Source organism: Piscibacillus halophilus (genome assembly GCF_900110685.1).
GTDB lineage: Bacteria > Bacillota > Bacilli > Bacillales > Alkalibacillaceae > Piscibacillus > Piscibacillus halophilus.
The window spans coordinates 1-115,343 of sequence record NZ_FOES01000004.1; the positions used below are offsets into that span (position 1 = coordinate 1).

A 115,343-nucleotide genomic window follows, 5' to 3' on the forward strand; every position below is an offset into this window, starting at 1 on the left:
GAACATGCAGATGAATGGGATGATTAATTCTAATGTTGAAAACAACGAGCGTGGTTTATTGCCGTACCCAATTATTTTAGCTGCAAATAAGGGTGAGCCAGAAGCAATGAAAGTAGTTATTCTGCATTATGGAAGCTACATGACCAGTCTGTCCATGCGTAAGCTTCGTGATGAGCGCGGGAACATTTATTGGGGTATCGATGAAGATACACGTGATCGTTTGCGTTCCAAACTAATGCAGTCTATTTTAACTTTCAAAATTTAAGTAGAGAGATTTCCCCTTTCATTATATTATTTGTTCTTTGACAAAGAAAGCATGGAAGATAACGCCATGCCGTATAACAAAAATCAGATACATTCTGCTGATGATAAGCAACCTGACAAGTACGCCAAGACTTCCAACATGGAACGAGCGAAATAATACGTTGTCTAAAACAATCGTGGTGGATTGCTGGCGATAACCCATCAGTCAGGATAATGATACTCCTCTATCGTCATGGTTCGAGCGTTTGAAGCGTCGCAAGCTATGAATAGGGCTGGAAGCAATACTTGCAGGGGTGAAATTCCCGTGGAGCTGTGACCAACAGCCGTCTGATTTTTGACTTTCAGTTTAACAAGATAAGTTACAGTAACTATTAAGTTATGAGAATAAGACCTTTTTTTAGTGCAAGAGCCAAATTCACGCAACGTATTAGAATTAGTTGTATAGACGCGATATAATAATAGACAGATATCAAATAGCATATCCTAGTCTATGGAAAGGAGTTTATATGGTCACAGTCACTAAAAAAGACTTGATAGCACTAGGTTATGGTCCTTCTTATTCAGCTGATATCATTAGAGAATGCAAAAAACTAATGATTTCAAAGGACCACACGTATTATCAATCTAAAAAGTTGGATCGTGTTCCTAAAGAAGCTGTAGAGGAAGTATTAGGGATAACTTTAGACGTGTGATTTGTACTTCTTGCACTAATTGCGTAAGGAGTGAAATCATGACTAAAGGTATCAACAAAAAAGCAAAGAACGGAACTTATTATTTTAGGGCAAATTTAGGCTATCATCCCATCACTGGTAAGCAAATCCAGAAGTACCGTAGTGGTTTTAAGACTAAAAAAGAAGCAAGGGAAGAATATTCTGAGTTACTACTAACAAAGTCAGACTCCTTAGAAGAAAAACAAGGGGACATTTTATTTCGACAGTTTATTGAAGATATTTTCTTACCTTGGTATAAAACACAAGTAAAAGGAAGAACGTACGATAATCGATTACCGACTGTAAGAAAACATTTCACTTTTTTTGATAACTTAATCACATCAGAAATTACCCCAATTCATGTTCAAAAATGGCAATTAGCATTATCTAAAAAGAAATATCGTTCTTCTTATATTAGAAATGTTCAAGGGGTGTTTTCCATGGCAATGGATCGAGCGGTTGTTTTAGGTTTAACCGAAAGTAATCCATCGAAAATTGTTGGAAATGTAAAAAAGACAAAGACAAAAATAGATTTTTGGACAAAAGAAGAATTTGAAAAAGTCATCTCCCTTTTTTATAAGGAAGACTACTATCAACATTTTTTATTTATTTCATTGTGGTTTTTGTTTATGACAGGCATGCGAATTGGAGAAGCCACTGCGATTCAATGGGAAGATATTGACTTTGACAAAGGTTTGTTATCAATCGATAAAACACTTTACTATAAGAATTTAGATAACTATTCTTTTGTAGAAACAAAAACAAAAGCTAGTGTTCGTCATATTGCATTAGATGAGGATACATTAATGTTACTCCACGAATGGAAGGAAAAGCAGCAATCTATCGTCCAAACCAATTTTGTAATGAGCTATAATGGTATCCCTACACAAAAGCATACGTTAGCAAATGCCATTACACGTTATTCAAAAAAGGCTGGGGTTCATCGAATAAGATTACATGCTTTAAGACATTCTCACGCTTCTCTGCTTATTAGTATGGGAGAAAACCCATTAATTATTAAAGATCGCCTAGGACATGAAGATATTGAAACGACACTCGGCACCTATGGACATTTGTATCCAAACAGTAATTTTGAGGTCGCTCATAAACTAAAAGGTATATTGTCTTATCAAACTGCAACTGAAAATAAAGATACTTCTCCCAAAAATCAATTCACAGTTCAATATTTGCGTAAGGACTTAGAAACAAATAATGCAATAACAATGCAATGAAAATAGAGTAAAGAGCCGAAACCCTTATAAACAAAGGGGTTTCAGCTCTCCTTCTACTACTCCCACTCAATGGTTGAAGGTGGCTTACTCGTAATATCATATATTACGCGATTAACATGGTCCACTTCATTCACAATTCGCGTGGATATCTTTTGCAGAACATCATACGGGATTCGAGCCCAATCAGACGTCATACCATCGACTGATGTCACAGCACGTATTCCGATGGCATGATCATAAGTTCGTTGGTCCCCCATGACTCCTACACTTTGAATCCCTGGAAGAACCGTGAAATATTGCCAAATGTCACGATCTAAACCTGCGTTCTTAATTTCTTCACGCAAAATCGCGTCTGACTCCCTGACAATTTCTAACTTATCTTCGGTTACTTCACCTAATACTCTAATAGCTAGGCCCGGACCTGGAAAAGGCTGGCGCCAAACAATGTGTTCAGGAATACCTAATTCTTCTCCAAGTACCCTAACCTCATCTTTGAACAGTGTGTTCAGTGGTTCGATCAAGTCAAACTCCATTCTTTCAGGTAATCCACCCACATTATGATGTGATTTGATAGTTTGAGCTGTTTGAGTACCACTTTCAATAATATCTGTATAAAGAGTTCCTTGGGCTAAATAATCAATGTCTTTTAATTTCGATGCTTCATCTTCAAAAACGTATATAAATTCATTACCGATAATTTTACGTTTTTGTTCAGGATCATTGACGCCTTTTAACTTACTTAAGAAACGGTCCTGTGCATCGACTTTAATCACATTAATGTTAAAACCTTCTCTAAACATTTTCATAACATCATCGGCTTCATTCTTTCTCAATAAACCGTGATCTACGAAAATGCACGTTAATTGATCTCCAATTGCTCGGTGCAATAAGACTGCGACAACTGAAGAATCAACACCACCGCTTAATGCGCATAGAACTTTTCGATCTTTAACTTGATCTCTAATTTTTTCAACCTCTAACTCGATGAAATTCTCCATCGACCATTCACCCGAACATTGGCATATACCCATAACGAAGTTTCTTAGTAGATCATTTCCAAATTCTGAGTGTTTAACCTCTGGGTGAAATTGAACACCATAGAAACCTTTTTCTTTATAACTAATAGCCGCAATTGGACAAGACTCATTAGAAGCATCTACTGTAAAGCCTTCTGGCACCTTAGTTACATGGTCACCATGACTCATCCAGACTTGTTGTTCATCAGGTAATGCTGTAAATAAATCTGAGTCGTTTTCTCTTTTAATAGTAGCTTTACCATACTCTCTTTTTCCAGCTCGTCCGACTTCTCCACCTAAGTGAAATGACATTAATTGCATTCCATAGCAAATACCTAATATCGGAATACCTAGTTCAAAAATTTCTGGATCAATCGAAAATGCATCCTCACCATAAACACTGTTAGGTCCACCAGATAAAATAATACCAGTCGGCTCTAATTCTTTTAGTTCAGAAGCTGTTACATGATGTGGATGTAATTCACTAAAAACGCCTATCTCACGAATTCTGCGAGTTATTAATTGATTGTACTGACTACCGTAATCAAGAACAATGATTTTTTCATTAATTGCTTTCATCTAAACACCTCTAATCTGTTCCGCCCCAAATAAAAAACTAGAATTCCACCTCAAAAATAGCTATAAAGGCAGAATTCTAGTCATAAGACTAATTAATGCCTTCATAGTCAGGTTGTTTACGGCAACCCGGTAGAGACTCTTGCCCCGTATTGGCAAGGATATATGAAGTGTATCACCGTTTCTTATTAGGGGTCGGTTAATTTTTAATTAAAAAGAGTAATTTGGAGCTTCTTTAGTTACTTGAACATCATGCGGATGACTTTCTTTTAATCCAGCATTCGTAATTCTAACAAAACGGGATTCTTCTCTTAATTTTTCTAAATTCGTTGCACCGCAATATCCCATTCCAGACCGCAATCCGCCAACTAATTGATATAACGTATCAGCAACTGGCCCTTTGTAAGGTACTCGACCTTCAATGCCTTCAGGAACAAATTTCTTATTCTCTTCCTGGAAATAACGGTCTTTACTTCCTTTTTCCATCGCACCTACAGATCCCATACCTCTATAGACTTTATATCGACGGCCTTGGAAAATCTCAGTTCGTCCTGGGCTTTCAGTTGTCCCAGCAAGCATGCTTCCTAACATAACAGCATGACCACCTGAGGCGATTGCTTTTACAACGTCTCCAGAGAATTTAATACCACCATCAGCAATAATCGGAACTCCATGCTTTCGAGCTTCCGTAGCACAATTATAAATGGCAGATATTTGTGGTACACCTACACCTGCGACAACTCTAGTTGTACAAATTGAACCTGGGCCAATTCCTACTTTGACAACATCAACACCAGCTTCAATCAATTCACGGGTCGCTTCAGCAGTCGCGACATTCCCTGCAATTAAGTTTACGTTAGGGTAAGCCTCTCTTAGCTTTTTAACTGTGTCAATAACACCTTGTGAATGACCATGTGCTGTATCAACAACTAAAGCGTCTACACCAGCATCAACAAGTTTCTCAGATCTTAATAGAACGTCACCTGTTACTCCAACTGCAGCAGCGACAATTAAACGCCCCTGAGCGTCAACAGCTGAATGAGGAAATTCAATAACCTTTTCAATATCTTTAATTGTAATAAGTCCTTTTAAGACTCCTTGTTCATCTACTAGCGGAAGCTTTTCAATTTTATGCTCTTGTAAAATTTTTTCAGCTTCCTCGAGTGAAGTTTCGACAGGTGCTGTCACCAAGTCTTCCTTCGTCATCACATCATCAATTTTCGATGAATAATCTTCGATAAATCGTAAGTCACGATTTGTAATAATCCCTACAAGCTCTTGATCATGTTCATTATTGACGATTGGAACACCTGAAATACGATATTTCCCCATTAGGTGTTCAGCATCAAATACTTGATGTTCTGGTGTTAAAAAGAATGGATTCGTGATAACCCCTCGAATCGAACGTTTGACTTGATCAACTTGATCTGCCTGTTCTTCGATTGACATGTTCTTATGAATCACACCTAAACCACCTTCACGGGCCATAGCTATAGCCATATCCGCTTCAGTGACAGTGTCCATCCCTGCACTAATAATTGGTGCATTAAGTTTTAAAGTCTCTGTTAACTCAACGGTTACATCAACATCTCTTGGCAAAACATCTGATTTCGATGGTAATAATAAAACATCATCAAATGTTAAACCTTCTTTTTGAAACTTTTGCTCCCAAACCATTAACCGAATCCTCCCCCTTTTCATTTTAAAATAGATTATCAACGAATTGGCTTAAATGTCAACACAAAGAGAATAAATAAAAAGATTCAAAATAAACAGAAAAAGTCAAGGTCATGGGACAACCCATAATCTTGACTGTATCAATATTAAATGACCTTAAAAGGCTCCGTCATTACTTTCGACTCTATGAATTCAACGTCTAGGTCTTGACTTCGTTCCCTTAAGATTTTGCTTAATTCTGTTTTCATAACTTTTTCAATGTGATGACCTGGGTCAATCATTTTTAGTCCCATCCCTAATGCATCATGGGCAGTATGATAATAAATATCACCAGTGATCAAGACATCGGCACCTTTCATTTTGGCTTGGTTAATATATTTATTACCATCGCCACCAATTACCGCTACACGCTTAATTTGTTTTGATTCATCTCCAACGACTCTAACAAATGGCACATCAAAAGATTGCTTAACATGTTCTGCAAATTGCTTGAGGGATTGGGTTTGAGACAATGCTCCAATACGTCCTAGTCCTCGTTTGGTTCCGGATAATTTTACAGGATAAACATCATAAGCCATCTCTTCGTATGGATGAGCTTCTTTAGCCACTTGAATAACATTGTTTAAAATAGACTCTGGTACAACGGTTTCCATTCTAACTTCTAAAACTTTTTCTATCTCCCCTTGTGAACCGATATAAGGGTTCGTTCCATCTAACGGTTTAAACGTCCCCGTTCCAGGTGTGTTAAATGTACAGTGGCTGTAGTTTCCAATATGGCCGGCGCCAGCTTCAGATAAAGCATCCCGAAATTGATTTTCATGACTCTCTGGTACGAATACGACTAATTTATACAGACGCTCTTCGCCTGTCTCAACTAGTATGTCGGTGTTTTCTATACCTAGCTGATTCATGAGCATATCGTTAACACCACTAGAGGCAATGTCTAAGTTCGTATGTGCAGCGTAAACCGAGATATTGTGCTGAATTAATTTCTGAATGATTCGTCCTTTTTCACTGTTTAAATCAATAGATTTAAGTGGTTTGAAGATTAATGGGTGATGAGCAATAATTAACTCGACATGATTCTCAATTGCTTCATCTACTACACTTTCTAAAACATCTAAAGCAACCATAACTCTAGATACTTTCGCGTTATAGCTTCCTACATGTAACCCGATTTTATCTCCTTCAAATGCATATGATTTAGGCGCAAATTCTTCAAGTATATTGATAACATCCTTAACTGTCGTCATCACTTATTTCCTCCTTAATCCATTGCGTTTGTTGGATAAATTCGTTCAACTTAGATGCTTGAACATTAGATGACTGTTTCATTTGTTGAATAATTCTCTCTTTTTTATGTAAAACACCACTCCATTTTCTTATAAAAACCTCACCTTTTGTTTGTAATAAAATGGGACCTAAATAAAGTTCCTTAGATGAGTAATGAATTGTTTTAGAACTTGACTCTAACACTAATATTTCATATATATAACCATCTTCATCCAAAATTTCTTCTTCAATGATTTCATATTGATGTTTAACAGCAAATTCTCTAATAGATTGAGCATCAATATTTGGCTGGAGAACTAACCTTTTGATGCTAGAAAGTTTGGAAAGTCCATTCTCTAAAATACTCGTTATCAAAGTTCCTCCCATACCCGCAATTACGATACAATCAACCTCTCCTGGATTTATTACCTCTAAACCATTTCCTAACCGCACATCAATCCGGTTTGATAGGTCATACTTCTTCACTTGATTGATTGCAGCCTCTAATGGTCCGACATTAACCTCTCCCGCTATGGCCTTAACACTCGAATGAGTTAGACAAACATAACACGGTAAATAAGCATGATCAGAACCGATATCCGCAAACACATTCGTTTCAGGAGGGACATAGCCTGCAACTTTTTCTAACCGTTTTGATAATTTAATTGTTGTCATTTTCAACTTCCTTATCCAATTTTAAAAAAGTCCAGAAACATCATGATGTTCTGGACTTTACTTATTATTCTTCTTGACCATTCAATAACCATTCGGCAATAACTTCTGCCTCATCAGCTGTCGCATAGTCTCCTGTCATTAAATTACTACCCTCAACACCGTTACTGATAATATCAACAAGTTCTTCTTGTGAGTAGCGATCTCCAACAGTCGTTAAATCTGGAGCATTACCTGAACCACTAAGGTCAGCACCATGACAAGATGTACAGTTATTCTGTTCTACTAGTTCTGCAGGGTCAAGTGTTTCTTCGCCTCCACCTTCACCTTCTGCTTGGTCCATTTGAGCTAGGCCCACCCCGCCCATTACGACCATTGTTACAATACCAAGTAAAGCAATAAGTGCGTATGGCATAATTAAATTTTTCTTCATGTTATTTGACCTCCTTCGTTGCGCTATATGTAAAACGTATAAACTCAAACTATACTTATTTTACTCGAAAAAAGTTCAAACTGAAAGGGAGAAATTGTGAATATTTTATATAAATAAATTTACTAGTAAGATTAATAAACCAACTAGACCAGATACCATTAAGTAAATCCATTTGTTCCAAAAACCTAATGAAATCCATAATAAACAATGAAAGAAAACTATCAAATAATAGTTCAATTGAAGATCTAAAACTTTACCCAATGATATAGTACCTGTAAGCCCAACTAATAATATTAATATGATGGGGAGGTGTACCACTATAGAATTGATTCTCTTATAATATACAACATGGATAATCGCAATCGCTAATACTCCGACAATTAAAGCTAAACTCATGAATAAAGAGTTATCCATCCATAGGATTAAGTAAATGGAAATAGGGATGAAAAGCAACAGGAAGAGAAAGTTAATATAAAACCATAACCTTCCTTGTTGCTTTTGATTGGAATGATCAAGTCCCTCACCATGAGAATAAATCATTAATAGAAAATCACAATATTGTGCAGGTAAAAGTTTTGATTCTTTCCAATACTGTATTTCTTTTATAATGAGTTCCTTTCGTTCAATGCCCATGGTACCCCCAATGAAAATACATTACCTACTCTAAGAAATCTTTTAAGCGTTTGCTACGACTAGGATGTCTTAACTTTCTAAGAGCTTTAGCCTCAATTTGACGGATACGTTCTCTCGTCACCCCAAAGACTTTCCCTACTTCTTCAAGTGTTCTAGTTCTGCCATCATCAAGGCCAAAACGAAGACGTAACACATTTTCTTCTCGATCAGTTAGAGTATCTAATACATCTTCTAGTTGCTCTTTTAATAATTCATAAGCCGCATAATCTGAAGGTGATTGGGCTTCTTGGTCTTCAATAAAATCACCTAGATGAGAGTCATCCTCTTCACCAATTGGTGTCTCTAAAGAAACAGGTTCTTGAGCAATTTTCAGAATTTCTCGTACTTTATCTGGAGTTAAATCCATTTCTTCAGCAATTTCTTCAGGAGTTGGTTCGCGTCCTAAATCCTGTAATAATTGACGTTGAACACGAATTAATTTATTAATGGTTTCAACCATATGAACTGGGATACGAATCGTTCTAGCTTGGTCAGCTATTGCACGAGTGATTGCTTGACGAATCCACCATGTCGCATACGTACTAAACTTAAATCCCTTGCGATAATCAAACTTCTCAACGGCTTTAATTAAGCCCATATTTCCTTCTTGAATTAAATCAAGGAATAGCATACCTCTACCAACATAACGCTTCGCAATACTTACAACTAGTCGTAAGTTGGCTTCTGCTAACTTCTGTTTTGCTAGCTCATCTCCCTGTTCAATGCGGTTAGCTAATTCAATCTCATCGTCCGCTGTTAAAAGATCGACACGACCTATTTCTTTAAGATACATTCTCACTGGGTCATTGATTTTCACCCCTGGTGGGACACTTAGGTCATTTAAATCGAATTCTTCTTCTTTTTCTATTTTCTGCATGTTAGGGTCCTCGTCATTTTCACCTATCACGTCAATGCCTTCATCGGCAAGGGTTTCGTAAAATTCGTCCATTTGATCTGAATCCAGGTCAAAATGGCCTAATTTATCGGCGATTTCTTCATATACGAGAACGCCTCGTTTTTTACCAATCTCAAGTAACTGTTCTTTTGATTGATCGAGTGTTAGGTCTTGTTCTTCTAGACCTTCTTTTGGATCTACTGGCTTATTAGCCATCCATAACCCCTCCTTCCAAACTGGTTGCTGATATTCATGTCATGTTCTTCTTCTTTAACTCAATTATTTTCATTCCAATTCGCGCTGCAGATTGATGATCATTTTCTTTTTCAGCTTGCTTTAACATCTGCTTTAAAGTTCTAAGCTCTGGACTTGAATCACTTTCCTTCTTAATCACATGAATATAGTCATCAAGCTCTTGTTCACTTAACTCATCATTTATTGGCATTAAAGCTAACTCTACAGCTAATTGTTTAATTGAACCGTCATTTAAACGTTCAACAAATCGGCTAACGTTCGGTTCGTTCCCTTCCTCATAATATGCGTATAAATAGGTGACTAATACTTGATGATCTTCAAGATTAAATGAGGCACCTAATCGATTTTGAACTCGATCCGCAATGTACGGATCCTGAAGCATATGTGCAATTAGATGTCTTTCGGCATTTTGATAAGCACTAAATAATTTTTGAGGTTTGTTCCAATTATTATGCTCAAAGCTTTTTTTCTTAACATGATTATCATTATCTTTTGAGCGGCGCATTATTCTTCTACGGCTGTCGATTTCTTGAAGTAAGGTACTTCGGTCTAATTTAAATGTTTCTTCCAATTCATTTAAATAAAAATCTCTTTCAACTGCCTGATTAACCGTAGCGATAATATCTAACGCTTTTTCAACATATTGAACCCTATCGTGATCTGTATTTAAATTGTAGTTCTTTTTTATATATTGTAGTGAAAAAGCCACATAACTTTCGGCTGATTGAATCAGCTTTTGAAATGCTTCAGAACCATGTTTTTCAAAATATTCATCAGGATCCATCTCATTAGGTACATTCGCTACTCTTGCGTTCATTCCTGCATCGTTTACAAGTTTTGCTGATTTGTAACTAGCTTCTTTACCAGGGGAATCTCCGTCAAAACAAATAATGACTTCATCGACGTATTGTTTCAATATTTTTACATGTGTATCTGAAAGGCTTGTCCCCATCGTGGCAACTGCATGATAAACACCTGCTTGATAAGCTTTAATCACATCTGCATAACCTTCAAACAGTACCACTTGGTTTAGTTTTTGAAAATGTCGCCTTGCTTGATGAAAATTATATAGAATTTTACCTTTATGAAAGAATTTTGATTCAGGACTATTTAAATATTTAGGTTGTATATCATCTTGTATAGACCTTCCGCCATAACCAATGATTTTACCTTGGTGATTGTGAATCGGAAAAATAACTCTTCCTTGAAATCTGTCAAAAAAGGTATTCCCATCTCGGCTGCTTAATAAACCGTATTGAACCAAATTTTCAACCTCAAAACCTTTACCTTTTAGAAAGGTGCTCAAGAATTGATCTTTCCTTGGAGAATACCCTATTTGAAAGTGTTCGATAGCCTCTTCAGAAAATCCTCTATTTTTTAAGTAGTTAAGAGCATCTTTGCCATCTTTAGTGTGTTTCAGTACATGATGAAACAATTTGTTAGACCATTCATATGCTTTTAAAACACTTTGATCTTCATTTGAATAAGCAGGTCCTTGTTGTCTGTTAAGCCACTCATCTGGTAATGAATCACCACTTTTATCGGCTAAATGCTTAATGGCTTCAATAAAAGATAAGTTTTCAATTTCCATGATAAAAGATGTGACATTACCACCTTTACCACAACCAAAACAATGAAAAATTTGTTTTTCCGGTGATACAGAAAATGACGGAGTGTCTTCACCATGAAAAGGACATAACCCAAAATAGTTACGACCTTTTTTGGTTAATTTAATGTAATCACTTATAACATCGACAATGTTATTGTTATTTATTATTTGGTCTATTGTCTCTTGTGGAATTCTGTTTGCCATCTTCATCACCATGTGATTTATTTCGATACTTGTTACAAAATACCTTCAAGCATCGACAAAAAATTACCCTTGTAAAAATATTGTCACATTATTTGATTCATTATATTATATGTATACCCTCTATGTAGTTGGAGAAACTAGTGTGTACCTTAGTAAGATTATCTATTATTCTACTTCTTTCCACAAATATCGATTATAACTTATTCATTTAAAATATGCGAACAGTTTGATTGATGTTTTAATATTTGGAATTAATAGATATTTATTGTCTGATACAAATGAAAAAGCTGCTATAGTTAGCAGCTAAAATTAGTTTTTTACTTTTTTATTTTTCTCAAAATAACATTGGCTGTTTCTTCGACAGCTTTGTTCGATACATCAATAGTATCACAGCCTATTTCTTCTACAACTTTGTTAAAATAATCAATTTCTTCTTGTATTCGTTCTTTCCTCGCATAATTGGCTGATCCATCTAACCCTAATGCTTTTAACCTTTCCGTTCTAATATGGTTTAATTTTTCTGAACTTATCCTTAATCCGATACACTTTTCAGCCGGTACTTGGAACAGTTCTTCTGGTGGGTCTACCTCAGGGACAATAGGTACATTCGCTACTTTGAGACGTTTATGAGCTAAAAATTGTGATAGAGGTGTCTTAGACGTTCTTGATACACCAATTAAAACTAAATCCGCTTTTAAAATGCCTTTTGCATCGCGTCCATCATCATATTTAACGGCAAACTCAATGGCTTCAACCCGTTTATAATAATCTTCGTCTAATTTATGTACCAAACCAGGTTGTAAGGTTGGCTTCTTTTGTAAATGGTCTTCTAACTCTTCTAATAATGGTCCTAGTAAATCTATAGCTCTTACTTGAAACTGATTAGATAAATCTTTCATTTTTTGTCTAAACTCAGGTTTTACTAATGTAAAAGCAATCATCCCATTATTTTCTTTAGCTAAATTAAAGGCGTCAACCATCGTAGCTTCATCATCTACATAAGGTATGCGCTGTATTTTCATATTTTGATCCGAAAACTGGCTTAATGCTGCTTTAGCTAGAAGCTCTGCCGTTTCACCGACAGAATCTGAAAGCACATAAAAAATAGAACTCATCTAAAATCCTCCCTATAACTTATTCCTCTCTGACTAAGTCGACAAATGCTTTAGTGATGTTTGTTTTAGTTAATCGTCCTACCACTTCTTGTCCATCTTCACGATCTACCACAACCGGTAGAGCATCGATTTGGTTTTCAATTAACTTAGTGGCCGCATCGACTAATAAATCATCCTTATAGCATATTTTGATCTTCGGTATTCTAGTCATGATAATATGTACCGGAACGTCTGACAACTCTTGATTTCCCATGGAAGCTCTAAGTAAATCTTTTCTAGATAGTACCCCGACTAATAGGGCCTTTTGATTCACCACAAATAAAGTTCCTACATCCTCTAAAAACATCGTTGTAATAGCATCATATACAGATACTTGATCATTGACAACCACTGGAACAGAATGTTGGTCTCGAACTTTTAATTTTTTTACTTGTTCTGAAATCAGTTCACTGCCTGTTTTTCCTGTATAAAAATACCCTACCCTCGGCCGAGCATCAAGAAACCCAGCCATGGTTAGGATGGCTAAATCAGGTCTTAAAGTCGCTCTTGTTAAGTTTAAACGTTCTGCTATATTTTCCCCTGTAATAGGTCCACTCTCTTTAACGATTTCTATGATTTGTTCTTGTCGGTGAGTTAATTCCATCTTATTACCACCTCTACCTAATCTGACATACTATATTTAAATATTATATACTATTTCGGCAACAGAATAAAGAAAACTCGCCAATCGGCGAGTAAATAGGTGGCTCCAAATAATAAATTTGCGTCATCACGTGTTTACTATATCACATAACCTACTCTAATAAGTGAATTTGATCGAGAAAACGCTTAGATTTGATCGGCATACCTCCAAAACGCTCATAGTAGTGATCTAAAATATCCCGAATTAACTTTAATGTTTCATTTTTAATATTTAAATTACGAATTCTTTTAATACTTGTTTGACTCATAAGCTTAAGAACATTATATATTTGAGGTGTTATCTTAATATAATCTTCAGAGCGATATATACATTGATCACAAATCACGCCACCTTCATACACTGAAAAAGCTGCTACAGGTCTTTCAGTATGACCATTCACACAACTATCTACTACTGGAGCAATTCCAGCAACGTAATACATTTTTAGTTCAAACATTATAGATATAGCTAAAGGCGAATCACCGTCTATAATTCGCTCTAAACTCACATAAAGTTCATCAAATATGTTAGAATTGGGCTCTTTTTCATTAACGACTTTCGATAAAAGTTCACAGATATATGATACATAAGCCGTTAAAACAATATCTTCTCGAATTGTCCTCATGCTATGTAATATTTCACCCTGATGTATGGTCCCTAATCCTCGTCCCATTTGCACTAAAAAAGAACCATATATAAATGGCTGCGTAATAGCAGCCATTCGACTTTTGGACTTTTTAGCGCCTCTAGCAACAGCACTAATTAAACCATATTCTCTTGTATATAAAGTTACAATTTTATTATTTTCCCCGTAATCTTTAGTTCTGAGAACAATACCTTCAACTTTTTCAAACATCCGTCTCCCGTGCCTTTTATTAAATTTTATTGACTATTGTTCGCTAACGTCGTTTTCGACTGTTGCATTTGATCCTTTTGGTGCGTACTTCGATAGGCTTCCTCCATTTGTTTCATCAATAAATATGTCTCAACACTTCCAGTTTTACTAAAAACTTTCCAAGGTAAATCGATCATTAAAATCTCCACCTTTCAGATTTATTGATCACAAACAAATGTCCACTCTGCTTGATACACACCTGCAAAGATAATTGCATGGTGATTTCAATCAGGATGAAAACATTTTTTATATATTCATATCTTCTCTCGAATTAGCAACTTCATAAGTATTAAAAATTACCAGTTGACATTAGTACTCATCTTCGTTATAGCCAAAATCACGTAATTGATGCATCCGGTTACGCCAATCTTTCTCGACTTTCACCCATAATTCTAAATAAATTTTTGAGCCTAAAAGATTTTCAATATCTTTTCTTGCTTCAGTTCCAATTTGACGTAACATTTTTCCTTGTTTTCCAATAATAATTCCTTTTTGTGATGGACGCTCTACAATAATAGCAGCTTGTACATCAATTAGTTTAGATTCCTCGTCAGATTGAATTCCTTCAATAACAACTGCAATCGAATGAGGAACTTCTTCACGAGTATAATGTAACACTTTTTCTCTAATTAATTCACTTATAATAAAGCGTTCTGGATGATCTGTTATTTGATCTTCTGGATAGAATTGAGGTCCTTCTGGCAAATAACTTTCCATAACCTCTAATAGATGGTTCACATTATTTCCATTAAGCGCTGAAATCGGAACAATCTCTTTAAAATTCAGCTTTTCTTTATAAAACGAAATTAACGGTAATAATTCGTCCGGGTGAACTTCATCTATTTTATTGATAACCAAAAATATCGGTTGTTTAACATTTTGTAGCTTATCAATTATAAATTGATCACCTTTACCAAATCCTTCTTTTGCGTTCACCATAAACATAACTAAATCGACTTCATTTAAAGTGTTGATAGAAGATTGAACCATAAAGTCGCCTAATTTGTGCTTAGGTTTATGAATTCCAGGTGTATCTATAAAAACAAACTGAGCATTTTCTTTCGTGAATACACCTTGAATTTTATTACGAGTCGTTTGAGGTTTATCACTCATGATCGCAATCTTCTGACCTAGCACGTGATTCATAAAAGTTGATTTCCCTACATTTGGTCGTCCAATAATCGCTATAAATCCTGATCTAAAGTTGTCATTCATATATTAAGTCTCTCCTAGTTAGGTTTGTTTTTTATTTTACTATAAAGCTGAGCAGATTTCATTTGTTCGACAAAAGATATCGATAAAAGACAAAAGAGTATTCATTTTAAACGAATACTCTTTCATTAAAAGAAATTTATGATCTTGGGTAAAAATATGATAATGCCAATCATGGCGGCAAATATAGCGGCAACAAGAACTGCCCCTGCACTAATGTCCTTAATATTACGTGCGTGTTCATGCCTTCCAGTAAATATTTGATCGGTTATTTTCTCAATAGATGTATTCAATAGTTCTGCAATTAAGACGATGGCAATTGCAATTAATATGAATACCCATTCAATCGCATTTAAGGTTAAAATTAATCCGGTAAATAACACAATAAGCATAGCTACCATATGTATTTTCATATTTCTTTCAAATTGAATGGCTTTGAAAATACCTCTTATGGCATGTCTAAATCCGATCTTATTCATCTCGCTTCAATCCGAATTCCTCTAGAATATGTTCTTGTCTTTCGAACATTTCTTTTTCTTCTTCAACGGTTTGATGATCATATCCCAATAAATGAAGAAAGCCATGAACGATTAGAAAACCTAATTCACGTTGATATGAATGATTATATTCTTCGGCTTGCTCTTTAGCCTTTTCTAACGACACGACGATATCTCCCAAATGTTCGGGTAAGTTATCTCCCACTATTTCCATTTCATTTTCTCCAGACTCTTGCATAGCAAATGAAATCACATCTGTTGGCTGGTCTTTTTGTCGATATTCACGATTAATATCTTGAATCTGCGTGTTATTAACAAATGTAACGGACATCTCCGCTTCTGAATTCACTTCTTCCATTTCAGCTGCATACTGCAACAACTTCGATAACCAATTCTTTTCTTCTTCTGTTATCTGGTTAAGTTCATCATTAAAATCAATGTTCATTTTAGTGACCTCCTGGCATTAAATGCATCATGTTGTCCTTAGGGTATTCAATTCTAGCATGGAAAATCCCATTTAACATATCACAAATATTCTTCTCTATCGTTAAAACTTCATGAATCGTTAAATCACTATCATTAAATTGGCCATCCATTAAACGATCATTTATAATCGAGCGCACAATTTGTTTGATTTCCTCATTAGTGGGTTGAGTCTTTGATCTAACAGCCGCTTCAACTGAATCACATATATTGATGATAGCGGCTTCTTTAGTTTGAGGAATCGGACCCTTATATCTAAAGGTTGATTCTTGAACTTTAGAATTTCGTTCTTTTGCTTTGTAATAAAAATACTTTAATAAAGTCGTCCCATGATGTTGTTCAGCTATATCAATAATCTCCTGAGGCAAACCGTATTCTTTAAGTAATTGGGCACTATCATATGGATGTTGTAAAATTATCCGTGCACTATCTTCTGGTGGTAGAGAATCGTGAGGATTATGACCACTTTGATTTTCTATAAACATATGCGGCTTTAATGCCTTTCCAACATCGTGATAATAGGCTGCTACACGAGCTAACAATCCGTTAGCTCCAATCGATTCACAAGCTGATTCACTTAAGTTTGCAACCATCACACTGTGTTGGTACGTTCCAGGAGCTTCCACTAAAACTTTACGTAATAATGGATGATTAGGATTTGATAAGGATAACAATTTCGACTCTGTTAACATATTAAACCCAGCTTCTATTAAAGGTAATATACCTAATGTCAATATCACTGCAAATAATACTGAAACCATTGAAAATACCAAAGAAAGTATAAAGTCCGACGACATCATAGTCCAGGTTGACCATGTTCTAAGTTCAAATATAACAATTAATACAAAATGGACCGATAATAAAGATGTCGAGGTCTTTAGCAAAGTCTTTCGGTCTTTTATAGACTCAAACATAAATACCGCAAACCATTGAGATAGCAACAAATAAATAAACAATTGCCACATGCCAAAGTCGGTAGCTATAAATAAGAAACTACCGAACACAGCCATCATGACCGATGATATTAATGCAAATCGTTCATTGATAAAATATTTTATTAATATTGAAAAAGCGGCTATTGGTGTCATATAAAAAATTATTGGAAGATCTATATCAATGGCTTGTATAGCAAACATTATTAATAGCATGCCAGAGCCTAAGAACGAAAAGGTTATCGTTTCTTGACTATACCAGTTCGGTTGGTTATGAATTTCAATGCGAAGCAGTACTCCTAATAATAAACCAACACTTATGGCCATCAACAATTCATTTACCGTCATGTATTGTTGAAAATATTGAATAACCATTAACCCTATGAATACAGTCGGTGTCATGAAAAGCGTTAATATATTGTAGATATTAATATTTTTAAAATTAACGAAGAAAAGTGTTTTTTGCTTTTTTGCTAAATTCATTTTCATACACCAACTTTTCAATTATATTATTTTTCGTAGGCTTCAATGACTTTTTGAACGAGAGGATGTCTTACAACATCTGAACCTTTTAAGTAGTTAAACGAAATACCGTTAATACCACTTAAACGATCTTCAGCTACTTTCAATCCTGATGTTACACCTTTAGGTAAATCAATTTGGGTAATATCCCCTGTGATGACCATTTTTGAACCAAAACCTAAACGAGTAATAAACATCTTCATTTGCTCAGGTGTAGTATTTTGAGCTTCATCTAAAATAACAAAAGCATCGTCTAGTGTACGTCCTCGCATATAAGCCAAAGGAGCAATTTCGATCGTTCCCCGCTCTAATAAACGTACTGTATGTTCCGTCCCAATTACATCATGGAGAGCATCATATAATGGCCTTAAATATGGATCAACTTTTTCTTTTAAATCACCCGGTAAAAAACCTAAGCTCTCACCCGCTTCTACCGCTGGACGGGTTAGAATTAAGCGTTTGACCTCTCCATTTCTTAAAGCCTTAGCAGCCATTACAACAGCTAAGTATGTTTTACCAGTTCCGGCTGGCCCAATTCCAAAAACTAAATCATTCTTTTTTATAGATGAAACATAACCACGTTGCCCTAATGTTTTAACACGAATCGGTTTTCCTTGCTGGTTTTTAGTAATTTCATCTTCAAATAAAGTTTCAAACTGCTCTATTTTACCTGATTTTGCTAACTCTAATCCATATATGACATCACGTTCAGTGATGTTAATGCCTTTTTTAATAACTTTTAGAACTGATTCTAATAAAGAAAAAACGATATTAACATCTTCTTCTTCCCCAACAATTTTCACTTGTCCACCGCGAGTGATAATTTTAACAGGGATGAAATGTTCGATTTGTTTTATGTTACGATCATTTGTTCCAAATAAGTTTAATGTATCTGAATGATCTTCTAAGTGTAAGTCAATCGTTTTATTCGTTTCTGTCATACATCAGTCTCCTTGATCAATAATTTGTTCTTTGGTGATATCTTCTAAAACTTTAACAAACATTTCTAATTTAACTTTATCATTGTCCCTTTCCTCGTGCAAAACTTTTTGGTAGAGCACTTCAACAGACTGTCCGAGCTTACGTTTAAGCTGTTCATCAATGACCTCTTCAATAACTTGATTATCATCGATGGTATCGACAGATGTGTTCTCTGGATAGAAATAACGTTTCTCAATAGAAAATGGTGTCTCCCAAAATAAAAAATAAATTGGTTTAGTTTCTTCTAATAACAGACGATCATTTTCCGATTTGTTTGGAAACCAATCCCTCTGACCAAATCCAACTCCGTATTCCTTTTCAACATCATCTATAAGGTCTTTCTTTTCTACAGCTAAATCAACTGTTCCTGTTATATTATACCAAACTTCTGCTATAACTTCCCCTTCAGAATAAGTGTAAATATCTTTTTCATCATCTAATTTTCCAGTTACTAAAACATCTCCTTTACGTACAACATCGTTTATTCTAACGAGTGGTCGTCCATTTGTTACATACATTTGTTGAATGGTTCCAGAATTAGTTGCTATTAAATTACTTGGGTCTCGTTCTTGATCATGAATAGTATTTTTATTTTCCTCGATCATTATGTGAAATGAAGTGCCTGTCCGTTTTATTCCCACATATGATACATCTTCAATTTTATTCATAATTTCTCGCTCAATAGAGCTAATGGATTCCATACTTTGTATAAATGTCCCTCTGTTTAATCCTAAAGTCTCTATTAATTCCTCAACTTCATATCTAACTTCTGGTGTTCCCCCGGTAATCTCAACTTTCCAAATCATATTCGACAGAACAAATATAAAACTTATGACTAACACGACACTTATAATGATTGGAAATATTTTCTTTCGTTTTTGATAATAATGTGGTGCTCCACCCCTCTTTTGAAATGAAACTTTACACTTAAATTCTCTTCTTATACTTCTCAAATGGAAAGCATCTAAATAACGCATTCTTAAAGTAATCGTATTTTCATTTACTCTTTTCACATTATAAAAAGGTATATCATTCCTATGAAGGTGTTTAATCATAAGTTCTGGGGATTTACCTGTAATCGTTACGTAGACATACCCATTAAAAAATTTTTTACTAATCGTTGGTCCCTCCTATCTATTTTACCTTTTGTGTTCGACGCTGTTGATTTTTCCTTCAATCACGATCTCTTTCTTTAATAAATTTTTTATCACCATGTCTTCACCATGAACTCTTATTAAACCATTGTGTTGTTTCACTTCAATAAGATTTGATTCAAATGTTATCAGCCCATTATGGTTTTCAATATATAAATGAATGTCACCTACCATCGTTATACGTGGGTAATCAAAAACAATATCAGCAGGTAATTTTAATTGTCCGGTTAGCCATTGATTGATTCGTTTTCGCACTGGTCCCATTCAAAATCCCCCTATCAACACCAATTTATGAAAGAATTCATAAATGTATCACAATATACTATGAACTAAATTTAAAAAACAAAAAAACCAGGATAGTTTTATTCACTATCCTGGTCTTGAACGATTACCTATTTTGTTTGGCTTTCGGTTTACCTAAAACTTCTGCCATCATTAAACTTTCGATTAATCGTCTATTATTTAAATTTTTACGAATAGAAACGCCATGTACTGCGTCTTGATCTTTTTTAAATAACGAATGTTGTTTAATCTTATCTAAATTTTTATCTGTCTTACTTTGTTCACGTCTCTCTCTTGATTCTTGTAATTGTTCATACCACTTATTGGTCGTATCAATTTGAATATCCTCCTCAGTTTCTGTTCTTGAAAGTGTATCAACTTTTACTTCGGCAGGTTTTTGTTCCGTTTTTTCATAAGTGGTAGGTTTTGGTCTTTCTTTACGAACAGGCCGTTCTTCTGAACTATTATCTTCAGACTTTTTAAATAGACTTAATAGACCTGCAATTAATGCGATGAGTACAAAAGCATTATTAAATAAAGCTTCTATTAATCCCATGTTATATCACCTGACCATTCAGGATTATTTCTGTTCATCATGATGATCGTCAGAATCCTCTTTATTCAGCTTACTAATCATTTCACGCATATCTGTGTCGGCTAAAACGTTCTTGTAGTTCACATAATCCATAACGCCCATATTACCACTGCGTAATGCTTCAGCAAGCGCTTTTGGAACTTCAGCTTCTGCTTCAACAACTCGTGCCTGCATTTCTTGTACTTTTGCAACGTTCTCTTGTTCTTGTGCAACCGCCATAGCACGGCGCTCTTCCGCTTTCGCCTGGGCAATATTTTTATCAGCTTCCGCCTGGTCCATTTGTAACATAGCCCCAATGTTCTTACCGATATCTACATCAGCAATATCGATTGATAAGATTTCAAAAGCGGTTCCAGCATCTAATCCTTTAGATAAGACATTTTGAGAAATTAAATCTGGATTCTCTAGTACTTCTCCGTGACTCTTAGAAGAACCGATTGTACTTACAACACCTTCACCAACACGTGCAATAACCGTATCTTCTCCTGCACCACCAACTAAACGATCAATGTTAGCACGGACTGTAATTCTAGCTTTCGCCTTAACCTCGATACCGTCCATTGCAACACCGGCAATAAATGGTGTCTCAATTACTTTAGGGTTAACACTCATTTGAACCGCTTCAAGAACGTCACGACCAGCTAAATCAATCGCTGCACAACGTTCGAAACTTAATTCTATGTTCGCACGGTGAGCCGCAATAAGTGCGTTTACCACACGGTCAACATTACCACCTGCTAAGTAGTGACTCTCTAATTGATTCGTCTTAACATCTAATCCCGCTTTATGTGCTTTAATTAAAGGATTGATGACCATTCGTGGTACAACTCGACGTAACCTCATACCAATTAAAGTAAAAATGCTAATTCTAACACCAGCTGCTAATGCACTAATCCATAGCATCACTGGTACAAATGTAAATAAAATAGCAATGGCTATAATGAGTACAGCCACAATTATAAGTGGAAATAAACTTTCAGTCCCCATTCATACTCCTCCTAAATAATAATTATTTTATTTTTGAACTTCTCGAACGACAATTCGAGAACCTTCAACCTTAACTATTTCGACTTCTGCTTCGCTAGCAATGAATGATCCTTCAGAAACAACATCTAGACGTTCCCCGTCAAACACAGCCGTGCCAGAAGGTCTTAAATATGTCAACGCACGACCTTTTAAACCAATTAAATCCATACGGTTTTCATTCGATACATAGCCTAATTCGGATTTCGTTGAATCCTGTAAGACAATATGTCTAAGTATTCCCTTATTGAAATCTAACTTTTTGAACAAGACGATAACTAAAACGATTGAAACAAGTAAAGCGATTCCAATACTAAATGCCATATGTCCCATATCAGCACCAGACACTAATAATGCACCTAATATGGCACCACCACCAATAATTCCTAATATTCCACTTGGTACAAATATCTCAAGTATAATACATATGAGGCCGACTAACAATAATATGACAGACTCATATCCTGCTAAACCTGCGACTAAATGTCCATAGAAAAATAATATTAACGATACTAATCCTAATATACCAGGAATTCCAAAACCTGGCGAGTATAATTCGACAATTAATCCAATACTTGCAATAGATAATAAAATTGGAATGACAACTGGGTTGGTTATAAACCTCGCTATTTGTTCCGAGATGGTTAATTCTGACTCCGTTATTTGTGGATTGTTAATTTCAAGTAATTCAAACAAATCACGTCTATTCTCAGCTATACCTTCTGCATAACCAACCTCAACTGCCTCCTCAGGACTTAAAGTTAAAAATTCTCCTTCAGGTGCGCCATAATCAGGTAAGTCAATGTTTTCATTGGCCATTGCTTCAGCATATAATGGATCGCGCCCATTGGATTCTGCTGATGCACGCATCGCTTTAATCCAGTCTGACTGAGCTTTTTTATCTGCAGCGTTTCCATCAGACGTAATCACTCCAGCCGCTCCCATACGAGCATTAGGCTTAAAATATATTTCATCTGCATTAAGTGCTATGTATGAACCAGCAGATGCTGCCTGATTAATGACATATGCTACCGTAGGTATATCAGTTCCTGTAATAAGATTGGCGATGTCATTTGCAGAATCAACCCTCCCACCAGGAGAATCAATTTCAAATACAATTAAATCTGCAAAGCTTTCCTCAGCTTCTCTAATACTTCTTTCCAAAAATGCGACTAATCCTTGTTCAACATCATCCTCTACAGGTATTACATAAATCGAAGCAGAATCTTCATGTTGGTCTGCATCAATCGGCGCTTGGTTTAACCATAAAAACGAAAGCGTTAAAATGATTAATACATATAATCTTCTTTTCATCTGAACCCCCCTCTCACACTATTATCCTAAAATTATATACGTTTAAGCAACCAATTTTGTTTCAAAAAAATAAATACCTAACCTGAACATAAATCATATAAATATGTTCAAAGGTTAGGTATTTATCATATAGTCATTATTGTAAATGGTTCAAAACCATTTTATTTACTTTAGAGCCATCTGCTTGACCTTTAACCTTAGGCATAACGGCACTCATCACTTTCCCCATATCACTTTTGGATGATGCTCCGACTTCATTAATCGTTTTAATGACAATTTGCTCAAGTTCTTCATCAGACAATTGCTCTGGTAAATAACTTTGAATAATTTCTAATTCTTGCTCCGTTTTTCCTGCTAGATCTTCACGATTTGCATTCTTAAACTCCTGGAGGGAATCTTTTCTTTGCTTTACTTCACGCGTTAACACTTGCATTTCATCGTCTTCAGATAACTCTTCGCCCTTTTTAATAGCTTCATTCTGTAATGAAGACTTCACCATGCGAATAACAGTGAGACGATCTTTTTCCTTGTTCTTTAATGCTTGTTTCATATCTTGATTTAAACGTTCAAGCAAAGTCATTCCATGTTACACCCTCTTCTATTTTTTACGCTTTCTAGCAGCTTCTGACTTTTTCTTTCTACGTACGCTAGGCTTTTCGTAGTATTCACGCTTACGATACTCAGACAATGTGCCGTTCTTTGAAACACTACGTCTAAAGCGTCGAAGAGCATCTTCAATTGACTCATTTTTTTTAACGCGAGTGGTATTTGACATGCTCAACCCTCCCTCCAAATAAAACACAAAATAAAACATGTGCACCTTTCACACATCTTTAGTTATTATATTAAACATTTCTATAAAAATCAATAACCATCAAACTTTTATTCATGTTTCCAATACAATCCCATAAAATTAAATGAGGTGTTGATGCATGTACCATGTTATTATGACAATCTTTTTATACATTGGAATATTCCTTTTTGGAATAACATTAATGCGACTAGGAATTAAAGGTCTGACTTTTAATCACCTTGAGAAAATCACTCCTAATTTATCACCTATTAATGGGCTTTTATTAGGGTTATTCATGACGATGATTCTACAAAGCAGTTCAGCATCTATAGCTTTATTAATCACCTTTTTAGCTACTATTAAAGTGTCATTACCTTTCGCCATAAGCTTTTTAATTGGGGCTAATATTGGGACAACCTTTACAGCTCAATTGTTTGTATGGAATGAGATTCATTTAATGTTTCTATTTCTTGTGACTGGGTTTCTCATGATTCTAATTTCTCGCCATAGAATTTTATTAATTGGATTGATCATTTTTGGATTAGGCGTTATATTTAGCGCACTTAATGGATTTGAAAGCCTAGTCCACATGATTCCAACCGAACGCATACAATATATTGTGGATTCTGATCATAATACACCGTTTGCGCTATCCGTATTCGGAATGATTTTTACGATGATCATTCAATCTTCGACAGTCGCAACAGGCATGTTGATGAGTTTCTCACATGAAGGTACCATTCCATTAATTCAAGTTTATTATGTATTACTAGGCGCTAATATCGGAACGTGCTTTACCGTTTATTTAGTGTCACTTAGACAACCATATGAAGCACGCATTACAGCTTATGCCCATATCTGGATGAATGTTCTTGGGGCGATTATTGCTTTCCCTTTATTGGTAGGACAACCTTTAGTGGAAATCGCCCAATGGTTATCTAATATTCCGGAACAACAAGTTGTATGGATCGCGGTCAGTTATAATATATTAGTTGGCATCATCTTCTTCGTTTTCATGAAGCCATTTATCAAAATTCTAACCGTCATACATAGACAGCGTGCAAATTAAACAATAAAAAAGAGCCATGAACAATCAATGATTCATGGCTCTTCTGTATATTAGTAATCACTAGTTGATTCGTTTCCTTTAACAATATCTACACCAGCTGAAGCACCAATACGAGTAGCACCAGCATCAATCACCGCATTAGCATCTTCTAGATTACGAACACCACCTGATGCTTTAACACCCATTTCAGGTCCGACTGTTAATCTCATAAGGCGAACATCTTCCACGGTAGCTCCGCCTCCTGAAAAACCAGTAGAAGTTTTAACAAAATCCGCACCAGCTTGTTTAGCTAGTTCACAAGCTTTTACTTTTTCATCTTTTGTCAGTAATGAAGTTTCAATAATTACTTTAACAAGTGCTTGATCTCTAGCAGCATCAACCACTGCTTTAATATCTCGTTCTACTTCTTCATAACGTCCATCTTTTAGTGAACCAATATTAATCACCATATCAATTTCATTAGCGCCATTTTCTATCGCATTTTTAGTCTCAAAAGCTTTTGTTTCAGGAGTAGTCGCTCCTAACGGAAATCCAATTACAGTACAAACTTTTACGTCTGAGCCTTTTAATAATTCATGGCAATGTGCAACCCACGTTGGATTAACACATACTGATGCAAATCCATACTCTTTCGCTTCGGCACAAATTTCGTTAATTTTTTCTGCCTGTGTATCAGGTTTTAATTGAGTATGATCAATCATTGATGCTAAGTTTGTATTTGTCATATTAAACACTCCTTATTGATTAACAGCTTGTTTAGTCGGGGCATTATCCATTACACGAACAAATTCCGCTTCATTATATGGATAACCTGCTTTTGTAATTTTTACTCTAACAATTTTTCCTACCATATCTTCTGTAGCAGGGAATACGACTTTAAGGTAGTTATCTGTGTAACCTTCATAAAGGCCACTATTAGGATCTTTTTTATAACGTTCCTCTGGAATTACTTCTAGAACTTCATCTTCATACCGTGACGCATATTCTTTAGCTTGTTGATTAGATAGTTCTATCAATTTACGCACGCGTTCATGTTTCGTTTCGTCGTCAATTTGATCCTTCATACGTGCAGCTGGCGTCCCTGTTCGCTGAGAATAAGGGAACACATGTAATTCAGAAAAACCTATTTCTTGAATGGAGCGATAAGTTTCCATGAACTCTTCTTCAGTCTCACCAGGAAATCCTACAATCACATCTGAAGTAATGGCAAGACCAGGTAATGCTTGTTTAACTTTTTTCACTCTCGACATATAAAATTCCATCGTATATTTACGACGCATACGCTTAAGAACGGTATCAGAGCCAGATTGGAGTGGAATGTGCAAGTGTCGAACTACTTTTTCAGATTGATCTAATACTTCGATGACTTCATCGGTTATTTGACTAGCTTCGATTGAAGATATTCGAATTCGTTTTAATCCATGAACTTGAGATTCAAGATCACGCAATAGTTGAGCTAAGTTATAGTCTTTTAAGTCCTCACCGTAACCGCCTGTATGAATACCTGTTAAGACAATTTCCTTATATCCTGCGTCTACTAACTGCTGAGCTTGCTTAACCACGTCTTCTGGTGGACGTGAACGCATTAACCCTCGAGCCCAAGGGATAATACAGAACGTACAGAAATTGTTACATCCTTCTTGGATTTTAAGAGAGGCACGCGTACGATCTGTAAATTGTGGTACATCCATCTCTTCAAATACACGTGTTTTCATGATGTTTTTTACACCATTTATAGGCTCGCGATCTTTTTTGTATTGCTCTATGTATTCAAGCATTTTACGACGTTCTTGTGTCCCTACCACAATATCGACACCAGGAATCTCCATGATTTCATCTGGTGATGTTTGAGCATAACAACCTGTAACACATATGACAGCCTCAGGATTTTTACGAACGGCACGTCGAATCACTTGACGGCTTTTCCGATCACCTGTATTAGTTACTGTACACGTGTTAATAACATAAACATCTGAGTGTTGGTTAAAGTCAACACGCTCATAGTCATGTTCTTTAAAAAATTGCCAAATGGCCTCTGTTTCATAGTGGTTTACTTTACACCCTAAAGTGTGAAACGCAACAGTTGTCACACTTCGCACCTCCATTCTTCAAAATAAAATGACATTGCCGATAAAGCATATAACGGAGCTGTTTCAGTTCTTAAAATCCGTGGTCCAAGCCGGATTGAACGACATTTCAATTCCTCAAGGAAATGGATTTCTTCATCTGAAAAACCACCTTCAGGCCCGACGATTAAAAGGATATGTTCGCCTTCTTTTACCTGTTGAATGGCTTCTTTAAAAGATGGTGAATGTTTTACATCCTCTTTAGCAACCAATTCACTTGCCACCCAACAGTGATCAAATGAGTGGTTATTAAATAATTCCTTTAAAGTGTGTTTTTCATGAATCGTTGGAACAACAGCACGATGAGATTGTTCACTAGCTTCTTTCGCAATCTTACGAAGGCGTTCTAGCTTTTTTTGTTCTTTTTTATGATCCCATTTTACAATAGAACGATCCAGTTGTAATGGGGCAAAATATTTCATCCCTAACTCTGTCGCTTTCTGTACAATGAAATCTAATTTATCACCTTTTGGTAAACCTTGAGCTAATGTTACCGTAATTGGCAGCTCTTGGTTTTCATTCAATTTTTCAAGTACCTGACAAGTTACTTCTTTGTCATGAATTTGAACAATTTCACAAAGATAAGACATTCCATTTGAGCTACAAATAATAGATTGTCCTTCTTTCATCCTCATAACATTGACAATATGATGATAATCATCATCTGTAATGGTGAGGGTTTGATCCTGCCATTGGTTAGATGGGACAAAATAACGTTGCATGTTACTTACCTCTTTTACTCAGGCTTTTTAGCGACCATTGAAATCCAGTCTTCCATTGCGTTTACTTCTACTATTTCAAAGCCAGAAGCTATTAAAGCTTCTTTAACTTCGTTTTTCTTACCTTGAATGATCCCAGATGTAATAAAATATCCACCAGGTTGTACTTTGTCGTAGGCATCATCAATAAATTCTAAAATAATTTCTGCTAAAATATTCGACACAATAATATCAGCACCTGGTTCAACGCCCTCTAATAGATTATTTTGCTCAGCTTCTACACGATTTTGAACTTGATTTAATTTAACATTTATCTGTGTACTCTTAACAGCAACCTCGTCTAAATCAAAAGCTTTAATGCGTTTAGCACCTAAATGTGCTGCTGCAATAGTTAAAACACCAGAGCCAGACCCAACGTCATAAACCACATGCCCCTCTTTCACATATTGTTCCAAAGCTTGTATGGATAATACAGTCGTTGGATGTGTCCCAGTTCCGAAGGCCATACCAGGGTCTAGCTCAATGATGATTTCGTCACTACTCACTGGTTCATACTCTTCCCAAGTAGGAATTATTGTAATTTTTTCGGAAATTTTTACTGGTTTATAATATTTTTTCCACGCCGTAGCCCATTCTTCTTCGTTCACTTCTGATATTGTTACATTGTTGTGTCCAATATCAATATCGTATTTAACTAGATTATTGATGGATTGTTTAATTTCATCTACCGTTTCACCTAAAAAGCTATTCACGGGTAGATAGGCCTTAATGTAGACACCCTCTTCAGGATAATTATTTGGATCAAGTTCATAAATGGTACCAAATAGTTTCACGTCGTCTTCTCGATATAAATCTTGCGGGTCTTCAATTACAACACCACTTGCTCCTGCCTCGTGAAGAATATTAGATATCGGTTCAATTGCTTCATTAGTGGTATGAACCTTTAACTCGGACCACTTCATAACGGATCACTCACTTTGACATTTTTTAACCTATTTATACCTTTATCAAGTCCATTACTTAGCCTTTAAAAGCGCGTTTCATGCGTTGAAACAAGTTATCTTGTTGTTCATCTAAAGATTGGTCTCCACTTAATTCATGGAACTCTCTTAATAATTCTTTTTGACGTTCATTTAAATTCTTAGGAACAACAACTTTTATTAAAATGTGTTGGTCCCCTTGCCCATGCCCATGAACGTTCGGAGCCCCTTTACCTTTTAACCTAAAGTGCGTTCCTGTTTGAGTACCAGCTGGAACTTTTAGTTTGACACGGCCATGAACGGTTGGAACTTCGATTTCATCCCCTAAAGCAGCTTGAGTAAAGGTGATAGGCATTTCGCATAAGATATCGTCACCATCGCGTTCAAAGAATTCATGCCGTTTCACACGAATAACGACAAATAAATCACCTGCTGGACCTCCATTGACACCAGGCCCGCCTTGACCGGTCACTCGAATCTGTTGACCATCATCAACACCAGCAGGAATACGAATATCGATTTTCTTACGTTTCTTCACTTTACCATCGCCACCACAAGTGTGACATTTTTCTTCAACTTGCTTTCCGCTTCCTTGACAATGGTGACAAACTCTACGATTTACGACTCTACCAAACGGCGTGTTTTGCTCCACATTTAATTGTCCTGTACCATGACAGTGTTGACACGTATGAACTGATGTACCAGGTTTGGCACCAGACCCGTCACAAGTATCACAATTTTCTTCTTTAGGAATCTCAATCGTGGTTTCCTTGCCAAAGATTGCTTCTTCAAACTCTATTTCCATTGTATATTGAAGATCTTGACCTTGTCTTGGAGCGTTCGGGTCACGACGTCTTCTACCGCCGCCACCAAAGAACATATCAAAGATATCACCGAAATCGCCAAAGTCTTCGAAGCCGCCAAATCCACCTTGACCAGCACCTTGTTGAGTTCCGGCATGGCCAAACTGATCATATTGCTGACGTTTTTGTGCATTACTTAACACTTCATAAGCTTCTTTAACTTCTTTAAATTTATCAGCGGCATTATCTTCCTGACTAACATCAGGGTGATATTTTCTCGCTAGTTTACGATATGCTTTTTTTATTTCTTCCTTAGATGCGTCTTTAGACACACCAAGTACTTCATAATAATCTCGTTTACTCAATTGAAGATCACTCTCCCGTACCTTCTCGCATAGATTTTATCATAACATTACCATCTTTGTTACTGCAATCACTTAAGGGAATATACGAATAATTAAAATAAACAGTATTTTAATTAAGAATAAAAAACGTTTATTTTAGTCCTAAATGATGATGCTGAAAAAAAGTCAAAGTCAAGATTGTCCTGACTTTGACTTTTTAAGTAAAAGTTATTTTTTATCGTCTTCATTAACTTCTTCGTAGTCTGCATCAACCACGTTGTCGTCATTATTAGCTTCACCAGCTTGACCTTCAGCTTGCTGAGCTTGTTGTTGAGCTTGCTCATATAGTTTAACTGAAAGATTTTGAACTTCTTGTTCTAGCGCTTCCTTCTTAGCTTTAATTTCTTCAAAGTCTTCACCTTCTAGAGCTTTCTTAAGCTCTTCTTTAGCATCTTCAGCTTTTTGTTTTTCTTCATCAGATACATTATCGCCTAAGTCTTTAATCGTTTTATCAGTTTGGAAGACTAGTTGATCAGCTTCATTGCGAAGTTCAACTTGTTCACGGCGCTTCTTATCTGCTTCTGCATTTTCCTCAGCTTCTTTAACCATTTGCTCTACTTCTTCTTCTGAAAGGCCTGAAGAAGATTTAATCGTAATGGATTGTTCTTTGTTAGTTCCCATATCTTTCGCACTAACGTTAACAATTCCATTTGCGTCAATGTCGAACTTAACCTCGATTTGAGGTACACCGCGTGGTGCTGGTGGAATATCAGTTAATTGGAAGCGTCCAAGAGTCTTGTTGTCCTGTGCCATTTCACGTTCACCCTGTAACACGTGAATGTCTACAGCCGTTTGGTTGTCAGCTGCTGTAGAGAATACTTGAGAATGGCTTGTCGGGATAGTTGTATTACGTTCGATTAATTTAGTAAATACGCCACCCATTGTCTCAATTCCTAATGAAAGTGGTGTGACATCTAATAATACAACGTCTTTCACATCACCTTGTAAGACTCCGCCTTGAATAGCAGCACCTAACGCAACTACTTCATCAGGGTTAACACCTTTAGAAGGTTCTTTTCCAACTTCTTTTTCAATAGCTTTTTGAACAGCAGGAATACGAGTTGAACCACCGACTAAAATAACTTTATCAATTTCTGAAGCTGACATATCAGCATCTTTTAAAGCTTGACGAGTTGGTTTCATCGTTCTTTCTACTAGATCCGCTGATAATTCTTCGAATTTCGCACGAGTTAAATTCATTTCTAAGTGTAATGGACCTGCTTCACCTGCAGTGATGAATGGTAGTGAAATCTGAGTTTGAGCTACACCTGAAAGGTCTTTCTTAGCTTTTTCAGCAGCATCTTTTAAGCGCTGTAGAGCCATTTTATCTTGAGAAAGATCAATTCCATTTTCTTTTTTGAATTCTTCGACCATATGATCAATAATCACTTGGTCAAAGTCGTCACCACCAAGTTTGTTATCACCGGCTGTAGCAACAACTTCAAATGTGCCATCGCCAATATCTAAAATAGAAACGTCGAAAGTACCTCCACCTAGGTCATAAACAAGTACTGTTTGATCTTCATCTTGATCAATACCATAAGCTAAAGCAGCCGCAGTTGGTTCGTTGATAATACGTTCAACTTCTAAACCTGCGATTTTACCTGCATCTTTTGTTGCTTGACGTTCTGCATCGTTGAAGTAAGCAGGTACTGTAATAACAGCTTTAGTCACTTCTTCACCTAAATAATCTTCAGCATAAGCTTTAATATGCTGTAAGATAATCGCAGAAACTTCTTGAGGCGTATATTCTTTTCCTTCAATTTCTTCTTTATGATTAGTACCCATATAACGTTTGATAGATTGAATCGTATTAGGGTTCGTAATCGCTTGACGTTTCGCGACTTCACCTACTTGGCGTTCACCATTTTTGAACGACACAACAGATGGTGTTGTGCGATTTCCTTCTGGGTTAGGGATGACTTTTGCTTCGCCACCTTCCATAACTGCTACACATGAGTTTGTTGTACCTAAGTCAATACCGATGATTTTACTCATTGATAAATCCTCCCTTATTCTTAGCGTCAATTATTATTTTTTTATTCATTAACCTTAACCATTGCTGGTCGGATTACCCGATCTTTCAATTTATAACCTTTTTGTAGAACTTCAACCACTTGATTAGATTCATAGCCTTCCTCTTGCACTTGCATCACGGCTTGGTGCAAGTTAGGGTCAAACTCTTCTTTTTCCGCTTGAATCTCTTCTACTCCAGCTTTTCCAAGTGCTTGATGAAGCTGGTTATATACCATTTTCATTCCTTCTACAAATGACTGACTTCCTTCATCGTTCACTTCTGTTTGAAGTGCTCGTTCAAAGTTATCTAATACAGGTAAAATTTCCGTAACTAACTCTTGGGATTTATATTTCAAGTCATTCTCTCGTTCCTTTTGAGTACGACGACGGAAATTATCAAAGTCGGCTTGTGTACGCAAAAACTTGTTCTTTAATTCTTCTTTTTCAGTTTCAAGTTGTTTAATTTGTTTTTGTAGCTGTTCATCGCTGTGTTGCTCTTGTTCTTCATTAACAGATTCATTACTTCCTTCGACCTGTTCATCGTTAGTAACTTTTTCTTGTTGTTCTTGGTTCATTGTTTTTTCATCCATTTCGTCACCTCCAACGATTCCCTTCCTTTTCCAATTGTTAAATATACCATGAATTCAGAAAATGACAAGTATTTAACCGTAAGAAAACTTGGCTATTGAATCTTGCCAAGTTTTTTATAACACTTTAACAATATAAGCATTTCCGCTTTTATTGTTCAGTAAACCACTTCTGTAATGTCTGGGACATTTGGCCACTCCATAAATCTAAAATCGATACAGCTTTCGCATAATCCATACGTGTGGGCCCGAGCAACGCAATCGTACCAACCTGATTATCACCAAGTGAGTAAGTAGTTGTAATTAAGGTACAGTTACTCATTTCTTCAATCTTATTTTCCTGCCCAATATAAATGTGCAGTCCTTCATCTTCACTCTTTAAGACAGGGGCAATCTGTTCTTCACTTTCCATAATGTCAAATAGAGATCTAATTTTATCGACATCAGCGAATTCAGGTTGAGATAATATATTTGTCTTACCACTTACGTATAGGTTAGTAGGTTGTTCTGTAAACAAGGCTTGATTAAGTAATTGATAAGATTTGTGAAAGTCATTTGTATATTTTTTGAGAAGATACTTAACTTCTGTTTCAATAAATCTGTCAAGATATACAATTGGGACTCCACTTAATTTTTCATTAAGAATATTAACTGTTTTTTCTAAATCGGACTGGTCCAATTCTTCAGGAATAGCAAAAGAACGGTGTTCCACATGTCCTTTATCTGTAATAAGTATGGCAATTGCTGATTGGTTATTTAACGGAACAATTTGTAACTGTTTAAGTTTTGTTTCATAAACTTGGGGACCTAGCACCAGTGTTGTATACCTCGTCAACTCAGATAAAATGTGTGCAGAGTTCTGCATAACACGTTCAAGTTCAATCATTCGATCACTAAATGATTGTTGAATCTGATTAATTTCCTGTTTGGACAACTTCAATGGTGACATAATATGATCCACATAATATCGATACCCTTTTTCTGAAGGTATACGACCAGATGATGAATGTGTTTTTTCTAGATAACCTAAGTCTTCTAAATCAGCCATTTCGTTTCGGATAGTCGCAGGGCTGAAAGATATACTTTCTTTCTTAGCGATATTACGTGATCCTACAGGTTGTGCAGTCTCAATGAAGTCATCAACAATAACTTTAAGAACCAGTAATTGACGATTAGTTAACATGTCTATCACCCCTGTTAGCACTCAATTGTTTCGAGTGCTAATTCTAATAATAAATTATCAAAATCATATTAACCTGTCAATTATTAAGGGATTTTTTATAAGTGTCTTCATCTAATAAAAATGAAGCGAAAACGTCATTTCCAAACATAAGTCCGTTCTTGGTAAGATACACTCGATCATCTTCTCTCTCTAACCAGCCTTTATGTTGTAAGTCTTGAATTTCTTTCTCATATAATTGGAATAAAGAAACGCCATATTTATGGATAAACTCATGATCCGTTACACCTGATGCTCTTCTTAATCCTAGAAACATCTCTTCTTCTAGCTTTTCTTTCAATGTAATAACATCGCGGTGAAGAATTGGCTTCTGGTCTTTTTCCAATGCTTCATTGTAATGGTTAACAGGTCTTAGATTGACGTATCGTTCTTGATTTAAATAACCATGAGCCCCTGCACCAAAAGCATAATATTCTTCATTATTCCAGTATGTTAGATTATGCTGACTTTCAAACCCTTTAACAGCATAATTGCTTATTTCATAATGACGTTTACCAGCACCCTCCATCATTTCCATTAGCATTAACAACATTTCTGCCTCGTCTTCTTCTGGTGGTTTATTAAGCTTTCCTTGTTGATGCCTCATATGAAAGACGGTTCTTGGCTCTATTTGCAGCGCATAGGCAGAATAATGCGGTAAATCAAAAGCAAGGGCCATGTCTAACGTCTTTTTGAAATGATCGATACTCTGATCTGGTAATGCATAAATGAAATCCATACTTATATTATTCAAGTCGTAATGTTGAAGCATCTCTACTGTCTTTTGAACATCACCTACTGTATGGTTCCGATTTAGGAGTTTGAGGAACTCATCATCTAATACCTGAACCCCTAGTGAAACGCGGTTAATTCCAAAGTCTTTCATTATTTTGACGTGGCCTTCTTCAAATTCACCTGGGTTTGCTTCTATCGTAAATTCTTCGACTTGTTCAACGTTAATAAACTCATTAATCGTTTTCAGTAAAAATTCTAATTGATTTTCATTTAAGCTAGTAGGTGTCCCTCCACCTAGATATACTGTTCTTGGAGATATTGTTTGATTACCTATATAAAGTCCCATTTCTTTTCTTAAATTTTCAAGATAGGCATCAGCTAATTCTCGGTTATAATATATTTTTGCAAAATCACAATAATGGCAGATTTCATGGCAAAACGGAATGTGTATATAAACGGATCGGTCCATCACTGCCACCTCCTTCTTTACAAGATAAAAGGGCAGACCTTTTGGCCGCCCTTATGAATCTTCATCCATTTCTAATACGGACATAAATGCTTCTTGTGGGATTTCCACTTTACCAACCATTTTCATCCGCTTCTTACCTTCTTTTTGTTTTTCAAGAAGCTTTCTCTTACGTGAAATGTCACCGCCGTAACATTTCGATAAGACATTTTTACGCATCGCTTTGATCGTTGTTCTTGCCACCACTTTATTACCAATGGCTGCTTGAACAGGTACTTCAAACTGCTGTCGAGGAATAATTTTCTTTAACTTTTCTGCAATATGCTTTCCTCGGTGATATGCAAAATCACGGTGTACAATAAATGATAACGCATCAACCGTTTCACCATTAAGTAAAATATCCATTTTAACTAAGTTTGATGGTTTATACCCACTTAACTCATAATCAAATGATGCGTATCCTTTAGTTTGTGATTTTAATTGGTCGAAAAAGTCATATACAATTTCGGATAGAGGAATTTCATAAACAATATTCACTCGATTCTCATCTAAATATTGCATGTCAATGTATTGTCCGCGTTTCTTTTGACATATTTCCATAACCGGACCTACAAAGTCATTGGGAACCATAACGGTTGCCTTAACAAATGGCTCACGTACTTCTTTTATATTTTTAGACTCTGGCATTAACGAAGGGTTCTCAATATTAATAGTTTCCCCATCCGTCAACTCTACTTCATAAATAACACTTGGTGCTGTTGTGATAAGATCAATATTAAATTCACGTTCAATTCGTTCTTGGATGATTTCCATATGAAGGAGTCCTAAGAATCCACAACGGAAACCAAAGCCAAGTGCTTGTGAAGTTTCAGGTTCATACTGTAAGGATGAATCATTCAATTCAAGACGCTCTAAAGCTTCACGTAAATCGTTATAATTATCCGCGTCCACCGGGAACAAACCGCAATATACCATAGGGTTTAATCGCTTATAACCAGGTAACGGTTCATCTGCAGGGTTATTCGCTAATGTAATGGTATCCCCAACTCGTGAGTCTCCAACATTTTTAATCGATGCAGTTAAGAAACCAACGTCACCGACCCTTAATTCATCTTTACTTATTGGTTTAGGAGTAAATACTCCAAGCTCAGACACTTCAAAGGTTTTACCAGTCTGCATCATCTTAATTTCATCGCCGACTTTAATGCTTCCTTCTTTAACACAAATATAAGCAATAACACCGCGGTAAGGGTCATACAACGAATCAAAGATAAGAGCTTTCGTAGGTTCTTTTGGATCTCCTGTTGGTGCTGGAATATCCGTTACGATTCTCTCTAAAATTTCGTCAATGCCTACTCCATCTTTTGCCGAGGCTAAAATCGCATCATCTGCATCAATTCCGATAACATCTTCAATTTCTTGCTTCACTCGATCAACATCTGCACTAGGTAAGTCAATTTTATTAATTACTGGAATTATTTCTAAATCATTATCAAGCGCTAAATACACATTGGCTAATGTTTGCGCCTCAATACCTTGCGCAGCATCCACGACGAGTAATGCCCCCTCACATGCAGCTAAGCTTCTTGATACTTCATATGTAAAATCGACATGTCCCGGCGTATCGATTAAATGAAATAAGTAATCTTCACCGTCATTAGCTTCATATTTGAGTTGTACTGCATTTAACTTAATCGTAATTCCGCGCTCGCGCTCTAAATCCATAGCGTCTAAGAATTGTTCTTTCATTTCACGTTCTGTTAACGCTTTTGTTTTCTCTAATATACGGTCTGCTAATGTTGACTTCCCATGGTCAATATGGGCAATAATCGAGAAATTTCGGACATTCTGTTGTTCTGCCAACTTTCATCACTCCTGTTTCTACGTCCAATAACACTAGCTCGATTATAGCAATTGAACCTATAATATTCAATCAAATATCTTTAACGGTACAAAAAGAAACCCATTGTTAAATTAAATAATTTCGTTACTGTGGAAAAATGTTCAATAACCAGTAAATGATTACATTAAAACGCACTCCTCATATCACCATAAATAACAGTACAAAAAAAGCTTGGAATCAACACCCAAGCGTTTTTTATTTAGTCTTTTTCAACTAAAAGCACCCGTTAATAAAAAGTCCCCACTTCAGCTAACTAAACCCCAAACTGTTTTAAGTGATGGTCAAGGTGCTTATAAATCCCTTTTCCCCATTGCTCAGAAGTAAGTTTACCGAAAAAAGGATGTGGATGATTTGTACACTTTTGAGGACCATTATTTTGAAATGCTATAATCTTTTGTTTTAGTTTTTCCTTTTCTGTATCAAATTCTTTTTCATCTAGAATTAAAATGGTAGGGATTGTGGACATGTTTTGAGGTAATGGCTTGTCGTTATAAAAAATTGGTTTCACAAACTTCCCAATTAATATCCCTAACCAACCTCTCGAAGGAAAAGCGTTTCCCATTGCAATGTCTTGAAAGGACGAGCAATGTGCAAGCATTTTGGCAACATCCATTTTACCCCATTGCGGTTTTGAAGATGGGTTTAAATTGTCGATACGGTTTACCATTTCCTCTGCATGCAATTGATTAAAAATATTCTTCATTATTGTCCCCCTTGGCATTTTGGTTAACACATACCCACAATTGATTAATTAAACTATCCTGCCCGTATGTTTAGGAACTTTCCAACACAACTCTACATTTATTTTAACATGAAAACTCCATACCTACTTAGTTAATAAAAATCAACATAGCAATTAGCACGTTGACAATAATCATCGTGTAATTTAAAAAGCAATTTTATATGCAAATCCAAGTGTTTATATTCAATAAGCATTGATATATAAGGAAAAACAACAGACCAAATCATATGAGATTTGGTCATTAAATTAGTGAGTTATTTTAAATTGTTTCTCCACCGAGACGGAACTACTACACTACTTATTGTTAAATGAGTGTCTTTCTGAAACATCAATTCATCCTGAGAGGGAGAAGGATCACTAGCTCGTAATTTTTCTTGATTATTATGCAAAACCGTTATTAAAAGAACATGGCACTAAACCGATAGAGAAATTGGAAAATGACTGAAAATAAGGTTTTTACAAAGTTCTCAAGTGAAGATGCTACAGTATAGAAAGATCCAGAGTTGGTCGTTACCTCTTCATTTAAAACTTCATTATGAGTTTCTTCAAATGAATCAGTGGATACACTTGATTGTTTTAGGTCTTCTTCAGTTTGTATGGTATTAACCTCTGGTTCTGTTTGATTCGTCGTTGCTGTTTGCATCCCCAAATAAAAGATAAAGAAACAGACGATTATCCAAAAAAATGCTCTCATAGCCATTCTCCTTTTCGTTATTGACGTTTAGCGCCTTCTTGTTCCATGTAGTATTCGGTAAAAACTTCCGCAAACGCATCTAATGCACGATTTAACTCTTCGTAGCTGTTCTCCACTCCACCAACTTCGACTAATAAAGCTTGATCGGTTAAATCTTGATTGTATACTCCGTTTACACCTGGTCCTCCTTTAACCTCTATACCTCGACTAAGCCCAGGGTATTTCTCCTCTAGTAATTCGTGTAACTGGCTCGCTAGTTTCAAGTTTTCTTCATAAGACTTATGATCTTCACCTACAATGAACCAAAGTCTCGCCATTTCCTTTCCATTAACAGTAGTTGTGGTGACATTTCTTCGCTGAGCGTCACGGTGTATATCTATTAAATATTTAACTTGATCATTGCTACTTAACACATCTTGTACGACTTCTCGAGATACATCGTAAGATTGACTGTATCCTTCTGGCGGGAGTAATCGATAATAATCCGTTTGATCCACAAACGTTTTTATTCCGTTATTCTCTAGTTGTTCACCTAGATATTGACTTAGCTTCATGACATTTTCTTCTGAATGAAATGATTCATCGAAGTTAGTCCCTTCCGGTAATTCAGGTAAAAAAGATTCTCTATTATGTGTTGTATATATAAATACGGATTCATCACTAATATCGAGTTCAGGTTCTTCCACAGGTGATTCATCTTCCTGATCATCAAATAAATGATCTGGTGGCGCTGTTTCGATAGCAGTTGTGAACATGTTCGTACCTTCACCCGCTACTACAATCGTACTATTCGTATTCGGAAACCTTGGTAGCTCATGCCCAAATAGTAACCGAGTATCTTGATAAGGTAGGCTTGTGAATAAAGGTAACGCAAAGCTTGCTAAGGATAATTGTTCATCGTGTTGATCATTTAGTCCATCCATAATAGGTTGATCAATGGTCATGAAAAAAGAATAAGAAGCACCGTCGATTTGCTTGATCCAATCTTCAAGTATATTCGTCGATGCTTCGCTAAATGGTTTTATGGAAAATAAGGGAATAAGGAATAACAAACATATAAAGAAAATCTGAAATAATAGAAAAGGATGCTGCTTAACTTTTCGAATTTGCGACCAATTAATTTGTAATTTTTTCTTCATCTACCTTTTCAACCTTTCTACTAAAGTTCTATTAAAACTCTATTCAGAAGGTTGAAAAGGTAGAACCAATTATTTTAAATAATGTTTCGCATTTTCTGGAGTAATGGAATCATGTAATGCTTGGTTAATACCAGAGGCAACGATTTCACTCATATATTCAATTACTTCGTCAACTTCTTTTGGAGTGACAATTAAATTATGACCAGTTGGTCTAAGTACCTCTCGAATTAATTGACGTTTTTCATCTTCTTTCAATGCACCTACGATTCCTAAGTAAGTTTGTCTTGTCTCTTCATCTGGCAAATCTTCATCAGTGTACTCACGACGTTCACCAAAATCCATCCCTGCTGGTGTTAATGCTTTACCCGGCTTATCACCTTCCTCCATTTCTCGACCAAAATGTTTTAAAAGAAAATCGATCGTATCATTCGTAATCGTAACTGCATCAACTACAGTCGGGATTCCAATCGAAAACACTGGAATGTTTAACGTTTCCTTGCTTACTTCTTTTCTATCGTTACCAATTCCTGAACCCGGATTAATTCCCGTATCAGATAATTGTATTGTCGTATTAACACGGTCGATTGATCGAGCAGCTAAAGCATCTACAACAATCATAAAATCAGGATTGGTTTTTCGAACGACCCCAAAAATGACATCACTCGTCTCCATCCCTGTTAATCCCATTACGCCAGGGGTGAAAGCTGATACCGGTCTGTCCCCTTCTCCAACCATTTCTGGGTGAAGCTCGAATAAATGGGATGTCACATATAATTTATTAACAGTGAATGGACCTAAGGCGTCAGGTGTCACATAACCATTTCCTAGTCCAACTATGAGACATTTAGCGTCATCAGGTATATTGTGTTCGTCCATCAACCGTTTGATTTCTTTAGATAATATAGTTGAGGATTGTCTTCCGAACTCTGGGTGCATATTCCTTAATTCTTGCGCTTCAACCGTTACATAATTACCCGGTTTTTTTCCAACTCGTTCTGATCCTTGTTCGTCTATCTCTACTCGGGTTAATTTGTATTTACCTTCTTGGTACTCTTTAATAATAATTCCGTCTAATTCATGCTTTTTCTCTGGGTTTTGTTCAACAAACATCTCTTTAGCTTCCACGGCTAAATCCGTTCTGGGTCTAAATTCTTTTTGTACCATATGATCCCTCCTATCAATTTTATTGTTACCGAAGTATTGCAAAATAAACGAATAGTATAAACCAAATTCATGACAAGCGAAATATCTTAACAGCAAACTATTGAAAACTTATGGTGGCTTTGGTAAAATGACTTTTGTCCATCATAAAGAAAATTTGATAACGGGACATTTTCATCAGGAGGTGAAGAAAGTGGCAAATACGAAACAAGCTACTAAGCGTATCCGCGTAAACTACGATGCTCGTATGCGCAATCAATCAGTAAAATCAGACATGCGTTCAGCAATTAAAAGTGTAGAAACAGCTGTCCATGAAAAAAATGCTGATGCAGCTAAAGAAGCGTTAACAAATGCTGTTAGCAAAATTGATAAAGCCGTACAAAAAGGCATCATTCACAGAAATAATGGTGACCGTAAGAAGAGCTCATTAATGACAAAAGTTAATCAATTAGCTAACTAATAAAGAACATATTAAAAAATCCATTTCATAAAGAAATGGATTTTTTAATACTTTTAAATTTAACTTACCTCTTTTAAACGTTGGACAACTCTCTGTAAAAACAATTCAAGAGCTAACCATTGTTCAATTTTTCCTGTTTTCATTTTCTCATCTGTTATCGCCGCTTCCATTAACATATCTTTTAAGCCACGATCTGTAAAACGTCTCTCTCTTTTTAATGCCATTTTAACTGCGTAAGGGTGAACCTGAAGTTGTTTTGCTATTTGTTGCTGTTGATACCCTTTTTGTTTTAGCAATTTTACTTGTAGAATAATTCTAATTTGTGAACTAATGAGTGCTAATAATCCAATTGGTTCTTCGTTTTGCTTTTTCAATTCTTTTAATAATTGTATAGCTGGCCCCACTTTAAATTCCACTAAATGATCAATTAAATTAAATGTATTCGCCTTAGCGTGGATTGATATAATTTCTTTTGCTTCTTCCAATGAAATCGGTTGATCGTTGAAATACAGATTTAATTTGTCTAACTCATGCTGAACAGCTTCAATATGCTCGCCAACTCGTTCTGCAATTAGTTCAATAAGTTCTTCACTAAGGCTCATTCCTTTACTTTCCGCAAGATTCCTGATAACTTGTCCCATTTCATAAGCTTTAGGCGAACTACACTCAATAAAAGTTGCACAATTCTTTAACGTTTTTACAATTTTTTTACGCTGGTCCATCTTTTCATAAGGAACAACGATTATTAACGTCGTAAACTCAACTGGATTATGCGCAAACTCTTCTAATACGTCTATTTGATGTTCAATGTCACTCTTTACTTTTTGTCCAGTCAAAAAATAAGCACGTTGAACTTCAACTAATTTATGTTCACTAAAGAACGGAAATGTCTCCGCGTCATGAATGGCTTCTTGTATTGGTAAGGTTTCCATGTCATATGTATTTCGATCAAATTCAGGGTCTTGTTTTTTAATTTGGTTTTCGATTCGCTTTTTGACTTCTTGTATAAAGTAGGATTCCTCTCCATATAATACATAAATAGGAACCAGTTGATGGGATTTACTCTGAATAAATTCTTGTGCATGCATCTCATTCCACACCTTTCTATGCCATTTTAATCGTATAATGAAGGCGTACAGATGACAAGTGAATTTTCAACATATAAAGAGGGGAACAAATTCCGTTCCCCCCAATATCTATATAAACGCCAAAAATAAAATCCCGGGAATTTTTATTTTTAGCGGCGTTTGTTGTATAGTTATTTTGTGCGTAATAAGCTATAATATTGCTGTTAACTCTTAACAGTTCATTAAATTTCTACAGATTTTTGAAATGAATAAAAAGTGATAGATTTTTTAAAGCAGATGAATTATACTAAAATGTAGCGTAGGAGGGATATTCGTGAACGAATTTGAAAAAGATGTACAATCCAAAAATAATGATGTTGTCGATTCCATCAAAGGTTTCAGTTTGTCATTCATTTTCTTCTTCGTCATTTTCTTTATTGGAACAATTTTCAAAGTGGTTGGTTCTTAATAAAGAGATAAGAGTGACAACGAAATTAAAGAGACTGTATCAATAAAGATACAGTCTTTTTTAATACTCTAATATAAGTTATGGATTAAACCTCTTTAATGTGCTATGTCCATCCACATATTTTATTGAAATAGAACCATCCTCATCTGTCCTCAATATTCGAATACCTTCATTAGTTAATCGTTCTAATACTTCTGGATCAGGATGACCATAACGATTCTGATCTCCTACAGATATTATAGCCATATGAGGGTTTGTTTCTTTAAGAAGAGTTTCACTAGTTGACGTATTACTACCATGATGAGCTACTTTTAACACATCAAGGTCTAATCGATACTTTTGGGCAATTCGTTCTTCGATTTCATTTGTAATATCACCTGTAAACAACATATCAAAATCATCATATTTCAGAATGAAGACTAATGAACGATTATTTTCATCGTGATTCTCATCATCAAAGTTTGGTGATAAAAACTTCATTTGAACATCGCCATGTGAAATTTGCATCCCTTCTTGTATAGTGACGAGTTTAGAAAGTTCGAGCGATTGAAATGGGTGACTGATTATAAGTTTGGGTTGAAAGTGATTAATTATTTGTTTTAAAGATCCAGCATGGTCGGTGTCATAATGACTAATTATGATTCCATCTATTCTCGAGATTCCTTTAGACCATAAATAAGGTTTTATGATATCGTTGAAATTTTTATGTTCATGACCTGAATTAAAACGAATTTCTTCACCGACATCTACAACATAAATGCCACTTCGATTAGGCAATTCTATAACAATCGACTCGGCTTGGCCGACGTCTAAAACCGTAATTTTTAAGCTTTTATCTATATAATGGCTCCCTAATTGGATATACCATAATCCAACCATCAATATTGAGATAACTCCAGCTCTTTTTAAATACCCTGCTTCCCAACTATACATAAACCACAGAAAGAGTATGCCGTAAACCACCATGATTACTAAGTTTGGTTGCCCAACTACCCACTGCGCAAAGCTTGGTTCTCCAATCAATAAAATAACCTTCATCATTTTTTCATGAATCATAATAAAAGCATAATCTAAAAAGGCTACAACCTTATCAGGGAAAATGAACACACTAAGAGTAATGGATAACAAAAACGGAAGTACAAGTATTGAAAAATAAGGTACATATATTAAGTTCATAGCAAACGAAAGCACATTTGTGAAATAAAAATAATAAAACTGTAGTGGAAGGATAACGAGTTGACTAATGAGGCTTACTTTTAATGAGATCATCAACCAAGAACCATTTTTCAGAAGCTTTCTTGATAAAATCAATGCAAATGTAACAGCAAAAGAAAATTGAAAAGATAATTGGTACATTAAATAAGGGTCTACTATAAGCAATACCATAAAAACAATCGATAATATGTCGGTGACATCTAGTTTTGATTGTTTCATAAAGCTTAATACTATGACAAATATGGCCATTAATCCTGCTCGCAAAACGGGTGGTTGAGCGCCAGCGATAATGATATAAATAGGAATTATGACTAATATTAACCATTTTGATTGTTCAATGGTAAGTCGTGTCCATTTGGACAAAACCACATAACAAAGCCCTAAAAATATACCAACATGTAACCCGGAGATCGCTAACAGATGAGAAAGACCCCAATATTGAAAAGATTTAATGATATCATTAGGAAGACCTTCTCTTTGACCGAATAATAACGCATTAATCCACGCATAACTTTGTTCTGAAATTTGATTGATTATATTCTGTTGAATCACATAACGCCATTCAAAAAAATGTGATAGGAATGAACGACCTTGGCATTTCAATATTTCAGTGTCAAAACTGACATATAAAATACCTTGATTAGCTAAGTATTGTTGATAATTAAATTGTCCAGGGTTCGTGGCTGCATTAGGAGTTTGAATATAACTTTTGACTATACACGACGATCCGTGATGAGGGTTTACATTAGGTTCGTTTGAATAAAAATAAACTTTTTGGCGCTCCATTTGGCCAATAAATTTAAGTTGCTCTCCATCAATTTCAGGATCGGAAATGACCTTTACCGCCCCTTCATAATAACCATAATCCTCTACTGCATAGTCTAAATTTGGAGAAATGATTAAGGAAAGAAGAAAACTGAACGAAGCCATTAGGAAGAGGTAGGGGTTATTAATAACTTTCTTTTTCCAAACCAAACATAAAAGAGTAAACATTAATACCCCTACACCTAAAGGAAGGTAGCCTAACATAAAGGTTAGGCTCAAAATAAACCAATTGCCTTTCATTATTCCACGTTACTAAATAACCGATTGGCCTCTTGTGTTAATTGTTTTAATTCTTCATGATTCGTTCCGTTCTCTTCTAATTTTTGAAGCAATTGTGAGATAAAATAAAGCTTGTCTTTCGTATTTGTATCAATATGTAAATAATCTAATTCCACTTGTTCAACTTCCACCTCTGCTTCTTCAAGTAATTCAAGAGCATAGGCGTGATTTTTATAATCATGAGCATAATAAATCTTTTTAATCCCGCTTTGAATAATGGTCTTAGTACAATTTAGACACGGAAAATGTGTGACATATATTTCAGCACCTTCAGTAGGTACACCGAATTTAGCACATTGCAAAATTGCATTTTCTTCAGCATGAATGGTTCTAACACAATGCCCATCTATGACTTTACAACCTTCATCTATGCAATGAACACTGCCTGAAACACTTCCGTTGTATCCCCCCGCAATCACTCGTTTATCTCGAACAATTGTAGCCCCTACAGATAAACGTTCACATGTACTTCTAAGCGCTAATAAATGGCTCTGTGACATAAAATATTGATCCCAAGATATTCGTTCCATGAAACGCCCTCCTATTTACACTTTTAAATACCATTATAAATGATATCTTCTAAGGTACCATAATAAATTCTTGTATTCTTTCTAAAGTTTTTTTCCCTATCCCACTAATGTTTAATAAATCTTCTGCTGAATTAAAATATCCATGTTCCTCTCTATATTGAATAATCGCCTTCGCTTTTTGCTCACCTATACCCGGAATTTGGGTTAATTCATCAATATCTGCCACATTGATTCTTATTTTGTTTGATTCGTTCATCGTCTCTACTTGTTGAGGCTGTTGATCGTTGATTGTAGCCACGTAAATAACCATTTCATCTGCTAGTAACATAGCTAAATTTACGCTAGTTTGATCAGCACTTGACGTTAAACCACCTGCTTGCTCAATTACATCAATGACGCGCTGACCTTCCCTCATTTCGTATACACCAGGCCTTTCAACTTCTCCCTTTACATCAACCATTATGACGTTTGAAGTTTCATTTCTTTGATCTGAGTCTGACTGATTTAGTTCGGAACTTTCGATTTCGTCAACTTCTTCAATCAGCCCATCATCTTTTTCACTCGACCAAAACCAAATAACCAGTAATACCACAGCAACAGGAATAATATACCAAAACTTATTAATTGGCATGATTTAAACCTTCTTTCATATACATATTGATGAGTTAGTATTTAGGTTCGATTTGTTCACAAAGGGGGGTTAATCATGAAGTGGGGAATAATCGGTACAGGAAACATGGGCCAGGTGTTATTACATGCCCTTACCTCCAGTCATGCAGTTGATCAGCACGATCTCTATTTATATAATAGGACTTTTATGAAAGCATATGCTTTAAAACGCCAATACCAAAATGTACACGTCGTTCAAACGGTAGATTCAATTGTAAGTGAATGTGATATCATTTTTTTATGCGCGAAGCCGAAGGAAATCATTGAAATTGCAACTAAATTAAAAGATGAGGTATCTGAAGAACAAACTATTGTATCCATTACGAGTTCTGTGTCAGTTGAACATTTAGAAAGTATATTACCTTGTACAGTGGCAAGAATGATTCCAAGTATAACAAACAGGGCATTAAGTGGAGTAACATTACTTACATTCCCGCAACACATTAAATCAGATAAAAAGGAAATCATCCTTCAGACATGTAAACATTTTTCCACGCCAGTAGAAGTTGAAGAAGAACACGTAAGGATCGCTTCTGATATTGTATCTTGTGGCCCCGCGTTCTTAAGTTATATACTGGAAGAAATGATTCAATCAGCCATTCGGAAAACTGGTTTACCAAAAGAACAAGCGACTACATTGGTTGAGCAGATGGTTATTGGTTATGGTAAATTATTCAAGGAAAACATTTATGACTTCTCCTCACTAAAAGAAAAAGTAATGGTAAAAGGTGGTATAACCGGGGAAGGTATGGTGGCTTTAGAAGATTCATTTATCAATGTATTTGACCATGTTTTTGACGCCACGCATGATAAATTTTATACAGAGAAAGAACACATTGATCATTTAGTTAATGAAATGAATCCTTAAAGATGTTTATGAATAATATTTTATTTAAAATTAAAAAAATTTCAAGTAAAAAAGCTGGTGAAAATGAAAAATCACCAGCTTTTATTCTTTATGACAAACAAAAAATACACGATCAACATCATGAGATTCTTCAGTTGATGTTATTTCTTTCTGAGAAAAATCGTAATAGGTTTTTATCTTATTAAAACCCGCTTCCTTTAACATATCAACATATTCACTGATTGCAAATGTTCGTTGATGGTGACGTTCATCATGTCTTTTGTATAAACCATTTTCTTGTTTAACAAAAAACGTTAAATCATGTTCGATACTACCAGCTTGACTTCCAGGTTCTGTAAACCATACATAACTCACATCATTTTCAATAGCTGAGAAGATCTCTTGTTCAACTAACCAATCTATATACGATTCACTATGAACATCAAAACTAAAGACTCCACGTTCATCTAAATGTTGATAAGCCCGAGAAAAAACATCCATTAGTTCGTTTTTATTCGTAACGTAATTGATTACATCGCAAAAACTAATGATTAAATCGAAAGTTTCGTTTAGATTAAATGTTCTAATATCATTTTGAAAGAAAGTCACACTCTGACTTCTCACTTTTGATGCGGCTACTTTTATCATGTCTTCGGACAGGTCAAAAGCTTTAACTTCATACCCTTGATTTCCCAACCTAATGGCTATTTCTCCAGTTCCACATCCCATGTCAAGTATTTTTATGTTAGATGTTGGTGTTAAAAAATTGATGAAGTGAAGCCATTCATCATAAGGGGCATCATTCATAAGATCATCATATACGTCTGCCATTTTCTTATACATTTAGCAACACCTAATTAAAGAGTTAATTGAATGCGATTGGCATCGCCCCATAATTTTTCTAAATTATAATAATCTCGCTCATCTTTATGGAAAATATGAACGACAACATGTTCTAGATCAACTAGCACCCATCGGGATTGATCTCGACCTTCAATTTTCTTAACTTGATATCCGAATTCTTCTACAGCATCTTTTATACCTTTACTTATAGCATCAACTTGACGTTCATTGGTACCATGACAAATTAAGAAATAATCTGCAATTAAGGATACTTCTCTCATGTCTAAAGCTACTATATTTTCAGCGCGTTTATCGTCACATGCTTTTGCTGCAATTTCTAATAACTGTTCACTATCCATAGATTAACCTCCAGTACTTAATTTGACAATTTCTTAGTAAAATCATTATAAGCGATAAATGTATCGGGGTAGATTGGCTGCTTTTTACTAATTAAAAATTGTATTGAATTTTCTAAAGCATAATGACAAGCCAAATCTAAATCTTCTTCAGCAATTTTTCGAGCTTCTTTTACTGCTGGAAAATCCCTGCCAGGTTCAATATAATCAGCTACAAAAACAAGCTTTTCTGTTAAGCCCATATGCTGCTTACCTGTCGTATGGTAACGAATGGCCTCTAATACTTCTTCATCATCAATTCTAAAAAAATGGTGTGCCATTTTTGCACCAACTGGACCATGCCAAAGCTCTAAATGATAATGTAATAAATCCTTTGGTAAGCCTACATCCTGGATGATCCAATGTTTTAATAATTCAGGTTTCATATCTTTGGCATAATCATGCAGTGCTGCAGCTAGACCGACTTTATATTCATCTCCATTGAACTTTTGAGCAAGGTATATAGCTGTATCTGTCACTCGTTCAACGTGTTCATAACGCTTTTGAGTCAGTACTTTTTTAGATTCAGCTAATGCCTCTTCAATTTTCATAAAGTCCATTCTCCCTTATATAATGTAAAACATCTTTAGTAAGCCCTTGAGGCTCTTTTCTATTTTTTAAATCTTCTCTAATAGCGGTTGAGGAAACCGGTACTTCTTCCATATTAACCATTAAAACATCTCGATAATTGTATTCAGAATACCCTTTTCGATTGACACCTACAAACTGAACCATTCTTTTTAATTCTTCAATGTTATACCATTTCGGGAGATCCTCAATCATATCCCCACCAATAATAAAATAAAAGAACGTTTGAGGGTATTGTTTCCTTAAATGTTTAACCGTTTCATACGTATAAGACTTTCCTTTTATTTCATATTCAATCGTTGATATTTTAAAATTAGGTTCTTCTTCTAACATGAGATTCAACATATCGAGTCGTTGTTCTGGTTTAGCTATTGCATCACTTTTATGCGGTGGTTCATAGGTAGGAATAAACCAGATTTCATCTAACTCTAATGTTTGAAGAACCGATTTTGCCAGCTTTAAGTGACCAATATGTGGCGGATCAAATGTGCCACCGAATAAACCTATTTTTTTCATGTCATGCACCCTTTTATGGTAACTCTAAAGTCTTGTTTTCTTCTGACTCTTTATACAGGACAATGATATTACCAATAATCTGGACCAATTCAGCTCCAGCTCCTTCAACTAACTGTTCTGCGACCGAATGTTTATCTTCAAAGCAATTTTGAAGTATACTGACTTTAATCAGTTCTCTTTTTTCTAATGCATCTTCAATTTGATGAATCATATTCTCATTGACCCCATCTTTTCCTACTTGGAAGATTGGATTTAGGTAATGCGCTTCTTTTCTTAAAAAACGCTTTTGCTTGCCTGTTAACAAATTATGCACGCCCTTCTATGTTAGTTTTAATGGACTTTTCAACTGAATAGCCAGTCCATATTTTAAAAGCTTTTGCTGCTTGATGCCAAAGCATTTCTTCACCAAATAGTAATTGGCCACCTTGTTTTTGACCATCAACTAAAAAACGAGTCCACATAGGTTTATAAACAATATCACAAACAATTGTATCTTTTGCTAAATTGTGTAGTGATATGATTTGTTCAGATTCATTCGGTACCATACCCACAGTTGTTGTTTGAATCACTAAGTCATATTGATTTAAATATCGTTCTGCCTCTTGAAGTGTTAAAGAACAACTATTAGTATATGATGATGTAATTTCTTGAGCTTTAAGTTGGGTACGATTTGCCACATCTAATCGTAGCGGGTCTCTTGTTTGTAAGCTATAATAAATCCCTTTAGCTGCTCCGCCTGCTCCCAGTAATAACACGGATTTTTTATTTAATTGTTCATAAAAGGAGGGGGATGCTTGTTTTAACGATTCACAAAAACCCACTCCATCTGTATTATACCCGATAAGTTGATTTCCGTTTCTTTTAATCGTGTTAACTGATTTTAATTTTTTAGCTTGTTCATCAAGATGGTCTAAGTAAGGAATAACCTTTTCTTTGTAAGGAACCGTCACATTGAATCCGTCAATCCCTGATCGCTTTAAATCCCTAATCAAAGCCTCTAGTTCATCCTCTTTAACGTCATATAATTCATAAGTGCCCTCAACATTGATGAATTTTAGAAATTCTTGATGAATGCTAGGTGATTGAGAATGATTGACCGGATGACCAACTAATCCAAAGTGATACACGTATAATCCCCCTAAATAATAGCCTCGCGAATAATCACACGAACTCCTTTTGGAACATATGCCGAGATTGTGACACCGCCTTTTGGTACTGTAATCCAGCCAAGGCCAGAAAATACAACATCTGTTTTATTATTAGATGTAATCCTAAATGTTTCCTTCACAAGCTCTGGCCAATTATTTAGCGTGTCATTGGTTGGAGGAGATAACAATTCCCCAAGATGTTCCTTGTATAATTGATCCGCTTTCTCTTGTTTAGTTCGATGAATACTTAAGTCGTTAGAAAAATAGCAAACATATCCAATTTTTTCTGAAGCTTGTTCAATATCAAATCTCGCCAAACCTCCGATAAATAACGTTTGACCTTGATTTAATTGGAAAACTTTCGGTTTAATTTCTTTCTTAGGTGTAACAATCTTCAAATCATTTTTCGATAAATAATGTGACATTTGGTGATGATTAATTATTCCTGGTGTATCAATCATGTCTGATCGATCATCCAATGGGATTTCAATAAACCCTAACGTCGTACCCGGAAAATAAGATGTTGTGATGACATCTTTTTCATCTGTAGAATTTTGAATGAAATAATTAATTAACGTTGATTTTCCAACATTTGTACTTCCTACAACAAATATATCTTTTCCTTCTCTTAGACGTTCGAGTTCGAAAGCTGTTTCATCCATTCCACTTCCATCGACAGCACTTACTAAAAAGACTTCCTTAACCTGCAATCCAAAGTCTTTTGCTACACGTCTCATCCAATTTTTAACTTTGTTTAAATTTGTCGATTTAGGTAATAAATCGACCTTATTTCCTACCAGGACTATAGGATTATGACCTACAAAATTATTTAAACCTTGTATAAAACTACCATGAACATCAAATAAATCCACGACTTTTACAATCAAACCATCTCTTTGACCTATGTCATGTAACATATTTAAGAAATCATCGGCTGTCATATCCACATCTTGAACTTCATTGTAATGCTTCAAACGAAAACAACGCTTACACACGATTTCTTCACGTTGCAAAGCTGATTTTGGTGCATACCCTACTTTATTTTCATCTTCAGTTTGAATTTTTGCACCACAGCCCTGACAATACAACTCTTCCATTATTTATCCTCCCAATTTAATTTACCTGTCTTCTTAAAATATTGTAGTAGACGGCGCTCGATTTTTCGATTAAATCGCGTAAAAAATCCATCTGTATGAACAACAGGGACAACTAAAACCGTATGTAAATTAGCGCGATTCCCACCAAAAACATCCGTCAACAACTGATCTCCAACGACAACAATCTTTTCATCAGGTAAATTCATTTCAGTTTTAGCACGATTAAAAGCTGTTTGCATCGGCTTTTTCGCTTTTGATATAAATGGAATATCTAAAGGTTTTGAAAAAAATGAAACTCGATCTTCTGTGTTATTCGAAATAATCGTCACTTGGATTCCTTCACTTCTGAGTTGTCGAAACCATTCAATCACTTCAGGAGTCGCCTCCGGCTGATTCCAAGCTACTAATGTATTATCTAAATCAGTAATAACGCCTTTAATTCCTTTTTCATTTAAAAATTCTGGAGTAATTTCTAACACTGTTTGTACATGGTCATCTGGTAAAAACAGTTTTAACAACGACATTCACCTCAACTAATCTTTAACTAACCTTCATCATATACAATTCAACCTCATGTTTCAAAGAAAATTTTGCTAATATGTAATTTTTTCTAGTACATAATGATTACAATATGCCAAAAATCGTTCGACAAATAACTCCAAAATTCAACTTGTGGATAAAATTATCAACATTATACACAGCTATTTAACAATATTCTTAAGGTTATCTTCGGTAAATATGAACAGTTTATACACAAGTTATCAACAGCTTTATTAAGTTGTCCAAAATTTTGTTTAATGGTAGGATAATAACTGTTACAAGGTGGACGACTTTCAAGGAGGTGCAAGCCGGTTCGGCGAGGGCGATTATGGAACAATTATCTGATCAATTGTTAGTAGAATCGTACAAAAAAGCACGTAAACTAGAATTAAATCACGACTTCATAAAATTGATCGAGGAGGAGCTTATTAGACGAGGCTTATATCAATATTTAAAAGAGTCCTCATAAACTACCCAATAATAAAACATATAAATATGAAGATAGCGTGAAAACTGGCACATGAAAATGTGTCAGTTTTTTTATAATTTGAAATAAGGGGGGTTTTTCTTTTCATTAAGGATTGAAAATCGTTATAATATTACTGTACGTTTAGAGATAGATACATATAGTGAAAGGATGGAATACATACATATGGTTTATGCCGTATTTGCACCACTCATCTTTGCAATCATAATACCTTTCTTAAGTAGGATAAAACATAAAGTTCACACCGGCTGGTTAATCCTACCTGTTCCATTATTAATCTTTATATACTTCTTACAATTTGTAGGATCAGATTTTGAAACGGCCAGGCAGACAATCGACTGGATCCCATCTTTAAACATTGCTTTGGATTTTTATTTAGATGGACTTAGTCTATTATTTGCCTTATTAATCAGTGGGATAGGAACTTTAGTTGTTTTATATTCCATTTACTACTTAAACAAAGAAGAACAATTAGGGCATTTCTATACGTACCTATACATATTTATGTCCTCAATGTTAGGTGTCGTACTATCCGATAATGTCTTTGTTCTATATACTTTTTGGGAATTCACTTCTTTATCTTCATTTCTTTTAATTGGTTACTGGCACTACCGTGAAAAATCTCGTTATGGTGCTTTAAAATCAATGCTTATTACCGTATTAGGTGGTTTTAGTTTATTAGGTGGGGTCATCCTACTGACAATTGAAACTGGAACAACAAGTATTAGAGGAATGATCGAGCAAGCAGATTTAATCGTAAACAGCGATTATTTCTTATTCATTCTAATCTTTTTATTACTAGGAGCATTTACAAAATCTGCTCAATTTCCATTCCATATTTGGCTACCAGATGCAATGGAAGCTCCAACACCAGTGAGTGCTTATTTACACTCTGCCACCATGGTTAAAGCGGGAATTTATTTAATGGCTCGTTTTTCACCTATTTTCTCAGAAGTACCATTATTCTTTATCATTTTAAGTATTTTCGGTCTTGTAACGCTGGCATGGGCGTCGTATATGGCTGTTAGACAGACTGATTTAAAAGGTAGTCTAGCATTTTCAACCATCAGTCAATTAGGAATGATTATGGCCATGCTAGGATTTGGTACGTCATATGCTGTGTTTGCAGCTGTTTTCCATATTTTAAATCATGCGACGTTTAAAGGTAGTCTCTTTATGGTAGCTGGAATAGTTGACCATGAAACTGGCTCGCGTGATATTCGTAAGTTAGGCGGCTTAATGACATTCATGCCAATCTCAGCTACCCTTGCGATCTTCGGTACATTTTCGATGGCAGGTGTTCCATTACCATTCTTAAATGGATTCTACAGTAAGGAAATGTTCTTTGAGTCAGCACTCGATTTAGGTGGTTATTCAGGTGCATTTATCGAAAGCTTAATCACCGCTATACCTATTATTGCTGTAGTCGGAAGTATCTTTACCTTCGTTTATTCCATGTACCTATTTTTCGGAACGTTTAGGGGTGAATATAAGGAATCGGAGCTACCTAAAAAGCCTCATGAAGCGCCATTCATGATGTTAGTTCCCCCAATGCTTTTAGTTATTGGTGTTATGGTCATCGGGTTATTCCCGAACATGTTCAACCAAGCCCTTATTACCCATTCAGCTGATGCCGTTTATGGAGATGAGGTCGCAAAGGATATTAAATTTTGGCACGGTTGGGACAGTCCTGCTTTTCAAATGTCATTAATTGTAGTTGCCGCAGGTATTTTACTTTATTTAACTAAAAATAAGTGGCACCACATTTATCGAGTCATTCCAGGAAGATTTAATTTTAACCGTGTTTATGATTGGATGGTCGAAAAAATTGAATCTGTTTCAAACCGAATCACAACAGCTTATATGACAGGTTCTTTACGTTTGTACATGATTCTGATCTTAACAGCGATTATTACGATTACAGCTGGAGCAATCTTAATTTCAGATGGATTTAATTTTGAGGTGCAGGATTTAGCACCTATCACCGCACCAGAAGTCATAGTAGCTTCTATCATGGCTATTGCAGCGATAGGGACAACTGTTGCTAGAAATAGAATAGCTGCCATTTTAATTCTAGGAGTCGTCGGATACGGTCTAGCCATTCTATTTGTCATGTACAGTGCGCCTGACTTAGCACTAACTCAACTTATTATAGAAACTGTAACCGTCGTGCTATTCTTGTTATGTTTCTACCACTTACCTAACTTAACAACGAACAATAATTCAATCGTACACAAAGGGACCAACGTATTAGTGTCGATTGGTTATGGTGTACTTATGTTAGTTATTGGCGTAACTGCTTACAATAGTCGTTTTGCTGATACGATTTCAAACTTCTTCATGGAAAATACGTATGAACTTGGCGGTGGCCATAATGCCGTAAACGTCATTTTAGTGGATTTCCGTGGAATTGATACATTATTTGAAGTGGCCGTACTATTTGGTGCCGCATTAGGAATTTTTGCTATGATCAAACTTCGCCAAGATAAGGGGGCGAAATAATATGGAAATTATCATGATTGTTTTAGCATCCATCCTCTTTACAACAGGGGTATATAATTTATTACAAAAACAATTTTTAAGAATCATAATTGGTACAGCATTAATATCACATGGAGCTCACCTATTTATCCTTACAATGGGTAAGTTAAAACGTGGCGCTCCTCCTGTTGAGGACTATGGGGTCTCTAATTATGCAGACCCCTTACCTCAAGCTTTAATTTTAACTTCCATTGTTATAAGTTTTGGTGTTACGAGTTTCTTATTAGTTCTGGCATATAGAACTTACAAACTTAACAACACAGACAATATGGAGAAATTGCGAGGTCTGAATAATGAATAACTTAGCTATACTTCCAATCATATTACCCTTACTAGCAAGTGTCATTGTTGCATTTATACCATCAAAACTGAATATTGTACGAAAACTCTCTCAAGCACTAATGGTAATATTTTTAATCATTGTCGGATACATAGCTTGGTTGGTTTATCATAATGGCGTGATTGTGACACAAGGTGGTGGATGGGATGCACCTTTTGGAATATCCATTGTTGCTGACTACCTATCTATTCTCCTTGTACTAACGACGTACATTATCGCAACAGCAGCTGTATTTTATGCACCACACTCGTTGTCCGATCAACAAGAGAAGTTTTACTTCTATACGTTCTACTTTCTTTTAATATCTGGTGTTTCTGGTGCGTTTCTAACAGGTGACCTATTTAACTTATTCGTTTTCTTTGAAGTACTATTAATGGCTTCTTATGGATTAATCGTATTAGGGAACGGTAAAGCACAATTAAGAGAGTCTTTAAAATATGTACTTGTTAATTTATTTTCATCAATGTTGTTTGTAACAACAATTGCGTTTATTTATTCTCTTGTCGGCACCGTCAATATGGCGCATATTGCTGAACGGGTAGAGGCAATTCCTGCCGAACAACAAGGGATTATAACTGGGATCGGGGTCTTACTATTCTTCGTTTTTGCAGTTAAGGCCGCTATATTTCCACTGTATTATTGGTTACCAAATTCGTATGTCGTACCAAACCCTGTTATTTCTGCTTTGTTTGGTGCTTTATTGACCAAGATCGGTATTTACTCTATTTTCCGGGTTTATACACTTATTTTTGTACATGATACAGCGTTTACTCACCAACAACTTTTTATTTGGTTAGCGATTTTTACGATGTTGTTTGGTGTCATCGGTGCTTTATCGACTAATAATGTAAAATTAATCGTGACATATAATATCATTCCAGCAATCGGCTTCATCTTAATGGGCATTGGGTTATATTCTGAAGATGGTTTAGCAGGGTCAGTCTATTATTTAATGCATGATATGGTTGTTAAAGCAGCCTTATTCTTTCTAATTGGGGCCTTAGTTGTCGCAGCAGGTACAAAGGATTTATCGAAAATGAGCGGAGTCATTCAACGGTTCCCACTTCTAGGATGGTTATTCTTCTTAGGTACCATCGTTTTAGCGGGAGTTCCACCGTTCAGTGGTTTTATTGGTAAGTTACTTCTCTTAAGAGGAGCACTTAGTCAAGAATATTTCTTATTAACGATTGTAGCCTTATTATCCAGCCTCTTAATCCTATTATCTATGATTCGTATTTTTATTCGAGGGTTTTGGGGCGAAAAAATGGAAGGCATGACAAACGACAATCGTAAAGTTCATGCATTAACTATTCCTGCAGTTTTTCTACTAGCCATTTCTATTTTCTTAGGTGTTGGTGCAGAATATGTATTACCTTATGTCGACACGATTTCTACCTATTTATTAGACCGTACAGAATATATCTCTGCCGTACTAAAGGGGTGATCATAAATGACGCTACAAATTATACTAAACATCCTCATTGCTGGTTTATGGATGTTTTTAAATGAGTCTTATAACTTTCTAACCTTTTTCACAGGGTACTTAATCGGTATGGCACTACTATTTTTCCTAAGGCGTTTTGTACCAGATGCTTATTATCTTGAACGTGCATGGAAGATTCTCAGTCTAATCATACTTTTTATCAAGGAATTGATCCTATCAACTTGGAACATTGTTAAACTTGCTTATCAACCAAAATTAGATGTTCAACCTGGAATCTTTGCATTACCAACAGAATTAAAAAGTAATTGGGAGATTACATTATTAGCTAATTTAATTTCATTAACTCCTGGAACATTGTCAGTATCTGTTTCAGAAGATTATACAACGATTTATATTCATGCTATGGATATGCCAGATGTCGAAGAAGAAATTAATGAAATTAAAAACTCATTTGAACGCGCCATCATGGAGGTGACTAGATAATGCAAGATCAATTAGAGCAATTCGGAGAACAAATGCTAAATGTTGTTTTGATCATTTGCTTTGTAACTCTTACCATATCGGTTCTACTATTGTTAATTAGAACATTTAAAGGTCCCTCAAATGCTGACCGAGCTGTTGCCATTGATACAATTGGGGTTAACATGATGGCCATTACTGGACTTGTAGCAATACAATTAGTCACCGATAAATTAAACGATGTTGTTCTGTTAATTGGTATATTACTGTTTATTGGTACTATAGCTATTGCGAAATTTATTGAAAAGGGTGTTATCATTGAACAAAATAATCATTAGTCTTTTATTATTATGCGGCACCTTTTTTGTTATTTCAGGTTCAATTGGTATATTAAGATTTCCTGATATATATACACGATTACATGCAGCAACAAAAGCTGCAACGCTTGGAGTAGCTGGTGTCCTCTTAGGTGCTTTCTTATTTTTATATTTTGAAAATGGAATCATTAGCGGAAAGCTGATCCTTGGAATTATCTTTATCCTAATCACAGCTCCTGTAAGTGCTCATATGATTTCGCGTGCTGCACACCAAACTGGCGTGAAATTATGGGAGCACAGTGTGAGGGATGAATTGGCACGTGATCAAGAAGAACATAAAGCTAAGATTTAATCGAGTCGACCCATAAAATCGGGTCGACTTTTTCTATGTGTACACGCACTAAACCAAAGCGCCAACATACATTTTAATATAGGCGGGTACCTATAATCTTTAATGTGGGGTTGGTTCAATGTACACAATATTTAAGATTTTGTCTATTGTTTTTGAAAATCTTTACTTCTTTGCTTCTTATGTAAAAGGTAACGCTTTCCCACAACCATTAAGTCGTGATGAGGAGGAGGAATATCTTAAACGATGGGAGCAAGGTGATGTCGAGGCGAGAAATAAATTGATTGAACATAATTTACGTCTAGTAGCTCATATAGCCAAAAAATACGAAAACAACAAGGAAGATCAGGAAGATCTAATTTCGATAGGAACAATTGGATTAATCAAAGGCGTTGAGAGTTTTTCAAGTAATCGAGGAACAAAACTAGCCACTTATGTTGCTAGATGTATTGATAATGAAATACTAATGTACTTAAGGACTTCTAAAAAGTCAAATAAGGATATGTCTTTACATGACCCTATTGGGCAAGATAAAGAAGGTAATGAAATTAGCCTGATTGATATCTTAAAATCCGATCAGCCTGATTTAGTTGAAAAAATCCAAACCTCCATGGAGATTGCCAAAGTATTTCGTTACATTAACCTATTGGATGAGCGAGAGAAAGAGGTCATAGTTAAACGTTATGGTTTAAACGAACAAGATGAGCTTACACAAAGAGAAATAGCTAAAGAGTTAAAAATTTCCCGAAGTTATGTATCTAGAATTGAAAAAAGAGCTCTTATGAAAATGTTTCACGCCTTTTACCGGGATGAACAAAAAAAGGAACAGCAAGAATAATGCTATATTTAGGCTAACATCTATCCAAACTTAAGGCATTCGCATATAGTATACTATGAGAATGTCGATAAGAATGGAGTGAACCTAAATGTATTATGATCCTTCTTACCAATACGGTTCTCCTTATTATGCACCATATCCTGTTTATCCCTATTCAAATAGTTTAGCCTATAGTTTACTCATTGTTGCACTTCTTTTATTGCTTATTTTTGGTGGATACTACCTTTATTACGACAAATAAAAAGCAACTTATACTCTTTGCAGTATAAGTTGCTTATCTATTTATTGTCGTTTTAATATTTCTACTATCATCTCAGCACTGTTACGTGCAGCTCGTTCTAAAAATTTCTCGAAAGATATATTAGATTCCTTATTAGCCACATCTGAAATAGATCTTATAATGAGAAATGGTGTCTGATACTGGTAACAGACTTGCGCAATGGCAGCTGCCTCCATTTCTAATGCCTTTAACCCATCAATAAGTGTGACAACCTGTTTGACGCGTTCTTCATCTGACATAAAAGAATCCCCTGTACCAATCATCCCTTCAACTACTTGAACATGATCATTTATTTCTTTCGTCGCTAATTTAGCATCTTCAATTAATTTTACATCAGATTGATAATTCTCAGGCATTTGAGGGATTTGACCATACTGATAACCAAATGCAGTTGCGTCTGCATCATGATGTGTAATTGTCGTTCCAATGACCACATCCCCAACGTTTAAAATAGGATCCGTCCCACCAGCAGAACCCGTATTAATCACATAATCTGGTTTAAAACGTTCATGTAAAATGGTGGTTGATAGTGCTGCATTTACTTTTCCGATTCCAGATTGTAGTAAAACAATGTCCTGGCCTGCTAATGTTCCTTCATAGAACTTACAATTCGCAACCGTTGTTTCATTTTCTACTGTCATTTTAGACAATAACCATTCCAGTTCTTGTTCCATTGCTCCTATAATGCCAAATTTCATGATTATACCCTCTCTTTATCTCTTCCTTGTTGTTTTATTGCCCTTCTAATTTTTGTTGGCCTAAATTTTCAAATAAAACGTCTACACGTTGAGGCTGCCAACCTTCATTTTCAATCCACTTTAGAGGAATACGATAATACTCTTGATTTGACTTGTCTTCAACATAGCCAATAACTTGATCAGGAACGCCTCCGCTTTCTAACCACCAGTATTCTAAATCATCTCTTGATACTTGTACAGCTTGAGCAATAGCTTGCTCAATTTCTTGTCGATCTTGAGAGCCATTATTTAAATCAATCGTATGTGGTTCCTCTTGTTCTGTTGGATACGGCTGCCAATCTTGTTCAATGACTTCTCTAACTTCTTCACCATCCCCTGGCGATGTTTCTCGTTCTTCATTTTCATCTTCCATATCTTCTTCTTCAGTTTCTTCTTCATTCATTTCCTCTGATGAATCATCCGACGTATCACCCTCAGGATTTGTTTCCGATTCAGAATCGTCCTCTTGGATCGATTCTTCTTGTTCATTTTCAGGCTCTACCGATTCATCTTGTTGGACCTCATCTTCTTCATCGCCACCACCAAATACTAACATCCCGAATAAAAAAGCTGAAAGTAATACGGCAAGCACAATAAGTAAGTTCGTGAGTTTTGTATTTTTTCGGCGTTTTTCATATCGATCGGACCTTGAATCATAATTATCAAAAGACATCTTAGGCACCCCTTTTTGTACTAAAATATTAGTAAGTCCTACACAAGGTTTGTGCAGGACATAGTGGGTAATTATTATGAGACTTCTACAATTTCGACATCAATTTCCCCACCAGGTGTTTGAACGGTTACACGTTCTCCTACTTTTTTCCCTAGAAGGCTTTGTGCCATTGGGGAATCATTTGAAATTCTACCTTCAAATGGGTCCGATTCAGCACTACCCACGATCTGGTATTCTTCTTCATCCCCATCAGGTAATTCAACGAATTTTACTGTCTTACCAAGTTGAACAATATCACTTGATTCTTCATCGTTTTCAATAATAACAGCGTTGCGAATCATATTTTCCACTTGTGCAATTCTAGATTCTACGAATGCTTGCTCGTCCTTTGCTGCATCATATTCTGAGTTCTCGGATAAGTCACCAAAGCTTCGGGCAACCTTAATACGTTCAACAACCTCTGGACGACGAACGGTCTTTAATTCTTCTAATTCTTGTTCTAATTTTTTCTTACCTTCTTCTGTCATGTAAAAGCTTTTTTCTTCTGCCATAGTTCTTACACTCCTTTGAATATTAACGATTACATTTTTATATATAAGATTTAGTCTTGTCTATATCTATGATTAGTACTTGTTAATGATACTTTCTATTTTAGTCGTCAATAAATCGATTGCAACATGATTTTGTCCACCCTCTGGGATAATCACATCAGCGTAACGCTTAGCTGGTTCCACAAATTGTAGATGCATCGGGCGAACAACATTTATATATTGATTAATGACCGATTCAAGGGTTCTTCCTCGCTCATTAATATCTCTCAATAACCGACGAATGATACGAATATCGGCATCTGTATCAACAAACACTTTTATATCCATCATATTACGTAACTTTTCGTCTTCGAGAACCAAAATTCCTTCTAAAATGATAACTTCTTTTGGTTCGACTGTAATTGTTTCTTCTGATCGAGTGTGCATTTCATAATTATACACTGGTTTTTCAATTGTTTCCCAGTTCTTTAATTGATTTAAATGCTCAACCAACAAATCATTATCGAATGCTAGTGGGTGATCATAGTTTGTATTGAGTCGATCCTCGAATGGCATATGCGATTGATCTTTATAATAAAAATCTTGTTCCATCATTAATACAGATGTATTTTTAAAATGATCACAAATAGCTCGTGTTACAGTTGTTTTTCCTGAGCCAGTTCCTCCTGCAACACCTATAATAATAGGTTTATCCTTAACCACGATGTCTGTCACCTCTTCACTGCAATTGCTACACCATCCCCAGTCTCAACAAATGATGTATCGTATTGAGGATGATCCATTAACCAACGATTGAAACGATCAATTTTCTCACCGAGCTTCATGAGTCGCTTTCGATCGTCATGTACTTCTTTAGAAACATAACCTTTAAATAAAACATTGTCAATTACAATGATTGAACCACTCTTTAAGTATGGGGTTATTTTTTCTACATAATTCTTATATTGACCTTTAGCCGCATCAATAAAAACAAAATCATAATCATTTATTTCGATTTTGTCTAAAAAAAGTGATGCATCTTCTAATACTAAATGAATTTGTTCAAACATATTCGCTTTATGTACGTTGTGTAAAGCTAATTGATGACGTTTTTCATCTATTTCAATAGATGTGACCTTAAGGTTTGGTTGAGTTAGAGCCATTTGAATAGCAGAGTACCCAATTGCTGTCCCAATTTCAAGAACATGATCTGGATTATGAATTCGTATTAATTGCTTTAACAGCTCAATTCCATCAACCTCCATAATTGGTACTGAATGCTCTGTAGCATAGTCTTCCATCTCTTGAATAATAGGAAGTTGATTAATGTTTTGATATAGACGAGTGATATAGTCTTTATTCGTGTTAGTCATGTCATTGTACACCTCAGCTAATCGACTCAAATTCTTATGATAAAAAACAGGAGAATGCGCAAGTCAGACGCATTCCCTATCGTTAATCTTGTGGTGGGCGGTGTTCTTGAATGTTTTTATTATGTTCTTCAAGCGTTTCAGCATAATAAACCTCGCCATCATAATCAGCCACAAAATATAAATAATCATGTTCTTCAGGATATAAAGCTGCTTGTAAAGCATTCTCACGGAAATTAGCGATTGGACCAATTGGTAATCCGGTATTTTCGTAAGTGTTATAAGGCGAATCCACTTCTAAGTCTTCGTATAATACTCTCTCTTTATGTTCACCTAGTGCATATAAAACGGTCGGATCTGTTTGAAGCGGCATTTCAGGAGAAGCATTCATACGATTAAAGAAAACTCCTGAAATCATGTTACGATCTTCTTCGCTAACAGCCTCTTCTTCAATGAGTGATGCCATCGTAATCGCTTCATGTATCGACATATTTTGTTCAATCATATCCTGACGATACGTCATAATTCGATTATTCGTTTGTTCAAGCATTATATCAACAACATATTCTATGCTCGGATTCTCTTCATAAAATGGATATGTGACCGGAAACAAGTACCCCTCTAATGGATAACGTATATCCTCTTGTAAAATCTCATCTTCATTAAGGAGTTCTGGATATTTGACAATAAATGAGCGAATAAATTCTTCATCATTCATTTTATCTAAAAATTCCTCTTGATCAATCCCTGTCTCTTCTTCCAAAATTTCCGCAATTTGTTCAATCGTTGTACCTTCTGGGATTGTAACAGTAAACAGAGGATCGACCAAAATTTTTCCAGTTTTTAGAGATTCTACAATTTCACTAAGTTCCATATTACTGGCTAGCTTATATTCTCCTGCTTGAAAGTCTGTTTCATTTTGGAACTTCAAGTAATACTTAAAAATAGTAGCATTATTGATAATGTTATTTTCCTCTAATATTTCACCAATTGTGTCAACACTTGATCCAAGGGGGATTTCCACCTCAATAATTGTGTCGTCATCTGGATCTACAGGACTTAAACCATCTGAAACATATGTATATGTTTTATAACCAACTGCAGCTATAGTGATTATAATAACCGTTAGTATAACGACGATTATTTTACGTGAGATTTTTGCTTCTTTTACTCGTTGATTCTTAAGATCAGAATAATTTGGACTCATCGTCTAATCCCCCCTACACCCGTAATATTATAAATTATTTCTTTATTTTTTTCTATATTTTTTAAGATGATAAAATCATGACAATCATTTAAAAAGAGGGAATAGCCGCAAAAGGGCTATTCCCTTTATTCAAATCTATTCTTCGTCTTGCTCTGTAAAAGTAGCAAGCATTTCTTCAATCATATCCCATTCATCATCTGTCTCAATTTGATAAAGCGTTAAATCATCTTCGTTGTTGTCATTTTCCTCAAATCGAAAGGCGAAGACTTCCTGTTCCTCTTCCTCTGCCTGCTCTGCAGGAACAGCTACTAAGTATGACTTCTCTGTCTCATCAACATCAAATGTAAAGAGGATGTCAAATAAATGCTCCTCACCATTTTCATCCGGAATAATAATACGTTCTTTTTCGTCCATTTAAAATTACCTCCTAAATTTAATGACCGGCATCTAAATAACTTTGTAAAATCATAACTGCCGCCATTTTATCAATGACTTTCTTTCTTTTCTTACGACTAACATCAGCTTCTAACAATATTCTTTCTGCAGCCATGGTTGTTAGTCGCTCATCCCATAACACGACTGGAATATTAAAATGTCCTTCAATATAACGAGCAAATTCCTCAGCGGCTTGGGCTCGATCTCCAATCGTATTATTCATATTCTTAGGATGTCCCACGACTATTTTACTTATTTCATACCCTTTAATAATTTCTTCTAATCGTGGTATAGCGGAATTATAATTTGTTTCATCCCATTTTATAGTCTCTATTCCTTGAGCGGTGAATTGTAGAGCATCCGAGACAGCTACTCCGATGGTTCGTTCACCAACGTCTAAACCTAATACTTTCATTACTTTGCCTCTTTATTTGATTTTAGATAGTATTTCACAACTTCTTCAATAATTTCGTCTCTCTCGACTTTTCTAATTAAATTTCGTGCATCCTTGTGACGAGGGATGTATGCTGGATCACCTGACAGCAAATATCCGACGATTTGATTAATCGGATTATACCCTTTTTCTTCTAATGATTCATACACAGAATGTAAAATCTCATTGACTTTTTGTTCTTGTGAGTCATCGTTGAATTGAAATTTCATTGTCCGATCATTCGACATCTTCTCATGTAACCCCCTCGTTAACTTCTACCATTATTATAAACTTAATTAGGATGAAGTTAAAACACTTTGTACATATTCTTTTGCAGCGTTGAGTGCATCTTGTATTTTCTCAGGTTGTTTACCACCGGCTTGGGCCATGTCAGGACGGCCTCCACCGCCACCACCACATTGAGTAGCCGCTTCTTTTATTAAATTTCCGGCGTGTAATCCTTGATCGATTAAATCTTTTGTAACACCCGATGCTAACTGTACTTTACCATCTTTCTCCATTGCAAGTAAAATAACCACTGAATCTAATTGATTCTTTAAATCATCAACCATGTTTCGCAAGGCATTCATATCATTAACACTTACTTTTGCTGCTAATAATGGTACGCCATTGATATTCTCTACTTGTTCAGTTATATTTGCTGATTCGTAATTCGCAATTTTAGCTGCTAGAGATTCGTTTTCTCGTTCTAAAGCTTTCATATCATTAAATAAAGATTCAATACGACTAGGGATCTGTTCAGTTTTGGTTTTAAGTAATGCTGCTGCTTCATTAAGTAATTTTTCACGTTGTTCATAATATTGATAAGCTCCATGACCTGTTCGGGCTTCAATTCTTCTCGTTCCAGCTCCAATCCCTGTTTCTGTCACGATTTTAAATAAACCTATCTCCGCAGTGTTTTGAACATGACAACCACCACATAATTCAATACTATAATCTCCAACAGATACAACACGAACCACATCTTGATATTTTTCGTCAAACAAAGCCATTGCTCCCATTTCTTTAGCTTCATCTAAGGAGTGATGAGAAACGGTTACATCAATTGAATCCCATATTTTTTTATTAACGATTTCCTCAATTTTTTGTAACTCTTCGTGACTGATAGCATTAAAATGAGAGAAGTCAAACCTTAAGCGATCTGGAGCTACTAAGGAACCAGCTTGATTAACATGGTCACCTAACACATCTTTTAAAGCTTGATGTAATAAATGTGTTGCTGTATGGTTTTTGATAATCTGTTTTCTAAACTGTCTATAAACCGAAGCTTTAACGCTTTGTTGCATATAAAGTGAGCCGTCTTCTACTTCAATTTGATGTAAATGTTGGCCGTTAGGAGCTTTTTGGACATCGACAACTTGAGCACGACCTGTTTCCGTTTCAATTACACCATGATCCGCTATTTGTCCACCACTTTCTGCGTAAAAAGGTGTTTCTTTAAGAATGACATATCCTCTTTCTCCAGCGTTAAGCTCTTCTGAAATATTTTGATCAGCTACCATAACTTCTATAGATGATTCTACATCCATTTGCTCATAACCTACGAATGAACTTTCGTGATGAAGGTTTTGAAATATTTCGCTTTGAACCTGCATTGAATCCACTTTTTGACGAGCTTCACGTGCACGCTCTCGTTGTTTCTTCATTTCAGCTTCAAATCCAGCCTCATCAATCGAAAAACCCTCTGCTTGAACATATTCTTCTGTTAATTCTTTTGGAAAACCATACGTATCATATAATGTAAATACTTCATGGCCAGGAAATACTTGACTTCCTTTTTGTTTTTCTTGTTCCATTACTTTCTCTAAAATAGTTAAACCCTCTTGTAACGTTTCATGGAAGCGTTCTTCTTCAGTCTTAATCACACTTTTGATAAACTCTTTTTTATCTTCAACTTCTGGATAGAAATCTTTCATAATGACTGCCACTTGATCAACTAAACGATACATAAATGGCTCATTAACATTTAATTCTTTTGCAAAACGTACCGCCCGTCTGAGTAAACGACGAAGTACATATCCTCGCCCCTCATTTGAAGGAAGTGCGCCATCTCCAATAGCAAAAGCAACTGTACGCACGTGATCAGCTACTACTTTAAAAGCTGTGTCTTTTGCCTCAACTTCACCATATTTTTCACCTGATACTTCTTCAGTCTGTTTAATGATAGGCATAAATAAATCTGTTTCAAAGTTCGTTTTCGTATCCTGAATGACAGATAACATTCTTTCTAAGCCCATTCCTGTATCTATATTTTTCTTTGGAAGAGGTGTGTAAGTGTCATCTGGATTATGATTAAACTGTGAGAAAACCAAATTCCAAATCTCTAAATATCGTTCATTTTCTCCACCAGGATAAAGCTCGGGATCCTGGGGATTATTGCCGTATTTCTCTCCACGGTCGTAAAATATTTCTGTATTCGGCCCACTTGGCCCTTCACCAATATCCCAAAAATTCTCCTCAATTCTAATGATTCGTTCCTCTGGAACCCCCACTTGATCTCGCCAAATCACATATGCTTCTTCATCTTCTGGATGTACGGTAACAGATAATCGCTCAGAATCAAAGCCAATCCATTGATCACTCGTTAAGAATTCCCATGCCCATTTAATGGCGTCTTCTTTGAAATAATCGCCTATTGAAAAATTACCTAACATTTCAAAAAAAGTATGGTGACGAGCAGTAAATCCAACATTTTCAATATCATTTGTTCTAATTGATTTTTGTGCATTAACAATACGCGGATTTTCAGGAATCACTCTTCCGTCAAAATATTTCTTTAAAGTTGCCACCCCACTGTTAATCCAAAGTAATGTTGGGTCATCTTGAGGTACTAAAGAACGGCTTGGTTCAACTGAATGCCCTTTTTCTTTAAAGAAATCTAAAAACATCTGTCTAACTTCAGCTGAATTTAGTTGTTTCATTGCAATTTCCTCCTTATTATGGTTAATGATGTTCATTTAAGTATTATTCAATCACTTCCAGTAGTCGATTTATAAGTACTACTGTCATATCATAAAAAAACGCCCCTACATGTAACATGTAGGGACGATGATTCCGCGGTACCACCCTATTTATAAGCTCAAAAAGCTTATCGTCTCAAAACACCTTAACGTAGTGTTAAACGGTGGGGATTAACCACTCTCAGGAATAGCTTCAATGACCCTTCACTTAGTATTTCTTTCAGCTAATGAAATACCTCTCTTTTAAGTGGACTGTCACTTACTCGGTTCCATCTTCGAATTCGTGTTATTTACCTGCCGTTATTATAGATAACTACATTTCATCTGTCAAATCATAATATGTAAACGCTAATCCCCTCATGCATTAGGGGATTAGCGTCACAGCTTCAATCTTAGAAATATTGTTTTCTCAACCGTTTTCCCGTTTTACGCATCCGTTTCATAAAACGGTTCCTCTTAAACATCTTATGATTGTTCCGAATCATCCATCCCATGGCTGCACCCATTCCAATTTTAGCGCTGTTCGATATTACTCGGTTCAACGCCAATCACCAACCTTGTTATCCGTTTTCATCTAAAAACAGATCATCTAAAGAAGAGAGGGACCCATCTTCTTCTATTTCACGCACGTGCATTCTACCGTCGACAAAAGACATCTCTATAAAGCAATTCCAACAGTAATACTGTTGTTCGCCTATTCTTCCGATGTCGGAAGATTGACAGTTTGGACACTTCATCGGACAAGCTCCTTTTGTTTAATCTTTTGAAGTATTTTCACAACATGGATTATGTTGCTTTGTCCTCAGCTTATCCAAAATATTTTTATCCTATACCCCTGTATAAGATAGTTATAGTTTGCCATGGTTACATAAAATCATAAGGCGTAATTTCTTCCTTTTCTTCAAGTTGGTTTTCTGAATCAGTGGTTGTAACTAAAGTGAACATATGCTGCAATCGATTAACTAAAGTTGTTTTTCTTTCATAAGTATAATCCTTTTTGAGCCCATCAATAAATGCGTCAAAATCACCACAAATAATTAATGACGTTTTACTACGTGTAATCGCTGTATATAAAAGCTTTTTTACAAGCATTCGTTTAAACGCCTTAACCACTGGTAAAACGACGATTGGAAACTCGCTACCCTGTGATTTGTGAATCGATATAGCGTATGCCAACATGATTTGATTAAAATCCTGCTTCGTATATGATACTTGAAGCCCTTCAAAATCAATAATCATCTCATCTTTTTTAGCTTCAGATTCACTTGGTTTCTTAATCGCAATAACTTCACCTATGTCACCGTTGTAAACCTTTTTCTCTGGCTGGTTGACCAATTGGATGACTTTATCACCGGTTCTAAAGGTTGTATCAAAATGTTGGATTTCCCGTTTTTGATCACTTTTCGGATTAAAAATCGTCTGTAATGTACGATTTAATTGATGAATTCCAACCTCTGTTTTATACATAGGTGCTAATACTTGGATATCTTTCATCGTATATCCTTTATTTAACGCTCGTTGTACAATTTGTTCAACAACGTTTAATGTATGATGATCTTGACTTGGAATAAAATTAAAGTCACCTGATTTATTAAGGCTCATATTTTCAACATTATTATTTTTAATGTGATGAGCTAATTGAATGATATAAGAATCTTCTTTTTGCCGATAAATTTCTGATAAATGACTAACTGGTATATGGTTTGATGCCAATAAATCAGATAATACTTGACCTGGTCCAACAGACGGTAATTGATCCTCATCTCCAACAAGAATAACCTTCATATTGGAAGGGATAGCTTTAAACAATGAATTTGCCAACCAAACATCAACCATTGAAAATTCGTCAACGATGATAAGGTCACCTTCTAATTGATTGCCTTGATTATATTCAAACGTATCATCACCAGACCACCCTAATAAACTGTGTATGGTTTTGGCTTTCAAGCCTGTAGCTTCAGATAATCGTTTAGCCGCTCGACCTGTAGGAGCGGTTAAGATAAATCGACGATCTTGGCTCACTTTCTTATGTGACTGAAAAAGTTCATCATAACAAGATATGATTCCTTTAACGACAGTCGTTTTCCCTGTACCAGGACCTCCTGTTAATAGCATGACCTTTTCACGCATTGCTTTTTTGATCGCCTCATATTGTTCTTCACCGTATGCAAAACCTTCTGTCTCTTCTAACTCACCAATTACTTTTAGTAGCTCACTTTCTTCAAAATCTTCATCCTCTTCAACATCCATAATACGTTTTATTTGTGATGCAATTCCTTCTTCCGAATAATATAAGTGAGGAAGGTAAATACGATCATCTTCGACCACGATTAATTCTTCTTCTTCTAAATATTTAATTCGCTCTTTAAACTGTTCTTCTGAGATTTGAATTTTCCTTTGAAAAAGTAACTTGTTTGCTTTAATTAGTAAATTATTCTGATCTATATAGACATGCCCATTCATTGATTCTTGCTCCAAGACGTGCAAAATCCCAGCTTCAATTCGAGTAGGGTGTTCTTTTCCAATTCCCATCTCTTGTGCCATCTCATCAGCTCGTTGAAAACCAAAGCCTTCTATAGTAAATACAAATGCATAAGGATTTTCATTTAAAAGAGGAAGAGTTTTTTCTTGATATGCATTATAAATTTTTTGAGCTAATTGCAATCCTATCCCGTATCGCGCTAATTCTAAAGCAACTTGTTCAAAACCTTGATTCACCCTAAGATCTGCTACTAATCGTTTTTTAGTTTCTTCATTTAGACCAGGAACTTTGTTTAAAATAGTTTCATCTTTTAATATTTGATCTACTGCATTTAAACCAAGAGTATCTACAATTTTTTTGGCTGATTTTTGACCAATTCCATAAAATAGGTCACTCGAAAAATATTTAACTAAACTATCTTCGGTTTTAGGCATTTCTTTTTCATATGTAAAAACATGGTACTGTTCACCGAATTTTGGGTGAGTTTGTAAAGTCCCATAAAAGATATACTCATTGCCATAAGTTAATGGAGGAAAATGCCCTTTGACCACGAGTTCTTCTTCATCTAATTCTTCGTTCGTTTCAACAACAGAGACCGAAGCAATCGAGAACTGTTCCTCTTCTTTATGAAATATCATATGATTTAATTTTGCTTTTACAAACCCTCGATCTGACATTGGCTTGCGGCCTCCCTTAACCTTATTGACTATTCAACAATTCCTCAACTTGTTTCTTACCATGTCCTGCTAATAGGTGATCAGGTTGTATATTCAACGCCTGCTTAAAATGTTTGAGTGCTTCTTTAGGCTGGTCTTTATACAAGTAAGAAACACCTAAATTATAGTGTGCATCACTATGGTTCTTATCTAATTCTAATACACGGTTAAATTGTTTAAAAGCCTCATCAATGAGATTAGCATAAGCTAATGATAATCCATATTGAAATTGGACGTCTACATCATCTTGATTTAATTCACTTGCTCTTTGTAAATACGGAAGAGCTAATTTTGGTTGTTCTTGATTCATTAATGACATTCCTAACATTAGATAGACATCCGCTTCGTCTAATCCTTGTTGGATAGCTTTTTGATATTGCTGAGTTGCTTCAGCGTAATTTTCTTCATCAAAATATACATTTCCTAGTCCGTAATGCGCAGTGGGTACCTCTTCTTTTAAATCTAGAGCTTTTTCAAAAAATCGTTTTGCACGATCGTATTCCTTTATATGAGCTAATAAATTACCGAAATTAATATATCCTATTGGATCGTTAGGATGATGTTCAATATGAAGATTAAACTGTTTAGCAGCCTCTTCAACATTATGTTCTTTCATATATTCTAAACCTTGCTGGATATAATCCATATCTGGCTACTCCTTTCTATATTAATGAAGTAGAAAAAAGCCACCACATTAAGATGTGCTGACTTTTTTCTCTTAAGCTAAATGTTTTACAGGTTGTTCATTTTTATAGACTCGTTCAATCGTACCTCCACCGATGCATACATCTTCATCATAAAAGACGACTGCTTGTCCTGGGGTGATCGCTCTTTGTTGTTCATCAAATTGAACCATAAATGAGCCATCTGTTTGTGGATAGACGGATACAGGACATTCTTCTTGACGATAACGGAATTTAGCTTTACAAGTGAATGGTTGTGTAAAGTCTCCATCTATGAGCCAATTAACATCAACTGCTTCTAATCCATCAGCATATAATGCATCTTGGTCATAGCCTTGACCAACATATAAGACATTTTCTTCAAGGTTTTTACCTACAACAAACCACGGTTCACCTGACCCACCAATTCCAAGTCCTTGACGTTGACCAATCGTATAATACATTAAACCATCGTGTTGTCCTTTTATTTCACCGCTTAAAGTCCGCATTTCACCAGGTTGTGCTGGTAAATATTCACTAAGGAATTCTTTAAAGTTTCTTTCGCCAATAAAGCAAATCCCGGTACTATCTTTTTTAGTCGCTGTAGCTAAATCATGTTCTTTAGCAATTTCACGTACTTCTTTTTTCTCCATGCCTCCTAATGGAAACATGATTTTCGGCAAAATCTCTTTAGGTATTTGATTTAAGAAATACGTTTGGTCTTTATTATCATCGACACCTTTTAATAACTCATATTGACCATTTCGTTCGCGGACTTGAGCATAGTGTCCTGTCGCTAAATAATCCGCGCCTAAAGACATGGCATGATCTAAAAAGGCTTTAAATTTAATCTCTTTATTACACATAACATCTGGATTAGGTGTTCTACCTGCTTTATACTCATCTAGGAAATAAGTAAAAACTTTATCCCAGTATTGTTTTTCAAAGTTTACCGCATAGTATGGAATATCTAATTGGTTACATACACGAACAACATCTTCATAATCTTTTGTCGCTGTACATACTCCAAACTCATCCGTGTCATCCCAGTTCTTCATAAAGATCCCAACGACATCATAACCTTGCTGTTTGAGTAGTAAAGCTGTAACAGATGAATCAACACCACCGGACATACCAACTACGACACGTGTATTTGCATTTTCCTTCACATCTTTCACCACCTTATACATTTGAAGATAAACGATTCACGATCTTTTCAATTCGCTCTGCAACTAAAGTCATTTCCTCTACTGTATTATCCATGCCAAAACTAAACCTTATTGAATTACGTAGTCTTGGACTGTCTTCACCATACATCGCTTTTAAAACATGAGATGGATCAATCGAGCCTGCCGTACAGGCTGAGCCAGATGAGACCGCAACTCCTGATAAATCTAAATTAGTTAAGAAAATCTCAACATCCATCCCTGGAAAGCTTAAATTTAATATATTCGGTACACGATGTTCGGTAGATAAATCACCGTTAATATGATATTCAACATTTTTCTCATCTAAAGCTTGAATCAATCGCTCTGATAATTGTTTATAATGGTCATATCGTTTAGTGCGTTCTTCTTTTAGAACTTCAACTGCCTTCTTAAATCCTTCAATCGCTAACGTATTCTCCGTTCCAGAACGCCAAGTTCGTTCTTGTTCACCGCCGTACAAACGCTGTGTCAAATTTAGTCCTTCACGTTTATATAAAAATCCAACACCTTTTGGTCCGTAAATTTTATGAGACGATGTAGTTAATAAATCAATTTTTAATTCTTCTACATCAATCTCTTCGACACCATAGGCTTGAACAGCATCCGTATGGAATGGGATGCCTCGACTTCTTAATAAATTACCAATCATTTGAACAGGCTGTTTCATCCCAGTTTCATTATTGACATACATAATCGTAACCAGAATCGTGTCCTTACGAAGAGCTTTTTTGACATCCATGATATCGACCATACCTTTTTCGTCAACTGGAAGATATGTGACATCAAACCCTTCTTTCTCAAGCTGCTCAACTGGATGCAATACAGCATGATGTTCGATATTCGTTGTAATAATATGATTACCTTTATTACGATTTGCATAAGCAGTTCCAAAAATAGCTAAATTATTGGCTTCCGTTCCACCACTCGTAAAGATAATCGATTCATAATTAGCATTAATACTATTTGCCATTGTCATTCTTGCTTCATCTAAACGCTTTCTGCTTTCACGACCAAAATGATGAATACTGGATGGATTCCCGAAGCTGTCTTCCATTACATCACGCATGACTTCCTTTACGGAAGGATGAATCGGTGTTGTTGCTGCGTGATCCAAATAAATCCGTTTCATGATATCACCTTCTAAATATAAAACATATTCTCTTCTTGATAGTTTGAATCATTATACTCTATTAAATCCTGTAAAGTTGTCTTTTCTAAAACATCTCTAACTGCATCACGAATTCTTTTCCATAATTCACGTTTAGAAGGCTCATCATCATCCATCTCTTCAACAGGACGAATAGGCCCTTCAAGTGTACGAATAATATCAGCAGCTGTTATTAACTTTGGTTCTCTAGTTAATAAATAGCCCCCTTTAGCACCACGAACACTTTTTACTAATCCCGAATTCCTTAAAGGAGCTATTAATTGCTCTAAATAATGTTCTGACAAGTCATATTCATTTGCAATTGATTTTAATGGAATAGGTTGATCTCCATGATTTTTTGCTAAGGCAATCATAATAGTAAGTCCATAGCGCCCTTTAGTTGAAATTTTCAATGGATGTAGCCTCCCTTAATCGTCTCTTTAATCTATAGTTTAACATGTGTCCACTTTATCATAATGAAATAAAAACCAAATGTCATTATAGCATGAAGATAGTCATGTTGCACTTCAAGAAGATTAAGTGTATTTTTTTCGTTCTTGTTGTTTGAGTTGATTTAATTTATCGTATACATTTTTATACCGTTTTTCTTCCCCTAACTCTTTAGGTTGATAATAAGTCATTGTTTTTATTTCTTCAGGAAGGTACTCTTGATACACCCAACTATTAGGATAATTATGTGGATACTTATATTCTGTACCATGTCCTAATTCTTTAGCCCCTTGATAATGAGCATCCTTAAGATGAGCTGGAACATCTTCGGTTGCTACTTTTTGGACATGTTTAATTGCTTTATCCAATGCCTTATAGGCTGAATTCGATTTAGGCGACAAACTTAACTCAACCGTAATAACAGATAAAGGTATCCTAGCTTCTGGTAACCCTAATCTCTCGACCGATTGAATAGCGGGTAAGACTCGTGAACATAATTGAGGATTCGCTAAACCAATATCTTCATAAGCTATGACCAACAGACGACGTGAAATCGCTTCTAAATCACCGCCTTCTAATAGCCTAGCTAAATAATATAAAGCTGCATCAGCATCACTACCTCGAATACTCTTTTGGAGGCCTGACAATAAGTTATAATAAATATCACCTTTATTGTCATGAGAAAATCCCTTATTTTTAATACAATAATCAACAGTCTCTTTCGTTACGACGATCCCGTCATCCGTTTCGTCTGAAGCATATACAATATCTTCTAATAAGGATAGAGCTGTTCGACCATCACCTGTCGTTTCTGCAATAGAAGCTAGCAACGTTTCTTCAATCTTAACATTTAATTCTCCCAGCCCTTTTTCAGAGTCGTCTAATGCCCTTTTTAATAATTGAATAATGGCTTCCTTATTTAAAGGTTTTAGTTGCTTAATTTGTCCACACCTTGAACGAATAGCATGGTTAACACTGTGGAATGGGTTTTCAGTTGTGGCACCAATTAGCGTAATAACCCCTTCTTCTAGTGCTTTTAATAAAGAATCTTGTTGACTCTTATTAAAACGGTGGATCTCATCAATGAATAAAATGGCATTGCTTGTCATTCTGGCTTCACTAATAATTCTCTCTACATCTTTTTTGCCAGCAGTAGTAGCATTAATGGCAAAGAATTCCTTATGGGTTGAGCCAGATATGGCAAAAGCTAAGGATGTCTTTCCAGTTCCAGGTTCTCCATATAATAACATGGATGGAACATGACCTTTTTGAATCATTTTGTATAATGGTGTATCACGACCAATAATATCATCTTGTCCAACGACTTCTTCTATTTTTTCTGGCCTCATTCTATAGGCTAACGGTTCTTGATAAAACATGCATCGTTCTCCTTTTAAGAAAACTTCTTATAAACTCCTATAGTTTTCTATTTTACTATATTCAAAAGACAGTTTGCGAATTGTAATAACTATAATGAATTAACTTCGTTTTAAAACACATAAATCTTATATTTTTCACCACTTTTTAACAGATTTAAATTTTTATATGTATATATTGATTTATTCTTGCACATGATAGAAATAGAAAACTATCACTATTAAAAGGAGATGAAAATCGTGGTCAAAGTACGACAAGATGCCTGGTCTCATGAAGACGATCTACTATTAGCTGAAACAGTCCTGCGCCATATTAGAGAAGGTAGTACTCAGTTAAATGCCTTTGAAGAAGTTGGAGATCAATTGAATCGTACAGCTGCAGCATGCGGTTTTCGTTGGAATGCAGAGGTTCGTCAAAACTATGAAAAAGCAATAGATTTAGCTAAAAGACAACGAAAACAACGCAAGCAAGCTGAAAAACATAAACTAAAGGGACAAACTGGGTTAAAAACTGTGCAACGTAAACCTACTTATGCTTCTACAAATATTACTTCTACAAATGAGGAACAACCAACAATAGATTCGATTATTGCCCAATTACAGAAGTTAAAATCGAATGATTTAAAAGTTAATTCTCAAGAAGTAGAAAAACTTAAAGAAGAGAATGAACGCTTAAAAGGCGAAAAAGAAACGCTAGAAAACGAACTTGAAAAGATGCATAAAGAGTATCAATCACTTCAAGAAGATTATCAAACTTTCATTTCCATTATGGAACGTGCAAGAAAAATGGTGGTGTTGGATGATGATTCTTCTCTATCATCTCCAACGTTTAAAATGGAGAAAAACGGAAATTTGCAACAAATCGCGAAATAAATTAAGACATTATTTCGCGAAAGATAAACGAAGGCTATTTGCAGATTCTGCAAATAGCCTTAATTTTTGACGTTCGTTATGTACAACAATCCCAATCGTGCCGTCGATCTGGTTATAGTTTTGAACCCGCTCTAAGCAGGTGGGTGTCCTGTTCCATGTTTTGTAAGTCCTCCGCGAGGCATTTACGCCGCATGGAAACACCAGACTCCCTTTTCTATAAGTGTTCGGTCAAAACATGTGAAGATCAACGTACACATTAGGATTGTTTGTGTGTTCATTTGTTTGTGTAATTGAATGATAGCATATTACATAAGCCATTTCAAGAATAGACAAGTAGTAAAATCGATGTATTTTTTTCCTCTATTCTGTCGCTTTTCCAGTTAATTTTAAGAATAACTCATCCAATTGTTCTGTGCTCACTGCTGATGGAGCATCAGTTAATGGATCAGAGGCTGAGGCTGTTTTAGGGAATAAGATGGTATCCCTTAAGTTAGTTTTACCAGCTAAAATCATAACAAAACGGTCTAATCCTAGTGCGATTCCACCATGAGGTGGTGCACCGAACTCTAAAGCCTCTAATAAGAACCCAAACTGTTCTTTAGCTTCTTCATCACTAAATCCAAGAGTTTTGAGCATTTTTTCTTGCAGGTCTTTTTCGTATATACGCAAGGAACCTCCACCTAATTCAAATCCATTTAACACAACATCATAAGCTTGTGCTTTAACATTCGCCGGATCTTGTTCAAGCTTTTCGACATCTTGAACTTGAGGCATCGTAAATGGATGGTGTGCCGCGTGATAGCGACCTTCGTCCTCATCATATTCAAATAACGGCCAGTCTGTGACCCATAAGAAGTTAAATTTTGATTCATCAATTAGGCCTAAATCCTTACCTAATTTAAGTCTTAATGCTCCTAAACTATCTGCTACGACACTGGCTTTATCTGCAACAAATAATAGTAGGTCATTGTTAGATGCGTCCAATTTAGCACTTAACTGTTTAACCTCTTCCTCACTAAAGAATTTCGCAATCGGTCCAGTGAAAGTTTCTCCATCCACTTTCATCCAAGCAAGGCCTTTAGCCCCATATACAGCCACTAGCTCTGTTAATTTATCGATATCTTTACGTGAGAATTGGTCAGCCGCCCCTTTAACATTAATGGCACTAACCTTGCCTCCAGATTCAACCGCATTTTTAAAGACCTTAAAACCACTTTCAGATACGATATTATTCACATTGACCAATTCTAAACCGAAACGAGTATCTGGTTTATCTGAACCATAACGTTCCATCGCTTCTTCATATGTCATACGCGGAAATGGAGTTGGAACTTCAACACCTTTAACTTTTTTAACAACTGAACTTAACATTTCTTCCGTCATAGCCATAATTTCTTCTTGATCCATAAACGAAGTTTCAATATCTAATTGAGTAAATTCCGGTTGACGATCAGCTCTTAAATCTTCATCACGAAAACATCGTGTTATTTGGAAGTAACGCTCAAAGCCTGACACCATTAATAATTGTTTAAATAACTGCGGTGACTGTGGTAAGGCATAAAATTCACCTGGATGCACTCGACTTGGAACTAAATAATCACGTGCTCCTTCTGGCGTGCTTTTCGTTAACATTGGAGTTTCCATTTCATAAAAATCATTATCATCTAAATAATGACGAAATGCCTGAGAAATATTGTGACGTAACTTCATCGTTTCTTGCATTTCTTCACGACGTAAATCTAAGTAACGGTATTTCAATCGAATTTCTTCTGTTGCATCCGTTTGATTTTCAATTTTTATTGGTAAAGCTTTAGATTTGTTTAAAATATGAATCTCCGTTGCTTCAACTTCAATTTCACCTGTTTTCATTTTAGCGTTGATCGTGGCTTCTTCACGTTTTTTGACCGTACCTTTTACTTCTACCACATATTCACTACGCAATTTTTCAGCTATTTCTAATGCATCTTTATTAATATTTGGATTAAACACGACTTGTACGATCCCTGATCGGTCTCTTAAATCAACAAAGATTAACCCTCCTAAGTCGCGTCTTCTTTGAACCCAACCTTTTAAAAGTACACTTTCATCGACGTTTTGAGTCGTTAACGTTCCACATTGTGTTCGACTTTGCATCCTGATGCCTCCTTAAAATCCTGTTTTTATTTCATCAGCAATCTTTTCTATTTCAACGGATTTTTGATCTCCCGTTTTTAAATTTTTAACATTCGCAACACCGTTGTTTAGTTCTTCTTCTCCAATAATAACTGCATAAGTCGCACCTAAACGGTCAGCTGCCTTAAATTGACCTTTAACCTTTTTATCTAAATAATCTTGATCAACTTTAATATTTTGTTTCCTTAACTGATAAACAATTTTAGAAGATGCGTATTTAGCTTCTTCTCCAATTGCGATGACATAACAATCAACGCTTTCGTCTTTATCTAATTCAACGCCTTCTGCATCAAGTGCCATTAATAGACGCTCCATACTAAATGCAAAACCAATCCCTGAAATATCTGGCCCACCTAATTCTTCAATAAGTCCGTTATAACGACCACCACCAGATAATGTGGTTATAGAACCAAATCCTTCTGCTTCACTCATAATTTCAAAAGCTGTGTGCGTATAGTAATCTAAACCTCTGACTAAGGTATCATCTACTACATAAGGGATTTGCATAGCATCTAGATGTTTTTTAACCTGTTCAAAATACTCAGCAGATGGTTCGTTCAAATAATCTAAAATCGATGGTGCTGTTTTCATCGCCTCATGATCCCGATCTATCTTACAATCCAGTAATCGTAAAGGATTTTTTTCTAAACGATTTTGACAATCTTGACATAATTCATCTTTAACCGGTTTGAAGTGCTCGATGAGAGCATTGCGGTGTGCCTCACGACTTTCTTGATCACCAAGACTGTTAAGTACTAACTTCAATGATTTTAATCCAAGTGTTTGATAACATTCCATTGCAAAAGCCATGACTTCAGCATCAATTGCTGGACTAGCACTACCAATTGCTTCAATTCCAAATTGAGTAAACTGTCTTGTACGCCCCTGTTGAGGACGTTCATAACGGAACATTGGACCGACATAATAAAGTTTTGTTGGTTGTTCAGGTGATCCGTGAATTTTATGTTGAACATATGCTCTTGCGACGGATGCTGTACCCTCTGGACGTAATGTCAAGCTACGACCACCACGATCCTCAAATGTGTACATTTCTTTTTGGACAATATCTGTTGTATCTCCTACACTTCGTTGAAATAATTCTGTTCTTTCGAAAATAGGTGTTCTAATTTCTTTATAATTGTATACTTGAGCTAAATGATTCAGTTTCTCTTCAATGACTTGCCATTTTTTTGTTACATCTGGTAATAAATCTTCCGTTCCTCTAGGGACATGAATATTCATAAAGCTCCTCCTCCATTATTCAAAATCGTTTTAAAATTAAAAAAGTCCCTACCAAAGATTTTCATCTTTGATAGGGACGAGATTGACCCGTGTTGCCACCCTGATTAGAATGGGGGTTAAATCCATTCTCACTTTATTATGTAACGCTTTTCGCGACCATCACCTACTACTATATTAGGTTCGATGCGGTACCTCCAGAATGTCTTTCGTAAAGTTAACCAAATAGGTTTATTCTCAGCCTTAGATAAACCCTCTCTGTAATAGTTATACCTTTACTACTCTTTCTTTCATAGGTTTTTCCATATTCAAATGTTTCACTTATCATAAGATGGTTTGTTGAATCTGTCAAGATATTTTTAAACTTTTGAATCTAAAATTAACGTCACTGGACCATCATTTAGTAGTGAGACTTTCATATACTCTTGAAAAACACCTGTCTCAACGTCTACGCCTTGATCACGGACTAATTCGTTAAATTGTTCGTACATATCATTCGCAAAATCTGGCTTCGCAGCTTGCATAAAGTTGGGACGTCTTCCTTTTCGGCAATCCCCATATAACGTAAATTGGGAAATGGATAAAACCTTCCCGTTAACATCTTTAACAGACAAGTTCATCTTTCCCTGTTCATCTTCAAATATTCGTAAATTAGATACTTTGTCTGCCATAAACTTAAGGTCTTTCTCGGTATCCTCATGTGTCACACCTAAAAGAACCACTAGACCAGTACCAATTTCACCTGTTGTTTGTTCATTAACCGTAACAGATCCTTCTGATACGCGTTGAATAACAGCTCGCATGATTATCTGACTCCTTAATGTATCGTCCTTTGAACAGTAAACACATCTCTTATTTGTTTAATTCGTTCTACAATTTTTTTCAGATGTTCAACATTATGAATTAAGATTGTTAGGTGAATGGTAGCCATTTTATTGCGATCAGACTTACCATTAACTGCGGTAATGCTCGTATTGGTTTCATTCACAGCTTGTAAAATTTCGTTTAATAACCCACTTCGGTCAAACCCGGAAATTTCTAAATCAACACTATAGCTTTTTTGATTATGCTGGTAATCCCATTCCACATCAATTAACCTTGATTCCTCTTCATTAACTATATTAGGGCAGTCTGAACGGTGTACCGATACACCCCGTCCTCTAGTTATGAAGCCTACAATGTCGTCACCAGGCACTGGATTACAACACCTAGATAAACGAATTAGTAAGTTATCAATTCCTTTTACAAATACACCTGAACCGGATGAACGTCTTCGTTTATTTTCTACTTCTTGCTGCACTTCTTTTATGGAATTCTCTAGGTCAGTTGCTTTTTCTTGTTGACGCAATTTCTCTGTAATTCGATTGGCTACTTGTTGCGCTGTTACCCCTTGATAACCTACAGCTGCATATAGATCTTCTTCATTATTAAAATTAAATCGATCTAATGCTAATTGAATATTTTGATCAATTAATACTTCTTTTGGCTGAAAACCTAAATTTCTAATTTCAGTTTCAACCGCTTCTTTACCTTTACTAACATTTTCTTCACGACGCTGTTTTTTAAAGAATTGCTTGATTTTATTTTTAGCTTGTGATGTTTGGGTAATGCTTAGCCAATCTTCAGAAGGGCCATAAGAGTGCTTAGAAGTTAAAATCTCAATAATGTCACCTGTTTTTAGCTTATAATCTAATGGCTCCATTTTGCCATTAACTTTAGCACCTATCGTTTTATTACCCACTTCTGTATGAATTCGATATGCAAAATCTAATGGAACAGACCCTCTTGGGAGTTCAATGACATCACCATTAGGTGTAAATACGTAGACCATGTCGGATAAGAAATCTACTTTTAATGATTCCATAAACTCTTCTGCATCCGTTGTTTCATTTTGCCATTCTAAAATCTCTCTGAACCAAGCCATTTGACGTGACATGTCTTCCTGTTTATCAGCGCCCGTTTTCCCTTCTTTGTAGGCCCAGTGTGCGGCAATCCCGTACTCAGCGATTTCATGCATATCTTGAGTGCGAATTTGGACTTCTAACGGTTCTCCTTTCGGACCAATAACCGTTGTGTGTAATGATTGATACAGGTTTGGCTTAGGCATTGCAATATAATCTTTAAAACGACCCGGCATTGGTTTCCAACAGGTATGGATAATCCCTAGTACGGCATAACAATCTTTAATACTTTTGACAATAACTCGTACAGCCAATAAGTCATATATTTCATTGAAGTTCTTCTTTTGGTGTACCATTTTTCGGTAAATACTATATATGTGCTTTGGACGACCCGAAATTTCTGCCGTTATATTAACATCACCTAGCTGTGAGTTAATTTCTTCAATTACTTGTTCAATATAATCCTCACGTTCTTCTCTCTTTTGTTTCATCAGATGTACAATACGATAATATTGTTGAGGGTTTAAGTACCTTAAAGCCGTATCTTCTAATTCCCATTTAATGGTGGAGATCCCTAATCGATGTGCTAATGGAGCAAAAATCTCTAATGTTTCATTTGCAATTCGACGTTGTTTAGTTTCTGGTAAATGAGAGAGAGTTCGCATGTTATGTAGTCGATCTGCTAGCTTTATTAAAATCACACGAATATCTTTTGCCATTGCTACAAACATTTTACGATGGTTTTCAGCTTGCTGCGCCTGCTTTGATTTATATTTAATTTTACCTAACTTAGTGACACCATCTACTAATAAAGCCACTTCTTCACTAAATTCTTCCTTTAAATCGTCGAAAGTGACCTCTGTATCTTCTAACACATCATGAAGAAAGCCACTAGCAATCGTCGCAGGGTCCATTTCTAGTTCTACGAGAATGCTTGCTACTTGAACTGGATGAATAATATAAGCTTCACCCGATTTACGAACTTGTCCATCATGTGCTTGATAGGCGTAATCATAAGCATGACGAAGCATAGCCGTATGTTCTTCGTTCAAATAACGACTTGCATCTTGTAAAACTTCTTCAATTTTTTTTGTTTGATGTTTTGCCATACTACCACCTAGTCGTCCCTAATTAATCCTCGTCCATTAAGAAGGTTTTGTTTTATTATTAATAATATAACGAAAATTGTAAAGTCCAAAAACAAATAATTAGTATATAATACCGGCTGACTCCAAGTAAGAGGCCAGCCGGTATTATATTAATACTGCATTAACGTTAAAATGTCGTAATCTTTTAGTTTATCTCGACCATTTAAATAAGTTAATTCAATTAAGAATGCACAACCCGCAACTTCTCCACCAAGCTGCTCGACTAAATCAATTGATGCCTCAACAGTTCCACCCGTTGCTAACAAGTCATCAATGATTAAAACTCTTTGTCCTGGCTTAATTGCATCTTTATGGATTGTTAGAACGTTTTCACCGTATTCTAAACCGTAATCTACTTTGATTACATCACGCGGAAGTTTTCCTTCCTTACGAACTGGTGCGAATCCAATTTCTAGTGCATAGGCTACTGGACAACCAACAATAAAACCACGCGCCTCAGGTCCGACAACAATATCGACATCCTTTTGACGAGCATATTCAACTATATCATCAACAGCTGATTTAAATGCTTGTCCGTTATCCATTAAAGTTGTTATATCTTTAAATTTAATTCCTTCTTTTGGCCAATCCTCAACAATCGTAATGTACTGTTTATAATCCATGTACAACTTCTCCTTCCTTCAATTGAGGCTTCATGTGAGACATGATCCACTCCTTCAGCTCATCAGCCGTTGAGTAATATAATGTTCGTTCCACCTCAATTTTCTGCATCTGATCCAGATATGTTTTTGAATTTGTCAATGGTTGCTGTCGAACATTCGACTGCAAACGAATATCACCATTCTCCATTGTAACAAAATTTAATTCAAAAAACACTTGAAGCATAAATTCTAATTGTTTCATATTCCAACCTTTTGCTCTAGCTAATTGTTGCTTCTGGTTTTCTTGTATCACCTTATGTTGTAATAATGTCGTATACAATGTTTTAAAATGATTGCGTGTAAGACTAGATGTAAAAAATTGTTCATCATGATTATGAAAGCATACATAGATGGATTCATAATGCTGAACACTTAAGACATCTTCTAGTTCAGTTAATGATGAAGGTAAATCGATCAGTACAATCTTAGTTGTATCATGTAGTAGATTAGATAAATTAGCTTTATGCTTATTATAGTCTATAACATCAAAATCTAACAGGTTTGATTGGCCCTTAAAGGTAATAATGACAGCGTCTTTAGGTAAATTGATCAACTCTAATTTTTTACCTCGGTAATCGAAAACTTGTGATTCTAAACATCTAATATCTTTAATTTTGAGTTGTAATTTCTGCTGACCATTCCATTCATTAATTTCAATCTCACCAACCACATCAATTAAACTCCCCGGTGATAAACAATCTGCTACATCTCCGATTTGAAAGCCCACCATGTCAATCTTTTTTGAATCTTTTAATGCACTAATCTTGATATGATTTTTCTTAGCCCCAATTTTTCTTGCCTCAAGCAACGTCAATCCATTAAGTTGAAAATAAGGCTTTTCATTCCCCATACCAAATGGTGCTAAATAGGACAATTGCCGTGGAAGGTTAAGGTCAACTTCCTCCCAATCAATTTCATCTTCAATGTTTAAAACGGGTTGGAAGTCACTTTCATCGAGTATCTCTTCAGCTCTCTCATTAAGCGCTTTTCTTAATTCATCGATTTGATCAACTGCAACCGTCATTCCAGCTGCTTGAGCATGTCCCCCAAACTGTAAAAACAAGTGACGAACTTCCATACCATTTTTGAAAATATCATAAGCTGGTATACTTCTAGCACTACCTTTTGCTTCATTCTTTTCGGGGTCAATTCCAAGAACAATGGTTGGACGGTGGTATTGATTGACAATACGTGAGGCAACGATTCCCAATACCCCAGGATTCCAACCTTCTTTAGCTAATACAATAACTTTATCATTTAAATAATGATTTTCAATCTCCTCTAACGCCTCTTCTACACAATTAGAAACAATTTTTTGACGTTCTTTATTTAATGCATCAATTTCTTGGGCCATATCTTCAGCTATGAGCTCATCGTCTTCTAATAACAAATCAACAGCTAAAGAAGCGTCTTGTAATCTCCCTACTGCATTTAATCGTGGTCCAATGATAAACCCTATTGAGTCTTCCGTTACTTCTTCAATTTTTCCAATAGTTTTCAATGCTTTTAAACCACCATCTGACGTATGCTGTAATTCTTCTAGACCTTTTTTAACGATCACTCGGTTTTCATCTATTAAAGGTACAAGGTCTGCAACAGTTCCGATAGCAGCTAAAGCAAGCAATTCTTTAGGAAGTTGTCCAAGTAAAGCATGAGCTAATTTAAAGGCTACTCCGACTCCCGCTAGGTGATCGAAAGGATACATTTCCGATAAGCGAGGGTGAATAATAGCCAATGCTTCAGGCATTTCATCCTGCTCCTCGTGGTGATCCGTTATAATCAAATCGATACCTAACTGTTTAGCAAGCTTTGCTTCATTAGGAGCAGCAATCCCTGTATCAACTGTTATGATAAGATCAATACCCGCTTCATGTGCTTCCATAAAAGCATTTTCATTGGGTCCATACCCTTCTGTAAAACGGTTCGGAATATAATAATGTACATTTGCCCCTAATCTACGGAGTGTACGAACTAAAACAGCTGTGGATGTAACACCATCAGCATCATAATCTCCAAAGATCAAGATTTGTTCATGATGTTCTATAGCTTTTCGAATTCGATCAACAGCTATGTTCATATCTGAAAACAAAAAAGGATCATGCAAATCTTCTAGACTCGCATGTAAAAATTGATTTGCATCTTCAGTTGTTTGAATACCTCTTTTGGCAAGCATTCGTTTTATAACATTTGAAAAAGGTAAATCAATGGCTGGTGTGTTTACCACGTTATGTAATACCCATTTCATTTTACTCTCTAGCATAAGTTCACCCCTGACGAGATTCATTATACTAGAGCTCACCAGGGGTATCAATGAAGTATAAGGTTTATTCATGATTTTCTTTGTTTTGCTGATCTTGTTGTTTTGACTGTTTTGACTTCGGTTCTTTCACCTCTGTTTTTGTTTGCTGAGATTCTTTTAGTTTGTTATTTTCATTTTTTAACGTCCTAACTTCTTTTTGAAGTTGATAAATCTTCGAAAAACTAAATCCGACAATTAGTAATGCTCCCATTAAAACTGACAATAAAATGACTAAAATTAGCGGAGCATTAGTTTTTACAAATAAAAAATCAACCTCAACTGTTTCAATATTAATGACAGCAAATACAGCAATTAAAAGTGCAAAAACTAATGATAATACAATCCACGACTGTTGCTTCAAATATACCAACTCCTATACTCGATTTTATGGTTATTATACCCGTTAAAGTTACGCAATCAAACTTAAAAAGCCCAGTTAGACATAAACACTAACTGGGCTGCTACTCTTAAACTTGTGGTCCTTCTGGCTTTTTCTTTTTCCTGTAATCTACTGGTTTCTGATCGATGTTTTTACCTCTCCAAACTAACCAAAGTTGGGCAGCAAGGAAAAGGGAAGAATAAGTACCAGCGATTAAACCGACAATTAATGCTAATGAGAAATAGGTGATGGCTTGAGCACCAAATATAAATAACATTAATGCCGCAAACACTACTGTAATAACGGTATTAAAACTACGGGCTAGTGTTTGCATTAGACTCTTGTTAACAACACTAGCTAAGTGTTTAAAGGATTTAACCCGTTTTTCCAACCTGAGATTTTCTCTTATCCTGTCAAACGTAACAATCGTATCGTTAATCGAATAACCGACGATTGTTAAAATGGCTGCGATAATGACCACACTAAATTCAAACTGGAAAATACTAAATAACGCTAATATAAAGAATGCGTCATGTAATAATGCAATAATCGAGGTGATCGCAAAGAACATCTCAAACCTAAAGGCTAAATAAATAATAATCCCAATAGATGCATAGAGAACGGCTTGTACAGCATTCATCGCCAGTTCCCGACCTACTTTAGGAGTAACGGTACTAACATTAGGTTCATTACCGTAAACTTCATTAAAATGAGAATTGATTTCTGCGATCTCATCATCCTGTAACACTTTGTCGAAACGCACTGTGCCAATTTCTGAGTTATCTCCAGCTAGGACAATTTGTATAGGTTCATAACCTAAGTCATTGAATTGTTCCTCAACTTGTTCTGTTGTAAGTGGCTGATCGGCTAACACTTCGACACGTGAACCACTAACGAAATCAATTCCTAGATTTAATCCTCTAAAGAGTAAGAACCCTGCTCCAATAGCCACTAAAGCAATTGAAATGATAAAGAACTTTTTACGATGCTGAACAAAATCAAATGTTTTACCCAAGAAATGAGGTTTGACCTCTTCACCTTTAGCTATGTCTTGTATTTCTTCAGGTTTAACACCAAACCATTTAGGGCGTTTGTTTAAGAATTTACTCTTGATCCATAACCCAAGAAGTAAACGGGATAAAAATACAGCTGTAATGAAACTTAAAATAATACTAATGATTAACATCGTTGCGAACCCTTTAACAGAGCTTGTACCAAAAACAAATAAGACAATCGCTGCTAATAAGGTAGTGACGTTCGCATCAAGAATCGTAGCTAATGAGCGTTTATTACCTGCATTAAAAGCCGCAAGTGTTGATTTACCAGCTTTTAGTTCCTCTTTTAGCCGTTCATAAGTAATAATGTTCGCATCGACCGCCATACCAACACCTAGTACGAGTGCTGCAATACCCGGTAAAGTTAGGACACCATTAATCATGTTAAAGACTAATAAAATTAAGAAGATATATACTGTTAACGTAATAGATGCAATTACTCCTGGGAATCGATAATACGCAATCATATATAGGAAAATGAGTAAAACACCTATAATACTAGCAAAAACTGTTTTATTTAAAGCTTGCTCACCAAACTGAGCCCCAACTGAAACTGAATAAATTTCATTTAAATCAGCTGGTAGTGAACCTGCATTTAATAGGTCTGCTAATTGTTTGGCTTCCTCAATGGATTCCATTCCATCAATCATAATGTCTGATCCTGCTATAGGTTTACCATCTTTAAATCCTGGAGCAGTTAATATTTTTCCTTGATCAGATTTATTGATTTCTTCGTCAAATGTATCGCCTTCTTCGTAGTCCATCCACACAACCATCCGGCCATCAGGTCCATATTTTTCAAGAATACTAGAAGAAGCATCGTACAAATTCTCATATTCATTGTTTTCAAACGTACTGTTCAATTGAAACGTAACAACAGGCATATTCGTATCCGGATGAAAATCCTGTTGTGCACTACCTGGTACAATTTGTGAACCATCAAAGTATAATTCATTGTTAACATCTCTAAAGGAAAGTTTCGCCGTTGTCGCAAGTATTTCCCTTGCCTGGTCTGGGTTATCAACACCCGCAAGCTGGACCCTTATCCGGTCATTCCCTTCAATATTAATTCTTGGCTCATTTACCCCTAGGATATCAACACGTTGATAAAGGGATTGCACAACCGCATCAAGCATTCGGTCAGTAACTTCTTGTCCCTCTTGTTGTGGCTCCACTTCATATAACAGTTCAAAACCACCCTGAAGATCTAAACCTAGTGGTATATCTTTAGCGATTGTATTGGTTGTAGAACCAATAATGCCACCTAGTATGATGACAATTAGAAAAAAGGCTGTTATTCTGCCCTTTCTACCCATATGTAATGTCCCCCTAACCTTCCTGGCCAATATTTAATTTTCTGTACTGTTTAATGCTTCAATTTGTGCCATTAGATCTGTCGCTTGTTGACTTTCAACGGTTAAATAACTCATATAGACACTTCCACTTAGATGTAAGATATCTTGTACAACTTGGAACAACGGTAATGTCTGTTCCTTTTTCCAAACCTTCTTTTTTAAGCATTCCCAAACTTCAAAATCATTAACGCCATTATAACCTAATAATTTCAATTCGCTTACTTTACTCTCTAAAACTTCTTTAATATAAGGTTTCCATACATCAACGTGCTGTACCATTGGTTCCAAGTGAAAAATCCCCCTTCACGAACTGAAAGTCGATGTCATGACTTGTACATCTTTCAGCATATACATTATTGTACCGAATTTTCATCTTTTTGAGAAGGTAGGCATGCAGAAATGTCAAAACAAACATTTATTAAAGGTGCTTTAATATTGATCATTGCAGGTATGATTAGTCGTCTTTTGGGCTTCGTAAACCGGATTGTCCTAGCCAGATTGCTGGGTGATGAAGGTGTTGGAGTCTACATGCTTGCTCTTCCAGCTCTATTCTTAATGATTACATTATCACAAATAGGGATACCAGTTGCCGTGTCCAAGCTTGTCGCTGAAGCTAGTATCCAAAATGATACGAATCGTGTAAGGAGAATATTATATATATCCTTTACCATCACAATCAGTTTAAGTATCATACTTACCGTCTTATTTATCCTATTTGCACCGATTGTATCCCAACATTTATTACTTGATGACCGAACCTATATTCCGATGTTGATGATCAGTCCGATTATCCCTATTATTGCTGTATCGTCTGTTTTACGTGGGTACTTTCAAGGTATTCAAAACATGAAACCACAAGCAATGGCACAAGTAATTGAACAAGTCGTTCGAATCGGACTAGTCTTTCTGTTCATTCAAATAATGTTACCTTATGGTGTGAGCTATGCAGCTGGAGGCGCGATGTTTGCGGTTGTTTTAGGTGAATTAGCCTCATTAAGCTTTATTTATTATTGTTTTAAAACAGACCAACATCGACCTGTTTCGATTTTCATTAAAGGTAAAATTGATCAATTACGAAATACGTTCAACGATATTATGCACATTGCACTTCCGACGGCTGGTACTCGTCTTATAGGTTCCGTCACTTACTTTTTAGAACCAATACTAGTCTCACAAAGCTTATTCATTGCCGGGTACACGGTATCCCAAAGCACGGCTGCCTATGGACAGTTAACTGGTTACGTTTTACCTTTGTTATTATTACCAACATTCATTACTCATTCCTTATCCGTTGCATTAATCCCATCTGTCAGTGAGTTTAATGCATTAAATCATCAAAACTCTGTGCATTATAGAATTAGACAAGCATTACGGTTGTCTTATGCTTCGGGTGGAGTTATGACGATTGTATTTATGTTATTCGCTCACCCAATCTTAAATCTCATATATGGTAATGTAGATGGAACACAATTTTTAACCTTTATGGCACCATTTTTCTTATTGTTATATTTCCAAGCACCATTACAGGCAGCTTTACAAGCATTAGATTATGCAAAGCAAGCGATGATTAACAGTTTAATTGGTTCATTAGTCAAATTATCGACTTTATGGTTGTTAGCAACCAAACCTTCGTTTGGAATTGAAGGTGTTGTCATTTCCATTATCGTAGGTATTATGGTCGTGACTTTATTACACTTTGTAACTCTGTACAAAACCATTGGATTTATGATTCCATTTTCACTAGTATCTAAAATGATCGGGCTTTTAATTCTGATTTACTTTATTGGTGAGCGACTTCAACAGCTATGGACAACAGATACGAATATCATTTCACTTATTTTTGCGATCATCATTTTAATGGCTGTTTATTTAATTGGACTTATTCTTTTACAAATTGTTTCTAAAGAAGAGTGGGAACAATTAAAAAAACGTAGTAAGGCTAATCTTTAAAATCAATAAACAATTGATTGTCAGGCCCCATCTGGGCTATTGAGATATGCTTTATATCATAAACCCCACGTTCTTCAAGCAACTGATAAAAACGTTCTTCGGTCATGTTTAACTCTTCTAATCCTTTTGTTTGCAATTCACCGTCAATGATGATTGGTTCAATAATTGACGGTGGGTTGTCTTTTTTTTCAAACACAGAAAGCTTGCCACTCGTCTCCAGAATGGCAAGCTCGACTTGTTTGAAATCAATAATCCCATTTTCCCTTAATTGAACGAGTAAATCGTCCATATTATAACGTTGACGCTTCATTTCACGCTCATCGATATTTCCATTTTTTATAATAATGGAAGGGCGTCCATCCAAAAATGCTCTTACTTTTGGACTTTTTAATGATATATAAGCACTGAACAATTGAGCAACGAGTAATACTGCCATTGGAGTTAATAAAAGTAGAAACGATTGATCAGTCTTTTCTACGGAAAATACGGCAAACTCAGCTAATAAGATAAAAACGACTAAATCCATCACACTTAATTCGCCTATTTCTCGTTTTCCCATTAAACGGAATACAATAAAAATGGCAACATATACCCCAAACGTTCGAAATACTAATGTCCAGATATCCAACATATTTTTGTCATCCCTTTTATATTTTCCAACTTATTTTAACCAGGATGACTCGGTCTATTCTAATCCTATTTTTAAAGAAAATAGCGTCCAATTACGTATACAGTTGAGATAGTTAAAGAAAGCAAAACGATAATTAAACCATAAAACATAAATTTTATAAAAGGAATTTTCTCCCCATGGGTACTAGCAATCCCAGCTACCACTACATTCGCAGAAGCTCCTAATAGAGAACCATTCCCTCCTAAACAAGCTCCCAAAGCTAATGCCCACCACAAAGGATCAATAGGGGAAACTCCAAACCCTTCAAATTCTTCAATGACCGGAATCATGGATGCCACATAAGGAATATTATCCACAAAGCCTGATAAAATACCTGCTGACCATAATATAACAAGAGATGAAGTAAACGCATCCCCGTCTGTCCAATCTATAAATGTATAGGCTATTTGATCAATAATACCTGCTTTTTCTAACCCACCAACTAACACGAATAATCCAACAAAGAAGAAAAGTGTGGTCCATTCGACTTTTTGAAAGACAACTTCACTAGACTCGTCATTTTCAGATATTAAAAGCATAAGTAAAGCTGACATAATCGCAATCGTTGTAAGCTCTATATGCAAAAAGCCATGTAATGTAAAAGCTACCATCGTTAATAACAATATCGTGATAGATTGGTAAAGAAGTGGTGTTTTCTTTAACGAATCATTAGGGTTTAACGTTTTCACAAATTCTTGATCGAGTTGGTTTCCCTTGATCAATGAGTTTTTAAACATCAAATATAGTAAGAACAGCGTAATAGTGTGAATCACTACAACCACTGGGCCTAAATGAAAAATAAAATCCAGAAAATCAAAATAAGGAACAGCTTGGCCAATCATTATATTAGGAGGATCACCAATCATGGTTGCGGTTCCTCCAACATTGGAACTAATGATAACATTCACTAAATATGGAAAAGCACGTAAATTTAATTGTCTTATCATATGAAGCAAAACTGGAACTAATAATAACACTGTCGTTACGTTATCCAATAAAGCAGAACCAATCGCGGTTAAGATTCCAATCCAAAAAAATAGCGCCATTGGTTGTCCACTAACTTTTTTAATCATCCATAATGCTATAAACTCAAATATACCAGTTCTCTGTGTAATTGAAATGATTACCATCATTGAAAAGAGTAAAGCAACCGTACTCCAATCAACATATGATGATAAAGCTTCGTCCCAAGAAAAAACTCCAAATAAGACCATTAATGCAGCTCCAGTTGCCGCAATCAGAGCTCGATTAATCTTGTCCAACAATAAAAATACATAGCTAATCACAAAAATAGTTACAACAATCATAGCTTCCATATCCAATATCTCCTTTACGGTTTCTCCCTTACCAAATAAATACGTCTTTTCTTGGTCAAACATGCATATTTTATATTAAGACAAGTTGCCAAATGGGCGTTTTTTAAATATTAAGGGAGGTAGAAACATGGGTGAACGTATGAAAGCAAGTTTTATAGGTGTTGTGACCGTAATTGGTCTGATGCTTGTGGGGAGTCTAGTGATTGCTATAATAGTTAATTTCTCTACTTTATCTTCTTCAGCTTTTCAATGGATTAGTTTTATCACAAGTGTCCTCGTCTTAATGGTTGGTGGTTTTATAGGAGGTAAAAAAACAGAGGAAAAGGGCTGGTTAACAGGAGCTGTGGTTGGGATTATTTATGTCATAGGAATTATTTTATATCAGTTCCTTGCTCAAGATGCTTGGATGTATCAAAATCAATTCTTATACTTCTTAATTTTTGTACTAGCAGCAGTGGTAGGTGGAATGTTTGGGGTCAATATCAAAAAAAGTTAGCAAACATTAAAAAAGAGCCGTTCTCTAAAGAGTCGGCTCTAATTTTATTTAGTTAGATTGAACTACTTCACGTACAGCTGAACGATCGTATGTAAGTTTCGTTCCCTCTTGTACTTCTATTACAAGTGTGCCTTCATCTAAAGCATGTACTGTGCCGTGGAGACCACCAATCGTAATAACACGATCTCCCTTTTGTAAGTTTGATTGCATTTCTCTTACTTGTTTTTGGCGTTTTTGTTGTGGACGAATTAGAATCAACCAAAATAATAAGATAAATAGAATAATTGGTAATAGACTTCCTAGTAATTCCATTGCTGCCCCTCCTTTCTAGAAATTCTTTGCATTAGGTTTATTAAAACCATATTGATCAAAAAACTGATCACGAAAATCACCTAAGCGATCTTCTTTTATGGCTTCCCTGACGTCCTTCATTAATTTTACCAAAAAGTACAGGTTATGATAAGTCGTAAGCCTTATTCCTAGTGTTTCATTTGTTTTAATTAAGTGACGAAGATAGGCTTTCGTATAATTTCGGCATGTGTAACAATCACAATCATCATCTAATGGTGTAAAATCTCTTGCAAATTTAGCGTTTCTAACCACCACTCGACCTTTTGATGTCATACATGTCCCATTACGCGCAATACGTGTTGGTAAGACACAATCAAACATGTCCACTCCACGAATAGCACCGTCCACTAATGAATCAGGTGACCCTACTCCCATTAAATAACGTGGCTTATCATCTGGTAGTAACGGTGTTGTGAAATCTAAAACACGATTCATAACATCTTTAGGTTCACCAACAGATAGTCCACCAATCGCATATCCAGGAAAATCTAATGATATTAAATCTTGTGCACTTTGTTTTCTTAGATCTTCATACTCTCCACCTTGAACAATCCCAAATAACCCTTGTTGATCCGGTTTTTGATGAGCCTCAAGGCAACGTTCAGCCCAACGGCTCGTCCTCTCAACGGAGGATTTCATATAATCATAAGTAGCAGGGTAAGGTGGGCATTCATCAAAGGCCATCATAATATCTGAACCTAAAGAGTTTTGGATTTTGGTCGCACCCTCAGGTGATAAAAATAGCTTCTCTCCACTCAAATGGTTACGGAAATGAACGCCTTTTTCTTCGATTTTTCTCATATCACTTAAACTAAACACTTGGAATCCGCCTGAGTCAGTTAAAATAGAACCATCCCAGTTCATAAACTTGTGAAGGCCACCAGCTTCCTCAACTATATCTTCGCCAGGTCGAAGCCATAAATGATAAGTGTTTGATAATATAATATTCGCCCCGATGTCCTTCAATTCCTCTGGAGCCATAGTTTTTACGGTTGCTAAAGTTCCAACCGGCATAAACACCGGGGTTTCAAATGATCCATGAGGAGTTGTAACTCTTCCTAAACGAGCTCCTGTTTGTTTACATGTTTTAATTAACTCATACTTAATCGCAGTCATATTCCTAAGTCACCTTTATTATAAAATTAACATTGCGTCTCCAAAGCTAAAGAAGCGATAGCGTTCTTTTACAGCTTCGTTATAAGCATTTAAGATAAATTCTTTATTTGCAAAAGCACTGACTAACATGATTAACGTTGATTTTGGCAAATGGAAGTTTGTAATCATCGCGTCAATGGCTTTAAATTGATACGGAGGATAAATAAATATATCGGTCCATCCGTTCGCTTCCTTAAACTTCCCATCTTCATCTCTCGCAATTGTCTCTAACGTACGAACTGATGTGGTTCCAACCGCAACGATTTTGTTGTCTCTTTGTTTAACGTCATTAAGTAAATCTGCCGTCTGTTGATTCATTTGATAAAACTCAGCGTGCATATCATGTTCTTCGATATTTTCGACTTGTACTGGTCGAAATGTTCCAAGTCCTACATGTAAGGTGATATAAGCTATATGAACCCCTTTGGCTTTGATTTGCTCCAACAATTCTTCTGTAAAATGCAGACCAGCTGTAGGGGCAGCTGCTGAACCAACTTCCTCAGCGTAAACAGTTTGATAACGATCACGATCATCCAATTGTTCCTTAATATAAGGGGGCAATGGCATTTCGCCTAATTGATCTAATACTTCTAAAAAGATTCCATCATATTCGAAACGAATCAATCTTCCACCATGTTCTTTTTGCCCCGTACATACCGCTTTTAATAAACCATCTCCAAATGAAAGCCTTGTGCCTTCTTTCACTTTTTTAGCAGGCTTAACAAGAACTTCCCATTCATCACCTTCTAGTTGATTCAAAAGTAATAACTCAATTTTTCCACCTGTATCCTCTTTTTCTCCAAATAATCGAGCAGGCATAACTTTCGTATTATTAAGAACGAGACAATCACCTGGATTTAAATAGTCAACAATATTGTAAAAATAACGGTGATTAATGGTCTCCTGTTCACGATTTAAAACCATTAATCGTGAACTCGAACGATCAACTAGCGGTGTCTGAGCAATTAATTCCTCAGGTAATTCAAAATCAAAATCCTCAATATTCATGTTGTTCTCACTTCCCTCTATCTAAACCTACCTATTACAAAGAAAATTAAACTTAAAATAATACTAATCACAATGGATGTCACAATCGGAAAATAAACGGTCGTATTCCCTTTTTTAAACGTAATATCTCCTGGAAGCTTACCAATAAAACTCCATGAAATACCTATGACAATTAACACAATTCCAATAACGACCAATATCTTTCCAAAATCCATTTACGATTGGACCTCCCTGTCAAAATGTTCATAGGCCTTAATAGTTGCCACACGTCCTCTTGGAGTTCGTTGAATGAAACCTTGCTGAAGTAAAAAGGGCTCATAAACATCCTCTATCGTTTGAGATTCCTCTCCAATTGTAGCAGATATCGTATCTAGGCCAACTGGACCACCTTGAAACTTATCTATGATTCCAAGTAAATACTTATGGTCGATATGATCCAAACCTGCAATGTCCACCTGTAACATCGACAAAGCTTGTTGAGTCGTCTGTAATGTAATTGAGTTTTCCTGTCTCACTTGGGCAATGTCACGGACTCGTTTTAATAATCGATTAGCAATTCTAGGTGTTCCTCGAGAACGTGAAGCAATCTCTCCAGCAGCATCTTCTTCGATTTCCACCTCAAAAATCTCTGCAGTCCTCTTTATAATCATGCTCAATTCTTCAATATTATAAAACTCTAATCGACTTAATACTCCAAAACGATCTCTAAGTGGGGCTGAAAGTAATCCTGCTCGCGTTGTAGCTCCGACTAACGTAAAAGGAGGTAAATCCAAACGAACAGAACGAGCTTCTGAACCCTGACCAATCACAATGTCTAAAACAAAATCTTCCATCGCTGGATATAGTATTTCCTCAACGGACCTCGGTAACCTATGTATTTCATCAATAAATAAAACATCTCCAGCCTCTAATGACGAAAGAATCGCAGCTAAATCACCTGCTCGTTCAATCGCAGGTCCAGATGTTGTTCTAAATTGCACGCCCATCTCATTGGCAATAATGGACGCCATGGTTGTTTTTCCTAATCCAGGTGGACCATATAATAAAACATGGTCTAATGATTCCTCACGCATTTTAGCAGCTTCAATAAAAATACTTAAATTTTCCTTGGTTTTTGATTGTCCAATATATTGCGCAAGTCTAGTTGGACGCAAGCTTTGTTCAACATCTTGTTCTTCATGTTGCAGCTCACCTGAGACCATCCGATCTTCCATTTACTTCACCTACTTTTAACGCATTAATAATTGTAATCCTTTTTTCACAATATCATCTGTCGATGTAGCTTCGAGTGTTTTTAACTGAACGGATACTTTATTAATCTCTTTTGATGAATAACCTAACGCTTTTAACGCCTCAATAGCTTCTTCATAATGACTAGTTCCTGACTCGCTAGTTGATTGATACTCATCAACAGTTTGATTAGTCGAATGATTCATCCATTCATTTACTTTTCCTTTTAAGTCAAGAATCATCTGGCGAGCTGTTTTCTTCCCAACACCAGGAAATTGAGTTAAGAATTGATCATCTTCTTTTTCGATCGCTAAAGCAAAATCGTGAACAGTGGTTTGTCCAACAATATTCATCGCATGCTTTGGCCCGATTCCTGATACGTTTAACAGCTTCTTAAACATCTCTTTTTCCTCTTCTTCTTTAAATCCATATAAGATTTGAGCATCTTCTCGAACATGTAAATATGTATATATCTTTACTAGTTGATTTAAAAAGGGCTGAAAACGAAATGGATTATCATTCATGATTTCATAACCAATCCCCATAACCTCAACAATTATGTAATCTTCCGTTAAATCAACTAATTCCCCTTTTATATATGAATACATGAGTTCCTCCTCAAAATCACTTCGCTCTGAACAAACGTTCTATTTATAGTTTAACATGAGTTAAAACATTTTAGTGATGAAAAATTGAAAACCTCCCCATACAGGAGAGGTATTACTTATTGCATATTATGATGAACTTCCTGAACATCATCTAAATCTTCTAGCATATCAATCATTTTTTCCATTTTACTTTGTTGATCATCATCTAAAGATGAATATGTGTCTGGAAACATCGATAATTCTGCAACTTCAAGTGGATAAGAATCCTGTAATGCATTTCGTACATCTTCAAAATCTTCTACCGATGTATAGATTTCATACACTTCGTCATTCGATTCAAATTCTTCACAACCTGCTTCGATGGCTTCTAACATTAAAGTATCTTCATCAACTTCTACTTCTTCACGTTTAATGACGATGTATCCTTTTCGATGGAACATGAAAGAAACACAACCATTTTCACCGAGGTTGCCATCATATTTAGAAAAGGCATGACGCACTTCTGAAGCTGTACGATTTTTATTATCTGTAAGAGCTTCAACCATTACAGCCACACCACCTGGTCCATAGCCTTCGTATACTATTTCCTCATAGTTTTCTCCATCTACGTTACCAGTCGCCTTGTTAATCGCGCGCTCAATATTGTCGTTTGGCATATTATTAGCTTTTGCTTTATCAATTGCCAAGCGTAAAGCAGAATTGGTCTCTAGATCGCTTCCACCTTGTTTGGCTGCCACATAAATTTCTTTAGCTAATTTCATAAATATTTTTCCGCGTTTTGCATCTTTAGCGTTTTTCTTATGTTTAATATTGTGCCATTTTGAATGACCTGCCATTGTTTCTCCTCCCCCGATGTATTACTTTACAAGATCATAGACACGATAAACTTTGCCATTTTCTAAGTTGGCTGAATCTTTGATAAGTCCCATCATTAGATCCGCCACTTCTTTTGGACTTCTTAGTTTACCTTCTTCTTTATATTGTTTAAATTGATCGACCTGCTTAAAGTTGTCTTCATCAGAACGACGAATTTCTTCTTGCATATTCGTATCCATTATACCAGGACTAAAAGCTATGTGTAGATCATTTGATTTTAATTCTTCCGCTTCAAGGGCAGCTGTTTCAGTGTACAAATTAACTGCTGCTTTTGTCGAACCATAAGCATTCCAACCATATACAGCACGCTCAGCTGCACCTGAAGTCACATTAACGACAAATAAACGATCGGTATTGATATGCTTTTTCATCGTATTAACAATAATCATTAACGCTGTTAAATTAACTGAAACATGCTTGGCGATCTCATGATTTTCAATCGATCCGACAGGACCAATCGGACTTACCATCCCAGCGTTATTGACGATTAACAATTCATCTAAAGAATCTTTATGTAATTTCGTTACAATTTCATGTAACGTATCATTCAATTTTTCAAGGTCGCTTAAATCGCATGAATGATGATAATAAGACTTACGGCTTTCATTAGCCAAGTTTTTTAGTTCATTTGTTTTTCTCTTTCTTGATATTGTGAATAAATTATATCCTTCTTCTAATAAATTTTTGGCTACTTCTTCACCTAAACCGCGAGAAGCACCGGTTACAATTGCAAATTTCATTGTTAAATCCCCCAATTTTCATTATGTAAGTGAAAAGGAGGTTCCTCCTTTTCACTAATCTTTTTGTCGATCTTCAATGCGGTTGTGGAATTCTTCATCCACACTAACAGATATATCTGTTCTACCAGTTATATTTTCTACTACTTCTTTAACTTTTTCAATAGCTTCCTCTTCTTCTACTCGACTCGCTAAATAAACTGCGACATAAATTTGATCTTCAGTAACCGCAACTCCAGCCTCTCTAATCTCACGCATATTCCTTAATTCATAGTAAATTTGACGATTCAATTCATTTCTTCTTTTGAATTTCTCATCTCGAATGCGATCACGATTATCCGTATTCCCTAGGGATTCATCTGTTTCACGTTGCTCATAATACTCATAAGGGTTCGGATACGCATTATACCTGATTTTTTCTTCAGTTGTGGGCTCTTCTGGCTGATCAAACTGAATATCAGTCGTCTCTTCACCATCTGTAATGCTTTCCTCTTCTTGTTCAGGATTTACAAACGTACACGCACCCAAGAAGATCAAACTTATAAGTAAAATCGATTTCTTAAACAATGAAAACACCTCCATATCATTAGTTTGAAATAAGAGGTGTTTCTCATTCGTCTATTCTAATGTGAAATGATGGAAATCCGGCGGTGATGTTGGTAAATCACGTTTATGAGCTGTTCGTTCGTGCATTTTTACAATAGTCTGCTTATCTTCTTCACTGATTTTGTCCCCGCGTAGAAACGCATCAATCGTATCGTAGGAAATGCCCATTTCAGATTCATCTGTTTGACCTTCCCAAAGACCCGCACTTGGGGCTTTATGAATAATTTGATCTGGTACACCTAACTCTTTGGCTAATTCACGTACCTCAGTTTTAGTATAGTGAAGCAATGGTACTAAATCAACTCCACCATCACCATATTTTGTGAAGTATCCAGTATACCATTCTGCCGCATTATCAGTTCCTACGACTAAATAATTGTAGTTTGTAGCTATGGTATAAAGAGTACTCATTCTTAATCTAGCTCGTAAATTTGCATCTGCTAATTTCTCGTTTTTATCGTTCCAGTCACCTTTGTTCTGTAATTGTTTTTTAATGCTGCTAAACAACAATTCATGTTGATCTGTAAGGTCAACTGTCACGGAATCAATTTGCGAACCTTCTATCACTAACTGAGCATCTGCCTCATCTTGGCCATTACTTTTACAAGGCATAACGACACCTAATGAATGTTCAGGAAGGGCTCTTTTGATTAAATAACCAACAACCGATGAATCGATCCCTCCACTTAATCCTACAAGTAAACCGTTAACATTTGCTTCTTCAACTTTCATTTGTAACCACTTCGTTAATTGTTCCACATGTTTTTCCATACCCTAGTCCCCTTTTCCGACATTTATTGTTATATATTCTACCATAAGATGTTATATCATGACAAAAGGTTAATAATAATAACCATTGCACCCACAAGGGTTATAAGGTCGATAATAGTACTGATTATTGTAAGTATAACCATACGGATTTTGATTCATATATCCATAAGGATTGTAATAAGGCTGGGCATATTGACGTTGTTCATAAGGATAAGGTGCCATCGTCTGGTTTACGTAATGATAATCATACGTTTGTGTTGGATATGGTTCAGGTATGACCCAATTCTCATACCCTTCAGGCAAAAATTGTTGGATATATTCATCTTTTTGGTTTTCTTCTATTGAAGAGATAACCTTATCACTAATAACAAATTCATCTTCTTTTACCCTTGGTAACATTTTTGGCTTATTTGGATCGTGAGGCGGTGCCATACGTTTATCCGAAACATTTAAGATTGGTTCTTCACTCGGTTTTTCCTCGACGACCATAGGAACCTTAACTTTCATTTTAGGCAAAGGGTCATTTGAATAATCTAAATGCCGATTCATATTAACTAGCTCATCGACTGAGATATGATACTTTTTGGCAATCGATTCAAATGTTTCACCTTTTTGCACAACATGAATTCTCATGATGATACTCCTTTCAGATTATAATCCCACTAACACATTATGCAAAAGGAGCAAAATGTTGAGCGTTTGCCTATAAAATGAACGAGGTATTCAAAGTATTAGTAAGTAAAAATACACCAGCCATGATTTTTCAATCACAGCTAGTGCAACTTAGTATGGTAATAACAATTACCCACTGAAATTATTCAATAAACTCAAATTCAAAATCTAATAATCGGATCGTGTCACCATCTTTTGCTCCACGTTTACGTAACGCATCATCAACTCCTAAATGACGCATTTGTCGAGCAAACCTTCTAACAGACTCATCACGATTGAAATCTGTCATTTTAAAAATTCGCTCAATCGTTTTTCCAGAAATAACGTACGCACCATCAGGATCACGTGTTATTTGAATCGTATCGTCTTCTTTCTCAAATTTATAAATGACACGTTCATCTGTTTGTTTCTCTTCATCCAATGTTTCAAATCGGTTTTTAGGAATTTTCTCTAGCTCATCTGCAATGGCATACAATAAATCGCGAACACCCTCTTTAGTAATCGCTGATATTGGAAAAATAGAATAATCTTCAGTTAATTGCTCTTTAAACATATCCAAATGCTCTTCAGCATCTGGCATGTCCATTTTATTAGCCACAATAATTTGCGGACGTTCCATCAATCGCTCATCATATTGCCTTAATTCTTCGTTTATGGTAACGAAATCATCATAAGGATCTCGCCCTTCCAATCCAGACATATCGACCACATGAACAATAACACGCGTTCTCTCTATATGACGTAAAAATTGATGACCTAACCCAACTCCTGAGTGGGCACCCTCAATTAATCCAGGTAAATCCGCCATAACGAAACTTCGGTCATCTTCCGTTCGTACCATTCCAAGGTTAGGAGCGAGGGTTGTAAAGTGATAATCAGCAATTTTAGGTTTAGCAGCACTGACAACTGATAGCAATGTTGACTTCCCTACACTTGGAAAACCGACTAACCCTACATCTGCTAACACTTTCAATTCTAATTTGATGTATAATTCCTCACCAGGCTCACCATTTTCAGCCAATTCTGGCGCACGGTTACGAGCGTTGGCAAAGCGAATATTTCCACGTCCACCTCGTCCCCCTTGGGCGATCACGGCTCTTTGCTTATGTTGAGTTAAATCCGCAATTAATTCTCCAGTATCCGCATTTCTTATGGTCGTACCGGGCGGGACTGGTACGACTAATGGGTCAGCATTTTTACCATGCATTCCTTTACTCATTCCATTTTCACCACGTGACGCTTTAAAATGTTTTTGATAACGGAAATCCATTAACGTGTTTAACCCTTCATCCACTTCAAAAACAACGTCGCCTCCATTACCACCATCTCCACCTGCGGGACCTCCCATAGGTTCATATTTCTCACGACGAAATGCGACTAACCCATTTCCTCCATCACCAGCTTTAACAAAGACCTGTACCTGATCGACAAACATTTTATCTCACCTACTTATAAGTAAATACAAATGAAGTTTCTTTTTCATTTTTTATAACCTTCAATTGCCCATAACTATAAAAGGTTATATCATCCAATGATTCTATACCCTTAATGTGATACTTAATATACCAATCATGATCATATTTTATTTGAACAAGAATATGTAAATGGATTAGAGAGTCAAGCTGTGCTTTTATTTGTTCAAATAACCGTTTTCCATCATGAGTTATTTGACCATCATAATCTTCTATCGATGTTTCATGATTTTCAATCTCGAAATCAAAGTTCATTTCTCTCTCAAATAAATTTAATGATAACAGCCAATAAACATATTGAGGAGCATCTAATGTTTGCAACTGGCGTTCATTCTTTAATTGCATGATGAGATGATGAAGTTTTTCCTGAGATTGCTCATATTGTTTCATGCTTGCATAACCATCGACTAACTGCAAATGATTCATTAAATCATGGCGATATAGACGCAACAAATATAAAACATCTTTTATATTAACTTGCAAATTCCTCACCCTGCCTTTTTATAATATCATATCACATTCAAACTATGACTTTATGTATATATGGGCTCTTAAAAAGAATAAAAGCTGACTCTTCTTGATGAGTCAGCTTTTAATTCAAGGATTTATACTTCTTGTGCTACTGGGTATACACTAACTTTTTTACGGTCACGACCGTAACGTTCGAAGTGTACAACACCATCAGTTTTAGCAAATAGTGTATCGTCTCCACCTCGGCCTACGTTTTCACCTGGGTAGATTTTTGTACCGCGTTGACGGTAAAGAATAGAACCACCAGTTACCATTTGGCCGTCAGCACGTTTAGCTCCAAGACGTTTGGATTCTGAATCACGTCCGTTTTTGGAACTACCTTGACCTTTCTTCTGTGCGAAAAACTGTAAATCTAGACGTAGCATCGAAATGCACCTCCTTAATGTTCTATGATGGTTATATATTGATGATAATCTTTTTCGATTGTTTGGAATGTAACCAGCATTCCTTGAAGTAACGTTTGGGCTTTATCCCTCTGCTCATCAGACATCCTATTAGGTAAGAGCAATTTAAGATAGCCACCTTCGGCTCCTTGCTCAATCTCAGGTTCAATCTGACATAGCTCCATAATTGAATTAGCCGTACCAAATGAAACAGCTGACACAGCTGCACATACTAAATCGTGACCATACGGACCACTATTAGCGTGTCCACTCAACTCAAATCCTTGAATGGCACCATGTGTATCTTTAAACAATTTAAATTCAACCATGTGGAATACCCTTACGCATTAATTTTTTCGATTGTCACTTTTGTATAAGGCTGACGATGACCTTGCTTACGCTTGTAATTTTTCTTCGGCTTGTATTTGAAAACAGTAATTTTGCGTCCTTTGCCTTGCTTTTCAACTTTACCTGTAACAGTTGCACCTTCAACTACCGGAGATCCAACTTTTACGTTGTCGCCACCAACAAAAAGGACTTTGTCAAACGTAACTTCTTCACCAGCTTCAGCGTCAAGCTTTTCGATGAATACTGATTGACCTTCTTCTACTTTGATTTGTTTTCCACCAGTTTCAATAATTGCGTACATTCTCTGCACCTCCTCAAAAACTAAGACTCGCCATCGAGGTACTTACGATTGTAAGTTTCAAGACCTCTTCTGAGCGGTTGTAGCAGCGGGTGCTACATTTATGCATAACAAAATACATAATAGCACGTTATGAAAGAGTTTGTCAACCTTCAACCATGTTGAATTCGATGTCTCTCTGCTACCAACCGTTGTTCATTTTATTAAAAATAACTAGTACTTGTAAAGACCTATTTTATTTTTTCATAAATTTCAAGATCTCCACTTATTTGAAATAACCAATAAAAAAGAAGCTGCGCTAATTCGTCATGATCATGACTTTCTTGTCAGCTCCAATCTTAATTAACTATGCTTCTTTTGCATGAATGTTAGACACCGATATATTCGGTTTGTTTTCTGTAAAAAATGTTTGCAAACAATCTTCTTCTGTTATGAGATTATTGTGATTACCAACAAAAATATAGTGATAACAATCCTTTTTAAAATGTTTCACTATTTCACTCAATGGTGTATGTTGACTAACTCTTAATAGTTCAACCTTAGATTGATCTACTCCCGACACAAAGTAACGAGATAATAAGTGTTTGAGCAACATGATATGTTTATTTCGATAAAGAAGCCAATTATCGAGTAGCAAGAAAATAGATAAGAATGTTAAATGAATGCTTGTCCACGATAATAAATACAGCAAAATGTTAGTAATGGCAATAGTCGTCATTGAAATAATCGACATCCAAATAATCGCTTGATGAAATGCAATATATTGAGAAACGAACACAAACAGAATTCTCCCACCGTCGAGTGGAAGAATAGGTATAAGGTTAAATAATAAAATGACAGTATTAATCATCCATAACTGATCCAAAATGATATGTTCAATATGAAAACCATTTAGGACGAGTAAAACGATGTAAATCCAAATATGTTGTAAAGGACCAGCTATTATCACCCATAATTCCTCTCTACTTGATCGATTATAAAAGTCTTCTGTTTCCATTACTCCACCAAATGGCCATATCATTAGACGCGTTATTTTCCACTTAAAGTACCTTGCAGCAGTATAATGTCCAAGTTCATGTATGGTGATGATAATGAAAAAGGCGATCAATTCAATGAATAACCCCAAAAAATAACTACCAATTAAGAGTAGTAGTAATAGTGGGTGAAATTGAATCACTTTAGTTCGAAACATCCGTATCTCCTAAAATAAACTGAACTGGATCAACGAATTGACTACCATCTTGTACTGCAAAATACATATTAGTATAACCGACTAATTCATCAGGTTCAATTTTACCAATTGCCTGACCTGGTGAAACAAATTGATAATGAAAAACATCAATTGTATTCAGATGACCGTATACTGATTTTGTCCCATCTTCATGTTGAATAATTACCGTATTTCCCGTGTCAGACTTTTCTCCTGCAAATAACACTGTTCCTCGATCTAATGGATAAACGTTTTGCGCCTCAACCACTTCAATAGATATACCATCTTCGTAGTCCCTTACTCGCTCCCTCTGTACACCGCTAACAGGTACAGATTGTACGTCTTGATTTACCATGCGTTCTTCATCTCTTCCAAATGATAGAAATGGTGTTGCGAAATGCTCATCGTACCAAGCTTGTACAGTGGCAAATGGCAAATCTTCAGTCATCGTTTGATGAACAAATGGCTTTAACTGATTTAATAGTGGAAGCTGTGTTTGATAAACAAATAAAGTAAAAAAGACAATTATGGCTGAACCTAAAAATTTCATTAAGTATTTCGTGGATTTAGGTGTTCGAAACTCTGTAGAGTCAGCTTTTGGATATGAAGTATAACCATGGCGCTCTTCATCATCTAATAGTGCATGATAAGAATATGTTGATGATTTATTTATTTTGTTCTTTAGGTTTTTACGTTTAGCAATATTACTTCTAATTTCATCTAGTTTACGACTCATTTCTCACCATTCCTTTTCTATTTTGTACTAGCTTATTCAAGGAATGAGAGAGATATGATACAAGCTATAAAAATTATAGATTAATATAAAAAAGCACACAGATTTAAAATGTGTGCTTTTAAAGGTTATTTCATTCCTAACAATTTCTTCACTTTAGTCATAAACCCTTTTTCCTCATCAAAGGACATGAGTGGAACTTGTTCACCTAATATACGTCTGGCGATGTTTCGATAACTAATTGAAGCCTTTGTGTCAGGTTGAAAGGCAACGGGAACACCGTGATGTGAAGAACGAATAACGTCTTCATCATCTAAAATAATGCCTAACAACTCGATAGACAATGTGGATACTATTTCATCTACACTAAGCATATCTCCACTGTCAACCATATGTTTTCGGATTCGATTGATGATTAAATATGGAGGATTCTCTAATTCCTCTTGTTCTAATAACCCAATAATACGATCCGCATCTCGGATACTAGATTTTTCAGGTGTTGAAATAACGATCGCTTTATCTGCCCCAGCAACAGCATTTTTATATCCTTGCTCAATACCTGCTGGACAATCAATTAAAATAAAATCATAATCAGGCTTTAACTCATCTACTAATTGGGTAATTGATTCTGGTGAAATTTCGTTCTTATCACTTGTTTGAGCTGCCGGTAGAAGGTGCAAACATTCGAATCGTTTGTCCTTAACAAGCGCTGATTGCAACTTGCAACGACCTTCAATAACATCAATTAAGTTGAATATAATACGGTTTTCTAATCCTAATACGACATCTAAGTTCCTTAGCCCAATGTCTGTATCAATTAAACATACCTTTTGTCCCATTAAAGCTAATGCTGTCCCAATATTGGCTGTAGTAGTCGTTTTACCTACCCCACCTTTACCAGATGTAATAACTATTGATTCACCCATATTACAATCCCCTTTCAAAAACGTCTAAGAGCTTAGGACGTATTTTTTGTATATGCTGTAATTGATCCAATTCGATTTGTTCTGTTGATGGATTTATAAAGGCAAACTCTCTAGGAGAGCCTTGAACATCATAATCGGGAGCACGACTAATTTTAGAAGCAATTCTAATTTGATTGGGATGCATATAAGAAGCAGCCACAATACAGTTCTCGTCTCCTTCAACCCCTGCGTGTGCTATACCTCTTAACTTTCCAAGCACAAAAATGTTACCTGATGCATGCACGGCTCCTCCAGGATTAACATCACCGATGACTAAAGCATCACCTTTAACTTCATGAACTTGTCCTGATCTGATTGTTTTCATGACCGTTTTGACTGTTGTATGTTCATATAATTCATAGGCACTTTCTCGAGTTAACACATAGGACTCAATATTTTTCACCGTTAACTCACTATGTTGACCTATCAACTGAATGAGCGTTTGACGTTGATCCTCGCTTAAATAACGGTGCTGACTATGTATCGTAATGTCTGTTGCCCCAGATGTTTGATTATTAACTAATTTATTTTCTAACTCTTTTAATAAAAAATCAAAAGAGCATTGATCATCTAAGTAAACGACAATTCCATTATTGGTTCCCTTCATCGTTACATAATGGTTCCATTCTGACATAATAGGTACACCCCAATTTTTGTTCCACCATTAATAATTACTTGATTTGTTGGTCTTCTTCCTGCCATTTTGTTAAACGTTTTGCGAAAAATGGATAAATAATTAATAAGAATAATATATTACTTAATGTTGTAGGGATTAATCTTAACTGAACGAATTGATTAACAGTCATATCAACTTGTCCAACTAATGAATATATGAAATACAATATAAACTCGGCCACAACAATGCTCAATGTCACCAATAAAAAACTGACAGCAAAATTTTGCTGCAACACTTTAGTTAATAAATGGACTAAATATAAAGCTATTCCATAGGCTAGTAAATAGACACCCACTAAATCTGTATAAACTAGCTCAAATAACGCTCCAAAAATAACGCCATTTATAATCCCGTGATATGTGTGATTTCGATCATAAAATAAAAGAATAAGTAATGAAAATACTAAAATCCAATGCGGAATATAAATTAAATCAGATATGGTTATTGATTTTGGAATAAACCGAACCGCAACACTTTCTAATACTAATAAAATTAATAAAGTTAAAGGAAGATAGAGGAATCTCAATATTACTCCTCCTCTTCTTCATTTTCTAGAACCGGTGAATAAATATCACGATCAATGACCATAACATGATTGATATCTAATAAATCTGCCGCCGGTTCAATATGTGCAATTTTCGTTAATCCATACTGATCTAATTCAACAGATGAAACTTCTCCAATCAACAACCCTCTAGGGAATACTCCTCCCATTCCAGAGCTAACGATTGTTTGTCCAACTTCAAGTTGTCCACTATCCGTCATCTCTCTAAATAAAAGCGTATCAGTTTCATCATCGTACCCTTCTACTAAACCAAATATATCATCATCACCATCAACGACTGCTGAGATTCGATTATCTACATCAAATCCCGTTAATAGCTGGACAGTTGATGTCATCTGGGAAGCACCGATGACTTTTCCAACCATTCCACTTGCTGTTGTGACCGCCATATTCGGTTCGACTCCATGCATTCGACCTCTATTAATTTTAACTTGATCAAACCATTGTTCTGGACTTCTAGAAATGACTGTCGCTTTAATTGGAGTATAGTCACTTATAGCTTCATCCATCTCTATTAACGAACGTAATTCTTCATTTTCTTTCTCTAATTCGTTAACTTGAAAAGCTAATGATTTATAATCTTGTAATTCCTCTTTTAATACTTCATTTTGCTTATATACATTACGTATATCGTCTACGTTATCAAAAAAACCAATAACATAATTTACTGGTTGATAAACAATATTTTGAAAAAAGCCAACAGTATCTGAAATAAACTGTACTCCTATATTCGATTGTTCATCTGCTCTGATTGAATATCCTATAATCGTAACAACGATAATAATACTAGTGAATAGTACGATTAGTTTTCTTTTTCTTAAAAATGAAGGCATAAACTGTAGCACCTACTCTTAATTAAGTATGTTTCGTCTTGCGATGGTTGGAGAATTTTTAAAATGTTCTATGTGATCCAACGATTTACCTGTACCGATTGCAACACAATCTAATGGTTGATCGGCTACAAACACTGGTATTTTCGTTTGTTGTTTAATCGCTTCATCTAAATTGCGTAACATAGCTCCTCCACCAGTTAGAACAATTCCTCTATCCATTATATCAGCCGATAATTCAGGTGGAGCGTTTTCCAAGGTTTCTACAACTGCATGAATCATGTCCTCAATTGTATCAGATATAGCATCGACAACTTCAGAACTCGTAATAGTTTCCGTTTTGGGAAGTCCAAATACCGCATCACGGCCTCGTATTTCCATACTACGTTCATCATCAGTTTTAATCGCAGACCCTAGCTCTACTTTAATTTGCTCAGCTGTTGATTCTCCAATTATTAAATCTTTTTGTTTTCTTACATAATATAAAATTTGCTCGTCAATTTCATCTCCTGCGATCCGGATTGATTTACTTGTTACAATTCCTCCAAGGGAAATAATTGCAACCTCTGTTGTACCACCGCCGATATCTACGACCATATTTCCAGTTGGTTCCCAAACACTTAACCCTGCACCAATAGCAGCCGCAAAGGGTTCTGATATCGGATAAACATGTTTTGCTCCTGCTTGTTTAGTAGCATCTACCACTGCACGCTCTTCAACCATTGTAATTCCTGATGGGACACAAACCATGACATTTGGTTTACCTAGCCAGGATTTATTGTGAACTTTTCCGATATAGTAATTCATCATCGATGAGGTTGTATCATAATCAGCAATAACACCATCTCTCATCGGTCTAATAATAGACAAAGATTCTGGTGTTTTACCAATCATGCTTTTTGCTTCGCTACCAACTGCTGTAATCTCACCCGTTTGATTATTAATAGCTACAACGGATGGGTCTCGTAAAACAATCCCTTTACCTTTTACAAATACTAACGTATTTGCAGTTCCTAAATCAATGCCGAAATCACGACTGAATAAAGATGAGCCCATTACAATCTCCCTCTCCGATGTCTTCATTTGTTACTTAAAAATATGTAATGGCTTTACAAAACATGAATAAGCGCCACCATATTGTCCAAAATATATAGTTGGCGCTCTTTATAATTCTCTATTTTATTATACGAAAAAAAAATAAAAATAGATAGAGTTAAGAGAAGCAAAAATGTGAGATATTATAACTAAATTTATAGAACTATAAATACCCTTTTTCTTTCATAGATATAAATTTTTGATCCCCTATGACGATATGATCAAGCAATTCAATCCCCAGTACTTTTCCTGATTCATATAACCTTTTTGTAACATGGACATCTTCATTGGAAGGAGAAGGGTCTCCGGATGGGTGATTGTGGGCACAAATAACAGAAGCTGCTGATCGTTTAATGGCTTCTTTAAACACTTCACGTGGATGTACGATTGATGAATTTAAACTCCCGATAAAAATCGTTTGACGATGAATAACTTGATTTTTCGTATCTAAATAAAGAGCAACAAAATGCTCTTGTTTTAAGTTCCTCATTTCTTCCATTAAGAAATTCGCGCCATCTTCTGGGCTACGAATCGTATATCGATCGCCTGTTTTGAAACTGTGAAGTCTTTTCCCTAATTCAATGGCTGCAATAAGTTGTACAGCTTTAGCATCTCCAATTCCTTTTATAGACGTTAATTCATTAATGGTAGCATCTCTTAATAATGACAGACCTTCAAAATGTACGAGTATTCTTGTAGAGAGAGATAATGCAGATGTACCCTTTGTACCACTGCCGATTAGGATGGCTATTAACTCTTGGTTAGATAACGCTTGTGGTCCTACTTGGATTAATCGCTCACGAGGCCGATCATCCTTTGGTACATCTTTAATAAAAATGGTATCAATTGACATATAAAATCTCCTTTCTTTTTCTAACCTAAATAATAGTCAATTAAATTGTTTGTCACAAAACATAGAAAAACACGATTTCTAATTAGTAGAAATCGTGTTTTCTCTTTAAAAATGATTAATTTATCTTATATTAATGGAGAAATTTAAATTATGATAAATTTGTATAAAATAGATGTAAATTAAGAAGAATGGTATGTTGTATAAAGTCAGATTGTGCATCGTCTTCCTCATTAGATAGTTCTCCTAATAAATTATTGACTTGATTTAATCTAGAGGCTTCCTCATATTGACTCGGACGTTTGCTTAACCAACTTTCTAATTCATTACGCCATGTTTCATCATTTTGACTTTCACCACTTTCAATAATGGACAATCCTTCGTTTAACCAATTTAATGGTTCACCCTCAACATTTAAACTAACACGATCAAAACCCCAGGATTTATAAAAGAAGTCCTCCATATAAACTAAACCTGTGGACTCTAACCAATCGGTTACAGAACTTTTTTCAGCTTCCTCCGAAACTAGATGGCTAATGACATAATATTGTCCACCATCTTCTTGAACAATAGCAGGGATTGAATTTGGCTTTAATTTATCCTGAACTAATTCATCCGCATTTTCCTGTGAAGAAAATAATCCAAATTGGATCACTTCATATTCTGTGCTAGGTTTAGAAAAAGCTTCACCATTTTCTTCACCTTCTCCACTAGATTGCTGTTCATTTGATTCTTCATCATCTTGATCAACTGTTGTCACTGGGACAGCATCAGGTGATAAATCCGAAAAATAATAAATCAAACCCGCTCCAAAAATAACTCCTAAAAATACAGCTAATAGTATTGGCTTGACCATCTTAGCCAACATGGTACGACCATTAAAAGTTAAGAACGATGACTTAGGGTTTGATTTTTTTGGCGTTAAATAATGTTCTAAATCATGTTTTTTTTCGTGTTGGGGGTATTGGTTCATGGTTACTCTAACTTTCTTTTGCTCGTCCATTTTCATACCACCTTACTCTAAGATGTTATGAGGATAGCATAGATAAGATAAAAAATAAGCCAAAACTTGTCATATAACTTCGACATTTTTTTTGGATAAAAAGAAAAACCCTATTAGAGACGATATTCCTCTAAATTAGGGTTTATTCATTATTAAAAGAGTTTATTTATAAAGTTAGAGAAGCAACCTTATTTTTTCCGTTACGTTTAGCCCCGACATACATAGAGCGGTCTGCATTACGAATCAATTCCTGTGGGGTTTCACATTGTTCCGGGTAAGTAGCCACTCCAATACTTGCAGTCACCTTAATTTCTTGCACTTCAACATCTCCGTCTATTGCCTTGTATAGAATAAATGGTTCGCTGGCAATAGCATATCTAATCTCTTCCGCTACTTGGACAACATCATCATGTGACATCCCTTTTATTAATACTGTAAACTCTTCTCCACCATACCGTGCAATCACACCATAATGACCGAATAATCGTACTAAACGGTTTGATAACTCAACCAGTACTTCATTGCCGGATTCATGACCGTATTGATCATTTATTGCTTTAAATGAATCTAGGTCAAGGATGATGACGGATAAGCTTTCATCGATGCCTTTCGCCTCTAAGTCTTTAGCGTATTCATCAATGTATTCAATAAAATAACGATAATTGTATAAATTCGTTAACTGATCTCGCTGACTCTTAGTTTTTGCGGACTCGTAATGGCGTGCATTTTCAATTGCGACAGATAAGAAATTAGCTAATATCTCAAGCAACATTAAATGATATTTTTCGTAAGCATTAATTTCATACGAAGCCACAGTTAATATACCTACTACTTTATTATTTCTTTGAATTGGTACCCCCATAACACTATTTGTACCTCCAGGCAATTCATGCGGCATGAGTTCATTAATGTCTTTCTTCCCCATTAACATAATACTTTCTTCTCGTTCATAGACTATTCCCGCAAATCCTTCACCCTGATGAAGCTTAAGTTTCTTCTTCACTTGATTTCCTTGATCATCCATATGCCGAATTAATTTCATCATTCTATTTTCATTAGAAATATCAAATACATATATATTAGAAGCAGGAATCAAACGTTTGACCTCATCTAAAAATGTATCTAGCACACTTTTGACATTTAAACTTTTAGATAGTTCATGCCCAATTTCACTAGTTGTATGTAAGTATTTATTAATTCTTTGTGTGTTGTGGTAATAAGAAAATACAATCGATAGCAGAATAAAAGGAATACCAACAAAAAATACAGCAATAGCCTCAATTTGTAGATACATTAAATATAATACTAATCCTAATGGGAAAGCTAAAAATGTTACACCAGAATCTATTAACAAACTCTTAGGATATGCGAACAATTCTTCTCCGTGAACAAACCACTGAATAACGGATAAACATACTTGATTGACTAGGATGACCCCAATAATGTAGCCTGCTAGAGGGATGATTTCTTCCATTGAATTAATAGCTAATGCACCATGGGTTCCACCTAAGGCATAATACAAACCTGCCGATATAACAGACGTTAGTAAAAACATGGTTGAATTAGTTGGGATTCGGTAGGAGTCGTCTTTTTTGAGATTTAATTTAACAAATAATACGACTAAAGAGATCTGAGTTAAAATCAACTCCACAAATAACCCGAAATATAAAAAGGCAGCTAGACTAATACCATTACTAAAAAACACTGTAATATTTCCTACTTTAATTGGAAATACCGCAACCGCACTAATCACGATTGCAAAGGCTAATAAATCAAGCCAATATTCCGAAAAATTTGGTTTGAATTCAAGATACGAGTAAGTGACAAGAGACGGAAAAGCGATTAACCAAATAACCCATAACGTTACAACCTTTGATTTCGCCATAAGCAAACCCCTTCATTCTACAGAAATAGTTAACCATTTTCTTTCATCAAAAAGTTCCGAACTTCAGAAACAAAATATAAAGATCCTGTTATGACTAAAATTTGATCAGTCTCTTGTTGTAACCTAAATTCATTAACAGCATATTTCCAATTTTCTGTTACTATAATACCACATTTATGAAACTTTTGTAATAGTTCTTTTTTACTATAACTTTTTTTGAAGTTAAATGGCGTCAATGTAATCTCGTTATAATGCTTTCTAAAAGCCTCTAACATCAAATCGATTGGCTTATCTTGAATAATGGAGATTAATAAATGTACGTTTTTGGGATCAAATCGACTGTTAATTGTTTCAATCAACTGTTCTACCGCTTCCAAATTATGTGCTCCATCTAATACAATAGTTGGATGATGATTCACAAATTCAAACCTTCCGACCCAGGTCGTATGTTCTATGCTTGTTATTATTTTCTCTATTGAAAATGAAAATCCTTCTATGTCACTTAACTTTTTAAAAGAATATATAGCTAAAGTCGCGTTCTCAATTTGATGCTTTCCACTCATCTTAAGTGTGAGGCGATCAATGTTGAGGTCATTTGATTTAAATTTAAACACTTCTCCGTTAGATAATGAATCCATCCATTCATAATCAAAGTCTTCTTTAAGATGATGGATAGGACTTTGATTGAGTTCCGCTTTATGCTGAATAACATGATAAGGATTAGGTTTTTGTTCGTTTGTAATAATAGGTATGAAGGGTTTTATGATTCCAGCTTTTTCGTAAGCAATTTCTTCTAACGTATCCCCTAACATCTCCTTATGATCTAAACCAATCATAGTAATAATAGATAAAATAGGTGATATAATATTCGTTGAATCCATTCTCCCACCAAGACCTGCTTCAAAAATTGCATAATCCACTTTCTGATCTTGAAAATACTTTAAAGCTATACAAGTCACAATTTCAAACTCTGTTGGTCTTCCGTATTTTGTTAAACCAATCTCATCACAAAGAGGTTTGACTAACTCAACGTAGTGTACTAGTTGTTCTCCAGGTATAGACTGACCATTAATACTGATTCTTTCATTAAACACTTCAATATATGGTGAGGTAAATGTTCCAACTGAATAACCGTGATTTTCAATCATGTTTTTCAAAAATGATAAAGTTGAGCCTTTACCGTTCGTACCTGCAATATGAATAATTTTTAAGTTTTTTTCAGGGCGTCCCATTTTATCAAGTAATAGTTCTACTCGTTCTAAACCTGGCTTTATTCCGTATCTTAGCTGA

124 protein-coding genes, 1 other RNA gene, 1 riboswitch and 3 other annotated features (1 of these 129 running past the window's edge) are annotated in these 115,343 nt (G+C 35.6%); of the genes, 18 read left to right on the forward strand and 107 right to left on the reverse strand.

What is annotated here, in order from left to right; all coding sequences use genetic code 11:
• From BMY57_RS03235 to BMY57_RS03250, 3 genes are all read left to right on the forward strand, one after another.
• A partial coding sequence (locus tag BMY57_RS03235) for a helix-turn-helix domain-containing protein (protein ID WP_439895781.1) occupies positions 1–265 on the forward strand: 265 nt, incomplete at its 5' end.
• 505 nt (positions 266–770) lie between these two features.
• Positions 771–956, forward strand: coding sequence for a DUF3173 domain-containing protein (locus tag BMY57_RS03245; protein ID WP_091772595.1), 186 nt, complete (start codon positions 771–773; stop codon positions 954–956).
• A gap of 38 nt (positions 957–994) precedes the next feature.
• Entirely contained in the window at positions 995–2,206 is a 1,212-nt protein-coding gene (locus BMY57_RS03250) for a site-specific integrase (protein ID WP_091772596.1), read from the forward strand.
• Positions 2,207–2,262: 56 nt separating this feature from the next.
• Here BMY57_RS03250 and guaA read toward each other — a convergent pair whose 3' ends face one another.
• From guaA to rpsU, 24 genes are all read right to left on the reverse strand, one after another.
• Positions 2,263–3,801 (reverse strand): glutamine-hydrolyzing GMP synthase, encoded by a 1,539-nt coding sequence (gene guaA, locus BMY57_RS03255; RefSeq protein ID WP_091772597.1) that lies wholly within the window; start codon positions 3,799–3,801, stop codon positions 2,263–2,265.
• Between the two features lie 84 nt (positions 3,802–3,885).
• A riboswitch (purine riboswitch) is annotated at positions 3,886–3,987 on the reverse strand.
• A gap of 21 nt (positions 3,988–4,008) precedes the next feature.
• Positions 4,009–5,475 carry an IMP dehydrogenase gene (guaB, locus tag BMY57_RS03260; RefSeq protein ID WP_091772598.1) on the reverse strand — a complete coding sequence of 489 codons (1,467 nt, stop codon included), beginning with the start codon at positions 5,473–5,475 and terminating at the stop codon, positions 4,009–4,011.
• A 146-nt stretch (positions 5,476–5,621) separates the two neighbouring features.
• Complete coding sequence (locus tag BMY57_RS03265) at positions 5,622–6,728, reverse strand: Nif3-like dinuclear metal center hexameric protein (protein WP_091772599.1); 1,107 nt, start codon at positions 6,726–6,728, stop codon at positions 5,622–5,624.
• The gene (locus tag BMY57_RS03270) at positions 6,715–7,422 is read right to left on the reverse strand and encodes a tRNA (adenine(22)-N(1))-methyltransferase (protein ID WP_091772600.1); all 708 of its coding nucleotides are present in this window, start codon (positions 7,420–7,422) and stop codon (positions 6,715–6,717) included. Before BMY57_RS03270 ends, BMY57_RS03265 begins: the two co-directional genes overlap by 14 nt.
• A gap of 64 nt (positions 7,423–7,486) precedes the next feature.
• On the reverse strand, positions 7,487–7,852 hold the full coding sequence (locus BMY57_RS03275) for a c-type cytochrome (RefSeq protein ID WP_091772601.1): 366 nt from the start codon (positions 7,850–7,852) through the stop codon (positions 7,487–7,489).
• 105 nt (positions 7,853–7,957) lie between these two features.
• On the reverse strand, positions 7,958–8,485 hold the full coding sequence (locus tag BMY57_RS03280) for a hypothetical protein (RefSeq protein WP_091772602.1): 528 nt from the start codon (positions 8,483–8,485) through the stop codon (positions 7,958–7,960).
• Positions 8,486–8,510: 25 nt separating this feature from the next.
• The gene (gene rpoD, locus BMY57_RS03285; protein ID WP_091772603.1) at positions 8,511–9,635 is read right to left on the reverse strand and encodes an RNA polymerase sigma factor RpoD; all 1,125 of its coding nucleotides are present in this window, start codon (positions 9,633–9,635) and stop codon (positions 8,511–8,513) included.
• Positions 9,636–9,669: 34 nt separating this feature from the next.
• Complete coding sequence (gene dnaG / locus BMY57_RS03290) at positions 9,670–11,487, reverse strand: DNA primase (protein ID WP_091772604.1); 1,818 nt, start codon at positions 11,485–11,487, stop codon at positions 9,670–9,672.
• 317 nt (positions 11,488–11,804) lie between these two features.
• Entirely contained in the window at positions 11,805–12,602 is a 798-nt protein-coding gene (locus BMY57_RS03295; protein ID WP_091772605.1) for a pyruvate, water dikinase regulatory protein, read from the reverse strand.
• A 19-nt stretch (positions 12,603–12,621) separates the two neighbouring features.
• Complete coding sequence (gene ccpN, locus BMY57_RS03300; protein ID WP_091772606.1) at positions 12,622–13,245, reverse strand: transcriptional regulator CcpN; 624 nt, start codon at positions 13,243–13,245, stop codon at positions 12,622–12,624.
• A gap of 151 nt (positions 13,246–13,396) precedes the next feature.
• On the reverse strand, positions 13,397–14,140 hold the full coding sequence (gene recO / locus BMY57_RS03305) for a DNA repair protein RecO (RefSeq protein ID WP_091772607.1): 744 nt from the start codon (positions 14,138–14,140) through the stop codon (positions 13,397–13,399).
• Positions 14,141–14,166: 26 nt separating this feature from the next.
• Positions 14,167–14,316 carry a YqzL family protein gene (locus BMY57_RS03310; RefSeq protein WP_091772608.1) on the reverse strand — a complete coding sequence of 50 codons (150 nt, stop codon included), beginning with the start codon at positions 14,314–14,316 and terminating at the stop codon, positions 14,167–14,169.
• Positions 14,317–14,488: 172 nt separating this feature from the next.
• Positions 14,489–15,394 carry a GTPase Era gene (gene era, locus BMY57_RS03315; protein ID WP_091772609.1) on the reverse strand — a complete coding sequence of 302 codons (906 nt, stop codon included), beginning with the start codon at positions 15,392–15,394 and terminating at the stop codon, positions 14,489–14,491.
• Positions 15,395–15,519: 125 nt separating this feature from the next.
• Positions 15,520–15,870 (reverse strand): diacylglycerol kinase family protein, encoded by a 351-nt coding sequence (locus BMY57_RS03320; protein ID WP_091772610.1) that lies wholly within the window; start codon positions 15,868–15,870, stop codon positions 15,520–15,522.
• Positions 15,863–16,333 (reverse strand): rRNA maturation RNase YbeY, encoded by a 471-nt coding sequence (gene ybeY, locus BMY57_RS03325; protein WP_091772611.1) that lies wholly within the window; start codon positions 16,331–16,333, stop codon positions 15,863–15,865. Before ybeY ends, BMY57_RS03320 begins: the two co-directional genes overlap by 8 nt.
• A gap of 1 nt (position 16,334) precedes the next feature.
• On the reverse strand, positions 16,335–17,786 hold the full coding sequence (locus BMY57_RS03330; protein WP_177176319.1) for an HD family phosphohydrolase: 1,452 nt from the start codon (positions 17,784–17,786) through the stop codon (positions 16,335–16,337).
• Between the two features lie 26 nt (positions 17,787–17,812).
• Positions 17,813–18,766, reverse strand: coding sequence for a PhoH family protein (locus BMY57_RS03335; RefSeq protein ID WP_091772613.1), 954 nt, complete (start codon positions 18,764–18,766; stop codon positions 17,813–17,815).
• A gap of 3 nt (positions 18,767–18,769) precedes the next feature.
• Complete coding sequence (yqfD, locus tag BMY57_RS03340; protein ID WP_091772614.1) at positions 18,770–19,924, reverse strand: sporulation protein YqfD; 1,155 nt, start codon at positions 19,922–19,924, stop codon at positions 18,770–18,772.
• 21 nt (positions 19,925–19,945) lie between these two features.
• Positions 19,946–20,224, reverse strand: a complete 279-nt coding sequence (gene yqfC, locus BMY57_RS03345; protein WP_091772615.1) for a sporulation protein YqfC — start codon at positions 20,222–20,224, stop codon at positions 19,946–19,948.
• 124 nt (positions 20,225–20,348) lie between these two features.
• Positions 20,349–20,798 (reverse strand): YqfB family membrane protein, encoded by a 450-nt coding sequence (locus BMY57_RS03350; protein ID WP_091772616.1) that lies wholly within the window; start codon positions 20,796–20,798, stop codon positions 20,349–20,351.
• A gap of 24 nt (positions 20,799–20,822) precedes the next feature.
• Complete coding sequence (floA, locus tag BMY57_RS03355; protein WP_091772617.1) at positions 20,823–21,824, reverse strand: flotillin-like protein FloA; 1,002 nt, start codon at positions 21,822–21,824, stop codon at positions 20,823–20,825.
• 27 nt (positions 21,825–21,851) lie between these two features.
• On the reverse strand, positions 21,852–23,174 hold the full coding sequence (locus tag BMY57_RS03360) for an NfeD family protein (protein ID WP_091772618.1): 1,323 nt from the start codon (positions 23,172–23,174) through the stop codon (positions 21,852–21,854).
• A gap of 136 nt (positions 23,175–23,310) precedes the next feature.
• Positions 23,311–23,754 (reverse strand): GatB/YqeY domain-containing protein, encoded by a 444-nt coding sequence (locus tag BMY57_RS03365; RefSeq protein ID WP_091772619.1) that lies wholly within the window; start codon positions 23,752–23,754, stop codon positions 23,311–23,313.
• A gap of 18 nt (positions 23,755–23,772) precedes the next feature.
• Positions 23,773–23,949: a 30S ribosomal protein S21 gene (rpsU, locus tag BMY57_RS03370; RefSeq protein WP_054753022.1), complete on the reverse strand. Its 177-nt coding sequence runs from the start codon at positions 23,947–23,949 to the stop codon at positions 23,773–23,775.
• Positions 23,950–24,106: 157 nt separating this feature from the next.
• Here rpsU and BMY57_RS03375 point away from each other — a divergent pair, with 157 nt between their 5' ends.
• A complete protein-coding gene (locus tag BMY57_RS03375; protein WP_091772620.1) occupies positions 24,107–25,036 on the forward strand; it encodes a Na/Pi symporter in 930 nt (309 codons plus the stop codon).
• Positions 25,037–25,086: 50 nt separating this feature from the next.
• Here the strand turns inward: BMY57_RS03375 and deoC are convergent, their stop codons facing one another.
• The 14 genes from deoC to gpr form a co-directional block, all read right to left on the reverse strand.
• A complete protein-coding gene (gene deoC, locus BMY57_RS03380; protein ID WP_091772621.1) occupies positions 25,087–25,761 on the reverse strand; it encodes a deoxyribose-phosphate aldolase in 675 nt (224 codons plus the stop codon).
• A 12-nt stretch (positions 25,762–25,773) separates the two neighbouring features.
• Complete coding sequence (gene mtaB, locus BMY57_RS03385) at positions 25,774–27,126, reverse strand: tRNA (N(6)-L-threonylcarbamoyladenosine(37)-C(2))-methylthiotransferase MtaB (RefSeq protein ID WP_091772622.1); 1,353 nt, start codon at positions 27,124–27,126, stop codon at positions 25,774–25,776.
• Positions 27,123–27,884, reverse strand: a complete 762-nt coding sequence (locus BMY57_RS03390) for a 16S rRNA (uracil(1498)-N(3))-methyltransferase (protein WP_091772623.1) — start codon at positions 27,882–27,884, stop codon at positions 27,123–27,125. The genes mtaB and BMY57_RS03390 overlap by 4 nt, the downstream gene beginning before the upstream one ends.
• Before the next feature lie 14 nt (positions 27,885–27,898).
• Positions 27,899–28,843 carry a 50S ribosomal protein L11 methyltransferase gene (prmA, locus tag BMY57_RS03395; RefSeq protein ID WP_091772624.1) on the reverse strand — a complete coding sequence of 315 codons (945 nt, stop codon included), beginning with the start codon at positions 28,841–28,843 and terminating at the stop codon, positions 27,899–27,901.
• A 58-nt stretch (positions 28,844–28,901) separates the two neighbouring features.
• Positions 28,902–30,029 (reverse strand): molecular chaperone DnaJ, encoded by a 1,128-nt coding sequence (gene dnaJ / locus BMY57_RS03400; protein WP_091772625.1) that lies wholly within the window; start codon positions 30,027–30,029, stop codon positions 28,902–28,904.
• Between the two features lie 207 nt (positions 30,030–30,236).
• Positions 30,237–32,066, reverse strand: coding sequence for a molecular chaperone DnaK (gene dnaK / locus BMY57_RS03405; RefSeq protein ID WP_091772626.1), 1,830 nt, complete (start codon positions 32,064–32,066; stop codon positions 30,237–30,239).
• Between the two features lie 41 nt (positions 32,067–32,107).
• Positions 32,108–32,674, reverse strand: a complete 567-nt coding sequence (gene grpE, locus BMY57_RS03410) for a nucleotide exchange factor GrpE (RefSeq protein WP_091772627.1) — start codon at positions 32,672–32,674, stop codon at positions 32,108–32,110.
• Between the two features lie 148 nt (positions 32,675–32,822).
• On the reverse strand, positions 32,823–33,854 hold the full coding sequence (gene hrcA / locus BMY57_RS03415) for a heat-inducible transcriptional repressor HrcA (protein WP_091772628.1): 1,032 nt from the start codon (positions 33,852–33,854) through the stop codon (positions 32,823–32,825).
• A 76-nt stretch (positions 33,855–33,930) separates the two neighbouring features.
• A complete protein-coding gene (gene hemW / locus BMY57_RS03420) occupies positions 33,931–35,094 on the reverse strand; it encodes a radical SAM family heme chaperone HemW (protein ID WP_091772629.1) in 1,164 nt (387 codons plus the stop codon).
• Between the two features lie 51 nt (positions 35,095–35,145).
• Entirely contained in the window at positions 35,146–36,954 is a 1,809-nt protein-coding gene (gene lepA, locus BMY57_RS03425) for a translation elongation factor 4 (RefSeq protein ID WP_091772630.1), read from the reverse strand.
• A 293-nt stretch (positions 36,955–37,247) separates the two neighbouring features.
• A complete protein-coding gene (locus BMY57_RS03430; protein ID WP_091772631.1) occupies positions 37,248–37,697 on the reverse strand; it encodes a DUF1569 domain-containing protein in 450 nt (149 codons plus the stop codon).
• 436 nt (positions 37,698–38,133) lie between these two features.
• Positions 38,134–38,430, reverse strand: a complete 297-nt coding sequence (locus BMY57_RS03435) for a hypothetical protein (RefSeq protein WP_091772632.1) — start codon at positions 38,428–38,430, stop codon at positions 38,134–38,136.
• A gap of 17 nt (positions 38,431–38,447) precedes the next feature.
• Positions 38,448–39,569: a stage II sporulation protein P gene (gene spoIIP, locus BMY57_RS03440; protein ID WP_091772633.1), complete on the reverse strand. Its 1,122-nt coding sequence runs from the start codon at positions 39,567–39,569 to the stop codon at positions 38,448–38,450.
• Between the two features lie 69 nt (positions 39,570–39,638).
• Positions 39,639–40,733, reverse strand: a complete 1,095-nt coding sequence (gene gpr, locus BMY57_RS03445; protein ID WP_091772634.1) for a GPR endopeptidase — start codon at positions 40,731–40,733, stop codon at positions 39,639–39,641.
• Between the two features lie 190 nt (positions 40,734–40,923).
• Between gpr and rpsT the strand changes: the two genes are divergently transcribed.
• On the forward strand, positions 40,924–41,190 hold the full coding sequence (gene rpsT, locus BMY57_RS03450; protein WP_091772635.1) for a 30S ribosomal protein S20: 267 nt from the start codon (positions 40,924–40,926) through the stop codon (positions 41,188–41,190).
• A 59-nt stretch (positions 41,191–41,249) separates the two neighbouring features.
• Here the strand turns inward: rpsT and holA are convergent, their stop codons facing one another.
• Positions 41,250–42,278 (reverse strand): DNA polymerase III subunit delta, encoded by a 1,029-nt coding sequence (gene holA / locus BMY57_RS03455; RefSeq protein WP_091772636.1) that lies wholly within the window; start codon positions 42,276–42,278, stop codon positions 41,250–41,252.
• 313 nt (positions 42,279–42,591) lie between these two features.
• Here holA and BMY57_RS03460 point away from each other — a divergent pair, with 313 nt between their 5' ends.
• Positions 42,592–42,726: a YqzM family protein gene (locus BMY57_RS03460; RefSeq protein WP_091772637.1), complete on the forward strand. Its 135-nt coding sequence runs from the start codon at positions 42,592–42,594 to the stop codon at positions 42,724–42,726.
• Between the two features lie 78 nt (positions 42,727–42,804).
• On the opposite strand, the gene BMY57_RS03465 is transcribed toward BMY57_RS03460, so the two are convergent.
• From BMY57_RS03465 to BMY57_RS03475, 3 genes are read right to left on the reverse strand one after another with little or no spacing between them, the layout of a single operon-like run.
• Entirely contained in the window at positions 42,805–45,006 is a 2,202-nt protein-coding gene (locus BMY57_RS03465; protein WP_091772638.1) for a DNA internalization-related competence protein ComEC/Rec2, read from the reverse strand.
• A complete protein-coding gene (locus BMY57_RS03470) occupies positions 45,006–45,575 on the reverse strand; it encodes a ComE operon protein 2 (RefSeq protein ID WP_091772639.1) in 570 nt (189 codons plus the stop codon). Before BMY57_RS03470 ends, BMY57_RS03465 begins: the two co-directional genes overlap by 1 nt.
• A 49-nt stretch (positions 45,576–45,624) precedes the next feature.
• Complete coding sequence (locus BMY57_RS03475) at positions 45,625–46,206, reverse strand: helix-hairpin-helix domain-containing protein (RefSeq protein ID WP_091772640.1); 582 nt, start codon at positions 46,204–46,206, stop codon at positions 45,625–45,627.
• 75 nt (positions 46,207–46,281) lie between these two features.
• On the opposite strand from BMY57_RS03475, the gene comER reads away from it, so the two are divergent.
• On the forward strand, positions 46,282–47,112 hold the full coding sequence (gene comER, locus BMY57_RS03480) for a late competence protein ComER (protein ID WP_091772641.1): 831 nt from the start codon (positions 46,282–46,284) through the stop codon (positions 47,110–47,112).
• A gap of 81 nt (positions 47,113–47,193) precedes the next feature.
• Here comER and BMY57_RS03485 read toward each other — a convergent pair whose 3' ends face one another.
• The 8 genes from BMY57_RS03485 to BMY57_RS03520 are packed head-to-tail and all read right to left on the reverse strand — an operon-like array spanning position 47,194 to position 52,196.
• Positions 47,194–47,934 carry a class I SAM-dependent DNA methyltransferase gene (locus tag BMY57_RS03485; protein ID WP_091772642.1) on the reverse strand — a complete coding sequence of 247 codons (741 nt, stop codon included), beginning with the start codon at positions 47,932–47,934 and terminating at the stop codon, positions 47,194–47,196.
• A gap of 14 nt (positions 47,935–47,948) precedes the next feature.
• Positions 47,949–48,293: a ribosome silencing factor gene (gene rsfS / locus BMY57_RS03490; protein WP_091772643.1), complete on the reverse strand. Its 345-nt coding sequence runs from the start codon at positions 48,291–48,293 to the stop codon at positions 47,949–47,951.
• Between the two features lie 17 nt (positions 48,294–48,310).
• Positions 48,311–48,880: a bis(5'-nucleosyl)-tetraphosphatase (symmetrical) YqeK gene (gene yqeK / locus BMY57_RS03495; RefSeq protein WP_091772644.1), complete on the reverse strand. Its 570-nt coding sequence runs from the start codon at positions 48,878–48,880 to the stop codon at positions 48,311–48,313.
• Entirely contained in the window at positions 48,870–49,433 is a 564-nt protein-coding gene (locus tag BMY57_RS03500; protein WP_091772645.1) for a nicotinate-nucleotide adenylyltransferase, read from the reverse strand. Before BMY57_RS03500 ends, yqeK begins: the two co-directional genes overlap by 11 nt.
• A 13-nt stretch (positions 49,434–49,446) precedes the next feature.
• Positions 49,447–49,737: a ribosome assembly RNA-binding protein YhbY gene (gene yhbY / locus BMY57_RS03505; protein ID WP_091772646.1), complete on the reverse strand. Its 291-nt coding sequence runs from the start codon at positions 49,735–49,737 to the stop codon at positions 49,447–49,449.
• Position 49,738: 1 nt separating this feature from the next.
• Positions 49,739–50,560: a shikimate dehydrogenase gene (gene aroE / locus BMY57_RS03510; protein ID WP_175614905.1), complete on the reverse strand. Its 822-nt coding sequence runs from the start codon at positions 50,558–50,560 to the stop codon at positions 49,739–49,741.
• Between the two features lie 11 nt (positions 50,561–50,571).
• Positions 50,572–51,678 (reverse strand): ribosome biogenesis GTPase YqeH, encoded by a 1,107-nt coding sequence (gene yqeH / locus BMY57_RS03515; RefSeq protein WP_177176321.1) that lies wholly within the window; start codon positions 51,676–51,678, stop codon positions 50,572–50,574.
• Complete coding sequence (locus tag BMY57_RS03520; protein WP_091772649.1) at positions 51,678–52,196, reverse strand: YqeG family HAD IIIA-type phosphatase; 519 nt, start codon at positions 52,194–52,196, stop codon at positions 51,678–51,680. Before BMY57_RS03520 ends, yqeH begins: the two co-directional genes overlap by 1 nt.
• A 350-nt stretch (positions 52,197–52,546) precedes the next feature.
• On the opposite strand from BMY57_RS03520, the gene BMY57_RS03525 reads away from it, so the two are divergent.
• The 8 genes from BMY57_RS03525 to sigK all read left to right on the forward strand — a co-directional run bounded on the left by BMY57_RS03525 (position 52,547) and on the right by sigK (position 58,993).
• Entirely contained in the window at positions 52,547–52,687 is a 141-nt protein-coding gene (locus BMY57_RS03525; RefSeq protein WP_091772650.1) for a sporulation histidine kinase inhibitor Sda, read from the forward strand.
• A 183-nt stretch (positions 52,688–52,870) separates the two neighbouring features.
• Complete coding sequence (locus tag BMY57_RS03530) at positions 52,871–55,207, forward strand: Na+/H+ antiporter subunit A (RefSeq protein ID WP_091772651.1); 2,337 nt, start codon at positions 52,871–52,873, stop codon at positions 55,205–55,207.
• Between the two features lies 1 nt (position 55,208).
• Positions 55,209–55,547, forward strand: a complete 339-nt coding sequence (locus tag BMY57_RS03535) for a Na(+)/H(+) antiporter subunit C (protein ID WP_091772652.1) — start codon at positions 55,209–55,211, stop codon at positions 55,545–55,547.
• Positions 55,540–57,030, forward strand: a complete 1,491-nt coding sequence (locus BMY57_RS03540; protein WP_091772653.1) for a Na+/H+ antiporter subunit D — start codon at positions 55,540–55,542, stop codon at positions 57,028–57,030. The genes BMY57_RS03535 and BMY57_RS03540 overlap by 8 nt, the downstream gene beginning before the upstream one ends.
• Positions 57,031–57,036: 6 nt before the next feature.
• Complete coding sequence (locus BMY57_RS03545; protein ID WP_091772654.1) at positions 57,037–57,513, forward strand: Na+/H+ antiporter subunit E; 477 nt, start codon at positions 57,037–57,039, stop codon at positions 57,511–57,513.
• Entirely contained in the window at positions 57,513–57,827 is a 315-nt protein-coding gene (locus BMY57_RS03550; protein ID WP_091772655.1) for a Na(+)/H(+) antiporter subunit F1, read from the forward strand. Before BMY57_RS03545 ends, BMY57_RS03550 begins: the two co-directional genes overlap by 1 nt.
• Positions 57,808–58,158 carry a monovalent cation/H(+) antiporter subunit G gene (gene mnhG / locus BMY57_RS03555; RefSeq protein ID WP_091772656.1) on the forward strand — a complete coding sequence of 117 codons (351 nt, stop codon included), beginning with the start codon at positions 57,808–57,810 and terminating at the stop codon, positions 58,156–58,158. Before BMY57_RS03550 ends, mnhG begins: the two co-directional genes overlap by 20 nt.
• Before the next feature lie 118 nt (positions 58,159–58,276).
• The gene (sigK, locus tag BMY57_RS03560) at positions 58,277–58,993 is read left to right on the forward strand and encodes an RNA polymerase sporulation sigma factor SigK (protein ID WP_091772657.1); all 717 of its coding nucleotides are present in this window, start codon (positions 58,277–58,279) and stop codon (positions 58,991–58,993) included.
• 282 nt (positions 58,994–59,275) lie between these two features.
• Here sigK and mtnN read toward each other — a convergent pair whose 3' ends face one another.
• From mtnN to BMY57_RS03640, 18 genes are all read right to left on the reverse strand, one after another.
• Positions 59,276–59,971: a 5'-methylthioadenosine/S-adenosylhomocysteine nucleosidase gene (gene mtnN, locus BMY57_RS03565; protein WP_091772658.1), complete on the reverse strand. Its 696-nt coding sequence runs from the start codon at positions 59,969–59,971 to the stop codon at positions 59,276–59,278.
• Positions 59,972–60,005: 34 nt separating this feature from the next.
• Positions 60,006–60,683, reverse strand: coding sequence for a YrrS family protein (locus BMY57_RS03570; RefSeq protein WP_091772659.1), 678 nt, complete (start codon positions 60,681–60,683; stop codon positions 60,006–60,008).
• A gap of 74 nt (positions 60,684–60,757) precedes the next feature.
• The gene (gene greA / locus BMY57_RS03575; protein WP_091772660.1) at positions 60,758–61,234 is read right to left on the reverse strand and encodes a transcription elongation factor GreA; all 477 of its coding nucleotides are present in this window, start codon (positions 61,232–61,234) and stop codon (positions 60,758–60,760) included.
• Between the two features lie 72 nt (positions 61,235–61,306).
• Positions 61,307–61,936 carry a uridine kinase gene (gene udk, locus BMY57_RS03580; protein ID WP_423809549.1) on the reverse strand — a complete coding sequence of 210 codons (630 nt, stop codon included), beginning with the start codon at positions 61,934–61,936 and terminating at the stop codon, positions 61,307–61,309.
• Positions 61,937–61,944: 8 nt separating this feature from the next.
• Positions 61,945–62,598, reverse strand: a complete 654-nt coding sequence (locus tag BMY57_RS03585; RefSeq protein ID WP_256205233.1) for an O-methyltransferase — start codon at positions 62,596–62,598, stop codon at positions 61,945–61,947.
• 70 nt (positions 62,599–62,668) lie between these two features.
• Positions 62,669–63,790 (reverse strand): endolytic transglycosylase MltG, encoded by a 1,122-nt coding sequence (gene mltG / locus BMY57_RS03590; RefSeq protein ID WP_091772662.1) that lies wholly within the window; start codon positions 63,788–63,790, stop codon positions 62,669–62,671.
• A 135-nt stretch (positions 63,791–63,925) separates the two neighbouring features.
• Entirely contained in the window at positions 63,926–64,204 is a 279-nt protein-coding gene (locus tag BMY57_RS03595; protein ID WP_091772663.1) for a DUF1292 domain-containing protein, read from the reverse strand.
• Between the two features lie 19 nt (positions 64,205–64,223).
• A complete protein-coding gene (ruvX, locus tag BMY57_RS03600; RefSeq protein WP_091772664.1) occupies positions 64,224–64,640 on the reverse strand; it encodes a Holliday junction resolvase RuvX in 417 nt (138 codons plus the stop codon).
• Positions 64,640–64,906 carry an IreB family regulatory phosphoprotein gene (locus BMY57_RS03605; protein WP_091772665.1) on the reverse strand — a complete coding sequence of 89 codons (267 nt, stop codon included), beginning with the start codon at positions 64,904–64,906 and terminating at the stop codon, positions 64,640–64,642. Before BMY57_RS03605 ends, ruvX begins: the two co-directional genes overlap by 1 nt.
• Before the next feature lie 48 nt (positions 64,907–64,954).
• Positions 64,955–67,600, reverse strand: coding sequence for an alanine--tRNA ligase (alaS, locus tag BMY57_RS03610; RefSeq protein WP_091772666.1), 2,646 nt, complete (start codon positions 67,598–67,600; stop codon positions 64,955–64,957).
• A 117-nt stretch (positions 67,601–67,717) separates the two neighbouring features.
• Positions 67,718–67,924 (reverse strand) — a binding site (T-box leader).
• A gap of 107 nt (positions 67,925–68,031) precedes the next feature.
• Complete coding sequence (locus BMY57_RS16015; protein WP_175614914.1) at positions 68,032–68,181, reverse strand: hypothetical protein; 150 nt, start codon at positions 68,179–68,181, stop codon at positions 68,032–68,034.
• 18 nt (positions 68,182–68,199) lie between these two features.
• Positions 68,200–68,376, reverse strand: a complete 177-nt coding sequence (locus tag BMY57_RS16020) for a YrzR-like zinc ribbon domain (RefSeq protein ID WP_175614915.1) — start codon at positions 68,374–68,376, stop codon at positions 68,200–68,202.
• A gap of 127 nt (positions 68,377–68,503) precedes the next feature.
• Complete coding sequence (gene recD2, locus BMY57_RS03615) at positions 68,504–70,798, reverse strand: SF1B family DNA helicase RecD2 (protein WP_091772667.1); 2,295 nt, start codon at positions 70,796–70,798, stop codon at positions 68,504–68,506.
• Between the two features lie 22 nt (positions 70,799–70,820).
• Positions 70,821–71,483, reverse strand: a complete 663-nt coding sequence (locus BMY57_RS03620) for a tetratricopeptide repeat protein (protein ID WP_091772668.1) — start codon at positions 71,481–71,483, stop codon at positions 70,821–70,823.
• A gap of 72 nt (positions 71,484–71,555) precedes the next feature.
• On the reverse strand, positions 71,556–72,668 hold the full coding sequence (mnmA, locus tag BMY57_RS03625; RefSeq protein WP_091772669.1) for a tRNA 2-thiouridine(34) synthase MnmA: 1,113 nt from the start codon (positions 72,666–72,668) through the stop codon (positions 71,556–71,558).
• A 13-nt stretch (positions 72,669–72,681) separates the two neighbouring features.
• Positions 72,682–73,836 carry a cysteine desulfurase family protein gene (locus BMY57_RS03630; RefSeq protein WP_091772670.1) on the reverse strand — a complete coding sequence of 385 codons (1,155 nt, stop codon included), beginning with the start codon at positions 73,834–73,836 and terminating at the stop codon, positions 72,682–72,684.
• Between the two features lie 11 nt (positions 73,837–73,847).
• Positions 73,848–74,267, reverse strand: coding sequence for a cysteine metabolism transcriptional regulator CymR (gene cymR / locus BMY57_RS03635; RefSeq protein WP_091772671.1), 420 nt, complete (start codon positions 74,265–74,267; stop codon positions 73,848–73,850).
• A 123-nt stretch (positions 74,268–74,390) separates the two neighbouring features.
• Positions 74,391–75,683, reverse strand: a complete 1,293-nt coding sequence (locus tag BMY57_RS03640; RefSeq protein ID WP_091772672.1) for a replication-associated recombination protein A — start codon at positions 75,681–75,683, stop codon at positions 74,391–74,393.
• Positions 75,684–75,920: 237 nt separating this feature from the next.
• Between BMY57_RS03640 and BMY57_RS03645 the strand changes: the two genes are divergently transcribed.
• Positions 75,921–76,553, forward strand: coding sequence for an RsfA family transcriptional regulator (locus BMY57_RS03645; protein WP_091772673.1), 633 nt, complete (start codon positions 75,921–75,923; stop codon positions 76,551–76,553).
• Between the two features lie 84 nt (positions 76,554–76,637).
• On the opposite strand, the gene ssrS is transcribed toward BMY57_RS03645, so the two are convergent.
• From ssrS to BMY57_RS03695, 10 genes are all read right to left on the reverse strand, one after another.
• A non-coding RNA gene (gene ssrS / locus BMY57_RS03650) (6S RNA) lies at positions 76,638–76,819 on the reverse strand.
• Positions 76,820–76,913: 94 nt separating this feature from the next.
• Positions 76,914–78,686: an aspartate--tRNA ligase gene (gene aspS, locus BMY57_RS03655; RefSeq protein WP_091772674.1), complete on the reverse strand. Its 1,773-nt coding sequence runs from the start codon at positions 78,684–78,686 to the stop codon at positions 76,914–76,916.
• A 12-nt stretch (positions 78,687–78,698) separates the two neighbouring features.
• On the reverse strand, positions 78,699–79,967 hold the full coding sequence (hisS, locus tag BMY57_RS03660) for a histidine--tRNA ligase (protein WP_091772675.1): 1,269 nt from the start codon (positions 79,965–79,967) through the stop codon (positions 78,699–78,701).
• A 69-nt stretch (positions 79,968–80,036) separates the two neighbouring features.
• Positions 80,037–80,267, reverse strand: a binding site (T-box leader).
• Positions 80,268–80,323: 56 nt separating this feature from the next.
• Positions 80,324–80,767, reverse strand: coding sequence for a D-aminoacyl-tRNA deacylase (gene dtd / locus BMY57_RS03665; RefSeq protein WP_091772676.1), 444 nt, complete (start codon positions 80,765–80,767; stop codon positions 80,324–80,326).
• A gap of 14 nt (positions 80,768–80,781) precedes the next feature.
• A complete protein-coding gene (locus tag BMY57_RS03670; RefSeq protein WP_091772677.1) occupies positions 80,782–82,974 on the reverse strand; it encodes a RelA/SpoT family protein in 2,193 nt (730 codons plus the stop codon).
• A 149-nt stretch (positions 82,975–83,123) separates the two neighbouring features.
• Entirely contained in the window at positions 83,124–83,636 is a 513-nt protein-coding gene (locus tag BMY57_RS03675) for an adenine phosphoribosyltransferase (protein ID WP_091772678.1), read from the reverse strand.
• Positions 83,626–85,935 carry a single-stranded-DNA-specific exonuclease RecJ gene (gene recJ / locus BMY57_RS03680; protein ID WP_177176323.1) on the reverse strand — a complete coding sequence of 770 codons (2,310 nt, stop codon included), beginning with the start codon at positions 85,933–85,935 and terminating at the stop codon, positions 83,626–83,628. The genes BMY57_RS03675 and recJ overlap by 11 nt, the downstream gene beginning before the upstream one ends.
• A gap of 64 nt (positions 85,936–85,999) precedes the next feature.
• Positions 86,000–86,335 (reverse strand): LapA family protein, encoded by a 336-nt coding sequence (locus BMY57_RS03685; RefSeq protein WP_091772680.1) that lies wholly within the window; start codon positions 86,333–86,335, stop codon positions 86,000–86,002.
• A 106-nt stretch (positions 86,336–86,441) separates the two neighbouring features.
• Positions 86,442–88,724 carry a protein translocase subunit SecD gene (gene secD / locus BMY57_RS03690; protein WP_091772681.1) on the reverse strand — a complete coding sequence of 761 codons (2,283 nt, stop codon included), beginning with the start codon at positions 88,722–88,724 and terminating at the stop codon, positions 86,442–86,444.
• A gap of 33 nt (positions 88,725–88,757) precedes the next feature.
• Positions 88,758–89,042, reverse strand: coding sequence for a post-transcriptional regulator (locus BMY57_RS03695; protein ID WP_091772740.1), 285 nt, complete (start codon positions 89,040–89,042; stop codon positions 88,758–88,760).
• Positions 89,043–89,162: 120 nt separating this feature from the next.
• Between BMY57_RS03695 and spoVB the strand changes: the two genes are divergently transcribed.
• Entirely contained in the window at positions 89,163–90,713 is a 1,551-nt protein-coding gene (gene spoVB / locus BMY57_RS03700) for a stage V sporulation protein B (RefSeq protein WP_091772682.1), read from the forward strand.
• Here the strand turns inward: spoVB and BMY57_RS03705 are convergent.
• Entirely contained in the window at positions 90,703–91,344 is a 642-nt protein-coding gene (locus BMY57_RS03705; protein ID WP_091772683.1) for a DUF421 domain-containing protein, read from the reverse strand. The two genes, spoVB and BMY57_RS03705, sit on opposite strands and share 11 nt — an antisense overlap.
• A 71-nt stretch (positions 91,345–91,415) precedes the next feature.
• Entirely contained in the window at positions 91,416–92,699 is a 1,284-nt protein-coding gene (locus tag BMY57_RS03710; RefSeq protein ID WP_091772684.1) for an ArsB/NhaD family transporter, read from the reverse strand.
• Between the two features lie 127 nt (positions 92,700–92,826).
• Between BMY57_RS03710 and BMY57_RS03715 the strand changes: the two genes are divergently transcribed.
• A complete protein-coding gene (locus BMY57_RS03715; RefSeq protein WP_091772685.1) occupies positions 92,827–93,195 on the forward strand; it encodes a TIGR04086 family membrane protein in 369 nt (122 codons plus the stop codon).
• Between the two features lie 48 nt (positions 93,196–93,243).
• On the opposite strand, the gene yajC is transcribed toward BMY57_RS03715, so the two are convergent.
• From yajC to BMY57_RS03850, 27 genes are all read right to left on the reverse strand, one after another.
• Positions 93,244–93,507 carry a preprotein translocase subunit YajC gene (gene yajC / locus BMY57_RS03720; protein ID WP_091772686.1) on the reverse strand — a complete coding sequence of 88 codons (264 nt, stop codon included), beginning with the start codon at positions 93,505–93,507 and terminating at the stop codon, positions 93,244–93,246.
• Between the two features lie 15 nt (positions 93,508–93,522).
• Positions 93,523–94,662: a tRNA guanosine(34) transglycosylase Tgt gene (gene tgt / locus BMY57_RS03725; protein ID WP_091772687.1), complete on the reverse strand. Its 1,140-nt coding sequence runs from the start codon at positions 94,660–94,662 to the stop codon at positions 93,523–93,525.
• 18 nt (positions 94,663–94,680) lie between these two features.
• Positions 94,681–95,709, reverse strand: a complete 1,029-nt coding sequence (gene queA / locus BMY57_RS03730) for a tRNA preQ1(34) S-adenosylmethionine ribosyltransferase-isomerase QueA (protein ID WP_091772688.1) — start codon at positions 95,707–95,709, stop codon at positions 94,681–94,683.
• Positions 95,710–95,726: 17 nt separating this feature from the next.
• Entirely contained in the window at positions 95,727–95,924 is a 198-nt protein-coding gene (locus tag BMY57_RS03735) for a DUF2905 family protein (RefSeq protein WP_091772689.1), read from the reverse strand.
• On the reverse strand, positions 95,925–96,923 hold the full coding sequence (gene ruvB, locus BMY57_RS03740) for a Holliday junction branch migration DNA helicase RuvB (protein WP_091772690.1): 999 nt from the start codon (positions 96,921–96,923) through the stop codon (positions 95,925–95,927).
• A gap of 15 nt (positions 96,924–96,938) precedes the next feature.
• A complete protein-coding gene (gene ruvA, locus BMY57_RS03745) occupies positions 96,939–97,547 on the reverse strand; it encodes a Holliday junction branch migration protein RuvA (RefSeq protein WP_091772691.1) in 609 nt (202 codons plus the stop codon).
• Between the two features lie 116 nt (positions 97,548–97,663).
• Entirely contained in the window at positions 97,664–98,383 is a 720-nt protein-coding gene (locus BMY57_RS03750) for a YebC/PmpR family DNA-binding transcriptional regulator (RefSeq protein ID WP_091772692.1), read from the reverse strand.
• Between the two features lie 21 nt (positions 98,384–98,404).
• Positions 98,405–99,163, reverse strand: a complete 759-nt coding sequence (locus BMY57_RS03755; RefSeq protein ID WP_091772693.1) for a (S)-benzoin forming benzil reductase — start codon at positions 99,161–99,163, stop codon at positions 98,405–98,407.
• A gap of 54 nt (positions 99,164–99,217) precedes the next feature.
• The gene (locus BMY57_RS03760) at positions 99,218–99,727 is read right to left on the reverse strand and encodes a YhcN/YlaJ family sporulation lipoprotein (RefSeq protein WP_175615119.1); all 510 of its coding nucleotides are present in this window, start codon (positions 99,725–99,727) and stop codon (positions 99,218–99,220) included.
• Positions 99,728–99,778: 51 nt separating this feature from the next.
• Positions 99,779–100,537, reverse strand: coding sequence for an NAD(+) synthase (nadE, locus tag BMY57_RS03765; RefSeq protein WP_091772695.1), 759 nt, complete (start codon positions 100,535–100,537; stop codon positions 99,779–99,781).
• A gap of 69 nt (positions 100,538–100,606) precedes the next feature.
• The gene (locus BMY57_RS03770) at positions 100,607–101,170 is read right to left on the reverse strand and encodes a LysM peptidoglycan-binding domain-containing protein (protein WP_091772696.1); all 564 of its coding nucleotides are present in this window, start codon (positions 101,168–101,170) and stop codon (positions 100,607–100,609) included.
• Positions 101,171–101,351: 181 nt separating this feature from the next.
• Positions 101,352–102,644, reverse strand: a complete 1,293-nt coding sequence (gene obgE / locus BMY57_RS03775; protein WP_091772697.1) for a GTPase ObgE — start codon at positions 102,642–102,644, stop codon at positions 101,352–101,354.
• A 10-nt stretch (positions 102,645–102,654) separates the two neighbouring features.
• Complete coding sequence (locus BMY57_RS03780; protein WP_175615116.1) at positions 102,655–103,164, reverse strand: Spo0B domain-containing protein; 510 nt, start codon at positions 103,162–103,164, stop codon at positions 102,655–102,657.
• Between the two features lie 122 nt (positions 103,165–103,286).
• Positions 103,287–103,577, reverse strand: coding sequence for a 50S ribosomal protein L27 (gene rpmA, locus BMY57_RS03785; protein WP_091772699.1), 291 nt, complete (start codon positions 103,575–103,577; stop codon positions 103,287–103,289).
• A gap of 14 nt (positions 103,578–103,591) precedes the next feature.
• On the reverse strand, positions 103,592–103,924 hold the full coding sequence (locus tag BMY57_RS03790; RefSeq protein ID WP_091772700.1) for a ribosomal-processing cysteine protease Prp: 333 nt from the start codon (positions 103,922–103,924) through the stop codon (positions 103,592–103,594).
• Between the two features lie 11 nt (positions 103,925–103,935).
• Positions 103,936–104,244, reverse strand: a complete 309-nt coding sequence (gene rplU / locus BMY57_RS03795; RefSeq protein WP_091772701.1) for a 50S ribosomal protein L21 — start codon at positions 104,242–104,244, stop codon at positions 103,936–103,938.
• Between the two features lie 13 nt (positions 104,245–104,257).
• Positions 104,258–104,333, reverse strand: a sequence feature (ribosomal protein L21 leader region).
• A gap of 254 nt (positions 104,334–104,587) precedes the next feature.
• Entirely contained in the window at positions 104,588–105,433 is an 846-nt protein-coding gene (locus tag BMY57_RS03800) for a M50 family metallopeptidase (RefSeq protein ID WP_091772702.1), read from the reverse strand.
• Positions 105,420–106,187 (reverse strand): M23 family metallopeptidase, encoded by a 768-nt coding sequence (locus tag BMY57_RS03805; RefSeq protein ID WP_091772703.1) that lies wholly within the window; start codon positions 106,185–106,187, stop codon positions 105,420–105,422. The genes BMY57_RS03800 and BMY57_RS03805 overlap by 14 nt, the downstream gene beginning before the upstream one ends.
• A gap of 125 nt (positions 106,188–106,312) precedes the next feature.
• Positions 106,313–107,110: a septum site-determining protein MinD gene (gene minD / locus BMY57_RS03810; protein ID WP_091772704.1), complete on the reverse strand. Its 798-nt coding sequence runs from the start codon at positions 107,108–107,110 to the stop codon at positions 106,313–106,315.
• A 1-nt stretch (position 107,111) separates the two neighbouring features.
• On the reverse strand, positions 107,112–107,783 hold the full coding sequence (gene minC / locus BMY57_RS03815) for a septum site-determining protein MinC (protein WP_091772705.1): 672 nt from the start codon (positions 107,781–107,783) through the stop codon (positions 107,112–107,114).
• Positions 107,784–107,820: 37 nt separating this feature from the next.
• On the reverse strand, positions 107,821–108,351 hold the full coding sequence (mreD, locus tag BMY57_RS03820; RefSeq protein ID WP_091772706.1) for a rod shape-determining protein MreD: 531 nt from the start codon (positions 108,349–108,351) through the stop codon (positions 107,821–107,823).
• A gap of 2 nt (positions 108,352–108,353) precedes the next feature.
• Positions 108,354–109,223 (reverse strand): rod shape-determining protein MreC, encoded by an 870-nt coding sequence (gene mreC, locus BMY57_RS03825; RefSeq protein WP_091772707.1) that lies wholly within the window; start codon positions 109,221–109,223, stop codon positions 108,354–108,356.
• 18 nt (positions 109,224–109,241) lie between these two features.
• A complete protein-coding gene (locus BMY57_RS03830; RefSeq protein WP_091772708.1) occupies positions 109,242–110,276 on the reverse strand; it encodes a rod shape-determining protein in 1,035 nt (344 codons plus the stop codon).
• A gap of 202 nt (positions 110,277–110,478) precedes the next feature.
• The gene (radC, locus tag BMY57_RS03835) at positions 110,479–111,168 is read right to left on the reverse strand and encodes a RadC family protein (protein WP_091772709.1); all 690 of its coding nucleotides are present in this window, start codon (positions 111,166–111,168) and stop codon (positions 110,479–110,481) included.
• A gap of 148 nt (positions 111,169–111,316) precedes the next feature.
• Positions 111,317–112,168, reverse strand: coding sequence for an acetolactate synthase large subunit family protein (locus tag BMY57_RS03840; RefSeq protein ID WP_091772710.1), 852 nt, complete (start codon positions 112,166–112,168; stop codon positions 111,317–111,319).
• 166 nt (positions 112,169–112,334) lie between these two features.
• Entirely contained in the window at positions 112,335–114,053 is a 1,719-nt protein-coding gene (locus BMY57_RS03845) for a sensor domain-containing diguanylate cyclase (protein WP_091772711.1), read from the reverse strand.
• A 29-nt stretch (positions 114,054–114,082) separates the two neighbouring features.
• Positions 114,083–115,343 carry the 3' portion of a bifunctional folylpolyglutamate synthase/dihydrofolate synthase gene (locus BMY57_RS03850; RefSeq protein ID WP_091772712.1) on the reverse strand. It continues 35 nt past the right edge of the window, so 1,261 of the gene's 1,296 nt are visible here — the last part of the coding sequence; its start codon lies off the right edge, out of view — the gene reads right to left on this strand; it ends in the stop codon at positions 114,083–114,085.

What these genes read in the sequence shown, in the direction of transcription:
- BMY57_RS03245 (WP_091772595.1), top strand. Translation starts at nt 771, where the DNA reads ATGGTCACAGTCACTAAAAAAGACTTGATAGCACTAGGTTATGGTCCT.
- BMY57_RS03250 (WP_091772596.1), top strand. Translation starts at nt 995, where the DNA reads ATGACTAAAGGTATCAACAAAAAAGCAAAGAACGGAACTTATTATTTT.
- guaA (WP_091772597.1), bottom strand. Translation starts at nt 3,801, where the DNA reads ATGAAAGCAATTAATGAAAAAATCATTGTTCTTGATTACGGTAGTCAG.
- guaB (WP_091772598.1), bottom strand. Translation starts at nt 5,475, where the DNA reads ATGGTTTGGGAGCAAAAGTTTCAAAAAGAAGGTTTAACATTTGATGAT.
- BMY57_RS03265 (WP_091772599.1), bottom strand. Translation starts at nt 6,728, where the DNA reads ATGACGACAGTTAAGGATGTTATCAATATACTTGAAGAATTTGCGCCT.
- BMY57_RS03270 (WP_091772600.1), bottom strand. Translation starts at nt 7,422, where the DNA reads ATGACAACAATTAAATTATCAAAACGGTTAGAAAAAGTTGCAGGCTAT.
- BMY57_RS03275 (WP_091772601.1), bottom strand. Translation starts at nt 7,852, where the DNA reads ATGAAGAAAAATTTAATTATGCCATACGCACTTATTGCTTTACTTGGT.
- BMY57_RS03280 (WP_091772602.1), bottom strand. Translation starts at nt 8,485, where the DNA reads ATGGGCATTGAACGAAAGGAACTCATTATAAAAGAAATACAGTATTGG.
- rpoD (WP_091772603.1), bottom strand. Translation starts at nt 9,635, where the DNA reads ATGGCTAATAAGCCAGTAGATCCAAAAGAAGGTCTAGAAGAACAAGAC.
- dnaG (WP_091772604.1), bottom strand. Translation starts at nt 11,487, where the DNA reads ATGGCAAACAGAATTCCACAAGAGACAATAGACCAAATAATAAATAAC.
- BMY57_RS03295 (WP_091772605.1), bottom strand. Translation starts at nt 12,602, where the DNA reads ATGAGTTCTATTTTTTATGTGCTTTCAGATTCTGTCGGTGAAACGGCA.
- ccpN (WP_091772606.1), bottom strand. Translation starts at nt 13,245, where the DNA reads ATGGAATTAACTCACCGACAAGAACAAATCATAGAAATCGTTAAAGAG.
- recO (WP_091772607.1), bottom strand. Translation starts at nt 14,140, where the DNA reads ATGTTTGAAAAAGTTGAAGGTATTGTTCTCAGAACTAAAGATTACGGG.
- BMY57_RS03310 (WP_091772608.1), bottom strand. Translation starts at nt 14,316, where the DNA reads ATGATCGATTTACCTTGGAAAGTTTTTAGTAAAACTGGAAGTGTTGAG.
- era (WP_091772609.1), bottom strand. Translation starts at nt 15,394, where the DNA reads ATGAATGACAACTTTAGATCAGGATTTATAGCGATTATTGGACGACCA.
- BMY57_RS03320 (WP_091772610.1), bottom strand. Translation starts at nt 15,870, where the DNA reads ATGAATAAGATCGGATTTAGACATGCCATAAGAGGTATTTTCAAAGCC.
- ybeY (WP_091772611.1), bottom strand. Translation starts at nt 16,333, where the DNA reads ATGAACATTGATTTTAATGATGAACTTAACCAGATAACAGAAGAAGAA.
- BMY57_RS03330 (WP_177176319.1), bottom strand. Translation starts at nt 17,786, where the DNA reads ATGAATTTAGCAAAAAAGCAAAAAACACTTTTCTTCGTTAATTTTAAA.
- BMY57_RS03335 (WP_091772613.1), bottom strand. Translation starts at nt 18,766, where the DNA reads ATGACAGAAACGAATAAAACGATTGACTTACACTTAGAAGATCATTCA.
- yqfC (WP_091772615.1), bottom strand. Translation starts at nt 20,224, where the DNA reads ATGGGACCAGTGCGAAAACGAATCAATCAATGGCTAACCGGACAATTA.
- BMY57_RS03350 (WP_091772616.1), bottom strand. Translation starts at nt 20,798, where the DNA reads ATGGGATTAATAGAAGCTTTATTTAATAATGCTTTTGTACTCATCGCA.
- floA (WP_091772617.1), bottom strand. Translation starts at nt 21,824, where the DNA reads ATGGGGACTGAAAGTTTATTTCCACTTATAATTGTGGCTGTACTCATT.
- BMY57_RS03360 (WP_091772618.1), bottom strand. Translation starts at nt 23,174, where the DNA reads ATGAAAAGAAGATTATATGTATTAATCATTTTAACGCTTTCGTTTTTA.
- BMY57_RS03365 (WP_091772619.1), bottom strand. Translation starts at nt 23,754, where the DNA reads ATGACTTTGCTTGAACGTTTAAATCAAGATATGAAACAAGCATTAAAG.
- rpsU (WP_054753022.1), bottom strand. Translation starts at nt 23,949, where the DNA reads ATGTCAAATACCACTCGCGTTAAAAAAAATGAGTCAATTGAAGATGCT.
- BMY57_RS03375 (WP_091772620.1), top strand. Translation starts at nt 24,107, where the DNA reads ATGTACCATGTTATTATGACAATCTTTTTATACATTGGAATATTCCTT.
- deoC (WP_091772621.1), bottom strand. Translation starts at nt 25,761, where the DNA reads ATGACAAATACAAACTTAGCATCAATGATTGATCATACTCAATTAAAA.
- BMY57_RS03390 (WP_091772623.1), bottom strand. Translation starts at nt 27,884, where the DNA reads ATGCAACGTTATTTTGTCCCATCTAACCAATGGCAGGATCAAACCCTC.
- prmA (WP_091772624.1), bottom strand. Translation starts at nt 28,843, where the DNA reads ATGAAGTGGTCCGAGTTAAAGGTTCATACCACTAATGAAGCAATTGAA.
- dnaK (WP_091772626.1), bottom strand. Translation starts at nt 32,066, where the DNA reads ATGAGTAAAATCATCGGTATTGACTTAGGTACAACAAACTCATGTGTA.
- grpE (WP_091772627.1), bottom strand. Translation starts at nt 32,674, where the DNA reads ATGGATGAAAAAACAATGAACCAAGAACAACAAGAAAAAGTTACTAAC.
- hrcA (WP_091772628.1), bottom strand. Translation starts at nt 33,854, where the DNA reads ATGTTAACTAATCGTCAATTACTGGTTCTTAAAGTTATTGTTGATGAC.
- hemW (WP_091772629.1), bottom strand. Translation starts at nt 35,094, where the DNA reads ATGGACCGATCCGTTTATATACACATTCCGTTTTGCCATGAAATCTGC.
- BMY57_RS03430 (WP_091772631.1), bottom strand. Translation starts at nt 37,697, where the DNA reads ATGAAGAATATTTTTAATCAATTGCATGCAGAGGAAATGGTAAACCGT.
- BMY57_RS03435 (WP_091772632.1), bottom strand. Translation starts at nt 38,430, where the DNA reads ATGAGAGCATTTTTTTGGATAATCGTCTGTTTCTTTATCTTTTATTTG.
- spoIIP (WP_091772633.1), bottom strand. Translation starts at nt 39,569, where the DNA reads ATGAAGAAAAAATTACAAATTAATTGGTCGCAAATTCGAAAAGTTAAG.
- gpr (WP_091772634.1), bottom strand. Translation starts at nt 40,733, where the DNA reads ATGGTACAAAAAGAATTTAGACCCAGAACGGATTTAGCCGTGGAAGCT.
- holA (WP_091772636.1), bottom strand. Translation starts at nt 42,278, where the DNA reads ATGCATGCACAAGAATTTATTCAGAGTAAATCCCATCAACTGGTTCCT.
- BMY57_RS03465 (WP_091772638.1), bottom strand. Translation starts at nt 45,006, where the DNA reads ATGAAAGGCAATTGGTTTATTTTGAGCCTAACCTTTATGTTAGGCTAC.
- BMY57_RS03470 (WP_091772639.1), bottom strand. Translation starts at nt 45,575, where the DNA reads ATGGAACGAATATCTTGGGATCAATATTTTATGTCACAGAGCCATTTA.
- BMY57_RS03475 (WP_091772640.1), bottom strand. Translation starts at nt 46,206, where the DNA reads ATGCCAATTAATAAGTTTTGGTATATTATTCCTGTTGCTGTGGTATTA.
- comER (WP_091772641.1), top strand. Translation starts at nt 46,282, where the DNA reads ATGAAGTGGGGAATAATCGGTACAGGAAACATGGGCCAGGTGTTATTA.
- BMY57_RS03485 (WP_091772642.1), bottom strand. Translation starts at nt 47,934, where the DNA reads ATGTATAAGAAAATGGCAGACGTATATGATGATCTTATGAATGATGCC.
- rsfS (WP_091772643.1), bottom strand. Translation starts at nt 48,293, where the DNA reads ATGGATAGTGAACAGTTATTAGAAATTGCAGCAAAAGCATGTGACGAT.
- yqeK (WP_091772644.1), bottom strand. Translation starts at nt 48,880, where the DNA reads ATGAAAATTGAAGAGGCATTAGCTGAATCTAAAAAAGTACTGACTCAA.
- BMY57_RS03500 (WP_091772645.1), bottom strand. Translation starts at nt 49,433, where the DNA reads ATGAAAAAAATAGGTTTATTCGGTGGCACATTTGATCCGCCACATATT.
- yqeH (WP_177176321.1), bottom strand. Translation starts at nt 51,678, where the DNA reads ATGGAAGAGTTGTATTGTCAGGGCTGTGGTGCAAAAATTCAAACTGAA.
- BMY57_RS03525 (WP_091772650.1), top strand. Translation starts at nt 52,547, where the DNA reads ATGGAACAATTATCTGATCAATTGTTAGTAGAATCGTACAAAAAAGCA.
- BMY57_RS03530 (WP_091772651.1), top strand. Translation starts at nt 52,871, where the DNA reads ATGGTTTATGCCGTATTTGCACCACTCATCTTTGCAATCATAATACCT.
- BMY57_RS03535 (WP_091772652.1), top strand. Translation starts at nt 55,209, where the DNA reads ATGGAAATTATCATGATTGTTTTAGCATCCATCCTCTTTACAACAGGG.
- BMY57_RS03540 (WP_091772653.1), top strand. Translation starts at nt 55,540, where the DNA reads ATGAATAACTTAGCTATACTTCCAATCATATTACCCTTACTAGCAAGT.
- BMY57_RS03545 (WP_091772654.1), top strand. Translation starts at nt 57,037, where the DNA reads ATGACGCTACAAATTATACTAAACATCCTCATTGCTGGTTTATGGATG.
- BMY57_RS03550 (WP_091772655.1), top strand. Translation starts at nt 57,513, where the DNA reads ATGCAAGATCAATTAGAGCAATTCGGAGAACAAATGCTAAATGTTGTT.
- sigK (WP_091772657.1), top strand. Translation starts at nt 58,277, where the DNA reads ATGTACACAATATTTAAGATTTTGTCTATTGTTTTTGAAAATCTTTAC.
- mtnN (WP_091772658.1), bottom strand. Translation starts at nt 59,971, where the DNA reads ATGAAATTTGGCATTATAGGAGCAATGGAACAAGAACTGGAATGGTTA.
- BMY57_RS03570 (WP_091772659.1), bottom strand. Translation starts at nt 60,683, where the DNA reads ATGTCTTTTGATAATTATGATTCAAGGTCCGATCGATATGAAAAACGC.
- greA (WP_091772660.1), bottom strand. Translation starts at nt 61,234, where the DNA reads ATGGCAGAAGAAAAAAGCTTTTACATGACAGAAGAAGGTAAGAAAAAA.
- mltG (WP_091772662.1), bottom strand. Translation starts at nt 63,790, where the DNA reads ATGAGTCCAAATTATTCTGATCTTAAGAATCAACGAGTAAAAGAAGCA.
- BMY57_RS03595 (WP_091772663.1), bottom strand. Translation starts at nt 64,204, where the DNA reads ATGGACGAAAAAGAACGTATTATTATTCCGGATGAAAATGGTGAGGAG.
- ruvX (WP_091772664.1), bottom strand. Translation starts at nt 64,640, where the DNA reads ATGAAAGTATTAGGTTTAGACGTTGGTGAACGAACCATCGGAGTAGCT.
- BMY57_RS03605 (WP_091772665.1), bottom strand. Translation starts at nt 64,906, where the DNA reads ATGTCGAATGATCGGACAATGAAATTTCAATTCAACGATGACTCACAA.
- alaS (WP_091772666.1), bottom strand. Translation starts at nt 67,600, where the DNA reads ATGAAACAACTAAATTCAGCTGAAGTTAGACAGATGTTTTTAGATTTC.
- BMY57_RS16020 (WP_175614915.1), bottom strand. Translation starts at nt 68,376, where the DNA reads ATGAAGTGTCCAAACTGTCAATCTTCCGACATCGGAAGAATAGGCGAA.
- recD2 (WP_091772667.1), bottom strand. Translation starts at nt 70,798, where the DNA reads ATGTCAGATCGAGGGTTTGTAAAAGCAAAATTAAATCATATGATATTT.
- BMY57_RS03620 (WP_091772668.1), bottom strand. Translation starts at nt 71,483, where the DNA reads ATGGATTATATCCAGCAAGGTTTAGAATATATGAAAGAACATAATGTT.
- BMY57_RS03630 (WP_091772670.1), bottom strand. Translation starts at nt 73,836, where the DNA reads ATGAAACGGATTTATTTGGATCACGCAGCAACAACACCGATTCATCCT.
- BMY57_RS03640 (WP_091772672.1), bottom strand. Translation starts at nt 75,683, where the DNA reads ATGTTTTATCAAGAACCGTTAGCCTATAGAATGAGGCCAGAAAAAATA.
- aspS (WP_091772674.1), bottom strand. Translation starts at nt 78,686, where the DNA reads ATGCAAAGTCGAACACAATGTGGAACGTTAACGACTCAAAACGTCGAT.
- hisS (WP_091772675.1), bottom strand. Translation starts at nt 79,967, where the DNA reads ATGAATATTCATGTCCCTAGAGGAACGGAAGATTTATTACCAGATGTA.
- dtd (WP_091772676.1), bottom strand. Translation starts at nt 80,767, where the DNA reads ATGCGAGCTGTTATTCAACGCGTATCAGAAGGATCTGTTACGGTTAAT.
- BMY57_RS03670 (WP_091772677.1), bottom strand. Translation starts at nt 82,974, where the DNA reads ATGGCAAAACATCAAACAAAAAAAATTGAAGAAGTTTTACAAGATGCA.
- BMY57_RS03675 (WP_091772678.1), bottom strand. Translation starts at nt 83,636, where the DNA reads ATGGATTATAAACAGTACATTACGATTGTTGAGGATTGGCCAAAAGAA.
- recJ (WP_177176323.1), bottom strand. Translation starts at nt 85,935, where the DNA reads ATGCTAGAGAGTAAAATGAAATGGGTATTACATAACGTGGTAAACACA.
- secD (WP_091772681.1), bottom strand. Translation starts at nt 88,724, where the DNA reads ATGGGTAGAAAGGGCAGAATAACAGCCTTTTTTCTAATTGTCATCATA.
- BMY57_RS03695 (WP_091772740.1), bottom strand. Translation starts at nt 89,042, where the DNA reads ATGGTACAGCACGTTGATGTATGGAAACCTTATATTAAAGAAGTTTTA.
- spoVB (WP_091772682.1), top strand. Translation starts at nt 89,163, where the DNA reads ATGTCAAAACAAACATTTATTAAAGGTGCTTTAATATTGATCATTGCA.
- BMY57_RS03705 (WP_091772683.1), bottom strand. Translation starts at nt 91,344, where the DNA reads ATGTTGGATATCTGGACATTAGTATTTCGAACGTTTGGGGTATATGTT.
- BMY57_RS03710 (WP_091772684.1), bottom strand. Translation starts at nt 92,699, where the DNA reads ATGGAAGCTATGATTGTTGTAACTATTTTTGTGATTAGCTATGTATTT.
- BMY57_RS03715 (WP_091772685.1), top strand. Translation starts at nt 92,827, where the DNA reads ATGGGTGAACGTATGAAAGCAAGTTTTATAGGTGTTGTGACCGTAATT.
- yajC (WP_091772686.1), bottom strand. Translation starts at nt 93,507, where the DNA reads ATGGAATTACTAGGAAGTCTATTACCAATTATTCTATTTATCTTATTA.
- tgt (WP_091772687.1), bottom strand. Translation starts at nt 94,662, where the DNA reads ATGACTGCGATTAAGTATGAGTTAATTAAAACATGTAAACAAACAGGA.
- queA (WP_091772688.1), bottom strand. Translation starts at nt 95,709, where the DNA reads ATGAATATTGAGGATTTTGATTTTGAATTACCTGAGGAATTAATTGCT.
- BMY57_RS03735 (WP_091772689.1), bottom strand. Translation starts at nt 95,924, where the DNA reads ATGGATTTTGGAAAGATATTGGTCGTTATTGGAATTGTGTTAATTGTC.
- ruvB (WP_091772690.1), bottom strand. Translation starts at nt 96,923, where the DNA reads ATGGAAGATCGGATGGTCTCAGGTGAGCTGCAACATGAAGAACAAGAT.
- ruvA (WP_091772691.1), bottom strand. Translation starts at nt 97,547, where the DNA reads ATGTATTCATATATAAAAGGGGAATTAGTTGATTTAACGGAAGATTAC.
- BMY57_RS03750 (WP_091772692.1), bottom strand. Translation starts at nt 98,383, where the DNA reads ATGGCAGGTCATTCAAAATGGCACAATATTAAACATAAGAAAAACGCT.
- BMY57_RS03755 (WP_091772693.1), bottom strand. Translation starts at nt 99,163, where the DNA reads ATGAAATTTGCAATTGTAACCGGTGCTTCTCGCGGTTTAGGTGAAGAA.
- nadE (WP_091772695.1), bottom strand. Translation starts at nt 100,537, where the DNA reads ATGGAAAAACATGTGGAACAATTAACGAAGTGGTTACAAATGAAAGTT.
- BMY57_RS03770 (WP_091772696.1), bottom strand. Translation starts at nt 101,170, where the DNA reads ATGAGAATTCATGTTGTGCAAAAAGGTGAAACATTTGAATCGATTGCC.
- obgE (WP_091772697.1), bottom strand. Translation starts at nt 102,644, where the DNA reads ATGTTTGTCGATCAGGTACAGGTCTTTGTTAAAGCTGGTGATGGAGGA.
- rpmA (WP_091772699.1), bottom strand. Translation starts at nt 103,577, where the DNA reads ATGCTACGTCTAGATTTACAGTTTTTCGCACAGAAGAAAGGTCAAGGT.
- BMY57_RS03790 (WP_091772700.1), bottom strand. Translation starts at nt 103,924, where the DNA reads ATGGTTGAATTTAAATTGTTTAAAGATACACATGGTGCCATTCAAGGA.
- rplU (WP_091772701.1), bottom strand. Translation starts at nt 104,244, where the DNA reads ATGTACGCAATTATTGAAACTGGTGGAAAACAAATCAAAGTAGAAGAA.
- BMY57_RS03800 (WP_091772702.1), bottom strand. Translation starts at nt 105,433, where the DNA reads ATGTTTCGAACTAAAGTGATTCAATTTCACCCACTATTACTACTACTC.
- BMY57_RS03805 (WP_091772703.1), bottom strand. Translation starts at nt 106,187, where the DNA reads ATGAGTCGTAAACTAGATGAAATTAGAAGTAATATTGCTAAACGTAAA.
- minD (WP_091772704.1), bottom strand. Translation starts at nt 107,110, where the DNA reads ATGGGTGAATCAATAGTTATTACATCTGGTAAAGGTGGGGTAGGTAAA.
- minC (WP_091772705.1), bottom strand. Translation starts at nt 107,783, where the DNA reads ATGTCAGAATGGAACCATTATGTAACGATGAAGGGAACCAATAATGGA.
- mreC (WP_091772707.1), bottom strand. Translation starts at nt 109,223, where the DNA reads ATGCCTTCATTTTTAAGAAAAAGAAAACTAATCGTACTATTCACTAGT.
- BMY57_RS03830 (WP_091772708.1), bottom strand. Translation starts at nt 110,276, where the DNA reads ATGGGCTCATCTTTATTCAGTCGTGATTTCGGCATTGATTTAGGAACT.
- radC (WP_091772709.1), bottom strand. Translation starts at nt 111,168, where the DNA reads ATGTCAATTGATACCATTTTTATTAAAGATGTACCAAAGGATGATCGG.
- BMY57_RS03840 (WP_091772710.1), bottom strand. Translation starts at nt 112,168, where the DNA reads ATGGACGAGCAAAAGAAAGTTAGAGTAACCATGAACCAATACCCCCAA.
- BMY57_RS03845 (WP_091772711.1), bottom strand. Translation starts at nt 114,053, where the DNA reads ATGGCGAAATCAAAGGTTGTAACGTTATGGGTTATTTGGTTAATCGCT.